At 74.6% G+C, this 101,782-nt stretch carries 87 protein-coding genes and 1 pseudogene (1 of these 88 running past the window's edge); 47 read left to right on the plus strand and 41 right to left on the minus strand.

Annotation, left to right across the window (positions count from 1 at the left end):
- Nucleotides 1–2,208: the 3' portion of a phosphodiester glycosidase family protein gene (locus ACZ5NJ_RS09965; RefSeq protein WP_468764217.1), read on the plus strand. It extends 471 nt beyond the left edge of the window; the window shows 2,208 of its 2,679 coding nt (coding positions 472–2,679); the start codon falls outside the window, past its left edge; its stop codon occupies nucleotides 2,206–2,208.
- Nucleotides 2,209–2,283: 75 nt separating this feature from the next.
- Here ACZ5NJ_RS09965 and ACZ5NJ_RS09970 read toward each other — a convergent pair whose 3' ends face one another.
- The 3 genes from ACZ5NJ_RS09970 to ACZ5NJ_RS09980 all read right to left on the minus strand — a co-directional run bounded on the left by ACZ5NJ_RS09970 (nucleotide 2,284) and on the right by ACZ5NJ_RS09980 (nucleotide 5,777).
- Nucleotides 2,284–4,227 (minus strand): ABC transporter permease, encoded by a 1,944-nt coding sequence (locus ACZ5NJ_RS09970; RefSeq protein ID WP_468764218.1) that lies wholly within the window; start codon nucleotides 4,225–4,227, stop codon nucleotides 2,284–2,286.
- 176 nt (nucleotides 4,228–4,403) lie between these two features.
- Nucleotides 4,404–5,225, minus strand: a complete 822-nt coding sequence (gene modA / locus ACZ5NJ_RS09975) for a molybdate ABC transporter substrate-binding protein (RefSeq protein ID WP_468764219.1) — start codon at nucleotides 5,223–5,225, stop codon at nucleotides 4,404–4,406.
- A gap of 156 nt (nucleotides 5,226–5,381) precedes the next feature.
- The gene (locus ACZ5NJ_RS09980; protein ID WP_468764220.1) at nucleotides 5,382–5,777 is read right to left on the minus strand and encodes a TOBE domain-containing protein; all 396 of its coding nucleotides are present in this window, start codon (nucleotides 5,775–5,777) and stop codon (nucleotides 5,382–5,384) included.
- A 146-nt stretch (nucleotides 5,778–5,923) separates the two neighbouring features.
- On the opposite strand from ACZ5NJ_RS09980, the gene ACZ5NJ_RS09985 reads away from it, so the two are divergent.
- The gene (locus ACZ5NJ_RS09985; protein ID WP_468764221.1) at nucleotides 5,924–6,337 is read left to right on the plus strand and encodes an RNA-binding S4 domain-containing protein; all 414 of its coding nucleotides are present in this window, start codon (nucleotides 5,924–5,926) and stop codon (nucleotides 6,335–6,337) included.
- 62 nt (nucleotides 6,338–6,399) lie between these two features.
- Here the strand turns inward: ACZ5NJ_RS09985 and ACZ5NJ_RS09990 are convergent, their stop codons facing one another.
- The 4 genes from ACZ5NJ_RS09990 to ACZ5NJ_RS10005 all read right to left on the minus strand — a co-directional run bounded on the left by ACZ5NJ_RS09990 (nucleotide 6,400) and on the right by ACZ5NJ_RS10005 (nucleotide 9,026).
- Complete coding sequence (locus tag ACZ5NJ_RS09990) at nucleotides 6,400–6,798, minus strand: PTS-dependent dihydroxyacetone kinase phosphotransferase subunit DhaM (RefSeq protein WP_468764222.1); 399 nt, start codon at nucleotides 6,796–6,798, stop codon at nucleotides 6,400–6,402.
- The gene (gene dhaL, locus ACZ5NJ_RS09995) at nucleotides 6,795–7,406 is read right to left on the minus strand and encodes a dihydroxyacetone kinase subunit DhaL (RefSeq protein ID WP_468764223.1); all 612 of its coding nucleotides are present in this window, start codon (nucleotides 7,404–7,406) and stop codon (nucleotides 6,795–6,797) included. Before dhaL ends, ACZ5NJ_RS09990 begins: the two co-directional genes overlap by 4 nt.
- A gap of 38 nt (nucleotides 7,407–7,444) precedes the next feature.
- Nucleotides 7,445–8,452: a dihydroxyacetone kinase subunit DhaK gene (dhaK, locus tag ACZ5NJ_RS10000; RefSeq protein WP_468764225.1), complete on the minus strand. Its 1,008-nt coding sequence runs from the start codon at nucleotides 8,450–8,452 to the stop codon at nucleotides 7,445–7,447.
- Between the two features lie 109 nt (nucleotides 8,453–8,561).
- On the minus strand, nucleotides 8,562–9,026 hold the full coding sequence (locus tag ACZ5NJ_RS10005) for a MarR family winged helix-turn-helix transcriptional regulator (protein WP_468764226.1): 465 nt from the start codon (nucleotides 9,024–9,026) through the stop codon (nucleotides 8,562–8,564).
- Between the two features lie 123 nt (nucleotides 9,027–9,149).
- Here ACZ5NJ_RS10005 and ACZ5NJ_RS10010 point away from each other — a divergent pair, with 123 nt between their 5' ends.
- Nucleotides 9,150–9,716 carry a DoxX family protein gene (locus tag ACZ5NJ_RS10010; protein ID WP_468764227.1) on the plus strand — a complete coding sequence of 189 codons (567 nt, stop codon included), beginning with the start codon at nucleotides 9,150–9,152 and terminating at the stop codon, nucleotides 9,714–9,716.
- A gap of 95 nt (nucleotides 9,717–9,811) precedes the next feature.
- Nucleotides 9,812–11,599, plus strand: a complete 1,788-nt coding sequence (locus tag ACZ5NJ_RS10015) for a glycoside hydrolase family 15 protein (RefSeq protein ID WP_468764228.1) — start codon at nucleotides 9,812–9,814, stop codon at nucleotides 11,597–11,599.
- Nucleotides 11,600–11,667: 68 nt separating this feature from the next.
- Here ACZ5NJ_RS10015 and ACZ5NJ_RS10020 read toward each other — a convergent pair whose 3' ends face one another.
- Nucleotides 11,668–13,077: an APC family permease gene (locus ACZ5NJ_RS10020; protein ID WP_468764229.1), complete on the minus strand. Its 1,410-nt coding sequence runs from the start codon at nucleotides 13,075–13,077 to the stop codon at nucleotides 11,668–11,670.
- A gap of 276 nt (nucleotides 13,078–13,353) precedes the next feature.
- Nucleotides 13,354–15,471 (minus strand): GAF domain-containing SpoIIE family protein phosphatase, encoded by a 2,118-nt coding sequence (locus ACZ5NJ_RS10025; RefSeq protein ID WP_468764230.1) that lies wholly within the window; start codon nucleotides 15,469–15,471, stop codon nucleotides 13,354–13,356.
- A 241-nt stretch (nucleotides 15,472–15,712) separates the two neighbouring features.
- Between ACZ5NJ_RS10025 and ACZ5NJ_RS10030 the strand changes: the two genes are divergently transcribed.
- Nucleotides 15,713–16,441, plus strand: a complete 729-nt coding sequence (locus ACZ5NJ_RS10030) for a class I SAM-dependent methyltransferase (RefSeq protein WP_468764231.1) — start codon at nucleotides 15,713–15,715, stop codon at nucleotides 16,439–16,441.
- A 25-nt stretch (nucleotides 16,442–16,466) separates the two neighbouring features.
- Here ACZ5NJ_RS10030 and ACZ5NJ_RS10035 read toward each other — a convergent pair whose 3' ends face one another.
- Nucleotides 16,467–17,378 (minus strand): alpha/beta hydrolase fold domain-containing protein, encoded by a 912-nt coding sequence (locus ACZ5NJ_RS10035; protein WP_468764232.1) that lies wholly within the window; start codon nucleotides 17,376–17,378, stop codon nucleotides 16,467–16,469.
- 229 nt (nucleotides 17,379–17,607) lie between these two features.
- Here ACZ5NJ_RS10035 and tdh point away from each other — a divergent pair, with 229 nt between their 5' ends.
- The 3 genes from tdh to ACZ5NJ_RS10050 all read left to right on the plus strand — a co-directional run bounded on the left by tdh (nucleotide 17,608) and on the right by ACZ5NJ_RS10050 (nucleotide 21,062).
- Nucleotides 17,608–18,636, plus strand: coding sequence for an L-threonine 3-dehydrogenase (tdh, locus tag ACZ5NJ_RS10040; protein WP_468764233.1), 1,029 nt, complete (start codon nucleotides 17,608–17,610; stop codon nucleotides 18,634–18,636).
- 290 nt (nucleotides 18,637–18,926) lie between these two features.
- Entirely contained in the window at nucleotides 18,927–20,135 is a 1,209-nt protein-coding gene (locus ACZ5NJ_RS10045) for a glycine C-acetyltransferase (RefSeq protein WP_468764234.1), read from the plus strand.
- A gap of 12 nt (nucleotides 20,136–20,147) precedes the next feature.
- Entirely contained in the window at nucleotides 20,148–21,062 is a 915-nt protein-coding gene (locus ACZ5NJ_RS10050; protein ID WP_468764235.1) for a LysR family transcriptional regulator, read from the plus strand.
- Nucleotides 21,063–21,134: 72 nt separating this feature from the next.
- Here ACZ5NJ_RS10050 and ACZ5NJ_RS10055 read toward each other — a convergent pair whose 3' ends face one another.
- Together ACZ5NJ_RS10055 and ACZ5NJ_RS10060 are read right to left on the minus strand one after the other, a co-directional pair.
- Nucleotides 21,135–22,157, minus strand: coding sequence for an LPXTG cell wall anchor domain-containing protein (locus tag ACZ5NJ_RS10055; protein WP_468764237.1), 1,023 nt, complete (start codon nucleotides 22,155–22,157; stop codon nucleotides 21,135–21,137).
- A gap of 154 nt (nucleotides 22,158–22,311) precedes the next feature.
- Complete coding sequence (locus ACZ5NJ_RS10060; RefSeq protein WP_468764238.1) at nucleotides 22,312–23,091, minus strand: DeoR/GlpR family DNA-binding transcription regulator; 780 nt, start codon at nucleotides 23,089–23,091, stop codon at nucleotides 22,312–22,314.
- Between the two features lie 241 nt (nucleotides 23,092–23,332).
- Here ACZ5NJ_RS10060 and ACZ5NJ_RS10065 point away from each other — a divergent pair, with 241 nt between their 5' ends.
- The 3 genes from ACZ5NJ_RS10065 to ACZ5NJ_RS10075 all read left to right on the plus strand — a co-directional run bounded on the left by ACZ5NJ_RS10065 (nucleotide 23,333) and on the right by ACZ5NJ_RS10075 (nucleotide 26,421).
- Entirely contained in the window at nucleotides 23,333–24,235 is a 903-nt protein-coding gene (locus ACZ5NJ_RS10065) for an SIS domain-containing protein (protein ID WP_468764239.1), read from the plus strand.
- Nucleotides 24,232–25,068: a class II fructose-bisphosphate aldolase gene (locus tag ACZ5NJ_RS10070; RefSeq protein WP_468764240.1), complete on the plus strand. Its 837-nt coding sequence runs from the start codon at nucleotides 24,232–24,234 to the stop codon at nucleotides 25,066–25,068. Before ACZ5NJ_RS10065 ends, ACZ5NJ_RS10070 begins: the two co-directional genes overlap by 4 nt.
- A 162-nt stretch (nucleotides 25,069–25,230) precedes the next feature.
- Nucleotides 25,231–26,421 carry an acyl-CoA dehydrogenase family protein gene (locus ACZ5NJ_RS10075; RefSeq protein WP_468764241.1) on the plus strand — a complete coding sequence of 397 codons (1,191 nt, stop codon included), beginning with the start codon at nucleotides 25,231–25,233 and terminating at the stop codon, nucleotides 26,419–26,421.
- A gap of 341 nt (nucleotides 26,422–26,762) precedes the next feature.
- On the opposite strand, the gene lysA is transcribed toward ACZ5NJ_RS10075, so the two are convergent.
- Nucleotides 26,763–28,097: a diaminopimelate decarboxylase gene (gene lysA / locus ACZ5NJ_RS10080; RefSeq protein WP_468764242.1), complete on the minus strand. Its 1,335-nt coding sequence runs from the start codon at nucleotides 28,095–28,097 to the stop codon at nucleotides 26,763–26,765.
- A gap of 15 nt (nucleotides 28,098–28,112) precedes the next feature.
- Nucleotides 28,113–28,487: an SAV_915 family protein gene (locus ACZ5NJ_RS10085; RefSeq protein ID WP_468764243.1), complete on the minus strand. Its 375-nt coding sequence runs from the start codon at nucleotides 28,485–28,487 to the stop codon at nucleotides 28,113–28,115.
- A 281-nt stretch (nucleotides 28,488–28,768) separates the two neighbouring features.
- Between ACZ5NJ_RS10085 and ACZ5NJ_RS10090 the strand changes: the two genes are divergently transcribed.
- From ACZ5NJ_RS10090 to ACZ5NJ_RS10100, 3 genes are read left to right on the plus strand one after another with little or no spacing between them, the layout of a single operon-like run.
- Nucleotides 28,769–29,722, plus strand: coding sequence for an oxygenase MpaB family protein (locus tag ACZ5NJ_RS10090; protein ID WP_468764244.1), 954 nt, complete (start codon nucleotides 28,769–28,771; stop codon nucleotides 29,720–29,722).
- Nucleotides 29,704–32,841 carry a protein kinase domain-containing protein gene (locus ACZ5NJ_RS10095; protein WP_468764245.1) on the plus strand — a complete coding sequence of 1,046 codons (3,138 nt, stop codon included), beginning with the start codon at nucleotides 29,704–29,706 and terminating at the stop codon, nucleotides 32,839–32,841. Before ACZ5NJ_RS10090 ends, ACZ5NJ_RS10095 begins: the two co-directional genes overlap by 19 nt.
- The gene (locus ACZ5NJ_RS10100; RefSeq protein WP_468764246.1) at nucleotides 32,838–34,418 is read left to right on the plus strand and encodes a phytoene desaturase family protein; all 1,581 of its coding nucleotides are present in this window, start codon (nucleotides 32,838–32,840) and stop codon (nucleotides 34,416–34,418) included. The genes ACZ5NJ_RS10095 and ACZ5NJ_RS10100 overlap by 4 nt, the downstream gene beginning before the upstream one ends.
- A gap of 15 nt (nucleotides 34,419–34,433) precedes the next feature.
- Here ACZ5NJ_RS10100 and ACZ5NJ_RS10105 read toward each other — a convergent pair whose 3' ends face one another.
- Entirely contained in the window at nucleotides 34,434–34,889 is a 456-nt protein-coding gene (locus ACZ5NJ_RS10105) for a nitroreductase family deazaflavin-dependent oxidoreductase (RefSeq protein WP_468764247.1), read from the minus strand.
- 103 nt (nucleotides 34,890–34,992) lie between these two features.
- Complete coding sequence (locus ACZ5NJ_RS10110) at nucleotides 34,993–36,159, minus strand: FAD-dependent monooxygenase (protein WP_468764248.1); 1,167 nt, start codon at nucleotides 36,157–36,159, stop codon at nucleotides 34,993–34,995.
- 82 nt (nucleotides 36,160–36,241) lie between these two features.
- On the opposite strand from ACZ5NJ_RS10110, the gene ACZ5NJ_RS10115 reads away from it, so the two are divergent.
- Complete coding sequence (locus tag ACZ5NJ_RS10115) at nucleotides 36,242–36,883, plus strand: TetR/AcrR family transcriptional regulator (protein ID WP_468764249.1); 642 nt, start codon at nucleotides 36,242–36,244, stop codon at nucleotides 36,881–36,883.
- Nucleotides 36,884–37,045: 162 nt separating this feature from the next.
- Nucleotides 37,046–38,389, plus strand: a complete 1,344-nt coding sequence (locus tag ACZ5NJ_RS10120; RefSeq protein ID WP_468764250.1) for an AMP-binding protein — start codon at nucleotides 37,046–37,048, stop codon at nucleotides 38,387–38,389.
- A 2-nt stretch (nucleotides 38,390–38,391) separates the two neighbouring features.
- Here ACZ5NJ_RS10120 and ACZ5NJ_RS10125 read toward each other — a convergent pair whose 3' ends face one another.
- The 4 genes from ACZ5NJ_RS10125 to ACZ5NJ_RS10140 form a co-directional block, all read right to left on the minus strand.
- Nucleotides 38,392–38,925, minus strand: a complete 534-nt coding sequence (locus ACZ5NJ_RS10125) for an outer membrane protein assembly factor BamB family protein (RefSeq protein WP_468764251.1) — start codon at nucleotides 38,923–38,925, stop codon at nucleotides 38,392–38,394.
- A gap of 10 nt (nucleotides 38,926–38,935) precedes the next feature.
- Nucleotides 38,936–39,277: an outer membrane protein assembly factor BamB family protein gene (locus ACZ5NJ_RS10130; protein WP_468764252.1), complete on the minus strand. Its 342-nt coding sequence runs from the start codon at nucleotides 39,275–39,277 to the stop codon at nucleotides 38,936–38,938.
- Between the two features lie 45 nt (nucleotides 39,278–39,322).
- Nucleotides 39,323–40,033, minus strand: a complete 711-nt coding sequence (locus tag ACZ5NJ_RS10135; RefSeq protein ID WP_468764253.1) for a hypothetical protein — start codon at nucleotides 40,031–40,033, stop codon at nucleotides 39,323–39,325.
- 91 nt (nucleotides 40,034–40,124) lie between these two features.
- A complete protein-coding gene (locus ACZ5NJ_RS10140; RefSeq protein WP_468764254.1) occupies nucleotides 40,125–41,924 on the minus strand; it encodes a serine hydrolase domain-containing protein in 1,800 nt (599 codons plus the stop codon).
- A gap of 768 nt (nucleotides 41,925–42,692) precedes the next feature.
- On the opposite strand from ACZ5NJ_RS10140, the gene ACZ5NJ_RS10145 reads away from it, so the two are divergent.
- Together ACZ5NJ_RS10145 and ACZ5NJ_RS10150 are read left to right on the plus strand one after the other, a co-directional pair.
- Nucleotides 42,693–43,808 carry an NAD(P)H-dependent flavin oxidoreductase gene (locus ACZ5NJ_RS10145; RefSeq protein WP_468764255.1) on the plus strand — a complete coding sequence of 372 codons (1,116 nt, stop codon included), beginning with the start codon at nucleotides 42,693–42,695 and terminating at the stop codon, nucleotides 43,806–43,808.
- A 5-nt stretch (nucleotides 43,809–43,813) separates the two neighbouring features.
- Nucleotides 43,814–45,373 carry an acyl-CoA synthetase gene (locus tag ACZ5NJ_RS10150; protein WP_468764256.1) on the plus strand — a complete coding sequence of 520 codons (1,560 nt, stop codon included), beginning with the start codon at nucleotides 43,814–43,816 and terminating at the stop codon, nucleotides 45,371–45,373.
- A 13-nt stretch (nucleotides 45,374–45,386) separates the two neighbouring features.
- Here the strand turns inward: ACZ5NJ_RS10150 and ACZ5NJ_RS10155 are convergent, their stop codons facing one another.
- Entirely contained in the window at nucleotides 45,387–45,941 is a 555-nt protein-coding gene (locus ACZ5NJ_RS10155; protein ID WP_468764257.1) for a DinB family protein, read from the minus strand.
- A 166-nt stretch (nucleotides 45,942–46,107) separates the two neighbouring features.
- On the opposite strand from ACZ5NJ_RS10155, the gene ACZ5NJ_RS10160 reads away from it, so the two are divergent.
- Nucleotides 46,108–47,208, plus strand: coding sequence for a calcium:cation antiporter (locus tag ACZ5NJ_RS10160; RefSeq protein ID WP_468764258.1), 1,101 nt, complete (start codon nucleotides 46,108–46,110; stop codon nucleotides 47,206–47,208).
- Nucleotides 47,209–47,251: 43 nt separating this feature from the next.
- Here the strand turns inward: ACZ5NJ_RS10160 and ACZ5NJ_RS10165 are convergent, their stop codons facing one another.
- Complete coding sequence (locus ACZ5NJ_RS10165) at nucleotides 47,252–49,702, minus strand: penicillin acylase family protein (RefSeq protein WP_468764259.1); 2,451 nt, start codon at nucleotides 49,700–49,702, stop codon at nucleotides 47,252–47,254.
- A 166-nt stretch (nucleotides 49,703–49,868) separates the two neighbouring features.
- Between ACZ5NJ_RS10165 and ACZ5NJ_RS10170 the strand changes: the two genes are divergently transcribed.
- Entirely contained in the window at nucleotides 49,869–51,368 is a 1,500-nt protein-coding gene (locus ACZ5NJ_RS10170; RefSeq protein ID WP_468764260.1) for a fatty acyl-CoA synthetase, read from the plus strand.
- 83 nt (nucleotides 51,369–51,451) lie between these two features.
- Here ACZ5NJ_RS10170 and ACZ5NJ_RS10175 read toward each other — a convergent pair whose 3' ends face one another.
- The 3 genes from ACZ5NJ_RS10175 to paaK form a co-directional block, all read right to left on the minus strand.
- Nucleotides 51,452–52,309 (minus strand): oxidoreductase, encoded by an 858-nt coding sequence (locus ACZ5NJ_RS10175; protein WP_468764261.1) that lies wholly within the window; start codon nucleotides 52,307–52,309, stop codon nucleotides 51,452–51,454.
- Nucleotides 52,310–52,380: 71 nt separating this feature from the next.
- On the minus strand, nucleotides 52,381–53,235 hold the full coding sequence (locus ACZ5NJ_RS10180) for a YhjD/YihY/BrkB family envelope integrity protein (protein ID WP_468764262.1): 855 nt from the start codon (nucleotides 53,233–53,235) through the stop codon (nucleotides 52,381–52,383).
- Between the two features lie 110 nt (nucleotides 53,236–53,345).
- A complete protein-coding gene (gene paaK / locus ACZ5NJ_RS10185) occupies nucleotides 53,346–54,698 on the minus strand; it encodes a phenylacetate--CoA ligase PaaK (RefSeq protein WP_468764263.1) in 1,353 nt (450 codons plus the stop codon).
- A gap of 124 nt (nucleotides 54,699–54,822) precedes the next feature.
- Between paaK and ACZ5NJ_RS10190 the strand changes: the two genes are divergently transcribed.
- The gene (locus tag ACZ5NJ_RS10190) at nucleotides 54,823–55,671 is read left to right on the plus strand and encodes an alpha/beta fold hydrolase (protein WP_468764264.1); all 849 of its coding nucleotides are present in this window, start codon (nucleotides 54,823–54,825) and stop codon (nucleotides 55,669–55,671) included.
- A gap of 52 nt (nucleotides 55,672–55,723) precedes the next feature.
- On the opposite strand, the gene ACZ5NJ_RS10195 is transcribed toward ACZ5NJ_RS10190, so the two are convergent.
- A complete protein-coding gene (locus ACZ5NJ_RS10195) occupies nucleotides 55,724–57,355 on the minus strand; it encodes an acyl-CoA synthetase (protein WP_468764265.1) in 1,632 nt (543 codons plus the stop codon).
- A gap of 174 nt (nucleotides 57,356–57,529) precedes the next feature.
- Here ACZ5NJ_RS10195 and ACZ5NJ_RS10200 point away from each other — a divergent pair, with 174 nt between their 5' ends.
- The 6 genes from ACZ5NJ_RS10200 to ACZ5NJ_RS10225 all read left to right on the plus strand — a co-directional run bounded on the left by ACZ5NJ_RS10200 (nucleotide 57,530) and on the right by ACZ5NJ_RS10225 (nucleotide 62,655).
- Nucleotides 57,530–58,330, plus strand: a complete 801-nt coding sequence (locus tag ACZ5NJ_RS10200; protein ID WP_468764266.1) for a crotonase/enoyl-CoA hydratase family protein — start codon at nucleotides 57,530–57,532, stop codon at nucleotides 58,328–58,330.
- A gap of 131 nt (nucleotides 58,331–58,461) precedes the next feature.
- A complete protein-coding gene (locus tag ACZ5NJ_RS10205; RefSeq protein WP_468764267.1) occupies nucleotides 58,462–59,430 on the plus strand; it encodes a Zn-ribbon domain-containing OB-fold protein in 969 nt (322 codons plus the stop codon).
- Complete coding sequence (locus tag ACZ5NJ_RS10210; protein WP_468764268.1) at nucleotides 59,430–60,497, plus strand: thiolase domain-containing protein; 1,068 nt, start codon at nucleotides 59,430–59,432, stop codon at nucleotides 60,495–60,497. Before ACZ5NJ_RS10205 ends, ACZ5NJ_RS10210 begins: the two co-directional genes overlap by 1 nt.
- Nucleotides 60,494–61,669, plus strand: coding sequence for a thiolase domain-containing protein (locus ACZ5NJ_RS10215; protein ID WP_468764269.1), 1,176 nt, complete (start codon nucleotides 60,494–60,496; stop codon nucleotides 61,667–61,669). The genes ACZ5NJ_RS10210 and ACZ5NJ_RS10215 overlap by 4 nt, the downstream gene beginning before the upstream one ends.
- 121 nt (nucleotides 61,670–61,790) lie before the next feature.
- A complete protein-coding gene (locus tag ACZ5NJ_RS10220; protein WP_468764270.1) occupies nucleotides 61,791–62,030 on the plus strand; it encodes a DUF397 domain-containing protein in 240 nt (79 codons plus the stop codon).
- A gap of 196 nt (nucleotides 62,031–62,226) precedes the next feature.
- A complete protein-coding gene (locus ACZ5NJ_RS10225; protein ID WP_468764271.1) occupies nucleotides 62,227–62,655 on the plus strand; it encodes a hypothetical protein in 429 nt (142 codons plus the stop codon).
- A 39-nt stretch (nucleotides 62,656–62,694) separates the two neighbouring features.
- On the opposite strand, the gene ACZ5NJ_RS10230 is transcribed toward ACZ5NJ_RS10225, so the two are convergent.
- Nucleotides 62,695–63,732 carry a hypothetical protein gene (locus ACZ5NJ_RS10230; protein ID WP_468764272.1) on the minus strand — a complete coding sequence of 346 codons (1,038 nt, stop codon included), beginning with the start codon at nucleotides 63,730–63,732 and terminating at the stop codon, nucleotides 62,695–62,697.
- A 74-nt stretch (nucleotides 63,733–63,806) separates the two neighbouring features.
- The gene (locus tag ACZ5NJ_RS10235) at nucleotides 63,807–64,385 is read right to left on the minus strand and encodes a hypothetical protein (RefSeq protein WP_468764273.1); all 579 of its coding nucleotides are present in this window, start codon (nucleotides 64,383–64,385) and stop codon (nucleotides 63,807–63,809) included.
- 266 nt (nucleotides 64,386–64,651) lie between these two features.
- Between ACZ5NJ_RS10235 and ACZ5NJ_RS10240 the strand changes: the two genes are divergently transcribed.
- From ACZ5NJ_RS10240 to ACZ5NJ_RS10250, 3 genes and pseudogenes are all read left to right on the plus strand, one after another.
- Nucleotides 64,652–67,318 (plus strand): ATP-binding protein, encoded by a 2,667-nt coding sequence (locus tag ACZ5NJ_RS10240; protein WP_468764274.1) that lies wholly within the window; start codon nucleotides 64,652–64,654, stop codon nucleotides 67,316–67,318.
- 34 nt (nucleotides 67,319–67,352) lie between these two features.
- A pseudogene (locus ACZ5NJ_RS10245) lies at nucleotides 67,353–67,481 on the plus strand (maleylpyruvate isomerase family mycothiol-dependent enzyme); the annotation flags it as partial.
- Nucleotides 67,469–68,170, plus strand: a complete 702-nt coding sequence (locus ACZ5NJ_RS10250) for a maleylpyruvate isomerase N-terminal domain-containing protein (protein ID WP_468764320.1) — start codon at nucleotides 67,469–67,471, stop codon at nucleotides 68,168–68,170. The pseudogene ACZ5NJ_RS10245 and the gene ACZ5NJ_RS10250, both read left to right, overlap by 13 nt.
- A gap of 18 nt (nucleotides 68,171–68,188) precedes the next feature.
- On the opposite strand, the gene ACZ5NJ_RS10255 is transcribed toward ACZ5NJ_RS10250, so the two are convergent.
- The 3 genes from ACZ5NJ_RS10255 to ACZ5NJ_RS10265 are packed head-to-tail and all read right to left on the minus strand — an operon-like array spanning nucleotide 68,189 to nucleotide 70,589.
- Complete coding sequence (locus ACZ5NJ_RS10255; RefSeq protein WP_468764275.1) at nucleotides 68,189–69,418, minus strand: MAB_1171c family putative transporter; 1,230 nt, start codon at nucleotides 69,416–69,418, stop codon at nucleotides 68,189–68,191.
- Nucleotides 69,419–69,420: 2 nt separating this feature from the next.
- Nucleotides 69,421–69,951, minus strand: coding sequence for a toxin-antitoxin system, toxin component (locus ACZ5NJ_RS10260; protein ID WP_468764321.1), 531 nt, complete (start codon nucleotides 69,949–69,951; stop codon nucleotides 69,421–69,423).
- A gap of 14 nt (nucleotides 69,952–69,965) precedes the next feature.
- Nucleotides 69,966–70,589, minus strand: a complete 624-nt coding sequence (locus ACZ5NJ_RS10265; RefSeq protein WP_468764277.1) for a hypothetical protein — start codon at nucleotides 70,587–70,589, stop codon at nucleotides 69,966–69,968.
- Between the two features lie 330 nt (nucleotides 70,590–70,919).
- Here ACZ5NJ_RS10265 and ACZ5NJ_RS10270 point away from each other — a divergent pair, with 330 nt between their 5' ends.
- Entirely contained in the window at nucleotides 70,920–71,420 is a 501-nt protein-coding gene (locus ACZ5NJ_RS10270) for a hypothetical protein (RefSeq protein WP_344168321.1), read from the plus strand.
- A 24-nt stretch (nucleotides 71,421–71,444) separates the two neighbouring features.
- Here ACZ5NJ_RS10270 and kstD read toward each other — a convergent pair whose 3' ends face one another.
- Both kstD and ACZ5NJ_RS10280 read right to left on the minus strand, forming a co-directional pair.
- The gene (kstD, locus tag ACZ5NJ_RS10275; RefSeq protein WP_468764278.1) at nucleotides 71,445–73,235 is read right to left on the minus strand and encodes a 3-oxosteroid 1-dehydrogenase; all 1,791 of its coding nucleotides are present in this window, start codon (nucleotides 73,233–73,235) and stop codon (nucleotides 71,445–71,447) included.
- Nucleotides 73,236–73,429: 194 nt separating this feature from the next.
- On the minus strand, nucleotides 73,430–74,551 hold the full coding sequence (locus ACZ5NJ_RS10280; protein WP_468764279.1) for an aminoglycoside phosphotransferase family protein: 1,122 nt from the start codon (nucleotides 74,549–74,551) through the stop codon (nucleotides 73,430–73,432).
- A 232-nt stretch (nucleotides 74,552–74,783) separates the two neighbouring features.
- Between ACZ5NJ_RS10280 and ACZ5NJ_RS10285 the strand changes: the two genes are divergently transcribed.
- Nucleotides 74,784–76,280 carry a DNA-binding protein NsdB gene (locus tag ACZ5NJ_RS10285; protein WP_468764280.1) on the plus strand — a complete coding sequence of 499 codons (1,497 nt, stop codon included), beginning with the start codon at nucleotides 74,784–74,786 and terminating at the stop codon, nucleotides 76,278–76,280.
- A gap of 108 nt (nucleotides 76,281–76,388) precedes the next feature.
- Here ACZ5NJ_RS10285 and ACZ5NJ_RS10290 read toward each other — a convergent pair whose 3' ends face one another.
- Both ACZ5NJ_RS10290 and ACZ5NJ_RS10295 read right to left on the minus strand, forming a co-directional pair.
- Nucleotides 76,389–77,813: a PP2C family protein-serine/threonine phosphatase gene (locus ACZ5NJ_RS10290; RefSeq protein ID WP_468764281.1), complete on the minus strand. Its 1,425-nt coding sequence runs from the start codon at nucleotides 77,811–77,813 to the stop codon at nucleotides 76,389–76,391.
- 220 nt (nucleotides 77,814–78,033) lie between these two features.
- Nucleotides 78,034–78,282 (minus strand): SCO4226 family nickel-binding protein, encoded by a 249-nt coding sequence (locus ACZ5NJ_RS10295; RefSeq protein ID WP_468764282.1) that lies wholly within the window; start codon nucleotides 78,280–78,282, stop codon nucleotides 78,034–78,036.
- A 302-nt stretch (nucleotides 78,283–78,584) separates the two neighbouring features.
- Between ACZ5NJ_RS10295 and ACZ5NJ_RS10300 the strand changes: the two genes are divergently transcribed.
- Nucleotides 78,585–80,831, plus strand: coding sequence for a xanthine dehydrogenase family protein molybdopterin-binding subunit (locus ACZ5NJ_RS10300; protein WP_468764283.1), 2,247 nt, complete (start codon nucleotides 78,585–78,587; stop codon nucleotides 80,829–80,831).
- Between the two features lie 18 nt (nucleotides 80,832–80,849).
- Nucleotides 80,850–81,305 carry a (2Fe-2S)-binding protein gene (locus ACZ5NJ_RS10305; RefSeq protein WP_468764284.1) on the plus strand — a complete coding sequence of 152 codons (456 nt, stop codon included), beginning with the start codon at nucleotides 80,850–80,852 and terminating at the stop codon, nucleotides 81,303–81,305.
- 26 nt (nucleotides 81,306–81,331) lie between these two features.
- Here ACZ5NJ_RS10305 and ACZ5NJ_RS10310 read toward each other — a convergent pair whose 3' ends face one another.
- A complete protein-coding gene (locus ACZ5NJ_RS10310) occupies nucleotides 81,332–81,751 on the minus strand; it encodes an SHOCT domain-containing protein (protein ID WP_468764285.1) in 420 nt (139 codons plus the stop codon).
- 175 nt (nucleotides 81,752–81,926) lie between these two features.
- Between ACZ5NJ_RS10310 and ACZ5NJ_RS10315 the strand changes: the two genes are divergently transcribed.
- Nucleotides 81,927–83,894, plus strand: coding sequence for an APC family permease (locus ACZ5NJ_RS10315; RefSeq protein WP_468764286.1), 1,968 nt, complete (start codon nucleotides 81,927–81,929; stop codon nucleotides 83,892–83,894).
- Here the strand turns inward: ACZ5NJ_RS10315 and ACZ5NJ_RS10320 are convergent.
- A complete protein-coding gene (locus ACZ5NJ_RS10320; RefSeq protein WP_468764287.1) occupies nucleotides 83,785–85,173 on the minus strand; it encodes a helix-turn-helix domain-containing protein in 1,389 nt (462 codons plus the stop codon). The genes ACZ5NJ_RS10315 and ACZ5NJ_RS10320 overlap by 110 nt on opposite strands.
- A 144-nt stretch (nucleotides 85,174–85,317) precedes the next feature.
- On the opposite strand from ACZ5NJ_RS10320, the gene ACZ5NJ_RS10325 reads away from it, so the two are divergent.
- The 7 genes from ACZ5NJ_RS10325 to ACZ5NJ_RS10355 all read left to right on the plus strand — a co-directional run bounded on the left by ACZ5NJ_RS10325 (nucleotide 85,318) and on the right by ACZ5NJ_RS10355 (nucleotide 92,567).
- On the plus strand, nucleotides 85,318–85,881 hold the full coding sequence (locus ACZ5NJ_RS10325) for a TetR/AcrR family transcriptional regulator (RefSeq protein WP_468764288.1): 564 nt from the start codon (nucleotides 85,318–85,320) through the stop codon (nucleotides 85,879–85,881).
- A 173-nt stretch (nucleotides 85,882–86,054) separates the two neighbouring features.
- Complete coding sequence (locus ACZ5NJ_RS10330; protein ID WP_468764289.1) at nucleotides 86,055–86,468, plus strand: hypothetical protein; 414 nt, start codon at nucleotides 86,055–86,057, stop codon at nucleotides 86,466–86,468.
- On the plus strand, nucleotides 86,465–87,250 hold the full coding sequence (locus ACZ5NJ_RS10335) for a transcriptional regulator (RefSeq protein ID WP_468764290.1): 786 nt from the start codon (nucleotides 86,465–86,467) through the stop codon (nucleotides 87,248–87,250). Before ACZ5NJ_RS10330 ends, ACZ5NJ_RS10335 begins: the two co-directional genes overlap by 4 nt.
- A gap of 83 nt (nucleotides 87,251–87,333) precedes the next feature.
- Nucleotides 87,334–87,768: a roadblock/LC7 domain-containing protein gene (locus tag ACZ5NJ_RS10340; protein ID WP_468764323.1), complete on the plus strand. Its 435-nt coding sequence runs from the start codon at nucleotides 87,334–87,336 to the stop codon at nucleotides 87,766–87,768.
- Between the two features lie 48 nt (nucleotides 87,769–87,816).
- Entirely contained in the window at nucleotides 87,817–88,191 is a 375-nt protein-coding gene (locus tag ACZ5NJ_RS10345; RefSeq protein ID WP_358892213.1) for a hypothetical protein, read from the plus strand.
- A gap of 196 nt (nucleotides 88,192–88,387) precedes the next feature.
- On the plus strand, nucleotides 88,388–91,954 hold the full coding sequence (locus ACZ5NJ_RS10350; RefSeq protein ID WP_468764291.1) for a bifunctional glycosyltransferase/CDP-glycerol:glycerophosphate glycerophosphotransferase: 3,567 nt from the start codon (nucleotides 88,388–88,390) through the stop codon (nucleotides 91,952–91,954).
- 124 nt (nucleotides 91,955–92,078) lie between these two features.
- Entirely contained in the window at nucleotides 92,079–92,567 is a 489-nt protein-coding gene (locus ACZ5NJ_RS10355) for a VOC family protein (RefSeq protein ID WP_468764292.1), read from the plus strand.
- 16 nt (nucleotides 92,568–92,583) lie between these two features.
- On the opposite strand, the gene ACZ5NJ_RS10360 is transcribed toward ACZ5NJ_RS10355, so the two are convergent.
- Nucleotides 92,584–93,306, minus strand: a complete 723-nt coding sequence (locus ACZ5NJ_RS10360) for an SIR2 family NAD-dependent protein deacylase (RefSeq protein ID WP_468764294.1) — start codon at nucleotides 93,304–93,306, stop codon at nucleotides 92,584–92,586.
- A gap of 191 nt (nucleotides 93,307–93,497) precedes the next feature.
- Between ACZ5NJ_RS10360 and ACZ5NJ_RS10365 the strand changes: the two genes are divergently transcribed.
- Nucleotides 93,498–93,983: a hypothetical protein gene (locus ACZ5NJ_RS10365; RefSeq protein WP_468764295.1), complete on the plus strand. Its 486-nt coding sequence runs from the start codon at nucleotides 93,498–93,500 to the stop codon at nucleotides 93,981–93,983.
- 22 nt (nucleotides 93,984–94,005) lie between these two features.
- Nucleotides 94,006–94,848, plus strand: a complete 843-nt coding sequence (locus ACZ5NJ_RS10370) for a GNAT family N-acetyltransferase (RefSeq protein ID WP_468764296.1) — start codon at nucleotides 94,006–94,008, stop codon at nucleotides 94,846–94,848.
- Between the two features lie 79 nt (nucleotides 94,849–94,927).
- Here ACZ5NJ_RS10370 and ACZ5NJ_RS10375 read toward each other — a convergent pair whose 3' ends face one another.
- The 3 genes from ACZ5NJ_RS10375 to ACZ5NJ_RS10385 form a co-directional block, all read right to left on the minus strand.
- A complete protein-coding gene (locus ACZ5NJ_RS10375) occupies nucleotides 94,928–95,371 on the minus strand; it encodes a subtilase-type protease inhibitor (protein WP_468764297.1) in 444 nt (147 codons plus the stop codon).
- Nucleotides 95,372–95,648: 277 nt separating this feature from the next.
- The gene (locus ACZ5NJ_RS10380; protein WP_468764298.1) at nucleotides 95,649–96,119 is read right to left on the minus strand and encodes a Crp/Fnr family transcriptional regulator; all 471 of its coding nucleotides are present in this window, start codon (nucleotides 96,117–96,119) and stop codon (nucleotides 95,649–95,651) included.
- 141 nt (nucleotides 96,120–96,260) lie between these two features.
- The gene (locus ACZ5NJ_RS10385) at nucleotides 96,261–96,563 is read right to left on the minus strand and encodes a hypothetical protein (protein ID WP_395509323.1); all 303 of its coding nucleotides are present in this window, start codon (nucleotides 96,561–96,563) and stop codon (nucleotides 96,261–96,263) included.
- Between the two features lie 228 nt (nucleotides 96,564–96,791).
- Here ACZ5NJ_RS10385 and ACZ5NJ_RS10390 point away from each other — a divergent pair, with 228 nt between their 5' ends.
- The 3 genes from ACZ5NJ_RS10390 to ACZ5NJ_RS10400 all read left to right on the plus strand — a co-directional run.
- A complete protein-coding gene (locus ACZ5NJ_RS10390) occupies nucleotides 96,792–98,717 on the plus strand; it encodes a glycoside hydrolase family 5 protein (RefSeq protein ID WP_468764299.1) in 1,926 nt (641 codons plus the stop codon).
- Nucleotides 98,718–98,852: 135 nt separating this feature from the next.
- The gene (locus tag ACZ5NJ_RS10395; protein WP_468764300.1) at nucleotides 98,853–101,582 is read left to right on the plus strand and encodes a DNRLRE domain-containing protein; all 2,730 of its coding nucleotides are present in this window, start codon (nucleotides 98,853–98,855) and stop codon (nucleotides 101,580–101,582) included.
- Nucleotides 101,516–101,782, plus strand: a 267-nt coding sequence (locus ACZ5NJ_RS10400) for a hypothetical protein (protein ID WP_468764301.1), incomplete at its 3' end; no start/stop codon positions are given. The genes ACZ5NJ_RS10395 and ACZ5NJ_RS10400, both read left to right, overlap by 67 nt.

Consider the following 101,782-nt stretch of genomic DNA (forward strand, 5'->3'; position numbering starts at 1 on the left):
CGCCTCGGCCTCGACGGGACGGTGACCCTGCCCGGCGGACGGACGTACCCGCTGGCCGGGTACAACGCCGCCAAGCCGCCCACGGAGGGCTTCGCCGCCTACACCGCCGACTGGGGCGGCACACGGCTCCCGGCCCCGGGGCCCGGCCCGGCCGTGGAGCTCCGCGACGGCAAGGTGGCCTCCACCGGCCCCGCCACCGCGGCGCGGCCCGCCCCCGGCACCACCCTGCTGACCGCCCGCGGCACCGCCCCGGCGGCCGCCCTCGCCGCCCTGCGCCCGGGGGACGCGGTGACCGTCACCGCCCGGCCGCTGCCCGCGTCGGGGCCGGCCCCGGTGACGGCGCTCGGCGGGCGCGGGACCCTGGTCGCCGACGGGAGACCGCTGGACCACGACGGCGAGGCCAACGACGCCGCCGCCCCGCGCACCGCCGTCGGGCTCTCCCGGGACGGCCGGCGGCTGACCCTGATCGCCGTCGACGGCCGCCAGCGCGACAGCGGCGGCCTGACCCTCACCGGGCTCGGCGCGCTGATGCACCGGCTCGGCGCGTACGAGGCCCTCAACCTCGACGGCGGCGGCTCCACCACGCTGCTCGCCGCCCACCCCGGCGCGGGCGCCCTCACCCTGGAGAACTCCCCCTCCGACGGGCACCAGCGCCCCGTGCCCAACGGCCTCGTCCTCACCGCCCCGGCCGGCCCCGGCCCGCTGGCCGGCTTCCGCGTCGAGCCCCTCGGCGGAGCCGCCCGGCTCTTCCCCGGCCTGACCCGCACCCTCACCGCCACCGCGTACGACACCGTCCTCGCTCCGGCCGCCGCGACCCCGCACTGGACCGCCGACCGGGGCCGGATCGGCCCGGACGGCGTCTACCGCGCCGCCCGCCCGGGCCCGGCCGTCGTCCGGGCCTCGGCCGGGAAGGCGCCGCGGGCCGCGGCCGCCGCGGATGCCGGGCGCGGGGGCCCCGAGGGGGCGCTGCGGCTCGACGTGCTCGGGCCGCTCGCCGGGGTGCGGGCCGTGCCCGCCCGCATCGGGCTCGAACGGCGCGGGGACAGCACCGGGTTCAGCCTGACCGGCTACGACGCCCAGGGGGCCGCCGCACCCGTCGAGCCCCGGGACCTGACCCTGGACTACGACCGCACCCGCTGGCGCGTCGCCGAGGACGGCCGGGGCGGCTTCACCGTCACGGCTCTCGTCCCCCGGGCCGCCGGCCGGCTGTCCGCCACCGTCAGGGCCACCGGCGCCACCACCGAACTGGCCCTCGGTGTCGGCTCGGTGACCGCGCCCCTGGCCGGCTTCGAGGACGCCGCCGCCTGGACCGGGACCGGCGCCGCCCCGGCCGAGGGCCACCCCGGCCCGGGGCTCGCCCTGGAGGCGCGCGCCGGAGCCGCGGCCGCCCCGCCCCGGCCGCTCCCCGTACCGGAGTTGACCCGCGCCCTGTCCCTGTGGGTCGGCGGGGACGGCTCGGGGGCCCGGCCCGCGGTGGAACTGGCGGGGGCCGACGGGGTACCGGTGACCCTGCGCGGGCCCGCCGCCGACTGGACCGGCTGGCGGGAGGTCAGGCTGCCGGTCCCGGCCACCGCCGAGCAGCCCCTGCGCGTCACCCGCCTCTCGGCCGCCCCGGGCGCCCGCGCCGGCCGGCTGCTCCTGGACACCCTGACCGCCACGACCGCGCCCACCGGGCCCGCCGCCCCGGTCGCCGCCCGGCCGGACCCCGTGGTGGCCACCGCCGCCCAAGTCGCCGCCCGGCCCTGGCGGTTCGCCGTCGGCGGGGCCCCGGGCGGAGACGCCGACCTGGTGCTGACGGGCGCCGAGCGGACGCCCTTCCTGCACCGCGGGGTGCGCTTCGTACCGCTCGACACCGGCCGGCGCACCCTCGACCGGGGCGCCGGACTCGCCCGGATGCGGGCCCTGCGCCAGGCCCTGGACGCCGCCGCCCGCGAGCCGGGGACGGCCGCGCTGGCCGTCGTCCTGCCGTACGCGCCGGAGGCCCTGGACCGCAAGGAGGCCGCCCTCCTGGCGCTGCGCCTCGCGGAGTTCCGCCGTACGACCGGGAAGGGGGCGGCGGTCGTCACCCCCGGCGCACCCCGCTTCACCGCCGGCCGCGACGACGGCGTACCGGCCGTCGCCGCGCCCCGCACCGGCCGGACCCTGTTCGGGGTCGACACCTCCGCGCAACCGGGCCGCGACTGGCTGTCGGCGGCCCCGCCGGCCTGACCCTGGAAACCCTAGGGGGTGTCCGCAAAGTAGCGTCGTCCGCCCGCGGGGCAGGCGGGACTTTGCGGACACCCCCTAGAGGCGCACGAGGGTGACCTCGGTGGCCTTCACGCTCGTCCAGACCGCGGCGCCGTCGGCCACGCCCAGCTCGGCCGCGGCCTCCGGGGTGATCTCCGCGACCAGGTCGGGCGCCTCCGTCGAGCCGACCAGCACCCGCAGCCGGCTGCCGACGGCGGTGACCTCGCGCACGGTGCCGGGCCAGACGTTGCGGGGGCTGCCGCCGGGCCGGTCCCGGTGCACGGACACCGCCTCCGGGGCGATGATCGCCAGGGCCTGCGCACCCTCGGGGAGCGTCTCGGCCACCACCAGCCGTCCGCCGCCCGCCAGGGCCAGGCCGTCGGCGGAGGCGGTACCCGCCCAGGCGTTGCGGCCCAGCATCCGGGCCACCCACGGCGAGCGGGGGTGCCGGGTGACCTCGGCGGGCGGGGCGTCCTGGAGGGTGCGCCCGTCGGCCAGGACGAGGACCCGGTCGGCCAGGGACACCGCCTCGACGGGGTCGTGCGTGACGATCAGGCAGACCCCGCCGAAGCCCGCCAGGTGCGTGCGCAGGGTGTGCCGCACGTGCGCCCGGGTGGTCTGGTCGAGGGCGGCGAGGGGCTCGTCGAGCAGCAGCAGCCGGGGGCGGGCGGCCAGTGCCCGGGCCAGGGCCACGCGCTGCGCCTGCCCGCCGGACAGCTGGGCGGGCCTGCGCTGGGCGAGGTGGCCCACGCCGAGCCGGTCGAGCCAGGCCTGCGCCTCCCGGCGGGCCTCGGCGCGCGGCACCCGGCGGGCGCGCAGCCCGTACGCGGTGTTGGCGAGGGCGCTCAGGTGCGGGAACAGGGCCCCGTCCTGCGGGACCCAGGCCACCTGGCGGCGGTGCGGGGGCAGGGCCGTGACGTCCGTGTCGCCGAGCCGGAGCTCCGCGTGGGCGCGCGGGGTCAGGCCCAGCAGGGCGCGCAGCAGGGTGGTCTTGCCCGCGCCGTTCTCGCCCACCACGGCGATGGTGGTGCCGGGTTCGGCGTCGAGGGTGAGCCGGTTGAATCCGGTGACCTCGGCGTGCAGGGGCCAGCGGCCGCTGTCGGGGGCGGCCGGCCCGCAGTCCTCGCGGGGTGCGCCGGCCGGCGCGGCCGGGGGTTCCTCGGGGCCCGTGGGCACGGCCCCGGCCGTCGTGCCGGCGGCCGGCGCGCCGGCCCAGCGGCCGCGCAGGGCGATGAGGACGCCCATGGCGATGGCGAGCAGCAGCAGCGACACCGAGGTGGCGGCTTCGGGCTTGTCCTGGAGCAGCAGGTAGACCTGGAGGGGGAGGGTCTGGGTGGTGCCGGGCAGGTTCCCGGCGAAGGTGATGGTCGCGCCGAACTCGCCCAGCGCCCGCGCCCAGGTCAGGGCCGCGCCCGCGATCAGGCCGGGGGCCACCATGGGCAGGGTGACCGTGAAGAACACCCGGACCGGCGCGGCGCCGAGGGAGGCGGCGGTCTCCTCGTAGCGCTGCCCGAGCCCGCCGAGGGCCCCCTCCAGGCTGATCACCAGGAAGGGCATGGCGACGAACGTGGCCGCGACGACGGCGCCGGAGGTGTGGAAGGGCAGGGTGACGCCGAAGGTGTTCTCCAGCCAGGGTCCGAGCAGCCCGCGCCGGCCGAACCCCAGCAGCAGGGCGACACCGCCGACGGTGGGCGGCAGCACCATCGGCAGGAGCACCAGCGAGCGGACGAAGGCCTTGCCCCTGAACTCCACCCGGGCCAGCAGCCAGGCGAGCGGCACCCCGAGCAGGAGGGAGAGGCCGAGCGCCCAGGCGGAGACCACCAGCGAGAGCCGCAGGGCCTCGACGACACCGGGGCTGGTGAGGTGGTCGGCGAGCTCGCCCCACTGGGTGCGGGTGAGGATGCCGATCAGCGGCAGCAGCAGGAACGCGACGGCGAGCAGCGCGGGGAGCGCCAGCGTCACGGGGAGCCGGGTGCGGGTGCGGGTGCGGAGTCTGCTCATGGGGTTCCTGGTCGAAGCTGCTGCGGCGGGCCGGAGGGGAGCGTAGGGAGCCTAGGGGCTGGGACGCCCGCGGTGAGGGGGCGTGCCGAAGGGGCGTGCCGAAGGGGCGTGCCGACGGGGCATGCCGAAGGGGGCTGCCCGTCCCCCCGGACCGGGCAGCCCCCTTCGGCGTGGTGTCACGGCTTCTGGAAACCGGCGTCCTGGAGGATCTTCTGCGCCTCCGGCGTGCTCAGCCAGGCCACGAACGCGGCGGCGGCCTCGGCGTTCTTGGACTGCTTGAGCGTGGCGGCCGGGTAGGAGGCGACGGCGTTCTGGTCGTCCGGGATGTCGACGGTGACGACCTTGTCGCCGGACTTGGCGGAGTCCGTCTTGTAGACGAGGCCGGCGTCGGCCTCGCCCAGCTCGACCTTGCTCAGGACGGCGCGGACGTTGGGCTCCTGGGAGACCGGCTTCACCTCGATCTTCTGGGCGTCGAGGATCTGCTTGCCGTAGCGGCCGACCGGGACCTCGGGCGCCGCGAGGACGACCTTGATCTTGGAGTCGGCGAGGTCCTTCAGCTCGTCGATCTTGAAGGGGTTGCCCTTGCCGGCGGCGATGACCAGGCGGTTCTTCGCGATGACCGTGGCGTCGTTCGTGTCGGCCCTGAGGCCGTCCATGGTCTTGGTGTCGGCGGTGACCAGCGCGTCGGCCGGGGAGCCCTGCTTGACCTGGGCGGCCAGCTCCTGCGAGCCGGCGAAGGAGAAGGTCACCTTGGTGCCCGGGTGGGACTTCTCGTAGGCCGCGCCGGCCGTCTTGAAGACGTCCGTGAGGGAGGAGGCGGCCAGCACCGTGAGGCTGGCCGGCTTGGCCCCGGCGGAGGCGGAGGCGGGCGCCGAGGCGGACGGGCCGGCGGCCGCGTCGTCCTTCTTGTCGTTGCCGCCGCAGGCGGACAGCGGGACGAGCAGGGCGGCGGTCAGCGCGGCGGCGGCCGCGCGGCGGCCGGTCGGGATCGCGTACATGGTGCTCCTCGGTCGGGTCGGCGGCCGGGCGGGTGCCGGGCCGCTCGGTGTGACCCGCGCCGTGACGGGCGGAGCGGGTGGGGGCGGGCGGTGGGTGCGCGCCGTACGGGCGCGCGGGGGTGAGCGGGGGCGGCGGGGTGCCGCGCCGGGACGGGATCAGGTGCGGTCGATGTGCACGCTGGTCGACTTCACGCGGGCGGTGGCCTGCATGCCGACCTCCAGTCCCAGTTCCTCGACGGCCTCGCGGGTCAGCAGGGAGACCAGGCGGTGGGGTCCCGCCTGGATCTCGACCTGGGCGGCCACGTCGCCGAGCGTGACGGCCGTGACGATGCCGGGGAAGGCGTTGCGCGCCGAGGAGTAGGGCTCCCCGTCCTCGGTGTGGGCGCCCTGCCCCACCTCGACGGAGAAGGCCGCGAGGTCACGGCCGTTGATCAGGCGCCGCCCCGCCTCGTCGCGATGGGTCGCGACCCGGCCGGCGTCGGCCCAGCGGCGGGCGGTGTCCGGGCTGACGCCCAGGAGACGCGCCGCCTGTCCGATGGTGTAGGACTGCATGTGCGACAAGGTAGGGGCAGGTCGGCCGCATGTGCAATTCGTTTAGCACGTTCTCTATCGCAGATGCCATGGGCCTTGTGGTATTCGCCAAAGAGCGTTGCGTCTCCGGGCCGGGGGGTGAGCCGGGAGGTCGATAGGCTCGGCGCATGGCTGATACGAAGAGCACGGACGGAGCGGTCGGCCCGGGTCCGGTGGAAGCGGGTACCGCGCGGGTGGACGCCTGGATCTGGTCGGTGCGGCTGACCAAGACCCGGTCCGTCGCGGCGACCGCCTGCCGGGCGGGACACGTCAAGGTCAACGGGGAGCGCGCGAAGCCGGCGCAGCAGGTGAAGGCCGGGGACGAGGTACGGCTGTTCCACGCGGGGCGGGAGCGCGTCGTGGTGGTGCGCAAGCCCGTGACGAAGCGGGTGGGCGCGCCGGTGGCGGCGGAGTGCTTCATCGACAACAGCCCGCCGGCGCCGACGCCCGTGGAGGCGGCCGTGGTGGGCATCCGGGACCGGGGGGCGGGACGGCCCACCAAGCGGGAGCGGCGGGAGTTCGACACCCTCCGGGGGCGGTAGCCGGACCGGCCGCGCCCGGGTGCCGCGCCCCGGGCCGCCGGTCGTCCGCGCGGCGGGATCCGTCAGGCCTTGCGGTAGTCGTAGGCCTCCCCGGCCGCCGCCGCGACGGCCTCCACGGCGGCGCCCGCCGAGGCGGCCACCACCGCTGCCACCGCGCCCTCCAGGAACGGGGCGTCCACCAGGACGGAGTGCGGCGGGAGGTCGCCGTCCTCCAGCAGCGCCTTCACCGTCAGGACGGAGCTGCCCAGGTCCGCCAGCAGGGCGACCCCGGCCCCCTGGTCCACCGACGCCGCCGCCGCGAGGATCAGCTCCGCGCTCGTGCCCAGGCCCCCGTCGGGGCTGCCGCCCGCCGGGGCCACCGGGGCCACCGCTCCGCCCGCCGCCAGCCCGCGGGCCAGCTGGGCGACCGATTCCGCGACCTGGGCGCTGTGCGACACCAGGACGATCCCGACCGCCGTCATGCGCCGCTCCCCTCCGCCGTCTCCGCCAGGGCGGCCAGGAGGAGCGCCGAGGAGGTGGCGCCCGGGTCCTGGTGGCCGACGCTGCGCTCGCCGAGGTAGCTGGCCCGGCCCTTGCGGGCCAGTATCGGCACCGTCGCCAGGGCGCCCGCCTCGGCCGCCGCCCCGGCCGCCGCGTAGGACGTGCCCAGCGCCGCCACGCCGGGGACCAGCGCGTCCAGCATCGTCTTGTCGCCCGGCGCCGCCCCGCCCAGCTGGGCCACCGCGTCCACGCCCGCCTCCAGGGCCCGGTGCAGCGCGGCGTCCGGGACCTCCGGGTCCTCCCCGAGCTCCTTGCCCGTGCGGCGCAGCAGCGTGCCGTACAGGGGCCCGGACGCCCCGCCGACGGTGGAGATCAGCGTGCGGCCCGCGAGCTGGAGGAGGGCGCCGGGAGCCGTCGCGGGGTCCGCCCCGGCGAGGGCGGCCCGCACGGCCGTGAAGCCCCGCAGGAGGTTGGCGCCGTGGTCGGCGTCGCCGATGGGGGAGTCGAGCTCGGTCAGCCGGTCCGCCTCCCGTTCCACCGCGGCCGCGGCGGCCTCCAGCCAGCGTCGGAAGAAGTCTGCGTCACGCATCCGGAATCCTCTCGTCCATCGCCCTGCCTCCCGCTTCCTCAGCGGCCCCAGCGCAGCGCCGGGGTCTGCACCGGGGCGTCCCAGAGCCGCAGCAGCTCCTCGTCGGCCCGGCACAGCGTCACCGAACAGCCCGCCATGTCCAGGGAGGTGACGTAGTTGCCGACCAGGGCGCGGGCCACCGGGACGCCGCGCGCCTCCAGTACCCGGGCCACCTCCGCGTGGAACCCGTACAGCTCCAGCAGCGGGGTCGCGCCCATCCCGTTGACCAGGGCCAGGACGGGGCCGTCCGCCGGAACGCCGGTCTCCGCGAGGCCGTCCAGTACGGCGCCCACCGCCACGTCCGCGATCTCCCGCGCGGTCATCATGGCCCGCCGCTCCCGGCCCGGCTCGCCGTGGATGCCGATGCCCAGCTCCAGTTCGCCGGCGGGGAGTTCGAAGGTGGGGCTGCCCTTCGCGGGGGTGGTGCAGGCGCTGAGCGCGACGCCGAAGCTGCGCGAGCTCTCGTTCACCCGGCGGGCCAGGGCCGCGACCCGCTCCAGCGGCGCCCCCTCCTCGGCGGCCGCCCCGGCGATCTTCTCCACGAACAGGGTGGCGCCCGTACCGCGCCGCCCGGCCGTGTACAGGCTGTCCGTGACGGCGACGTCGTCGTTCACGAGGACGCGCTCCACCCGCAGCCCGTCCTCCTCGGCGAGCTCGGCCGCCATCTGGAAGTTGAGGACGTCCCCGGTGTAGTTCTTGACGATGAACAGGACGCCCTGCCCGGAGTCCACGCTGCCCGCCGCGTGCAGCATCTGGTTCGGCACGGGGCTGGTGAACACCTCTCCGGGGCAGGCGGCCGAGAGCATCCCGTAGCCGACGAACCCGCCGTGCAGGGGCTCGTGGCCGGAGCCGCCGCCGGAGACCAGGCCGACCCGGCCGCCGGACTTCGCGTCCCGCCGCACCACCACCCGCCGCTCCACGTCGACGTCGAGGTCGGGGTGCGCGGCGGCCATTCCGTGCAGCGCGTCGGCGACGACGGTGTCCGCGGAGTTGATGAGCATCCTCAAAACTGCCTCCCAGGTGGCGCGGCCGTCCGGCCCCGTTGGCGGCCGGGGCTTCGAAGTCAACCACGGCCGGGCGCCGGATCAGGGGAGGAACGGCGAAGCGGGACGCGGGTCAGTCGCCCCGCTCCCGCAGCCGGCGGCTGACCTCGCCGAGGCCGTCGGCCAGCACGTCCAGCTGCTCGGGGGTGAGGACGTCGACGAGCGCCGCGCGGACCGCCGTCACATGGCCGGGTGCCGCCGCCTCCAGCCGGGCCCGGCCCGCGTCCGTGAGGACGGCGAAGACCCCGCGCACGTCGGAGGGGCAGCTGCGGCGCCGGACCAGCCCGGCCTTCTCCATCTGGGTGACCTGGTAGGTCAGCCCGCTCTTGGAGTTGACCAGCCCGTTGGCCAGTTCCGTCATGCGCAGTTCGCCCTCGGGTGCGGCGGCGAGCCGCACGAGGATCTCGTACTGGGGGTGGGAGAGTCCGGAGTCGTCCTTGAGCTGCTGGTCGAGATGCCGGTTCACCAGGGCGGAAGCGGCCAGGAAGCCCCTCCAGGCCCGCATCTCGCGCTCGTCGAGCCATCTCGTTCCGTCCATGCCGCCAGGGTACACGAGTTGTTCGAATTTGAATCAATGGCTAGTCTCGGTGGCGGCGGTTCGAATTTGAACAACCTGCTCCTCGAACCACTCCCGGGCCGCCCCGACCGGAAGGAACTCCCCATGACCAGCGCCTCCGCCACCGCGACGAAGGCCCCGGCCACGGCACCGGCCGTCTCCGCCACCCCCGCCACCTCCACCGCCGGCCGTGACGCCGGCCTGCTCCTCCTGCGCCTCGTCCTCGGCCTGACCGTGGCCGCCCACGGCACCCAGAAGCTCTTCGGCTGGTTCGGCGGCGGCGGGATCGGCGGCACCGGCGGGTTCTTCACCTCCGTCGGCTACCCGGCCGGCGACGCCATGGCCGCCCTCGCCGGCCTGACCGAGACCGCCGGCGGCCTCGGCCTCGCCGCCGGCCTGCTCACCCCGCTCGCCGGGGCCGCCGTCACCGGCACGATGATCAACGCCCTCGCCGTCCACGGCGCGGGGGCCTTCTTCGCCCCGAAGGGCATGGAGTACGAACTCCTCCTCGCGGCGGCCGCCGCCGCCCTCACCCTCACCGGCCCCGGCCGCCACGCCCTGGACCGCGTCCTGCCGCTCCCCGCGCTGCGCGACCCCCGCCCCGCCCTCGGCGCGGCGGCCCTCGCCCTCGGCGTGGTGCTCGCCGGCGTCACCCTCCTCGTACGGGGCTGACCGCCCGGCCGTCCCCGCCCCGGCGGCGGGGACGGCCCGCACCGCCCCGTCCCGGCGACTGATTGGCCCGGGGAAATCGGGGGAACAGCGGAGGAATGACACAACCCATCGAAGACTACGCACTCATCGGCGACCTCATGACCAGCGCACTGGTCGGCCGTGACGGGTCCATCGACTGGCTGTGCCTGCCCCGCTTCGACTCCGCCGCCTGCTTCGCCGCCCTCCTCGGCGACGAGGAGAACGGCCACTGGAGGATCGCCCCGGCCGGCGCCGCCGAGGGCGAGCGGTGCACCCGCAGGGCCTACACCGATGCCTCGCTGGTCCTGGAGTCCGTCTGGGAGACCGACGAGGGCACCGTCAAGGTCACCGACTTCATGCCGCAGCGCGACATCGCCCCCGACGTCATGCGCATCGTCGAGGGCGTCTCCGGCCGGGTCACCGTCCGCAGCACCCTGCGCCTGCGCTTCGACTACGGCCACGTCGTCCCCTGGGTCCGGCGCAGCGAGGGCGACCGGGTCGCCATCGCCGGACCGGACTCGGTCTGGTTCCGCAGCGAGCCCGCCGTCCGCACCTGGGGCGAGGGCAACAGCACCCGCTCCGAGTTCACCGTCGGCCCCGGCGAGAAGGTCGCCTTCGTCCTGACCTGGCACCCCTCGCACGAACCGCGCCCCGACCGCGTCGACCCGTACGAGGCCCTGGAGCAGAGCCTCGCCGACTGGCGGGACTGGTCCGCCCAGTGCCGCTACCAGGGCCCCTACGCGGAGGCCGTCACCCGCTCCCTGATCACCCTCAAGGCCCTGACCTACGCCCCCACCGGCGGGATCGCCGCCGCGGCCACCACCTCCCTGCCCGAGGAGCTCGGCGGCGTCCGCAACTGGGACTACCGCTACTGCTGGCTGCGCGACGCCACCCTCACCCTCGGCGCGCTCCTGACCACCGGCTTCCTCGACGAGGCCCGCGCCTGGCGCGGCTGGCTCCTGCGCGCCGTCGCCGGCGACCCGGCCGACCTCCAGATCATGTACGGGATCGGCGGCGAGCGCCGCATCCCCGAGATGGAACTGCCCTGGCTGCGCGGGTACGCCGGCTCCGCGCCGGTCCGCGTGGGCAACGCCGCCGTCGACCAGCTCCAGCTGGACGTCTACGGCGAGGTGCTCGACTCCCTGTACCTCGCCCGCTCCACCGGGCTGGCCTCGGAACGGCACGCCTGGAAGATCCAGCTCGCCCTGCTCGACTTCCTGGAGCGCAACTGGCGCCGGCCCGACGAGGGGCTGTGGGAGGTGCGCGGACCGCGCCGCCACTTCACCCACTCCAAGGTGATGGCCTGGGTGGCCGCCGACCGGGCCGTGCGGACCCTGGAGGCCGCCCCCCAGATGCCCGGCGACGTGGAACGCTGGCGGGCCATGCGCGACGAGGTCCACCGCGACGTCTGCGAGCACGGCTACGACCCCGAGCGGGGCACCTTCACCCAGTACTACGGCTCGCGCGAACTGGACGCGGCGACCCTGCTCATCCCGCGCGTCGGCTTCCTGCCGCCCGAGGACCCGCGCGTCATCGGCACCGTCGACGCCGTCCGGGCCGAGCTGGGCAGCAGCGGCCTGGTCCGCCGCTACAGCACCGAAGGCCCCTCCGTCGACGGGCTGCCCGGTGACGAAGGGGCCTTCCTGGCCTGCTCCTTCTGGCTCGCGGACGCCCTCCACCTCACCGGCCGGCCCAAGGAGGCCCGCGAGCTCTTCGAACGCCTGCTGGCCGTGCGCAACGACGTGGGCCTGCTCGCCGAGGAGTACGACCCCGCGAGCGGGCGCCAGCTCGGCAACTTCCCCCAGGCCTTCAGCCACATCGGCCTGGTGAACACCGCCCTGACCCTCGGCGCGGGCGGCGACTGACCCCGGGAACGCCCGTGGGGCCGCCGCAGGGTGCGGCGGCCCCACGGGGCGCGGGTCCGGGCGGCCGGCTACGCCTCCGCCGGCTCCTCGGTGTCCTCCGGGATGCTGACCAGCCAGCGCGTGTCCTTGCGCGGCCGCAGGTACAGCGCCCAGTACAGGGTCGCGACGGCGGTGATGCCGCCGGTCCACAGCAGGTACTCGGTCTCCTGCTGGGTCAGGATGTACGCCAGGACGGCGATCAGCGCGATCGGCACCGCCGGCCACAGCGGCATCCGCCAGGCCGACGCCTCGCGGTGCGCCCCGCGCCGGCTGAACAGCGCGGCCACCGCGACCAGCAGGTACATGCCGGTCACCGACACGCCGGTCACGCCGTACAGGGTGTCCAGGTTGACGAAGCACATCGCCGCGCCCGGCAGGCCGACCAGCAGGGTGGCCACCCACGGGGAGCCGAAACGGCCCAGGCGGGACAGGCCGCGGTTGACCGGCTCGGGCCAGGCCTTGTCGCGGGCGGAGGCGAAGAGCACCCGGGAGTTCTGGATGACCATGACGATGCCGGCGTTGATGATCGCGAGGGCCACGCAGAGGCTCACGAAGGTGCCGACGGCCGAGTTCGACCAGGCGGTGACCATCGCGCCGAGGTCGCCGGAGGCCAGCGCGTCCAGGTCCGGGGCGCCCATGGTGATGGCGATGACCGGGACCAGGATGACGGCGGTGGAGATGGCGAGCGTCGCCAGCACGGTCCGCGGGACGTTGCGGCGCGGCTTCTCCAGCTCCTCGGAGAGGTACACGGCCGTCGAGAAGCCCTGGGTGATGAACAGCGCGATCGCCAGTCCGGAGACCACCATCATCGCCGTCACCGTGGAGGTGCCGCCGCCCTCGGCGGCCACCGTGCCGTGCACCAGGGCGTCGGCGCCCCGCTCGCTGTGCGCGAAGCCCAGCACGGCCACCAGCGCCGCCGCGACGACCTCCAGGACCAGGAAGATGCCCGTGATCCAGGCGTTGGCCCGCAGGTCCAGCAGACCGGCGAGGGTCGCGAGCAGCATGACCGCGCCGCCGGCGACCGGGGCCGGAATGTGCACCACCGGGGCGAGGTAGTCGGCCGTGCCCATGGCGATCACCGGGGGCACGATCATCACCACGAGCAGGGACAGCACGAACACCAGCCAGCCCGCGAGCCGGCCCGCGAGGGTGGAGACCATGGCGTACTCGCCGCCCGCGCTGGGGATCAGGGTGCCGAGCTCGGAGTAACAGAACGCCACGCCGATACAGAGCAGCGAGCCGATCGCGATGGTCAGCGCGGTCCAGGTACCGAGGCTGGAGAAGAGATCGGGCACGACGACGAACAGGGTCGAGGCGGGCGTCACGCACGACAGCGTGAGCAGGGTCCCGCCGACGACGCCGATGGAGCGCTTGAGCTTCTGGGGGACGGGCCCGGTGGCGGGGGCGAGCGCCTGGGGAGCGCTGAGCGTTTCAGTCATCGGTGCGGGATTCCGATCGGCAGTTGCGAAGAAAAGAAGGGTGCGGGAGCGGTATCGCCTCCGAGGCGGTGGTGGGCACTTCCGTTGGTGTGGCTCCCGGGCCGATATGGAAACTCGACGACATCCGCAGGTCAAGAGCTGTCCATGTACGGATTCCATCGTCCGGCGCAAGCCCGACACGCCGTCATGGCATTAAGGCCGTGTAAACAACGGCCCGGTACGGGGTGCGGGAACCGCACGGAGATCCGGATGAATTTCCTTCCGCTTTGCCCTGCGTCAGCGCCGGGACGCCAAGAGGAGGGCGATGTCGTCCGGACGGTCGGCCTGGCCGTCCGACTCGGCCACCAGCCGGTCCGCGGTCTCCGTCAGCGGTGCCGGACGGGCCCCCGCCAGGGCGGACCGCAGCCGCTCGACGCCCTCGTCGATGTCCGCGCCCGGAACCTCGACGAGCCCGTCGGTGTACAGGGCCAGCACCGCGCCCGGCTCCAGCAGCAGTTCCGTTTCCGGGTAGTCGGCCCCAGGGTCGACGCCGAGGACCACCCCGCCCGCCAGGTCCAGTACCTCGGCGCGGCCGTCCGGGCGGCGCAGCAGCGGCTGCGGATGCCCCGCCCGGGCGGCCAGGGCGCGGCCCGACTCCGGGTCGAGCAGGACGTAGCAGCAGCTGGCGAACTGCCCCGGGTCCAGGTCGATCAGCAGCCGGTTGGTGCCCCGCACCACCTGCTCCGGGGTGCTGCCGCCGATGGTGAAGGCCCGTACGGCACTGCGCAGCTGGCCCATGGTCGCGGCGGCCGCCACCCCGTGCCCCTGCACGTCCCCGATCACCAGCGCCAGCCGGCCCGAGGCCGCCTCGATGACGTCGTACCAGTCGCCGCCCACGTCCATCCCCGCCGAACCCGGCAGGTACCGGCCCACCGTCGCCACGCGGCCCGCCAGCGGCAGCCGGTGCGGCAGCAGCGCCGCCTGGAGCCCCCTGGCCAGCGCCGCCTCGTTCTCGTAGCGCCGCGCCCGGGCCAGGGCCTGCGCGATCAGCCCGGCCAGCGCGGTGAGGACCGTACGCTCCTCCTGGCCGAACCCGCGCGGCGCGTCGAAGCCGAGGATGCACGAGCCCACCGGGCGGCCCGAGGCGATCAGCGGGAGGAAGGCCCGGGCGCCGACGTCGGCGTCCAGCGGGATCCCCGGATAGGCCGACGCCAGGTGCTGCATCGACTCGAAGAACAGCGGCCGCCCGGAGGTCAGCGTCTCCACGCCCGGCAGCCGCACGTCCAGGGAGACCCCGTCGAACCGGTCCAGGAACCCCTTGGGGAAACCGGTCTCCCAGGCGAGGTGCAGGTGCCGCTCGTCCAGCAGGTAGATCGCCAGCTGACGGCCCCCGAACGCGGGCAGCAGCTCCTCGGTGACCACCGCCGACACCTGGCGGGCCGTCATCGCCTCGGTCAGCGCGATCGCCAGCGCCACCGGCCGGTACAGCGCCGAGGCCCGAGCGGCCGGAGCCCCGGGCCCGGCCCCCGGCCGGGCCGCCGCACCGGGCGCGTACACGGGCCGCTCGGCCGCCTCCAGGACCACCGTCACCCCCGCCGGCCCCGGATACAGGCCCACCGACAGCGCCTTCGGATCCGCGCCCGCCCCGGCCCGGGCGTCGAAGAACACCGGCTCACCGGAGAGGAAGGCCCCCCGGAAGTGGTCCTCGTACGCCGGGTGCTCCAGCCACGGCAGCGCCTCCCACAGCGGCCGCCCCACCAGGCGCCCCGCCGACAGCCCGAGCAGCTGCCCGGCAGCGGCACTGGCGAACCCGACGACCCCTTGCCGGTCCACCGACAGCACCCCCTGCACCAGCCGGTCCACGGCCTCCCCCGCGCCCCCGCCCGGCACGGGCCACGGCACGCACAGCGGGTCCCCGTCCCAGCGCACCGGATCCCCGGCCGCCGCCAGCCCCGCCAGCTCCCGCGCCAGCCCCTCGGCGGCCTCCCGCATCAGCCGCCGCTCCCCGGCGTCCACCGCGGCCGTCGCGGGACGCACCACCAGCAGCACCCCGAACCGCTGCGGCCCGGCGGCCACCGGTTCGTACAGCGACCCGAACGGGAACGGCAGCCCCGCCATCAGCTGGGGGAAGCGCCGCATGGCGGCCTCCCCGTCCGCCAGGTGTACGGCCTGGCCGGTCCGGAAGGCCTCCGCCACCGGGTACGGGCGGTTCACCTGGATCCGCCACCAGGGCCGGAACAACCGCCCCGGCAGACCCGTCACCGCCGCCATCCGCAGCAGCCCTTCGGTCTCCGAACGCAGGTAGACGCCGCCCGCCCAGCCGCCGAGCGCCCGCACGGCAGCCACCGTCGCCCGCGCGAGCACCCGGCCCGCGGCGTCGGACGCCGGGCCGCCGCCGCCCGGTCTCGCCGTCATACGGTCAGGATGCTCCCTGGCCCCCGGGCGCTGCACTCCGGCGGCCCCCCGCCCCGCGGAGTCCGGACGCCACCACCGCCGAGGCGACCGGCAGCACCGCCGCCACCGCGCGCGGCGCCGCCCCCCTGGCGGGGGTGAGGTCCGCCGCCGGGCACGCACTGACCCGAACGCCTCCCCCGTACGGGGGACGCACCGGCCCCCGCTGCCGTCCCCCGCGCCCCCGCCGGGGAGGCATGGGCGCATGCATGACGACACCTCCGGCCACCCCGCGCCCCGGGCCGCCTTCACCGCGGCCGACGCCCACACCCTGCGCACCGCGCTCGACGCCCTCGGCGGAGTCCGCGACCTCGACACCCTCGACGTGGCCTGCGGACACGGCGCCACCGCCGCGCTGCTCGCGCGCGGCGGCGCCCGGCGCACCGTCGGCGTCGACAGCTGCCCCGACCGGGTCCGCCGGGCCCGCGAGCGGCAGAGCGGCGGCCGGGACGGGCGGGGCCCCGCCGTCGAGTACGTCGTCGCCGACGCCGCCGACATGCCCCCGCTCGGCCCCTTCGACCTGGTCACCGCCGTCTACCTGTTCAACCACGCCGCGGACCGGGCCGCCCTGCACGCCATGTTCCGCGGCATCCGCGCCAACATGCGCCCCGGCGGCAGGCTGCTCTCCCTCGTCCGCAACCCCGGCGCCTACCCCCGCGTCGACTGGTCCCCGTACGGCATGCGCATCCTCGACCGGGTGCCCGACGGCGACGCGCCGCTGCTCAAGGCCCAGTTCCTGACCGAACCCCCGGTCCACTTCGAGTACCGGGAATGGGCGCACGCCGACTTCGCCGAGGCCGCCGTCGACGCCGGCTTCTCCACCGTCGCCTGGCAGCCCAGCCGCACCCCGCCCCCCGACGCGGCGCGCGACGAGGCGTACTGGACCGCCTACCGCGCCGCGCCGGTCAGCTCCCTGATGACCTGCACGGCGTAGGGCCCCGGACCCCCGTGGCCCGGGCTCACTCCTCGTCGGCCGTCGCCCGCACCAGCTCCACGATCCGGTCCCGGGCCGCCCGCCCCTCCGGGACCGGCAGCAGCGGGTACCCGTGCGGCATGCCCGGCTCCTCGTGCCACTCCACCTGCGCCCCGGCCGCCCGCGCCCGGCGCAGCAGCTCCCGGCTGTCCGTGGTCAGCACGTCCCGGGTCCCGGTGAACACCGTCAGCGGCGCCAGCCCCGCGAACGACCCGTGCAGCGGGCTCACCCGCGGATCGTCCGCCGTCAGCGTGCCCGCGTACAGCCGGCCCGCCTCCGCCAGCCCCGGCCGGGCCAGCACCGGGTCGGCGGCCTCGATCTCCGCCTGGCCGGGGTGGCTCATGCTCACGTCCAGCCAGGGCGAGATCAGCACGATCCGCGACGGCTGCGCCCCGGTCCGCTCGCGCAGCCGCTGCGCCGCGGCCAGCGCCATCCCCGCCCCGGCCGAGTCGCCGAGCAGCACCGTCCCGCCCGCGCCGCCGCTCTCGATCAGGCCGCTCAGCAGGTCCGCGGCCACCGGCACCGTCCGGTCCGCCGTCCCGCGCGGAGCCAGCACGTACGCCGGCACCACCACCCGGGCGCGGGCCCGTGTCACCAGGGTCCGGATCAGCGACCAGTGCGGCCGCACCAGCTCGTTGATGAACGCCCCGCCGTGCACGTACAGCACCCGCGCCACGGGCTCCTCCCCGAGCGGGGAGACGTCGTACACGGGCCAGGCGCCGACGAAGGTCCGCGACACCTCCGCGACCCGCCCCAGCGAACGCGGCGGCAGGTGCGAGGCGGGCCTGCGGGCCGCCTGCGCCACCGTCGCCCGGACCGCCTCGGCGGTGGCGAACCGTCTTCGGCGGCCCGTCGCGACCAGTGCGGCCGACAACGCCCTGCTGCGCAGACTCGGCACGCCCCTCACCTCCCCTTTCACCCCGGCCCCGGACCGCCGCGGCGGTCCCGGCCCGGGCCCTACCCCGTTCCAGGGAGGAGCATAGGCGTGAAGCTGCGCTGTCGACCCGCTTAAGAAAGTCTCGATGGACTGATCACCGCACCGATCGGCAGATTGGTGCCCGTCACCACGCCGCTCGCGCACCAGCGGGCCCGGCGGCCCCTCCTTCCGCACGCCTGGAGCCACCCCCATGAAGGCACTCGTCAAGCACAAAGCCGAACCCGGGCTGTGGCTCATGGACGTCCCCGAGCCGGAGTACGGCCCCGGTGACGTGCTGATCAAGGTGCTGCGCACCGGTATCTGCGGGACCGACCTGCACATCCGCGCCTGGGACGGCTGGGCCCAGGGCGCCGTCAAGACCCCGCTCGTCCTCGGCCACGAGTTCGTCGGCGAGGTCGCCGCGCTCGGCGCCGACGTCCGCGACATCGAGGTCGGCGCCCTGGTCAGCGGCGAGGGCCACCTGGTGTGCGGCAAGTGCCGCAACTGCCTGGCCGGCCGCCGCCACCTGTGCCGCTCCACCATCGGGCTCGGTGTCGGACGCGACGGGGCCTTCGCCGAGTACGTGGTCCTGCCCGCGCAGAACGTCTGGGTGCACCGCACCCAGGTCGACCTGGACGTCGCCGCCATCTTCGACCCCTTCGGCAACGCCGTGCACACCGCGCTCTCCTTCCCGCTGGTCGGCGAGGACGTGCTGATCACCGGCGCGGGCCCGATCGGCATCATGGCGGCCGCCGTCGCCAAGCACGCCGGCGCGCGCAACGTGGTCATCACCGACGTCAGCCCCGAGCGCCTGGAGATCGCCCGCAAGGCGGGCGCCACCCTCGCCGTGAACGTCGCCGAGTCCTCCATCGCCGAGGCGCAGACCCGCCTGGGCCTGCGCGAGGGCTTCGACGTCGGCCTGGAGATGTCCGGCCGCGGTGAGGCGATGCGCGACATGATCGACAACATGACGCACGGCGGCAGGATCGCGATGCTGGGCCTGCCGGCGCAGGAGTTCCCGGTCGACTGGGCCAAGGTCGTCACCTCGATGATCACCATCAAGGGCATCTACGGCCGTGAGATGTTCGAGACCTGGTACGCGATGACCGTGCTGCTGGAGGGCGGGCTCGACCTGACCCCCGTCATCACCGGCCGCTACGCGCACACCGACTTCCAGGCCGCCTTCGACGAGGCCGCCACCGCCCGCAGCGGCAAGATCATCCTGGACTGGACGAAGTAACCCCGGCGGCGGGTGCAGGCTCCTCACGGCGCCAGCCGGTGCCCGCCGGGCAGCCCGCGCCGGCGCCCGCCAGGGCCCGCCCGGGCAGGCCCCGGGGCGGCACCTCCGCCGTCCCTCGCCGGACGCCGCCGCGCTCCTGCCCGCCCGCCGCCGCGCGTGTCGCGGCGGTGCGGGCCGGGCAGCCACCAGACCATCTCCCTCGGGCCGGGCCCCGCACACCCTCCCCCCTCCGCGGGGCCCGGCCCCTCCCACCGTCCGCCGGACGGCATACCGCACAAGGAGAACCGACCATGTTCGAGTCCGTCCGCGAGGACCTCCGAGCCACCCTCGCCGAGATCCGCGCCGCCGGCCTGCACAAGCCCGAGCGCGTCATCGGCACCCCGCAGAGCGCCGCCGTCGCGGTCACCGCGGGCGGCGCCCCCGGCGAGGTCCTGAACTTCTGCGCCAACAACTACCTCGGCCTCGCCGACCACCCCGAGGTCGTCGCCGCCGCCAAGGACGCCCTCGACCGCTGGGGCTACGGCATGGCCTCGGTCCGCTTCATCTGCGGCACCCAGGAGGTCCACAAGGAGCTGGAGGCCCGCCTGTCGGCCTTCCTCGGCCAGGAGGACACGATCCTCTACTCCTCCTGCTTCGACGCCAACGGCGGCGTCTTCGAGACCCTCCTCGGCGCCGAGGACGCGGTGATCTCCGACGCCCTCAACCACGCCTCCATCATCGACGGCATCCGCCTCTCCAAGGCCCGCCGCTTCCGCTACGCCAACCGCGACATGGCGGACCTGGAAGCCCAGCTCAAGACCGCCACCGAGGGGGGCGCCCGCCGCAAGCTCATCGTCACCGACGGCGTCTTCTCCATGGACGGCTACGTCGCCCCGCTCGACGAGATCTGCGACCTCGCCGACCGCTACGACGCCATGGTCATGGTCGACGACTCCCACGCCGTCGGCTTCGTCGGCCCCGGCGGCCGCGGCACCCCCGAACTGCACGGCGTCATGGACCGGATCGACATCATCACCGGCACCCTCGGCAAGGCCCTCGGCGGCGCCTCCGGCGGCTACGTCGCCGCCCGCGCCGAGATCGTCGAGCTGCTGCGCCAGCGCTCGCGCCCGTACCTCTTCTCCAACTCCCTCGCCCCGGTCATCGCCGCCGCCTCCCTGAAGGTCCTCGACCTGCTGGAGTCCGCCGGCGACCTGCGCGACCGGCTCGCGGCCAACACGAAGCTCTTCCGCACGAAGATGACCGAGGCAGGCTTCGAGATCCTGCCCGGCGACCACGCCATCGCCCCCGTCATGATCGGCGACGCCGCCGAGGCGGGCCGGATGGCCGAGCTGCTCCTGGAGCGCGGCGTGTACGTCATCGGCTTCTCGTACCCCGTCGTGCCGATGGGTCAGGCCCGCATCCGCGTCCAGCTGTCCGCGGCCCACTCGACGGCCGACGTGGAGCGCGCGGTGGCCGCCTTCGTCGACGCCCGCGCGGCGCTTTCCGCTGCTCAGGGCTGACATCATGGAGGGGTGATCGACCCCCGCCGGCTGCGCATCCTGCGGGCCGTGGCGGACCACCGTACGGTGACCGCCGCGGCCGCAGCCCTGTACCTCACCCCCTCCGCCGTCTCCCAGCAGCTCGCCGCGCTGGAGCAGGAGACCGGCCACACCCTGCTCCACCGCAGCGGCCGCGGGGTACGGCCGACCGCCGCCGGGGAGATCCTGCTCGCCCACGCCCACGAGGTGCTCGCCCAGCTGGAACGGGCCGAGGCGGAACTCGCCGCCTACGCGGGCGGGGCGGCCGGCGAGGTCACCGTGGCCGCCTTCGCGACCGGTATCGCCCAGGTGCTGGCCCCGGCCATGGCCCGTCTCGCCCGCGAGTACCCCGGCATCAGGCTCCGCGTCCGCGACGCCGAGGGCGACCAGAGCCTGCTCCAGCTGCTCGACGGGGAGGCGGACCTGGCCCTCGCGGTCGAGTACCGGGGCGCGCCCGGCGCCGACGACGGCCGCCTCTCGGTGATCCCGCTGTACGCGGAGCCCTTCGACGCGGTCCTGCCGGCGGGCCACCCCTTCGCCGATCACCCGGAGGTGTCCCTGGCGGACCTCTCCGACGCGGAGTGGGTGGGCCAGTACCCGGGCAACCCGTGCCACGACGTGACCCTACTGGCCTGCGAACTGGCGGGCTTCCAGCCCCGTTTCGTGCACCTCTCCGACGACTTCCGCGCCGTCACCGCCCTGGTCGCCGCGGGCGCCGGGGTGGCCCTGGTCCCGCGTTCGGCGCTGCGGGGCATGGACCTCCAGGAGGTCCGCGTCCGCCCGGTCACGGGCCCGGCCGCCACCCGCCGCGTCTTCGCCGCCACCCGCCGCGGCGCCGAGTCGCACCCGCTGATCGCCCCGGTCCTGTCGACCCTGTCCCGGGAAGGGGAGCGGCTCCCGGCCCACTGACCCCGCCGGCCGGGACCCCGGCCCGCGGGGCCCCGGCGCGGGTGCCGGTGCGCCGGGCCCCGCGGACGGTGGCTACGAGGCGGCCTTGCGACGGCGCACCAGGAAGACGGCTCCGGCTCCGGCCACGACCGCGGCGCCGCCGACGGCGGCGACGGCCGGGAGCGCGGAGGAGGAGCCGGTCCGGGCGAGCCGTCCGCTCACCGGGAGTTCGCCGCGGCCGCCCTGCGGGCCGGGCTGGTGGCCGGCCCCGCCCGCGCCGTCCGGGAGCCCCGGGGTACCGGGCTCGGCGGGCCTGCCCTTGGCGTCCTCGACGTCGCCGGGCTTCGCGCCGGGGGCCAGGACCGTGAAGTCGAACCGGCTGATGTCATCGAAACCGCACTGGCCGTCCTCGCCGTAGGAGTGGCCGATCGTGAAGAAGTAGCCGGTCCCGGGCGTGGCCCGGTCGCCGATCCTGATGCGCATGCGGGCGTCGGCGTACTCGCCCGGCTCCAGGCGCTTCGCCGTGGCGAACCGTTCGTGGTCCCAGACGCCCGCGCCCTCACCCTCGATGCGCTTCCACGTGCCGCCCGCCGCGTCGAACCACTCGACCGTGACGGCGAGCTGGGCCACGTCGTGCAGCTTCGGGTCGGCGGTGCCGAGGTCGAGGGAGACGTCGGTCTCCATCACCGTCGTCTTCGACACGTTGGCCACGCGGTACGTGAACTCGTGCCAGCCCGAACCCGCCACGATCTTACCGGGCAGCCCGCGCAGGGAGGTCTTGCCGCGTTCCTCCTCGGGGATGCCGGTGCAGAAGGTGGGACGGGAGTACGAGGGCGAGGGGGTGGCCCCCGGCGTGTCCGGCCGGGTGGAGGCGCCGGGCCGGGCGGACGGGGTCGGCCCGGTGGAGCCGGCGCCTCCCGTCGTGCCCCCGTCCGTCCGGCCCGGGGCCGGGGTCGGCGGGACGTGGCCGCCCGACGGGGACGGGGCCGAGGTCGACGGCACGACCCCGGGGGAGGGGGTGACCTCGTTCGCCTGGGCCGCCGGGGCCGCGAGCAGGGCCGCCGGCCCGACGGCCGCCATGACGGCGGTGGTGGCGAGGAAACGGTGCAGCTTCATGGTGTCCTTACGCTGGAGGCCGGACGGCCGGCGCGACGTTCCACCCGGCGCGGCCGCCCGTGGTCACCCAGGTGACCGGCGCCCGGTCAGGAAGGTTGTAGGGCACACCCGGTTCGCCGGCGTGATGACCCTCACAGGGGCCGCCGCCGCTCCGTCAGACCCGTACGACCTCCACGCCCGCGTCCCGGAAGGGGCGGGCGGCGGCCTCCGTGAGGGCCGTGTCGGTCACCAGGACGTGCACGGCGGAGGTGGCGCAGATACGGGCGAAGGCGCGGACGCCCAGCTTCGTGGAGTCCGCCGCGACGACCAGACGGCGCGCGCGCTCGCAGAGCAGGGCGTTGACGGCCGCCTCGTCCTCGTGGCGGGTGGCCGCGCCGTCCGCCGGGTCGAAGGCGTCCACGCCCACCACCGCCGTGTCCACGGTGAGCTGACCGAGCGTCTGCTGCGCCAGCGGACCGGTGAGTTCGTACGACTGGGGGCGGGCCACCCCGCCCGTCAGCACGATCTTGAACTGGGGCCGGATCACCAGTTCGCCCGCGATGTTCAGGGCGTTGGTCACCACCGTCAGCGCGGGGGAGCCGCCGGCCAGGTCCGGGCGGGCCGCCAGGGCGCGGGCGACCTCCGTCGTGGTGGTGCCGCCCGTCAGGCCGACCACCTCGCCCGGCGCGATCAGCGCCGCGACGGCCTCGCTGATCCGGCGCTTCTCGGCGGCCCGCCGTGAGGTGCGGTAGCGCAGGGGGAGTTCGTACGAGACCCCGTGCGGCACCGCCCCGCCGCGCGTGCGCACCAGCAACTGCTGCTCGGCCAGCTGGTCGAGGTCGCGGCGGATGGTCGCGGCGGACACGCCGAGCGCCTCGGCGGCCGGCTCCACCTCCAGCCCGTCCCGCTCCACCAGCAGGTCCAGCAGTCTCTGCCAGCGTTCCGTGCGGGTCATGGCGCCCCTCCCGTGTCGTCCGCGGATCCCTTTCCCGGCCCCGCCGTTGAGATTAGCCGAGGCCAACACCCTGTGGCTGCTTGAAGTTGCGCGAAACGGCCCGCTACCTTGCAGGAACACGCAGCAGCGCCACGCAGCAACAGCAGGTGGCAACGGCACGCGGCGCAGCACGCAGCACGCAGCACGCAGCACAGCACGCAGGAACCGCCAGGATGACGCATCCAACGCGCAGGGAGCCCGCATGAGTCACGTCGCGTACGAGTTGGCCACGCAGCCCGAAAGCTGGGAACGGGCCGCCGAACTGGCCCCGGCCCACCGGGCGGTGCTGCCGGGGCCGGGGGAGCGTACCGCGGTCGTCGGGTGCGGGACCTCGTACTACATGGCCCAGGCCGCGGCCGTCCTGCGCGAGGAGGCGGGGCAGGGGGAGACCGACGCCTTCCCCGCCTCGGAGTTCCCCCGCCACCGCCGCTACGACCGGGTGGTGGCCCTGACCCGGTCCGGGACCACCACCGAGGTGCTCGACCTGCTGGCCGGGCTGCGGGAGGCCGGGATCCCGGCCACCGCCGTCGTCGGGGACCCGGACACCCCCGTGGCCACCCTCGCCGACGCGCTGGTGACGCTCGACTTCGCCGACGAACGGTCCGTCGTCCAGACCCGCTTCGCCACCACCGCCCTCACCCTCCTGCGGGCCCACGTCGGCGCGCACACCCCGCAGGTGGTCGCCGACGGCCGCGCCGCGCTGGCCGCGCCGCTGCCCGCCGGACTGGAGGCGCGGGGGCAGTTCACCTTCCTCGGGCGGGGCTGGAGCGTGGGCCTGGCCCACGAGGCCGCGCTGAAGATGCGCGAGGCCTCGCTGTCCTGGGCGGAGGCCTACCCGGCGATGGAGTACCGGCACGGCCCGGTCAGCGTCACCGGCCCCGGCTCGGTGACCTGGTCGCTGGGCGGCACCCCCGACGGCATCGCCGAGCAGGTGCGGGGCACGGGCGCGGAATGGGTGGACGGCGCGCTGGACCCGCTCGCCGAGCTGGTCCGGGTGCACCGGCTGGCCGTCGCGGTCGCCGCCGCGCGCGGGCTGGACCCGGACGCGCCCCGCAACCTCACCCGCTCGGTGATCCTCACCAGCGGCGAGGGGGCGGTCCGATGAGCCTCGCCGCCGCCGGCGACCTCGTCGCGCAGGCGGCCGCCGCCGGCCGCGCCGTGGCCGCCTTCAACGTCATCACCCTGGAGCACGCCGAAGCCGTGGTCGAGGGGGCCGAGCGGGCCGGGCTGCCGGTGATCCTCCAACTCAGCGAGAACGCGGTGAAGTTCCGCGGCGGCGCCCTGCTGCCCATCACCCGGGCCGCGGCCGCCTGCGCGGAGGCCGCCCGGGTGCCCGTCGGGCTCCACCTCGACCACGTCAAGAGCTCCGACCTGCTGCGGCGGGCCGCCGACGCCGGGTTCGGCTCCGTGATGTACGACGCCGCGCACCTGCCCTACGCCGAGAACCTGGAGGCCACCCGGTCCGCGGCCGACTGGGCCCACGCGAACGGCCTGTGGATCGAGGCCGAGCTGGGCGAGGTCGGCGGGAAGAACGGGGAGGCCCCCCTGGACCCGCACGCGCCGGGCGCCCGCACCGATCCCGACGAGGCGCGGCGGTTCGTCGCCGACTCCGGGGTGGACGCCCTGGCCGTGGCCATCGGCAGCACCCACGCCATGACCAGCCGGACCGCCACCCTGGACCACGCCCTGCTGGCGCGGCTGGCCAAGACGGTGGACGTGCCGCTGGTGCTGCACGGTTCCTCCGGGCTGCCGGACGGGGAGCTCGCGGCGGCGGTCGCCGGGGGCATCCGCAAGGTCAACATCGGCACCGCGCTCAACGTGGCCATGACCGAGGCCATCCGCACCCACCTGACCGGCGCCGACCCGCGCCCCTACCTCACGGCCGCCCGCGCGGCGATGGCGGCGACGGCCGAGGCCATGATCGCCGCACTCGACTGACACCTCCCCGCCTCCCCACCCCCTCCGATGCCCGGCTCCGGCCGGGCGTCGGCGCGTGCGGGCCGCCCTGACCCGCCGCCCCTTCCCTATTCCTGTAACAGGTTCTACTCTGACCGCCGCCGTCCCAGCGACCGGCTGGAGCGTGAGGATCCCGGAGGGGCCGTGCACCTCGAATACACGCCCGAGCAGCAGCAGTTGCGCGCCGAGCTGCGTGCCTACTTCGCCGAGCTCGTCCCGCAGGACGTCTACGCCCGCTACGAGGACCCGGCCGCGCAGAAGCGCTTCTACCGCGAGACCATCCGCCGCCTCGGCGCGGACGGCTGGCTCGGCGTCGGCTGGCCCGAGGAGTACGGCGGCCGCGGCATGTCCGCCATGGACCAGTTCATCTTCTTCGACGAGGCCGCGCAGGCCGTCGTCCCGCTGCCGCTGATGGCGCTCAACACGGTCGGCCCGACCCTGATGCAGTTCGGCACCGACGAGCAGAAGGCGTACTTCCTCCCGAGGATCCTCTCCGGCGAGATCGACTTCGCCATCGGCTACAGCGAACCCGACGCCGGCACCGACCTCGCCGCCCTCAGGTGCAAGGCCGTCCGCGAGGGCGACGAGGAGACCGGCACCTACGTCGTGAACGGCCAGAAGATCTGGACCACCAACGGCGACACCGCCGACTGGGTCTGGCTCGCCGTCCGCACCGACCCGGACGCCCCCGCCCACAAGGGCATCACGATGCTCCTGGTCCCGACCTCCGACCCCGGCTACTCCTGCACCCTCATCAACACCCTCGCCTCGCACGACACGACCGCCAGCCACTACGAGGACATCCGCGTGCCCGCGAGCCGCCGCGTCGGCCCGGAGAACAGGGGCTGGCGCCTGATCACCAACCAGCTCAACCACGAGCGCGTCACCCTCGCCGCCCACGGCACGATGGCCGTCCGCGCCCTCCACGACGTCCAGCGCTGGGCCGCCGCCACCCGGCTCGCCGACGGCCGCCGCGTCATCGACCTGTCCTGGGTACGCGGCCGCCTGGCGCGCACCCACGCCCGCCTGGACGCGATGAAACTCCTCAACTGGCAGATGGTGAACGCCGTCCAGTCCGGCACCCTCACCCCCCAGGACGCCTCCGCCGTCAAGGTCTACGGCTCCGAGGCACGCCGGGACGCGTACGCCTGGCTGATGGAGGTGGTCGGCGCGGCGGGCGCCCTCAAGGACGGCTCGGCCGGCGCGGTCCTCCACGGCGAACTCGAACGCGGCTACCGCAGCGCCGTCATCTTCACCTTCGGTGGCGGCAACAACGAGATCCAGCGCGAGATCATCTCCTGGATCGGCCTGGGCATGCCGAGGGTCCGCCGCTGACGCCTCCCGGGAGTGCGCACGCCCTGCCCCGCCCGGGGCGGAGTCCGATCGGGAGATCAAGGGCGCGTCAAGGACCGGTGAACGAACGGAAGGAACGCGTCAAGGGGGTCCTGGGGGCGTCCGGGGCGGCAGCAGACTGGAGGGGCGACGGAGCGGAATGGCAGTTCCGCGGCGTACGGCCGAGGGCGGGGCACGAACCCCGCCCGAGGACGCGGTGACCGGCCCGTGGGGGGCCCGGATCCAGCGACCGAGCGCCATGTCACCCGTCGCGCATCACAAGAGCCGTCCGGTTCCGGTGTGGGGATACCGGAACCGGACGGCTCACGTGCGTGCCGGACGGCTCAGGCGCCGACGTCCCGGCCGCGGAAGTCCTCCAGCGTCTCCCGCCGCACCAGGATCCGTGCCGTGCCCTCGTGCACGGCGACCACCGGCGGCCGGCCGACCATGTTGTAGCCGGAGGCCATGGACAGCTGGTAGGCGCCGGCCACCGGGACGGCCAGCAGGTCGCCCGGCCGGACGTCCTCCGGCAGCTCGGCGTCGACGGCCAGGACGTCGCCCGCCTCGCAGTGCCGGCCGACGACCGTCGCCGTACGGGAGTTCGCCGGGGACCGCCGGCCGATCAGCCGGGGCGCGTAGCGGACCCCGTACAGGGCGGGCCGCGGGTTGTCGCTCATCCCGCCGTCCACGGCCACGAACACCTTCCCTCCGGAGTGCTTGACGGCGAGCACCCGGTACACGGCCACCCCCGCGGGCCCGGCGATCGCCCGACCCGGCTCCACGGTCAGCCGGGGCACCGGCAGCCCGGCCGCCGCGCAGCGGCCCGCCAGCGCGGCGCGCAGCTCCCGCGCCAGCGAGGTGAGGTCCAGGGCCGCCTCTCCGGGCCGGTAGGCGATGCCGTGCCCGCCGCCCAGGTCCAGCTCGGGCAGCACGACCCCGTGCGCCTCGCGCACCGCGGCCATCAGCTCCACCATGCGGCCCAGCGCCACGAGATAGGCGTCCACCCCGGTGATCTGCGAGCCGATGTGGCAGTGCAGGCCGACGAGTTCGAGCTGCGGCTGGCCCAGCACGCGGGCGACGGCCCGCTGGGCGCTCCCGTCGGTGGCCGACAATCCGAACTTCTGGCCCTCCGTACCGGTACGGACCTTCTCGTGCCCGCCCGCCTCCACGCCGGGGACCACCCGCACCAGCACCCGCTGGTGCCCGCCGGGGCCCACGGCCGCCGCGATACGGGCGATCTCGGAGGCACTGTCGATGACGATCCGGCCCACCCCCAGCCGCAGCGCGGAGGCGATGTCCCGAGGGGACTTGGCGTTGCCGTGCAGCACGATGCGCTCGGGCGGGAACCCCGAGGTGACGGCCAGCTCCAGCTCCCCGGCCGAGCACACGTCCAGGCCCAGCCCCTCCTCCCGCACCCAGCGGGCCATCGCGCGGGAGAGGAACGCCTTGGCGGCGTAGAGCACCTCGCCGTCGGGGAAGGCGGCCCGGTAGGTGCGGCAGCGACCACGCACCTCGCCCTCGTCCAGGACGTAGACGGGGGTGTCGAACCGCTGGGCGACCTCCGCCAGCGACACCCCGCCGACGGCCAGGCCGCCGTGCGGGAGCCGGGCCGTGGAGGCGGGCCACACACGGAGGTCGTCGGCGCCGGCCGCGGCCTCGGAGAGCACTTCGACGGTCATGACGGTCCCTCCCCCTCAGCCGGCCTCGACGGAGACCCCGGCCACCCGCGCGCCGGAGTCCGGACCCGCACCCGGTGCCGCGGCCGGCCGCCCCGCCGGGGCGGCCGCCGGCGCGGTCAGGGTCGGGTCGACGGTCAGCGCCGCCACCCCCAGCGGCGCGGCCAGCGCACGCAGCGCCGGCTCGGAGAGCCGGATCCAGGGGTGGCCCGCCCCGAGGGTGGCGGCGAGCAGCTCCGCGCGGGTGAACCCGACGGCGGTACGAGCGCCCAGCGGGGTGCGGAACAGCCGCACCGCCACCTCCCCGGCACCCGGCCGGACCGGGACGTACAGGGGTCCGGCCGGGACCCGTTCCTCGGGCTCGGGGTCGTCGTCGTACTGGAACAAACACATGGGGCCCTCCCAGGGGAACCACGGGTGACGAGCTGACGGGGCCCCGGGCGGCGGGGAGGCGGTCCGGGGCGCGCCACAGAAGTTATCCCCGGGCGGCGAGCACCGCCGACGCCCCCTGACGGGACCTTGACGCCGCCGGTCCCGGTCCTGACGGACCGCTGACGCCGACGGCCGCCCGCCCGCCCCCGGGGCCGGCCGGCATCCGGCGGTTTCGCGCCGCGCCGCGGCGAGGGCGGTCGGACCCGCGCCCGGCTGGGTAGGCTCCCCGCGGGAGGCGGGCGATGAGCGGAGCTCCGTACGAGGGCGCCGACCCGGGACTGTACGGACCCGGGTCCGTCACCTGGCAGTGCCACGGCGACCCGCTCATGTGGATCGCCGGAGTCCGGGCGCTCTACCTCCAGGCCCTCCACCCGCGCGCCGTCCGCGGGGTCATGGAGAACTCGGCCTTCGCCGAGGACGCCTGGGGGCGGCTGCTGCGCACCGCCGACTTCGTCGGCACCCTCACCTACGGCACCACCGACGCCGCCGAACGGGCCGGCGCCCACGTCCGCGCCGTCCACCGCCGGCTCTCGGCCACCGACCCGGAGACGGGGGAGCGGTTCCCGGTCGACGACCCCGAACTCCTCCTGTGGGTGCACTGCGCGCAGATCGACAGCTTCCTGCACGTACTGCGCAGGTCGGGCGTTCCGCTCACCGCCGCCCAGGCCGACCGCTATGTGGACGAGAACCGCGTCAACGCCCGCCTCGTCGGCCTCGATCCGGCCGGCGTTCCCGCCGGGACCGCACAGCTGGCCGCGTACTTCGAGCGGGTCCGTCCCCGGCTCGCCGCCGGTGCGGACGCCCGGGCCGTCGACGCGTTCCTGCGCTCACCGCCCGTTCCACCGCTGCTCGTTCCTGGCCGAAACCTGTTGTGGCGTCCACTCGCCGGACTCGCCTACGCCAGCCTTCCCGGCTGGGCGCACCAGCTGTACGGCCGGCCCGCACCGCCCTCACGCACGGTCACCCGGCGCCTGCGTCTCACGGGTCGCGTGCTGCGCACCATTCCCGCAGGTCTACGCTGGCAGCTGCCTCCAGGTCACATCTTGAGAGCGATGCGCCGACTGGGCCCCGGGAGCCGCCCCTCCGCGTACACACTGCGTAAGTCAGCGGCCATACTGGACCGGCTGGGGAGGGCGCGATACGACGACGGGCACGACGACGGGGGCGGCTTTAAGACATGGCGGAGTCCAGACTGATCCAGGGCCGGTACCGGTCACTCGATCTGATCGGGCGCGGCGGCATGGGCGAGGTGTGGCGCGCCCGCGACGAGTCGCTGGGCCGGCAGGTCGCCGTGAAGTGCCTCAAGCCGGTCGGCGCCGAACAGGACGCGCACTTCACGCAGGTCCTGCGCGAGCGCTTCCGCCGCGAGGCCCGCGTCGCGGCCTCCCTCCAGCACCGGGGCGTCACCGTCGTGCACGACTTCGGCGACGACAGCGCCGCCGGAGGCCCCCTCTACCTGGTCATGGAGCTCCTGGAGGGCCGCAACCTCAGCCAGCTGATGGAGGAGAACGAGGCGCGCCCGCTCCCCGTCGACGTGGTCCTCGACATCGCGGAGCAGATGGCCGCGGCCCTCGGCTACACCCACGACCAGGGTGTCGTCCACCGCGACCTCAAGCCGGCGAACATCATGCGGCTCACCGACGGCACCGTGAAGATCTGCGACTTCGGCATCGCCCGGCTGGCCGCCGACATCGGCTTCACCGCCAAGCTGACCGGCGGCGGCATGGCCATGGGCACCCCGCACTACATGTCGCCCGAGCAGATCGCCGGCGGCGAGGTGGACCACCGCAGCGACCTCTACTCCCTGGGCTGCGTGCTCTACGAGATCGCCACCGGGGCGCCGCCGTTCGACCTCGGCGACTCCTGGTCGGTGCTGGTCGGCCACCGCGACACCGCGCCCGTGCCGCCCCGCGACCACCGGCCCGAGCTGCCCGGGTACTTCGAGCGGATCGTGCTGGACCTGCTGGCCAAGCGCCCCGAGGACCGGCCCGGCGACGCCCGGCACCTGCACCGCCGGCTGACCGAGGCGCGCCTCGGCGCGGGCGGCGCGGGCCGCGTCCAGGCCCCGCTGCCGGCGTGGGCCGCGGGGATGACGGCCGGGCGCAAGGCCGGCATCGACGCCCGGCCGGCGAGCGGGGAGTGGGCGGTCCTCACCGGTTCCTGGACGGCGGCCCGCCGCCCGGCGGTGAGCCACCCGCTGCCGCCGGGGCACCCGTCCCCCGCCGGCCCCCCGCCCCTCTCGGGCGGCACCACCGGCCCGGCCGGCCACACCGCTGCGCACAGCCGGCCGGAAGCCGGCGGCGATCCTGTTGCGGGTGGCCGGGCGGGCGTTGACGGCGCTCCTGTTGCGGGCGGCGACCCTGTTGGGGGTGGCCGGGCGGGGGCGGGTGGCGATGCCGTCGCGGACGGTTGGCCGGGTGCGGGTGGCGACTCTGTCGCGGGTGGCCGGCCGGGGGCCGGCGGCGACCCCGTTGCGGGTGGCTGGTCGGGGGCCGGCGCTGCCGTTCAGGTGGGCCGGTCCGGGTCCGGGGGCCACCCCGTTCCGGGTGCGCAGCCGGTCGCCGGTGGTCACTCCGTGCCCGGTGGCGGGTCCGTGTCCGACGGCAGCCCCGCGCCCGGTGCCGACCCCGAGGGCGGGTACCGGGCGGCCGGCCCCGTACCGGGTACCGCGTCCGCGCCCGCGTCCGGTACCGCTTCCCTGCCCCTGTCCAGGCAGGCCGCCGCCTCCGGCGACGCCGGCGTGCACGGGTCCGGCCCCGCGGCCCTGCACGGGCCCGGCCAGGCCGCCGTCTCCGGGTCCGCACCGGCGGCCGTTCAAGGGTCCGGCCGCGCGGCCCAGCACGGGTCCGGCCACGCCGCCGTGTCCGCCTCCGGCCACGCCGTCCTGCACGGGTCCGGCCCCATGACCGGGCTCGGGTTCGACCCCGCCGCCCTCTCCGGGTCCGGCCCCGCCGCCGTCCCGGGGGCGGTCGGTGCCGCGATGCCCGGGGGCGGCGGCGCCGCGTCCTCCTCCGCGTCCGGTCAGCCCGCGCACCCCGCCGCGCCCGGGCGGGCAGCCCCGCTGTCCGCTCCGGGCTCGGGTTTCGACGCCGCTCCGGGCTCCGGCCCCGCCGTCGGGACGGCGCCGTCCGGCCACGGAGGCCCGGCCGGGGACGGTTTCGGCGCGGCCTCCGGGCCGGGCCCCGCCGTCGGGCCCGGGACCGACCCCTTCGGAGGCCCCCGGGCCGACGGGTACCCCTTCGGCGACGTCCCCTCCGGTGAGCAGCGGATCCTGCGGCCCGCCCCCGCCGAGGACCCCCGGCTCACCGGCGTCCACGGCTCGGTCGGCACGCACGCCCCGACCGACCCGGGCCGGCCCGACTCCCTCGACGCCGGGCACATCCGCGCGTTCGCCCTCAGCCGGGCCGGCCGGCCCGAGGAGGCCCTCGCCGTGTACGCCGCCGTGGCCGACGGCCGGGCGCGGGTGCTCGGCCCCGACCACGCCGACACCCTGGCCGCCCGCCAGGAGGAGGCGTACGAACTCGGACGCCTCGGCCGGCACGGCGAGGCCTACGAGATGTACCGGACGGTGCTCGCCGCCCGCATCCGCACCGCCGGCCCCCGCCACCCCGACACCCTGCGCTGCCGCCACAACCTGGCCTGCGCCCTCGGCGCCCTCGGCCGGCACGCCGAGGCCCACGAGGCCGCCGCCGCGGTCGCGGCCGACCGCACCGCCGTACTCGGCCCCGAGCACGTCGACACGCTCCTGACCCGGTACGAGGTGGGCTACGCCCTCGGCCGGCTCGGCCGCTGGAACGAGGCGCTGAGCGTCTTCCGCCACGTCGCCGCCGCCCGCGAGCGGGTCCTCGGCCGGGACCACCCCGACGCCCTCGCCGCCCGCTACGAGACCGGCATCGCGCTCGGCCGCACCGGCCGCGCCGCCGAGGCCCTCGACCTGTTCCGGGCCCTGGTCCGCGACCGCACCCGGGCCTACGGCGCGGCCGACCCCGAGACCCTGCGGGCCCGGCACGTCCTCGGCGTCAACCTCGGCCGCCTCGACCGCTGGGAGGAGGCGGTGGCCGAAGCCCGCGAGGTGGGCGCGGCCCGCGCCAAGGCCCTGGGCGCCGAGCACCCCGACACCCTGGTCAGCCGACGGGAACTCGCCGTCGGACTCGGCCGGCTCGGCCGCTGGGACCAGGCGCTGCCCGTCTACCGGGAGCTGTCCGGCATCCGCGAACGCTCCCTCGGCGACGAGCACCCGGACACCGTCCTCGCCCACGCCGACGAGGCACACTGTCTGGAGCGGCTGGGCCAGGTGTGTTACCAAGAGCCATGACCGCTGACGCAGGCTCCACGGGTTTCGCGCACGACGTGTACGACGCGGTGATCGTCGGAGGCGGCCACAACGGCCTCGTCGCCGCCGCCTACCTGGCCCGCGCGGGCCGTTCCGTCCTGGTCCTGGAACGGCTCGGGCACACCGGCGGCGCCGCCGTCTCCACCCGGCCCTTCGCCGGGGTCGACGCACGGCTCTCGCGCTACTCCTACCTGGTGTCCCTGCTCCCCGCGAAGATCGTCCGCGATCTGGGGCTGCGGTTCCGGGTGCGCCGGCGCACGGTGTCCTCGTACACGCCCTTCACCCGGGGTGGCCGCCCCGGCGGGCTGCTCGTCGGCGGCGGGGAGGACCGTACGCGGGAATCCTTCGCCCGGCTCACCGGCTCCGACCGGGAGTACGAGGCCTGGCGGGCCTTCTACGCCACCACCGGCCGGCTCGCCGAACGCGTCTTCCCCACCCTCACCGAACCCCTGCCCACCCGCGCCGAGCTGCGGGCCAGGATCGACGACGAGCAGGCCTGGCGGATGCTGTTCGAGGAGCCCCTCGGCCGGGCGGTGGAGGAGCGTTTCGCCGACGACCTGGTCCGGGGCGTGGTCCTCACCGACGCCCTGATCGGCACCTTCGCCGACGCCCACGACCTCTCCCTCGCCCAGAACCGCTGCTTCCTCTACCACGTCATCGGCGGCGGCACCGGCGACTGGGACGTGCCCGTCGGCGGCATGGGCGCGCTCACGGACGCGCTGGCCGACGCCGCCCGCGCGGGCGGCGCGGAGATCGCCACCGGGCACGAGGCGCTGCGGATCCACACCGACGGCACCTCCCCCGCCGAGGTCACCTTCCGGACGGCGACGGGCGAGGGCGCCGTCGTCGGACGCACCGTCCTGGTCAACGCCTCCCCGAGGGCGCTCGCCGAACTCCTCGGCGAGGCCCCGGACCCGGTCGTACGGGCCCCCGAAGGCGCCCAGTTCAAGGTCAACATGCTGCTGCGCCGGCTGCCCCGGCTGCGCGACACCTCGGTGGACCCCCGCGAGGCCTTCTCCGGGACCTTCCACGTCGCCGAGGGTTACGAACAGCTCCAGCGCGCCCACGCCGAGGCCGCCGCCGGTGAACTGCCCTCCGTACCGCCCTCGGAGATCTACTGCCACTCGCTGACCGACCCCACCATCCTCGGGCCGGAACTGACCGCGCAAGGCTGTCAGACCCTCACCCTGTTCGGACTGCACACGCCGGCCCGGCTGTTCGAGAAGGACAACCGGCAGACGCGCGAGGTCCTGCTGACCGCCACCCTCGCCCAACTCGACGCGCACCTCGCCGAACCGCTCACCGACTGCCTGGCCTTCGACGCCGACGGCCGGCCCTGCATCGAGGCGAAGACCCCGCTGGACCTGGAGCAGGAACTGCGCCTGCCCGGCGGCCACATCTTCCACCGCGACCTGTCCTGGCCGTACGGGGAGGCGGGGCGGTGGGGCGTGGAGACCGCGCGCCCCAACGTGCTGCTGTGCGGGGCGGGGGCGGCCCGCGGCGGCGGGGTCAGCGGGATCCCGGGCCACAACGCGGCGATGGCGCTGCTGGGGCGCTGACCCCGGCGGCGGCCGTCAGTTCTGCCGCACCGGCTCGATGACCACGATGGGGATCGCCCGGTCCGTCTTGGTCTGGTACTCGTCGTAGTCGGGCCACTCGCCGACCATCACCGGCCAGTACGCGCGGTGTTCCTCGGCGGTCGCGGTCCGCGCCGTGCCCTGCAGGACCTCGGGGCCGACCTGGATGCGGACCTCGGGGTGGGCCGTCAGGTTCCGGTACCACAGCGGGTGCTCGGGGGCGCCGCCCTTCGAGGCGACGAGCAGGTAGCGGCCGTCGGCCTCCCCGTAGATCAGGGGGGTCCGTACGGGGTTGCCGGACACCCGGCCCACGGTCGTGAGCAGCAGCGTGCGGGTGCCCCGCCACTCGTGACCCTCGGCGCCGTTCGAGTCCACGTACTGCCGCAGGTGGTCCAGCTGCCAGCTGCCCGGCTTGGGGTCGGAGGGGTGGTCCCAGTCGATGTCGCTCGTCATGTCGTTCTCCCTGAGTTCGTTCGTGTGAACGGTCGACAACCTCGACAACGAGCCTCAACGCCCCCGGGCACGTCGGGCATTCCGTTCCGCCCCCGTCCGGCCGCTACCCGGCGGCCCCCGGGAGGCTGAAGCCGTCGAACAGGTCGTCCAGGGCGCGCAGCGAGGCGCGGGCGGGGACGGCGCGGAGGGCGAGGTCGCGGGCGGCGACGGCCACCGGGTGCCCCAGGGCGGCGATCCGGCCGGCCCGGCGGGCGCGGACCCGGATGGCGTCGGTCCGGGCGAGCCGGGCCCGGGTGTAGGCGGCCAGGGCGGCCGGTACGTCCGGGCGGGTGAGCAGGTGGGCCAGCACGACGGCGTCCTCGACGGCCTGGCAGCCGCCCTGCCCGAGGTTGGGGGTCATGGCGTGCGCGGCGTCGCCGATCCAGGCGGTGCGGCCGTGGTGCAGGCGGGGGAGCGGGGCGGCCAGGTCGTACAGGTCGTGCTGGAGCACCCGGGCCGGGTCGATCCGCTCCAGCAGGGTGGGGACCGGGTGGTGCCAGGTGCCGAACCGGCGCAGGAGTTCGGAGCGGACGTCGGCGGGCCGGTGCCCCTCGGGGACGACGGCCGTCGCGTAGACGTACAGCCCGCCGTCGGCGAGCGGCACCGTGCCGAAGCGCTCGCCGCGCCCCCAGGTCTCGGCCGCCCCGATGCCCGCGGGAGCCGTCCCGGCGGGCAGGACGGTGCGCCAGGCGGTCTCGCCGCTGTAGTGCAGTCCGGGGTGGTGGGGGAAGTGGCGGCGGCGCAGCGGGCTGTGGATGCCGTCGGCGGCGACGACGGCGTCGGCGGTGAGGTCCCCGGCGGCGGTACGGACCACCGCGCGCCCGTCGCCCTCGTCCACGGCGGTGACGGCGGCCCCGTACCGCAGGGCGCCCTCGGGGAGTTCGGCGGCCAGCGCGGCGGTCAGCGCCGCCCGGTGCAGGGCCAGCGGGGGCCGGCCGTAGCGGGCGGTCAGGGCGGCGGGGTCGGCCCGGTTGAGCCAGCCGCCGCCGGGGCGGCGCACCCCCATCGCCACCGCCCCGGCGCCGCCCGGCCCGGGGGCGGGGTCGAAGCCGATGGCGTCGAAGGCGCGCAGGGCGTTGGGGGCGAGCAGGATGCCGGCGCCGACGGCGGTGGGCCCGTCCGCCCGCTCGCACACGGTGACCTTCCAGCCCTGGCGGCTCAGGGCGAGGGCGGCGGTGAGCCCGCCGATCCCGGCTCCGGCGACGACGGCGTGGCGCTGGCGTACGGGCATGGCACGGCCTCCTGCGTTCGGGAAAGCATCCCTCTACATCCGTAGAGGCTCGTTCCTCACTCTACAGCTGTAGAGTGGCTCCATGTCCACCCGGAAATCCCCCACCCCACCCGAACCGGCGGCGGCCCCGGCGGCGGACCGCCGGACGTTGATCGCGGACACCGCGATCGGCCTCGTCGCGGCCGGCGGACTGCGCGGCCTCACCCACCGCGCCGTCGACGGCGCCGCCGGGCTCCCGGCGGGCAGCACCTCGTACTACTTCCGCACCCGCACCGCCCTGATCGCCGCCTGCTACCGGCGACTGGCCGAACTGAACGTCTCCGAAGGCCCGTTGCGGCCGCCGGCCGACCGCGACTCCGCCGCCCGGGCCTTGGGCGCCCTGCTGCACCACTGGCTGACGGCGGGCCGCGAACGCCAGCTGGCCCGCTTCGAGCTCAGCCTGGAGGCGGCGCGCAACCCCGAACTGGAGCCGGACCTGCGCGAGGCGGGCCTAGCCGTCAGGGCCCGCGCGGCGGCCGTCCTGGCGGCACTGGGCGCGCGGGACCCGCAGGAGAGCGCCGAACTGCTGGCCGCCTGGACGGACGGCCTGCTCTACGACCGCCTCGCGGGCGCCCTCGCCCACGCCCGCCCGGCCCCGGACCCGGCCGAACTCACCACCACCGTCCGCCGGATGCTCGACGCCGTCCTGGACTCGGCCGTCCAGGACCCGGGTCATGATCGCTGAACTGCAGTGCGTGGCGCTGGGCCCGCCTGACCCCCTACGGGATTGGTCTGACCGGTTGGACGTTCCACCCAAGCGGGGCTTCCTGCCTGGTCGGGACGGCGTATTGCCCGGGCCGGGGGCGGCGGGCTTGGCTGGGCGGGGTCAACGGGGAGGGACGGGGACATGGCATCGCTGCTCGAAGGGTGTACGCCCTGGCCGGACGAGTTCGTCGACCACTACTGGGCGGCCGGGCACTGGCAGGGCAACACCCTGGACAACCTGCTGCGCGGCTGGGCCCTCCAGTACGGGCCGCGCACCGCGCTCGTGCACGGGGACACCCGTCTCACGTACGCGCGGCTCAACCGGCGCGTGGACCGCATGGCCGCCGGGTTCCGGGGGCGCGGGCTGCGGCCCGGGATGCGGGTGGTCGTCCAGCTGCCGGACGTGCCGGAGTTCGTGGTCACCGCGTTCGCGCTGATGCGGGCCGGGCTGGTCCCCGTGTTCTGCCCGCTCTCCGCCCGCGAGCCCGAGGTGCCCGAACTCGTGCGCACCGCCCAGGCGGTCGGCTACGTCGGCCCGTCGGTGCACGCAGGCTTCGACCACACGGCGATGGCCGCCGGCATCGCCGCCCGATGGCCGTTCCTGCGGCGGGTGTTCACCTATGAGGCGCCGGGCACCGAGTCCCCGTACGGCGGCCTCACCACCGACCCGTCGAACTGCCAGTACGCCCCGCTGGGCTCCCTCGACGCCCCGCCCGAGCCGGCGCTCCCGCTGGGCGCGGGCCAGGTGGCCTTCCTGCTGGTGTCGGGCGCCGGTGTGCTCGTCCCGCGCACGCATGACGACTTCGCCTACCAGGCGACCGCCGCCGCCCGGTCGGTCTCCCTCACGGAGGACGACGTCTACCTCACCGCACTGCCCGCCGACGCCGACCTCGCCCTCGGCGCCCCCGGCGTCATCGGCGCCCTGTCGGCCGGCGCCACCGTGGTCCTGGCCGATGTGACCGACCCCGCCGTCTGCCTCGCGACCCTCGTCCGGGAGCGGGTGACGGTCACCGCGATGACCCCGGACACCGCCCGGCGCTGGCTCGACGCCCTTCCGGCCGCCGGCCCCGCCCCTTCCGCCCTGCGCCTCGCGCAGATCGCGGGGACGCCCCCGGACCGCGCGACCGCCGAGCGGATCGGCACGGCCCTGGACTGCCGCGTCCAGCAGGTCTTCGGCACGCCCGAGGGCCTGCTCACCCTCACCCGCCCCACCGACCCCGACGACCCCGCCCTCGCCACCCACGGCCGCCCGCTCTCGCCCGACGACCAGATCCGCCTGGTCGACGCCGACGGCGCCCCCGTCCCGGACGGCACCCCCGGCGAACTCCTCGCCCGCGGCCCGCACACGATCCGCGGCTACTACCGGGCCCCCGACCACGACGCCCGCACCTTCACCCCCGACGGCTACCTCCGCACGGGCCACGTCGCCCACCGCACGACGGACGGCAACCTGGTGGTGACGGGCCGCCGCACCGGAAGGGCCTAGCTTCAGCGACCGGGCGGGGTGACGGCGAAAACGGCCCCCGTGCCGGCCCCCGCGTAGACCACCCGGTCGATCACCGCGAATTCCGGGCGGTCCTGAAGGCCGCCGCCACCGGCGGACGCGTTCAGGTCCCGGCGGGCCGCGCTCTGCCAGAGGGCCTTGCCGGTGGCGACGTCCACGCAGGTGATGCGGCCGTTGCCCGCGAGGCTGTACAGGCGGCCGTCGGCGAAGACCGGCAGGGCGGGGGAGTCGCTCCCCGTCTCCACGGTCCACGTCGGGTGGGCCGTCGCCATGTCGTAGGAGGTCAACCTGCCGTCCGCCCGGCTGAGATAGAGTCGGTCGCCCTGTACGAGGGCATTGGCCGACGGGGTGTCCTGGAGGGCGAGGCGCGTGACCCTCCCGTCCGAGACGTTTACCTGGCCCACACGGTTTCTGTTTTTGGCGTCGATCACGTCGGCCAGGAACGTGAGGGAGCTCCGATCGGCCGTGAGCGCTTCAAACGAACCTTCAAGCGTGGTGATCACCTTGCCGGTGTCCAAGGTGACGGGATCAAGGAGCGCGATGGAGGTGGTGAAGGGTCGCCAGCACCTTTCCGGTCCGTAGGTCCCTGCGCTCGATCCGGTTGCCGTTCCTCCAGAGCACCGTCGACGCCCGCACGTGGAGGTAGCCCCAGCCCGGTGAGATGGCCGCCACAGACCAGAGTTGCTTGCCCGTCTTCACGTCGAATCCCATCAGCGTGCTCTGGTCCTTGTCGGATACCAGGACCGTCTCTTGCGCGAGTTCGACGACGTGGCCGGGCTCGTGCCACATGACCTGTCCCGAGGCCTTGTCGATGCGCTCCGTGGTGTCGTTGTCGCTGCAAACGAGGACGTCGCCCGAGCTGCCGCACATGGGCCTCTGGAGCCGCCCCGGCCCTGCCGTTGCCTGCACGGCAGGTCAGTCCGTGAGCACGGAGGGTATGTAGTGGGCTGCGTAGGCCCGCAGTTGGGGGTCGGCGAGGCTGTCGTCTCCTCCCATGCCGTGTACGACGTGCCAGAGGCGGTTCTCCAGCCAGTAGCGGTGCGCGAACGCCTCGAACGACGGGGCGCACCAGTGGATCTGCGCGCGGTGTGCCTCCACGTCGACGGGCTCGTCTGTGGGATGGGCCTGTGCCTCGTCCTCGTAGTCCACCGGGGAGACCACCACGAAGGTCGGGCCGGTGGAACGGACGTAGAGGTACCAGAACAGGCAGTCCTGCTGGTCCCGCAGGAACCGGACCAGGAAGGCCCGCGGTTCGACGGGGCTGGGCAGCGGTGCGGAGATGCTGGTCCAGCAGGCGGTCACCGAGACCTCGTCGAGCAGGAGGTGGTGCGGGCTGCTGTGGAAGGCGCTGAAGTCCGACGGCAGGCTCAGACCGTGCGCGGCGAGTGCCTCCGCCGCCGCACGCAGGGGGGCGGTCCGTCCAGGCATCGGTTCACCCTGGCCCGCATCCCCGCCGAGCCAGTCGAACGCGCCGGTGTACCGGGAGGGGTCGAGCGGGGGGAGGCTGTCGTGTTCGTAGTGGTCGTAGGTGTGGGCGCCGGGCCGGTATGCCCCGAGGTCGGTGGCGTACCACCCCTCCTCGAACCCGCCCGTCGCGGACGCGGACACGTCCTGATCGTCGGCCATCTGGAACCCCCTGCTGGTGACTGTGCGTGAGTGGTTCCACTCTCGCACCCGGCACTGACAGCGGGCCGAACGAGTCTGCCGGGGGCGCCGGTCAGTCCGGGGAGCGGGTCCAGCCCTTGGGTTCGAGGCGGGTGGCGTCCTGGGGGCGGTCTTCGGAGAAGAGGAGGGCTCGGGGTTCGGAGACGCTGATGACGTCCACGTAGACGCCGCGGCCCACGTAGCGGCCCGTCGCCTCGTGGCGGAAGCGGAGTCTGACCTCGCGGCCCGCCCAGGTGGGGAGGGGGGCCTCCAAGCGGTGCCAGATGCGGCCCGACCAGCCGCCCGCCGAGCCTTCCGGCCATGGTTCGGGAGCGCCTCCTGTGGTGCGGACGGTGGAGAAGGGGACGGGCTGCCAGGTGGTGCCGTCCGCGGAGGCCTCCAGGTGGCAGGCCCCGGCGCCGGGCACGGTGTCCCACCACACCGCGCAGCGCAGGCGGGCCGCGGCGGTGGCGGGGGTCAGCGGGGGGAGGGTGAGGGTGCCCGAGCCGCCGGTCTCCATGCCGGAGAACCAGGCCGGGCCGCCGTGCTTCGTGCGGACGGGCACGGCCCGGGCGAAGCGGTTGCCGGTGGCCACCCGGGGGGCGCTGCCGGCGCGCCAGGTGCGGACGGGGTGCACGGAGTTGCCGAGGAGGACGAGGAAGGAGTCGGTGGAGGGGTCGAGGACCAGGGAGGTGCCGGTGAAGCCGGTGTGGCCGGCCGAGTGGGGGGTGGCCATGGCGCCCATGTACCAGTGCTGGTAGAGCTCGAAGCCGAGGCCGTGGTCGTCGCCGGGGAAGGCGGTGTTGTAGTCGGTGAAGAGGAGCTCGACGGAGGCGGGGCGCAGGATGCGGCGGCCGGCGTAGGCGCCGCCGTCGAGGAGGGTGCGGGAGAGGACGGCCAGGTCCCAGGCGGTGCCGAAGACGCCGGCGTGGCCCGCGACGCCGCCGAGGGCGTACGCGTTCTCGTCGTGGACCTCACCCCAGACGAGACCCCGGTCCAGGCCGGACCACGGCGGACGCTGCACTTCGGTGGCGGCGATGGAGCGGCGCCAGGCGCGCGGGGGGTTGTAGCGTGTGCGGTGCATACCGAGCGGAGCGGTGATCTCGTCGTGGATCAGGGTGTCCAAAGTGCGGCCGGTGATCCGTTCCAGGAGCAGCTGGAGCGTGATCAGGTTGAGGTCCGAGTACCGGTACACCGTTCCGGGGGTGTCCTGCGGGCGCACCGACCACAGGAGCCTCAACTGCCCCTCGCGCGTCGACTCCTGGTAGAAGGGCGCCCAGGAGCGCAGCCCCGAGGTGTGCGTCAGCAGCTGCCGGACGGTGACGGCCTCCTTGCCGCCGCCGGTGAACTCCGGCAGGTACCGGTCCACGGGTGCCTCCAGCGCCAGCCGGCCCCGCTCCATCTGCTGCACGGCGATGATGGAGGTGAACAGCTTGCTGAGGGAGGCCAGGTCGAAGACGGTGTCCTCGGTCATCGCGATCCGCTCGGCGGCCGGGAACTCCCTGGGCCGGTCGGTGCGGCCGTCGTAGTCCGCGTACCGGACGGCGTCCCCCATGGCCCGGTGCAGGGCGACCGTGCGGCCGCGCCCCGCGAGGACCACCGCCCCGGCGTAGTAGGGGTGTTCGGGGGAGGGGCCGAGGAAGCGCCGGGCCTCGTCGGCCACTCCCTCCAGGTGCCGCTCCAGCAGGCCGGCCTGCCGCGCGGACCCGTACCGCAGGCGCAGCCCCTGGAGGGCCCGCCGCTCGGCCGGCCCGCCCGCGGCTCCGGCGGAGCCGCCCGGCAGCGCCGCGTGCAGGACGAGCACCCCGCCGAGCGCCAGCAACCGCGCCCCGAGCCGCCGCCGACTCAGCCCCGGGCCGACCGGCCGACCCAAGCCCCGGCCCCCCTCCCCGGTCCCGCTTCCGGCTTCGGCCCCGGCCGCGATCCCGCTCCCGCTCCCGCTCCCGGTTCTGCCTCCGGTCCGGTCGGGGGCTGGGACGGGGGCGGTCCCGGCGGTCGCGCCGGCCGCTGCCAGGGCTCGGGTCTCGGTCGCGCCCGTCGTTTCGGTCCCGGTCCCGGTTCGGCTCCGGGTCGCGCTTCTGGTCCGGTCGGGGGTGTTGGCGGTCCCGGCGGTCGTGGCGGCCGTGGTTCCGGCCGGTGCGTTGGCCGTTGCCAGGGCCTCAGTCCCGGCCGCGTCCGGCGTCTCGGCCGCGTCCGGCGTCTCGGTCCTGGCCTCGGCAGTGTCCATCGTCCCGGTCCCGGTCCCGGCCGCGCCCGTGCCCGTCGCCCCGGCCCCGGCCCCGGCCGTGTCCGGCGTCCCGGGTTTCGATTCGGCTGCCCTCGTGCAGGCCCCCGTGCGTTCCGTCATGATCGGTCCTCCTCTCCGCTTCCCACCGCCCCGTCGTGCGGCGCCCGGCGGGCCCGGGCTGTGGTGCTCGGCCGCCCTCGGCCGGCCGTACGCGGGTCCGGGGCGTCCGGCCCCCCGCACCCGGCATCGCACCCCGGGAGCCCGTGTCCGCCGCCGCCCGCCGCAGGCGCTCCGCACGCTACTGGGTATCTGCCCCTCCGCCGCGTACCCTCCGCACCGGCCGGGCCGGAAGAATCTGACACAGCATCAGAAAATCTCTTCCCTCGGCCGCCCCGCTACGGCATCCTCACGCCCATGGAGACGGAGCTCAGCAAGAAACTGGGAATCGAGCACGCCATCTTCGGCTTCACGCCCTTCCCGGCGGTCGCCGCTGCCATCACCCGCGCCGGCGGGTTCGGCGTCCTCGGGGCGGTCCGCTACACCGCACCCGACGACCTGAAGCGCGACCTCGACTGGATGCAGGCGCACACCGACGGCAAGCCCTACGGCCTCGACGTCGTCATGCCCGCCAAGAAGGCCGTCGACGGCATCTCCGAAGCCGACATCGAGGCGATGATCCCGGCCGCGCACCGCGACTTCGTCCGCGACACCCTCGCCAAGCACCGGGTACCCGAGCTCCCCGAAGGCGAGGCCTCGGGCTGGCGGATCACCGGATGGATGGAGCAGGTCGCCCGGAGCCAGCTCGACGTCGCCTTCGACTACCCCATCAAACTCCTGGCGAACGCCCTCGGTTCCCCTCCCGCCGACGTCATCGCGCGCGCCCACGACCACGGCGTCCTCGTCGCCGCCCTCGCCGGCAGCGCCAAGCACGCCCGCCGCCACGCCGAGGCCGGCATCGACGTCGTCGTCGCCCAGGGCTACGAGGCCGGCGGCCACACCGGGGACATCGCCACCATGGTCCTGGTCCCCGAGATCGCCGAGGCCGTCGCCCCGCTCCCCGTCCTCGCCGCCGGCGGCATCGGCAGCGGCGAGCAGATCGCCGCCGGGCTGGCCCTCGGCGCCCAGGGCGTCTGGCTCGGCTCCCTCTGGCTGACCACCACCGAGGCCGAACTGCACTCCCGCGCCCTCACCGAGAAGCTCCTCGCCGCCGGTTCCGGCGACACCGTCCGCTCCCGCGCCCTCACCGGCAAACCCGCCCGCCAGCTGCGCACCGAGTGGACCGACGCCTGGGACGACCCGGCCGGCCCCGGCGCCCTGCCCATGCCCCTCCAGGGCCTGCTGGTCGCCGAGGCCGTCTCCCGGATCCAGAAGTACGAGGTCGGCCCGCTGCTCGGCACCCCCGTCGGCCAGATCGTCGGCCGGATGAACGAGGAACGCGGTGTACAGGACGTCTTCGACGAGCTCACCCGCGGCTTCGAGCGCGCCATCGACCGCGTCAACCGCATCGCCGGCCGGCCCCGAGAGGTGTGATCAGCATGAGTGACCCGTCCCAGCCCCCCAACGGCTTCTGGGCGCAGGCCGCCGCCGACCCCGGGCGCACCGTCCTCGTCACGCCCGAGGGCGAGGAATGGTCCGCCGGACGGCTGCACGCCGACGTCAACCGGCTGGTCCACGGGCTGCGCGCCGCCGGACTGGAGCAGGGTGACGTCTTCGCCGTCGTCCTGCCCAACGGCGTCGAGTTCCTCACCGCCTACCTCGCCGCCTCCCAGGCCGGCTTCTACCTGGTCCCGGTCAACCACCACCTCGTCGGCCCCGAGATCGCCTGGATCGTCTCCGACTCCGGCGCCAAGGTCCTCATCGCCCACGAGCGCTTCGCCGAGGCCGCCACGGCCGCCGCGGACGAGGCCGCACTGCCCGCCGGCCACCGCTACGCCGTCGGAGCCGTCCCGGGCTTCCGCCCGTACGCCGAACTCCTCGACGGGCAGAGCGCGCAGCCCCCGGCCGGCCGCACCCTCGGCTGGGTCATGAACTACACCTCCGGCACCACCGGACGCCCGCGCGGCATCCGCCGCCCCCTGCCCGGGAAGCTCCCGGAGGAGACCTACCTCGGCGGCTTCCTCGGCATCTTCGGCATCCGCCCCTTCGACGGCAACGTCCACCTCGTCTGCTCGCCGCTCTACCACACCGCCGTGCTCCAGTTCGCGGGCGCGTCCCTGCACATCGGCCACCCGCTGGTGCTGATGGACAAGTGGGGCCCCGAGGAGATGCTGCGCCTGATCGACCGGCACGCCTGCACCCACACCCACATGGTGCCCACCCAGTTCCACCGCCTCCTCGCCCTCCCGCAGAAGACGAAGGAGGCCTACGACGTCTCCTCCATGCGGCACGCCATCCACGGCGCCGCCCCCTGCCCCGACCACGTCAAACGGGCGATGATCGACTGGTGGGGCCGGTGCGTGGAGGAGTACTACGCGGCCAGCGAGGGCGGCGGGGCCTTCGCCACCGCCGAGGACTGGCTGAAGAAACCGGGAACCGTCGGCAAGGCCTGGCCGATCAGCGAGCTCGCGATCTTCGACGACGAGGGCAACCGGCTGCGGGCCGGCGAGCTCGGCACCGTCTACCTGAAGATGAACACCGGCGGCTTCAGCTACCACAAGGACGAGGGCAAGACGAAGAAGAACCGCATCGGCGACTTCTTCACCGTCGGCGACCTCGGCCTGCTCGACGAGGAGGGATACCTCTTCCTCCGCGACCGCAAGATCGACATGATCATCTCGGGCGGGGTGAACATCTACCCCGCCGAGATAGAGTCCGCCCTCCTCACCCATCCGGCGGTCGCGGACGCCGCGGCCTTCGGCATCCCGCACGACGGCTGGGGCGAGGAGGTCAAGGCGGTCGTCGAACCCGCCGAGGGCCACGAGGCGGGCGAGGCGCTCGCCGCCGAGATCCTGCGCCACTGCGAGGGGCGGCTGGCTGGCTACAAGCGCCCGAAGTCGGTCGACTTCATCGAGACGATGCCCCGCGACCCCAACGGCAAGCTCTACAAGCGCCGCCTGCGCGACCCCTACTGGGAGGGCCGCGAGCGCGCGGTGTGACGCGGCGGCCGGGTCACATGCCGACGGTCCCGTCGATCCGCTCCCTCAGCAGGTCGGCGTGGCCGTTGTGCCGCGCGTACTCCTCGATCATGTGGATCAGCACCCACCGCAGCGACACCTTCCCCCGCCAGGGCGACTCGCCCTCGACGTCCAGGTCGGGGGCCCCGGCGGCGAATCGGTCGGCGAACTCCACCTCCTCGCGCCAGGCCGCCCAGGCCCGCGCCGCCGCCCCCGGAGCGGACACCGCGCCCTCGAAGTCCCCGTCCGGATCGGCCGCCGAGGAGAAGCGCGGCTCCACGTCCTGTCCGTCCAGCACCCGCCGGAACCACTGCCGCTCCATATCGGCCAGATGGCGGACCAGGCCCAGCAGCGAGAGCGTCGACGGCTCCACCGACCGCCGGGACAACTCCTCGTCCAGTCCGGCGCACTTGAGCTCCAGCGTCGTGCGCTGGGCCGTCAGCATCGACAGCAGCATCGGCCGCTCGTCGCCCGTCGCCGGGCCCTCGAACCGGTTCCCGCTCTCCGCGGCCTCGATCAAGTCCGCTCGTCTCGTACGGTCGCTCGTCATGTACGGATCATGAACGACCGCCGGTCCGTCCGGAACCCCCGGGGTGTACGGGAGCGTGCGGGCCGGACCGCGGACAGATCCGGTATTTCGTGAGAAGTACCACTCCGGTGCCCCGGACGCGCGCCTCGCGCCGCGCCCAGGCGGCCGGTCTGGCAACTTGGCTGACATGAGTACGGCAACGCGCAGATCCCCCCTGACCGACTGGACCGTCCTGGTCCCCGTGGCGGCGCTCGCGGCGCTCGTCCTCAGCTGGGGCCGCGACCTGCCCGGACCCCTGGTGGGCCTGGTCGCCCTCTGCCTCGCGGGCGCGGTCCTCGCGGCCGTGCACCACGCCGAGGTCGTCGCCCACCGGGTCGGCGAGCCCTTCGGCTCGCTCGTCCTCGCCGTCGCCGTCACCGTCATCGAAGTGGCCCTCATCGTCACCCTGATGGCCGACGGCGGGGACAAGACCGCCTCCCTCGCCCGGGACACCGTCTTCGCCGCCGTCATGATCACCTGCAACGGCATCGTCGGCCTGTCCCTGCTAGTGGGCGCCCTGCGCAACCGGGTCGCCGTCTTCAACGCGGAGGGCTCCGGCGCGGCCCTCGCCACCGTCGCGACCCTCTCCACGCTCAGCCTGGTCCTGCCGACCTTCACCACCAGCAAACCGGGCCCCGAGTTCTCCAGCGCCCAGCTGACCTTCGCCGCCGTCGCCTCCCTGGCCCTGTACGGGCTGTTCATCGCCGTCCAGACCGTCCGCCACCGGGACTACTTCCTGCCCGTCCCGACGAGCACCCCCGCCGGCGACGGGGACCACGCCGAACCGCCCACCGCCCGCGCCGCCCTGACCAGCCTCGGACTGCTGGTGGCCGCCCTCGTCGCGGTCGTCGGCGACGCCAAGTCCGTCTCCCCGACCATCGAGAGGGGCGTCGCCGGCGCCGGCCTGCCCCAGGCGGTCGTCGGCGTGATCATCGCCCTGCTCGTGCTGCTCCCCGAGACCCTCGCCGCCGTCCGCGCCGCCCGCCGCGACCGCGTCCAGACCAGCCTCAACCTGGGCTACGGCTCCGCCATCGCCAGCATCGGCCTGACCATCCCGGCGATCTCCCTCGCCTCCGTCTGGCTCGACGGGCCGCTGCTGCTGGGCCTCGGCCCCATCCACATGGTGCTGCTCACCCTGACGGTGGTCGTCGGCGCCCTCACGGTCGTCCCCGGCCGGGCCACCCTCCTCCAGGGCGGGGTCCACCTCGTCCTGCTGGCCGCCTACCTCTTCCTCGCCGTCAGTCCCTAGCTCCGGGCGGGCGGGCCCGACACGGACCCGCCCGCCGCTGGCGTCAGCGGCGCTCGCGCGGTACGACCACCCGCAGCCGTGGCGAGGCCAGGATGTCCCGCTCGCAGAACCGCGAGGCCACCCACCCCTCCCGCGAGAACAGCCGCGTCTGGTCGGCGTGGAACGCCGAGGTGGGATCCGACGACTGGCTGTACGTCAGCACCGTGCGCGCCACCGGGCAGCGGCTCCCGTCCCAGCCGACGGCCTGGATGTGGCTTGAGCCGTGGACCACCTCCGGGTAGCCGCCGGCCGCCGCGTTCCACGGTGCCTCGATCTTGTTCCAGACGCCGAGCGCCTCGGTGCCGCCGCCCACGGGCAGCCGCTCGCCGTCGCGCACCACGAACTGGTGCTCGCCCAGCGGCGCGTCCAGCGCGATCCCGGCCGCCCGCAGCTCGGCGACCGCGTCAGCGAGCGCCCGTCCGACACCGGGGGCCGCCCGGTTCAGCGTCCGGGGCGTACGCACCGGATCGGCCGCCGAGAACGGCACCAGCCACAGCTCCCGCGCCGGAGTCGAGGCCGTCAGCCGCCGCCAGAACCGGTCGAAGAGCAGCGCGCCGCGGCTCGTCGCGTCGGCCGTACGGTCCCAGCCCGCCAGCACCCCGCAGGCCGCCGAGACGTCCACCGCCCCGCCGTCGCTCCCCGTAGCGGTCCCGCCGGGCAGGTCCGCGCAGGCCCGCGCGGCGTCGGCGGCCGCCAGGTCCCCGGCCGGGACCCGGTCGGCGTACTGCTGGCGCTGCAGGTCGCCCACCGTCAGCCGGCCTCGCGCGGCCATCGCCGCCACATCTTCCAGCGCCCCGCGCGTACGGGTCGAGCGCGGGGCGGAGACATCGCCCCAGACCCGTTCGTAACCCGTCAGCGGCCGGTCCTCGTTGGCCAGCCAGGCGCTGTCGTTGGAGTTCTCCGCGTACGGCGCGTCCCGCAGCACCGGCGCCCGGCCCGGGCCGAACACCCCGGGCTGCACGGCGTCCGGGTCGGAGCCGGGAGCGCAGTCGCCGCGGGAGCCGTCCAGGACCGCGAGCCCCGAGGCGGGATAGGTGGCCCGGCCCAGCGGGGTGGAGCAGCGGGCGGCGAGCTCGTCGGTGATCCGGGGGAGCACCTGGGACTGGGTGAAGAGAGTGCCGCCGGCCGCGTCGGCGGCCACGGTGTTCACCCAGGGGAGGCCCTGGGTGCGCCGCAGGGCGTCCTCGATCCCGGCGACCGAGCCGGCCCGGGCCAGGGCGAGGGCGGTGTCGGAGCCGCGCAGGTTGACGGCGTTGGGGTCGTTCAGCGCGTAGGCGGCCGTACCCGTCCACGGCAGCGGCAGCCCGGGGCCGAGGGCGGTGACGACCGGCCCGTACCGGGTCCACCACTGGCCGCGGGTCACCCGGGTCCCGCCCGCCACCTGGACGGTCACCTTCCGCTCCGTCATCCGCTCCGGCTTCCCGTCGACCAGGTAGGCCGTCGGGTCGCCCGCCACGAGCGACAGCCGGTGCACGCTGACCGGCGTGCCGGTGGCCACGGTATGGCTCCACGCCACCTTCTCGGTGAAGCCGATGTTCACCACCGGCGTGCCGAGCAGCGAGGCGCCCGAGACGTTCAGCTCACCGGGGATCGTCTGCTGCGCCTGCCAGAACCGGCGGCCTCCCTGCCACGGGTAGTGCGGGTTGCCGAGCAGCAGCCCCCGGCCGTTCGCCGTGGTCGAGCCGGCGAAGGCCACGGCGTTGGAACCCATGTCGGCGCGGGAGGTGTCGAACAGCCGCCGCGCGGCCTCGGCGGCCGCTTCGGGGTCCGGTCCGTCGGGCGCGGCCGTCCGGGGCGCCGGACCCGGGGCCGGTGGCAGCGCCGCCGTGATCCCGTCCACCGCGCGCCCCTGCCCGCCGAGCACCGACACGGCCAGGGCGCGCGCGGCGACGTCGGTGGCGGTGACCGGGCGCACCCAGGCGGCGCCCGCGCAGGCGGGGTCCGTGATCCGGTTCTGGGCGAGCCAGGCGTCGTACCCGGCCGCCCAACCGCGCATCAGCTCCCGCAGCGGTCCGCTGGGACCGGCCGGAGCGGGGGTGGCCAGCAGCCGCTCCACCGCGCCGGACTGCCGTACGCCCTTGAAGTACAGGTCGCTGGTGAGGTTCCGGGAGGCGGAGGAGAGGGAGAAGTCGGTCGCGGCGTCGGGCCCGAACCAGCGGGAACGCTCCCCGGACACCGTCAGGAACCCGTCCGCGAGCACGCACACCTGGTCGGCCGCCTGGGCCCAGCCGGTGCCGAAGCCCAGCCGCGCGTAGTCGCGGGCCCATATGTGCGGGATGCCGTTCTCCGTGTACCGGATGACGGCCGACAGCCCGCCGCCCCGGGCTGTGGAGTCCTCCGGGGCGGCGGCCCCCGCCCGGGGAGCGGCGGCCGTCGCGGCGAGCAGCGCGGCCCCGGCGACGGCGAGCCTGCGCAGCAGCCGACGGGTGCGGGGCGGACCGTGGAACGAGTGCAAGACGCCTCCCAAGTGACGTGCGGGCAGCCGGGGTTGCCGCTGCGGCGCCCGGTGCCCGCGTGCCCCACACTCATGCAGCCGGCCCGACGGCCTGTCAACGGCGCCGCAGGCGCCCGTCCGCCGCGCCGATCTTGACCCGGCCGCGCGGCGGGGCGAGGATCGCGCCATGACGGCAGTACGGCACCACACGGTCGACGGACTCCTGCGCGCCGCCGCCCGGCGCCACCCCGACCGGACGGCCCTGCGCCACCGGCAGCGGACCTGGACATACGGGGAACTCGACGCGGCGGTGTCCACCGGCGCCGCCGTGCTGCGGCAGCGGTACGGGCTGGCCGCCGGCGACCGGGTCGCGGCCTTCGCCCACAACTCCGACGCCTACCTGATCGCCTTCCTCGCCTGCGCCCGGGCCGGCCTCACCCATGTCCCGGTCAACCAGAACCTCACCGGCGGGGACCTCGCGCACATCCTCCGCGACTGCGCGAGCGCCCTGGTCCTCGCCGACCCCGGCCTCGCGGACCGGGTCCCCGCCGGGCACCCCGTACGGGCGCTGCGCGACGCCCCCGGCTCGTTCCTGGCCGAGCTGGCCGACCCGCTGCCCCACGCGGCCTCCGCCGACCCCTCCGCCGTGGTGCAGCTCCTGTACACCTCGGGCACCACCGCCCTGCCCAAGGGCGCGATGATGACGCACCGGGCGCTGGCGCACGAGTACGAGAGCGCGATCGCCGCCCTGGACCTGGCGGAGGGAGACCGCCCGGTCCACTCGCTGCCGCTGTACCACTCGGCGCAGATGCACGTGTTCCTGCTGCCCTACCTGGCGGTGGGCGCGGACAACACCGTCCTGGACGGGCCGGCCGCCGAGGAGGTCTTCGACCTGGTGGAGGCGGGCCGGGCGGACAGCCTGTTCGCGCCGCCGACCGTGTGGATCGCCCTGGCGAACCACCCGCAGTTCGGGCAGCGGGAGCTCGGCGGACTGCGCAAGGTCTACTACGGGGCCTCGGTCATGCCGGTGCCGGTCCTGGAACGACTGCGGGCGAGGCTGCCGGGGCTGCGCTTCTACAACTGCTTCGGGCAGAGCGAGATCGGCCCGCTGGCCACGGTCCTGGGGCCGGACGAGCACGACGGGCGCATGGAGTCCTGCGGCCGGCCGGTGCTGCACGTGGAGGCGAAGGTGGTCGACGAGGACGGCGCCGAGGTCCCGGACGGCACGGCGGGGGAGGTGGTCTACCGCTCGCCGCAGCTGTGCCTGGGCTACTGGAACGACGCCAAGGCCACGCGCGAGGCCTTCCGGGACGGCTGGTTCCGCTCCGGCGACCTCGCCGTGCGGGACGCCGAGGGCTACTTCACGGTCGTCGACCGGGTCAAGGACGTCATCAACTCGGGCGGGGTGCTCGTGGCCTCCCGGCAGGTGGAGGACGTGCTCTACACCCATCCGGGGGTGGCCGAGGCGGCCGTCGTCGGGCTCCCCGACCCACGGTGGATCGAGGCGGTCACGGCCGTGGTCGTCCCGCGCGGGGAGGTCACGGAGGCCGAGCTGATGGCGTACGCCCGCGAGCGGCTCGCCCACTTCAAGGCCCCGAAGCGGGTGCTGTTCGTGGAGGCGCTGCCGCGCAACGCCAGCGGCAAGATCCTCAAACGGGAGCTCCGCGACCGCCTCGGCACCCCCTGACCCCGCGCCGGCCCGGTCCGCGCGGTGCGCGACCCGGCCCGCGGCGGTTCCGGTACCTGTGCCGGTACCGGAACCGGAACCGGTCAGGCGTCGAAGTCGGTGCCCCGGCTGACGGACTCCCAGGTAAGGGCCTCCTCGCGGGCGGCGTCGGCGTGCGCGAGGATCGCGTCGAGGGCGTCGTTGCCCAGGGCCAGCCGCAGCGGGGTCTCCTCCGCGTCCAGCGCGGCCAGGATCGCGGCGGCGGCCTTGACCGGGTCGCCGGGCTGCCTGCCGTCGCTGTCGGGCAGGCCGCTGCGCACCGCGCCGACGGTGTCCGCGTAGGCGGGCAGGACGTCGGCCGACTGCTGGAGCGCCGCGCCGCCCGCGAACCCCGTACGGAAGGAGCCGGGCTCCACGATCAGGGTCCTGATCCCGAAGGGCGCGACCTCGCCGCGCAGCGCCTCGGTGAGGCCCTCCAGGGCGAACTTCGTCGCCGAGTAGGCGCCGACGCCGGGGAAGGACAGCCGGCCGCCCATGCTGCTCATCTGCACGATCGCCCCCGACTTGCGCTCCCGCATGTGCGGCAGCGCGGCGCGGATCAGCGCGGCCGGGCCGAAGAAGTGCAGCTCCATCAGGTCGCGGAGCTCGGCCTCGGAGGTCTCCTCGACCGCTCCGATCAGACCCCGGCCGGCGTTGTTGACGAGGACGTCGATCCGGCCGAACCGGTCCACGGCCCCGGCGACGACCTCCTCGGCGCGCGCCGTGTCCGTCACGTCCGCCGCGACCGGTACGAGCCGGTCCGGGTGGGCGGCCGCCAGGTCGTCGAGGGCGGCGGGACGGCGGGCCGTCGCGACGACCGTGTCCCCGGCCGCGAGCGCGGCCTCCGCGAGCGTCCGTCCGAAGCCCGAGGAAGCCCCGGTGATCAGCCATACCCGGCCGGCGGCGAGTTCCTGCGCAGACATCAATCCCCCTGATATCAAACGGTGTTGTGGGTGGTGCAGGGGTGATCCTGCCATGCTCCGGCCCGCCGGGCTCAGTCCTGTCCCGGATCATGAGAGGGACCCTCGGCGGAGCCGAGGACTCCGCCGGCCCGCAGCCGCCGCAGGGTGAGGTGCTCGTGGACCAGGCGGCCCACCAGTGCTCCGCCGTAGACCACGAAGCCGACGCCGACCAGCCAGGACTGGACGACCAGCAGCGTGCCGAACGGGCCGTACGTCACCGCGTTCGAGGCGATCAGCGGTGAGAACACCAGCTGCGAGAAGACCCGCAGGCCCAGCAGGCCGACGCTGGTCGCCACCGCCCCCGGGAACAGGGCGGCCCAGCGCACCCGCCCGCCCAGCAGCAGCCGTCCGGAGCTCCAGAAGAACAGGCAGGTGCCCACCAGGTCGCTGACGGTGCCGAGTACCGCCCCCACCCTGCTGGCGGACGGCGCGGGGATCCCGACGAGCAGCGCCAGGTAGCAGACCAGCAGGGCCAGCCACACCACGTGCCGCCACATGGTGTGCCAGCGGGCCGTCGGCAGGTCCCACACCTTCTCGTAGCCGGTCTGCACGGCGGAGCCGAACGTCAGCCCGAACACCGCGAGGGCGGCCAGCCCGAAGGCGGTCGTCCGCTCCAGGGCCAGGTCGGCCGCCCCGAACAGCATCTCGACCTTGGTCCGGGAGGACGCGGTGACCCCGAGGGCCTGGCCCAGCCAGCGGCCGAACCCCGAACCGCTGCCTGGGGCGGCCGCCGCCACGACCACCAGCAGCGGCACGAGGGTGAGGAACCCGAGGGCGGCGAAGCCCATCGCCCGGTGCATCAGCTCGATCTCACGGCCGCGGCTCCAGGCGAGCCCGGCGGGGGAGGCCAGGAGCCGGTGGTGCAGCTGCCGGAGGAGGGAGGTCACACCCCATCCCCTACCCGAGCGGGCCGGGCGGTTCCCGCAAGCCGCGCCGAAGAGGGGCCGAAGGGGTGGTGCGGCCCGCCGGACCGCGCGTCCCGGGCCCGGACCGCGTCTCAGCCCTCCACGGCGCCCTCCCCGGCCTCGCGCAGGTCCTTCACCCGCTTGATCTTGCCGACCGAGCGTTCCAGGCTCTCCGGCTCCACCACCTCCACTCCGACGGACACCCCGACCCCCTCCTTGACGGCCCGGGCCAGCTCCGTGGCCGCCGCCCGCCGCTGCCCGGCATCGGCCTCCCGGCGCGCCTCCACCCGTACGGTCAGGGCGTCCATCCGCCCCCGCCGGGTCAGCCGCAGCTGGAAGTGCGGGGCGAGGGCGGGGATGCGCAGGAGTATCTCCTCGACCTGCGTGGGGTAGAGGTTCACCCCGCGCAGGATGATCATGTCGTCGCTGCGGCCCGTCACCTTCTCCATCCGCCGGAAGGCCGGCCGGGCGGTCCCCGGCAGCAGCCGCGTCAGATCCCGGGTGCGGTATCTGACGAGGGGCATGGCCTCTTTGGTGAGGGAGGTGAACACCAGCTCGCCGGGCTCGCCGTCCGGCAGCACCGCGCCGGTCAGCGGGTCGACGATCTCCGGGTAGAAGTGGTCCTCCCAGATGTGGAGGCCGTCCTTGTGCGAGGCGAACTCCTGTGCCACCCCCGGCCCCATCACCTCCGACAGGCCGTAGATGTCCACGGCGTCGATGCCCAGCCGGTCCTCGATCTCCCGGCGCATCTCCTCGGTCCAGGGCTCCGCGCCGAACACCCCCGTCCGCAGGGAGGTCGAACGCGGGTCGATCCCCTGGCGCTCCATCTCGTCGAGCAGGGTGAGCATGTAGGAGGGGGTCACCATGATGACCTCCGGCCGGAGGTCCTGGATCAGCCGGACCTGGCGGTCCGTCATGCCCCCGGAGGCGGGGACGACGGTACAGCCCAGCCGCTCCGCCCCGTAGTGGGCGCCGAGGCCCCCGGTGAACAGGCCGTACCCGTAGGCGATGTGCACCATCTGCCCGGGGCGGGCGCCCGCCGCGCGCAGCGACCGCGCGACCACGTCGGCCCAGGCGGCGAGGTCCCCGTCGGTGTAGCCCACCACGGTGGGCCGGCCGGTGGTACCGCTGGAGGCGTGCAGGCGGCGGACGTCGGCACGCGGGACGGCGAACATCCCGAAGGGGTACTGGCCGCGCAGGTCGGCCTTGGTGGTCAGGGGGAAGAGCGCCAGGTCGGCCAGGGAGCGGCAGTCGTCGGGATGCACGCCCGCCTTGTCGAAGGCCTCGCGGTAGAAGGGCACGCGGTCGTAGACCCGGTGCAGGGTCGCCCGCAGCCGCTTGAGCTGGAGCGCCGCCAGCTCGTCGGGGCCGAGCCGCTCCCCCTCGTCACCGCCGCCGGGACCTCCGGGGTCTTCCTGACCGTCGAGCTCCGTGTACGCCGCCATCGCCGTCACCTCACCACACCAAAAGGACCGAGCCAACCCAACCGAACGTTCATTCGGTAGATTGCCGGACCCCGGCGCGCAAATCAATGACTCGAACGAGTGATCGTCTGTTGGGATGGGGAGCATGCACGTATTCACCACCTACGACGGAACCGAACTCGCCTACCACGTCCAGGGTGAGGGCGAACCGCTGGTCTGCCTGCCCGGCGGGGCCATGCGGGCGTCCCGCTACCTCGGCGAGCTCGGCGGACTGACCGCCGGCCGCCGGCTGATCCGGCTCGACCTGCGCGGCACGGGCGGCTCCGCGATACCGGCGGACGAGGCCACGTACCGCGCCGACCACCAGGTGGCGGACGTGGAGGCGCTCCGTGTTCACCTGGGCCTGGAGCGCATGGACGTCCTCGGCCACTCGGCGGCCGGCAGCCTCGCCATGCTGTACGCGGCCGCGCACCCCGAACGGGTGGGCCGCCTCGTCCTCGTCACCCCCGTCCCGTGGGCGGTGGGCCTCGCCATCACGGCCGAGCAGCGCCTCGGCGCCGCCCGGCTGAGGGCGGGGAGCGAGCCGTACGACGCGGCGATCGAGGCGTACGGGCGGATCCTCGCCGGCACGGGCACCGCCGAGGACTGGACCCTCACCGCCCCGCTGTTCTACGGCCGCTGGGACGAGGCCGCCCGGGCCAACAGCGCGGCGGGAGCGGCGGAGCGCAACGAGACGGCCTCGGCGGCCTTCGCCGGCGAGGGCGCCTTCGACCCGCCCGCCACCCGGGCCGCCCTGGAGCGGTTCCCGCGGGAGGTCCTGGTCCTGGCGGGCGAACTGGACGGCAGCCCGCCGCCGGAGGTCGCCGCGGAGCTGGCGGACCTCTTCCCCGCCGGTGTCCTCGCCGTCCAGCCCGCCGCCGCCCACTTCCCCTGGCTGGACGACGCCTCCGGCTTCGCCGCCCGCGTCGAGCACTTCCTGGCGACGGGCGCCTGACGCGGCCCCGACCCCGCCGGCCGTGTCCTCGGCCCGCGGGGCGGTGCGGTGGTCAGGAGCCCGCGTCGGCCTGCGTGGCCACCGCCTTCGCCCAGCGGTAGTCCGCCTTGCCGCTCGGCGAGCGCTGGATCACCGGGGTGACGACCAGCTGGCGCGGGATCTTGTACCCCGCCAGCCGGGTCCGGCAGTGCGCCTGGATCTCCTCCAGCGTGGGCTCCGGGGCGCCCGCCCGTACCTGCACCACCGCGGCGACATGGCTGCCCCAGGTCGGGTCCGCGACCCCCGCCACCAGGGCGTCGTACACGTCCGGATGGGACTTCAGGGCCTGCTCGACCTCCTCCGGATACACCTTCTCGCCGCCGGTGTTGATGCACTGCGAACCCCGCCCGAGGACGGTGACGATGCCCTCCTCGTCGACCGTCGCCATGTCCCCCAGCAGCACCCAGCGCTCCGCGCCCTTGCGGAAGAAGGTCTCCGCCGTCTTCACCGGGTCGTTGTAGTAGCCCAGCGGAACGTGACCGCGCTGCGCGAGCCGCCCCGGCACGCCGACCGCCACCGGCTCGTGCGTCACCGGGTCCACCACCTGCGTACGGTCGTTGACCTGGAGCCGGAAGCCCTTCTCCGGGCCGGAGTCGTCCGTGGCCCGCCCGTTCGAACCCGACTCCGACGAACCGAAGTTGTTCAGCAGCACCACGTTCGGCACCAGCCGCCGGAACTCGGCGCGCACCGACTCCGACATGATCGCCCCCGACGAGGAGACGCTGAACAGCGAGGACAGGTCCGTCCCCTGCAAGGGCCCGTTCAGGGCGTCGATCAGCGGCCGGAGCATCGCGTCGCCCACCAGCGACACGCTCGACACCTTCTCCTTCTCGATGGTGCGCAGCACCTCCTCGGGCGCGTACTTGCGGTGGATCACCACGCGCTGCCCGTAGTTGAAGGCGATGAACGAGGTCAGGGTGGAGGTGCCGTGCATCAGCGGCGGGGCCGGGAAGAAGGTCAGGCCGGCGCCGCGCGCCGCGACCCGCTCCGCGAGCTCCTCCGGCCGCTTGACGGGTTCGCCCGAGGGATCCCCGCCGAACAGCCCGGCGAAGAACAGGTCCTCGGCCCGCCACATCACGCCCTTGGGCATCCCGGTGGTGCCGCCGGTGTAGATGATGAAGAGGTCGTCGGGGCTGCGCGGCGGGAACCCTCGCTCCGGCGACCCGGCCGCCTCGGCGTCCCCGTACGCCACCGGCGCGATCGCCGGCTCCGGCGCGCCGGGGGGCGTGGCGCCGACCCGGACCAGGTGGCGCAGCTTCGGCGTCCGCGGCAGCGCGGCGGCGACCCGCTCCGTGAACTCGCCCTCGAAGACGAGGGCGGCGAGGTCGGCGTCGTTGTAGAGGTAGACCAGCTCCTCCTCCACGTACCGGTAGTTGACGTTCACCGGGACCAGGCGGGCCTTGAGGCAGGCCAGCACCGTCTGGAGGTACTCGACGCCGTTGTAGAGGTGCAGCCCCACGTGTTCGCCGGGCAGCAGGCCGCTGTCCGTCAGGTGGTGCGCGACGCGGTTCGCGGCGGCGTCCAGTTCCGCGTACGTCAGACGGCGCTCGGCGCCGGTCCCGGGGTGGTCCACGTACACCAGCGCCTCGCGGTCGGGGACGACGTCCACGACCGACTCGAACAGGTCGGCAAGGTTGTACTCCACCGTTCCTCCTCCTGACCCGGACCGGGCGGCCGGTCTGCTCGGCGGTCATTAGAGCGGCGCCCGGCGCAACTGGGAAGGGCGCGTGCCAAGAAAACTGACTGAGCGTCAGAAAACTCTTGTACTGCACCCTGCCCTCCTGCAACCTGTTCTAGGTCTCAAGACGGGAGGACGGCAATGGGTGGGACGGAACACCTCACCGTGGACCGCAAGGGCGCCACGCTGGTGCTCACCATGAACAGGCCGGAGGCGAAGAACGCGCTCTCGCTTCCCCTGCTGGTGGGGCTGTACGACGGGTGGCTGGAGGCGGACGCGGACGACGCCATCCGCTCGGTGGTCCTCACGGGCGCCGGCGGTGACTTCTGCGTCGGGATGGACCTCAAGGCGCTGGCCGGGAAGGGAATGGCGGGCGACCGGTACCGCGACCGGCTCAAGGCCGACCCCGACCTCCACTGGAAGGCGATGCTCCGCCACCACCGGCCGCGCAAGCCGGTGATCGCGGCGGTGGAGGGCTACTGCGTGGCGGGCGGCACGGAGATCCTCCAGGGGACCGACATCCGGGTCGCGGGCGCCGGGGCCACGTTCGGGCTCTTCGAGGTCAGGCGGGGGCTGTTCCCGATCGGCGGCTCCACGGTCCGGCTGCCGCGGCAGATCCCGCGCACGCACGCGCTGGAGATGCTGCTGACCGGGCGCCCGTACGGGGCGGAGGAGGCGGCGCGGATCGGTCTCGTGGGGCGGGTGGTGCCCGACGGGACGGCGCTGGACGCGGCGCTGGAGATCGCCGAACGGATCAACGCCTGCGGGCCGCTGGCCGTGGAGGCGGTGAAGGCCTCCGTCTACGAGACGGCCGGGATGACGGAGGAGGAGGGGCTGGCGGCCGAACTGGTGCGGGGCTGGCCGGTCTTCGACACCGCCGACGCGAAGGAGGGGGCGCGGGCGTTCGCGGAGAAACGGCCGCCGCTGTACCGAAGGGCCTGACGGCCCGCGGACCCGACCCCTGCGGGGCCCGCCCCGCCCCCGCCCCACCCCCACGCCCGCCCCACCCTTCGCCCCCACCCCCTGGGCCCCAGCCGGTTCGCCCCCGACCTTCCGAGCATCGGAGACCGTCCATGACAGCAGCCGCGTCGCCGCCCGAGGTGCTGCGTGCGCCCCTCGTCGTCGAGTTCCCGTTCACGCGGTCCCTCGGGCCCGTCCAGAGCGCCTTCCTCACCGGGCTGCGCGAACGCGTCGTCCTCGGCGTGCGGACCTCCGGCGGTGCCGTGATGGTCCCGCCCGTCGAGTACGACCCCGTCACCGCCGAAGAGCTCCGCGAGCTCGTCGAGGTCGCGCCCACCGGAACCGTCACCACCTGGGCCTGGAACGGCGAACCCCGCCCCCGCCAACCCCTCGGCACCCCCTTCGCCTGGGTGCTGGTGCGGCTCGACGGCGCCGACACCGCCCTCCTGCACGCCCTCGACGCCCCCGGCCCCGACGCCGTGCGCACCGGCATGCGGGTCCGGGTGCGCTGGGCGGCCGAACGCACCGGGGCCATCACCGACATCGCCTGCTTCGAGCCGGACGAGGACGACGACGCGGACGAGCACACCGCCGTCCCGCACGGCGGGGTCTTCGACGAACCCGTCACCGGGATCGTCGCCGAGGCCCGTCTCGACTACACCTACAGCCCCGGCCGCGCCCAGACCGCCTACATCAACGCCCTCTCCGAGCGGCGGACCGTCGGCGAGCGCTGCCCCTCCTGCCACAAGGTGTACGTCCCCCCGCGCGGCGCCTGCCCCACCTGCGGGGTCGCCACCACCGACCGGGTCGAGGTCGGTCCCGCCGGCACCGTCACCACCTTCTGCATCGTCAACATCAAGGCGAAGAACCTCGACATCGAGGTGCCGTACGTGTACGCGCACATCGCCCTCGACGGCGCCGGCCTCGCCCTCCACGGCCGGATCGGCGGCATCCCCTACGACCGGGTCCGCATGGGCCTGCGCGTCGAACCGGTGTGGACCGAGGGCGGCCGCTACCCCGACCACTACCGCCCCACCGGCGAACCGGACGCGGACTACGACGCGTACAAGGAGCTCATCTGATGCCCAGGACGAGCAGGCACGCGCGCGAGGTGGCCGTCGTCGCCTTCGCCCAGAGCGACCACCTGCGCCGCACCGACGAACTCAGCGAAGTCGAGATGGTCATGCCGGTCCTGCACCAGGTGCTGGAGGCCACCGGCCTGAAGACCGGCGAGATCGGCTTCACCTGCTCCGGATCCAGCGACTACCTCGCGGGCCGGGCCTTCTCCTTCACGATGACCCTCGACGGCGTCGGCGCCTGGCCGCCGATCTCCGAGTCCCACGTCGAGATGGACGGCGCCTGGGCCCTCTACGAGGCCTGGGTCAAGATCCAGACGGGCGAGGCCGACACCGCGCTCGTCTACGCGTACGGGAAGTCCTCCCCGGGCTCCGTCCGCGACGTCCTCACCCGCCAGCTCGACCCGTACTACCTCGCCCCCCTCTGGCCCGACTCCGTCGCCCTGGCCGCCCTCCAGGCCCAGGCCCTCATCGACGCGGGGGAGACCGACGAGCCGGCCCTCGCCGCCATCGGCGCCCGCAGCCGGGCCGCCGCCGCGGACAACCCGCACGCCCTGCTCCGCGGGACCGTCCCGCAGGGCGGCTACCAGGTGGCGCCCCTGCGCACCGGGGACTGCCCGCCCATCGGCGACGGGGTGGCCGCCGTCATCCTGGCCGCCGGCGACACCGCCCGCCGGCTGTGCGCGCGGCCCGCCTGGATCACCGGCATCGACCACCGCATCGAGGCCCACGCCCTCGGCCTGCGCGACCTGACCGACTCCCCGTCCACCCGGACCGCCGCCGCGCACGCCGGCGTCTTCGACGCCCCGGTCGACACGGCCGAGCTGCACGCGCCGTTCTCCTCCCAGGAAGTCGTCCTGCGCAAGGCACTCGGCCTCGGCGACGAGGTCACCGTCAACCCCTCCGGCGGCGCCCTCGCCGCCAACCCCGTCATGGCCGCCGGCCTGATCCGCATCGGCGAGGCCGCCGCCCGCATCCACCGCGGGGAGTCCGACCGGGCCGTCGCCCACGCCACCTCCGGCCCCTGCCTCCAGCAGAACCTGGTCGCCGTCCTGGAAGGGGACCCCGCATGACGCGTACCGGGAAGGAGCCGGTGGCCGTCGTCGGCGTCGGCCAGACCAAGCACGTCGCCGCCCGCCACGACGTCTCCCTCGCCGGCCTGGTCCGCGAGGCGGCGGTCCGCGCCCTCGCCGACGCGGAGCTGACCTGGGCGGACATCGACGCGGTCGTCATCGGCAAGGCCCCCGACTTCTTCGAGGGCGTGATGATGCCGGAGCTCTACCTCGCCGACGCCCTCGGGGCCGTCGGAAAACCGATGCTGCGCGTGCACACGGCCGGCTCGGTCGGCGGGTCCACGGCGCTCGTCGCCGCCAACCTCGTCGCCGCCCGGGTCCACCGCACCGTCCTGACCCTGGCCTTCGAGAAGCAGTCCGAGTCGAACGCCATGTGGGGCCTGTCCCTGCCCGTCCCCTTCCAGCAGCCGCTGCTGGCCGGCGCCGGCGGGTTCTTCGCCCCGCACGTGCGCGCCTACATGCGGCGCACCGGCGCACCCGACACGGTGGGCTCGCTGGTGGCGTACAAGGACCGGCGCAACGCGCTGAAGAACCCGTACGCGCACCTGCACGAGCACGACATCACCCTGGAGAAGGTCCAGGCCTCGCCCATGCTGTGGGACCCGATCCGCTACTCCGAGACCTGCCCCTCCTCGGACGGGGCCTGCGCGATGGTCCTCACCGACCGCGCGGGCGCGGCCCGTTCGCCCCGGCCCCCCGCCTGGGTGCACGGCGGGGCCATGCGCAGCGAGCCGACGCTCTTCGCGGGCAAGGACTTCGTCTCCCCGCAGGCCGGCAAGGACTGCGCCGCCGACATCTACCGGCAGGCCGGGATCACCGACCCGCGCCGGGAGATCGACGCGGTCGAGATGTACGTGCCGTTCTCCTGGTACGAGCCCATGTGGCTGGAGAACCTGGGCTTCGCGCAGGAGGGCGAGGGCTGGAAGCTCACCGAGGCCGGGGTCACCGAACTCGACGGCGACCTCCCCGTCAACCCCTCCGGGGGCGTCCTGTCCACCAACCCCATCGGCGCCTCCGGCATGATCCGCTTCGCGGAGGCGGCCCTCCAGGTCCGCGGGCTGGCGGGGGAGCACCAGGTGCCGGACGCCCGGCGGGCGATGGGCCACGCCTACGGCGGCGGCGCGCAGTTCTTCGCCATGTGGCTGGTGGGGGCCGAACAGCCGGCCGGCTGAGCGGGGCGGCGCGCGCCGCACGGCCAGGGATGACGCGGGTGACGGTCCGTGGTCTGTGCGGCGCGCGCCGCGATGGCTACCCTGGGCCCCCGGACGACGACGTACCGGGAGGAGCAGGCAGATGGCCGAGAGCACGACCGTGCGGATCCCCGCCGAGCGGGGCAGGCCCGAGCTGGATCTCAGCGGAGCGGAATGGCAGCCGAGCAGCCGGGGCGGGGGCGACCTCCAGGTCGCCTTCGTGGAGGGGTTCATCGCGATGCGCGACAGCGACCGCCCCGGCGACCCGTCCCTGGTCTTCGCCCCGAACGGCTGGCGCAAGTTCGTCCTGGGCGCCCGGGCGGGCCGCTTCGACCTGGCCTAGCCGCTTCGACCGGGCCTGGTCCGTCCCTTCCGGACCCTTGCCGGTCGAGCCCGCGTGGTCCGGTGCCGTGCCGGGCGGCGCGGGGCACCGGCCCGGACCCGGCGAGAAGAAACGTCGCGTTCCTGCGGGTGAAGGTGTCCACCTGATCGGATGACAGGCCTTCCCGAGGGTGCGCGGGGCCCGGTAGAACCGCCCTGTGATGATCACCCTCGCCCGCGGGGCCGCCGTCCTCGCCCTGGCCCTCATGCCCGCCTCCCTGCCCACCGTCGTCGGCGCGGCGCCCGCGGCAGCCACCCCCACCCGCCACGCCCAGCGCGTGGTCCTCACCAACGCCGACGACGGTCGGGCCGTGACGGTGGCCGCGGGCGACGACATCGAGGTCCGGCTGACCGGCTCCCGGAGCGACGGGCTCAACCACAGCTGGCGGGTTCCTCAGACGAGCGACCCCTCCGTCCTCCACAGGACCACCGGCGCCACGACGCCGACCGGCGGCGCGGCGGCGGTCTTCCACGCGCAGCAGCCCGGCACGGCCACCGTCACGTCGGCACGCGGGTGCCGCCCCGATCCAGGCCGCGTCTGCCCTCAGGTCGTCACGCCGTGGAAGGTCACCGTCGAAGTGAGGTAGACGCAGTCGTTGTCCTGCCGCGGGCTCCGAGCCGACCGTTCACGGCGCCGGGGAGAAGCGCACCCGCACCGCGAGCAGGTCACCCGACGCGTCCAGATCGGCGATCACCGGGAAGAAGCCGTCGCCCCAGCTCGTCATGGCGCACAGCACCCGGGCCCCACCGAGGTCCACGGACCCGGCTCCGACGCGCGAAGCGCGCACCTCGCGCATGACCTGCCAGTGGTGGGAGTGGGGCCGGAAGTCCACCGCCATGCGCCGTCCGGTCTCCTCCTTCCATCCGGACAGGGCCCGCGCTCGGTCCACGGCCTCCGAGACGGGCAGGGCGGTCCACCCGCGGACACCGTCCTCGCCGGGCTCTCCCAGTCCGGGCGCGGCGAACACGGCGGCGGCCTCGTCCGCCGCGGCACCCCAGAACGCCACGTCGGCCAAGCCGTCCACCGGCTCGTCGTGCTGCCAGCGGTTCAGGGCGTCCACATCGCCGAAGAGGACCCGCGCCCAGTCCACTCCCACCTCGCCCAGGGCAACCGACGACGCGACCCGGCCCTCCCTCATCCGGACCGAGATCTCCGACCAGCGAGCCCCGACGCCCTCGCCGTGGCCGGCCCGTGCGGCCAGCACGGGCAGGTGCCCACTTCTGGGGACGCCACCCACCGCGACGACGGGCACCCCGAACAGCGAGAAGCCGCCACCGCCCTCTTCGGCCGTCCGACGGGCCCGGTGGGCGTGGGCCTCCCGAACCGGCAGGGCCTCCAGTCGCGCATCCAGGCCGGCGGATCGGCAGTGGCCGTCGAAAGCCTCCACGCATGCGGCGGCCTTCGAGGCCGGGATGTCATGGAGCCGGGAACCCGGCTGCCTGTCAAACGTACGAACGGCTTCGGAGGCGTCCGGCCCGGTGGCCACGAAGTCGATGGCGCCCGTGATGTCGGCGGCCGAGACAGGGTCCTCGACGCCCAAGAGGGCCGGATCGATGTCCGCGGGCGACCGGTCTCCGCTCCACAGCCCCAGGTGTCCGCCGTCAATGATCACCAGGGTGCCGGACGGGCAGCTGATGGCCCCCAGCTCGAACATCTCTTCCATGGCGCGCGAGTCTACGGCCCCCGCGGCACCGCGCCCCGCCGCGGCGGCGGGGCACAGAAGGCCCGGTCACGGCCTCAGGCGTGCTCGCGGGCGGTCAGACGGAGGGCGACCTGGAGCTCGTGCTCGCCGGACACGGTGCCGAGGTGCTCGCCGGTGAAGGCCTCCTCCAGGACGGCGCGCACCCGGCGCACCGGCTCGGCGGCGCCGTCCAGCTCGGCCGTCACGGCCGAGGCCGGCCGGACCGCCGGGCCCGCGGCGGGCACGCGCCGGCGGACGTCCACCGTCACCGCCCAGATGCTCGGGGCCCCGGCGGGCGCGGCGGCGGACCGGGCCGGGACGGGCGCCGGCGGGGTCATCCCCGGGAACGCCTCGGCCAGCACGCCCAGCACGGCCTCGGCACCCTCCCGGTCACAGTGGCTGACCAGCACGTTCACCTCGGCCTCGGCCGAGGGCCCCTCCGGCACGGGCGCCTCCGCTGCTTCGGGGGCCGACCGTGCCGCGTCCACGCGGGCCGGGTCGCAGGACGGGCCCGCGCCCGTCCCCGTGCGGGAGGGCACGCCGGGCGGCCGGCCGTGCTCGTCCACCATCGCCCCCGTGTCCGGCAGCGGCGCGCCGCCCCGCTCCGGGTCCTCGTGGCCGCGGTTCGTGTCCATCCTTCGCCTCCGGGTCGGGGCACGGTCCCGCGCGGAGCCCGGGGCCGGCCGTGGACCGGCACGTCAGGGTGCCTCACCTGGCGACTGTCCCCGGACGGCCGCGCCAAACCCGCCGCCGGCGCCGGACCCGCCCGTACGGCGCCGGACCCGTCGGCGCGGGGGGCGAGGTCCGGAAGAGAAGATCGGGTTCATTCCCGGGAGGGGCAGCCCCCGGACCGTGCGCGGGCGTACGCTGATCTACCGAACCGGCCTGGGGGGTACCAGCCATGACGGACCGCCCGACCCGCACGCGGCGCACGCTCTTCGAACGCGAAACCGAACTCGTCATCGTCGACGAGGCCCTGGACCGGCTCACCGGCGGCGGCCCGGACGCGGCCGGGGGCCTGCTCGCCCTCTCCGGCCCGGCCGGCCTCGGCAAGACCACCCTCCTCGCCGAGGTGCGTCGCCGCTCCCTCGCCCGCTCCTGCACCCTCCTGGCCGCCCGCGGCGGCGAACAGGAGCAGAGCCAGCCCTTCCACGTCGCCCGCCAGCTCATCCAGCCCCGGCTCGCCGGCCGCCCCGAGGCCGAGCTGCGCGAGGCGCTCGGCAGCTGGTACGCCATCGTCGGCCCCGCCCTGGGCCTGTGCGCCCCCGAACAGGGAGCCCCGCCCGACCCCCAGGGCCTGCGCGACGGGCTCGACTGGGTGCTCACCCACCTCACCGTCCAGCGTGCCCCCGTCGTCCTCGTCCTCGACGACGCCCACTGGGCCGACCCCGAGTCCCTCGGGTGGCTCGCCGCCTTCGCCCCGCGCGCCGAGCAGCTCCCGCTGCTCCTCGTCGTCGCCTACCGCCCCGACGAACTCCCCGCGCACGCCGAGGCCTTCCGCACCCTGCCCGGCCGGGCCGGGCGGCGCCCGCTCCACCTCGCCCCGCTCACCGAAGCAGCCGTCGCCACCCTGGTCCGCGAGACCGTCGGAGCCCACGCCGAGGACGCCTTCTGCCACGAAGCCTGGGCCGTCACCACCGGCAACCCCTTCGAGGCCGTCGAACTCACCGCCAAGGTCCGCAGCCGCGGCATCACCCCCGTCGGGTCCAGCGCCCCGCTGCTGCACGATCTCGCCGCCGCCCAGCGCGGCAGCGGCCTCGTCGCCCGCCTCCAGAGCCTGGGCCCCTCCACCGTCCGCTTCGCCTGGGCCTGCGCCGTCCTGGGCACCGCCATCCCCCGGCAGATCGCCGCCCGCGTCGCCGGACTCGGCGCCGAGGAGGCCGCCGGCGCCACCTGGCGGCTGCGCGACGCCCGCATTCTGTCCGCGCCCCCGGCGGGCGCCGCCGACGAGGACACCGGGCTGGAGTTCGTCCACCCGCTCATCGCCACCGCCATCTACCGCGCCATCCCCGACGCCCTGCGCGTCGCCCTCCACGGCAAGGCCGCCGCCGCCGTCGTCGACGCCGGACTCGGCTCCTCCGCGGCCGCCCGCCACCTCCTGGAGACCCATCCCGAGAGCGACCCCTGGGTGGTGCGCACCCTGCGCGAGGCCGCCGCCGAGAACCTCCGCGCCGGCGCCCCCGAAGCCGCCCGCCGCCAGCTGGCCCGCGCCCTCCAGGAACCCCCGGACTTCGGCGAACGCGCCGCCGTGCTCTACGAACTGGGCTGCGCCTCCCTGCTCACCGAACCCGCCACCACCGTCAACCACCTGCGCGCCGCCCTCGCCGAACCCTTCGACGACCCGGCGCTGCGCCAGGGCATCGTCATCCGGCTCGCCCAGGTCCTCGCCCACAGCGACCACCTGCGCGCCGCCTCCGAACTCCTCGCCGCCGAGATACCCCGCGCCCACGAGCCGCGCGCCCGGCTGCGCCTGCAGTCCGAGCAGTTCATGTGGGACGCCTTCGACGCCGCCGAACCCGACTCGCCGGCCCGCTCCCGGCGCCTGGCCAAACTCGCCGACCGGCTCACCGGCCGGGACCTCACCGAGCGGTACGTCATCGGCCTGCGGGCCTGGGACGCCTGCCTGCGCGGCGAACCCCTGGAGGTCTCCCTCCACCACGCCGGACGGGTCCTGGAACAGCCCTTCAGCTGGGCGCACGAGGACCGCGGCTTCGAGGTCCCGGTGCTCGCCGCGATGGTCCACATGTACGCCGACCGGCCGGGCCGCGCCGAGGAGCTCTTCGAGGCCGGCACCGCCGAGTTCGAACGCCAGGGATGGCACGGCGCCCACCTGTCCTTCGCCTACAGCCTGCGCGCCTACATCCGCTACCGGCGCGGCCGCCTCGCCGAGGCCGAGGAACTGGCCCGGGCGGGCCTGCGGCTCGCCGGGCGCGTGGGCCGCCGTACGCCCGTGCACTGGTACGCCGTCACCATCCTCGTCACCACCCTCCTCGGCCGCGGCCGCACCGAGGAGGCCTGGCGGCTGGCCCGGGAGCACGAGTACGGGGAGCCCTTCCCCGCCGCCGTCGTCTTCCCCGACTCCCAGACCGTCTACGCCGAACTGCTCCTGGCCGCCGGGGACCGCAAGGCGGCCGTCGTCGAACTGGAGGCGGTGGACCGGCGGCTGACCCCGCGCGGGATCCAGAACCCGGCCTGGTGCCCCTGGCGGCTGCACCTGGCCCGCGCCGTCGCCCCCGAGGACCCCGCCAGGGCCCGCGCCCTGGCGGAGGAGGCCCTGCACCGCGCGCGGGCCTTCGGCGCCCCCTCCGCCATCGGGCAGGCCCTGCGCGTCTCGGCCGAAGTGGCACCGCCGGAACGGCGCGCGGCCCTGCTGACCGAGGCCGTCACCCTCCTGGAGGACTCCCCGGCGGCCTACGAGCTGGCCCGCGCCCTCGCCGCGCTGGGCACCGAGCTCCGCGACCCCGACCTGCTCACCCGTGCCCACCTGACCGCCCGCACCTGCGGCGCCGACACCCTGGAGGCGGACACCGGGCAGGCCCTGAGGGAGTTCGCCCACGGCGTGGGCTGACCGTACCGCCCCGCCCCGGGGCAAGGTGGACCGTATGGACCACTCCACCAGGCTCAGCGTGTTCCGCAGCGAGGCCGCGGCCTACGACACGGCCCTGCGGCGGGCGGCCGGCGGGGGCCGGGAAGGCCCGCCGGTTCCGTCCTGCCCCGGCTGGTCCCTCGCCGACCTCGCCGGACACCTCGGCAGCGTCCAGCGCTACCTCACCCACATCCTCCGCGGCCGCCACACCGAACCCCCGACCCCACCGACCCCGCCCTCTACGCCCTCCCCGAGGACCCCGCCGTACGGGCCGCCTGGCCCCGGCACGACGCGACCCCGCACCGCGGCCCCGTCCCCGGGGAGCTCCTCGACTGGTCGGCCGAGGCCGCCCGGGCCCTCGTGCGGACCCTGGACGAACTCGGACCGGACGTACCGGTGTGGAGCTGGTCGGCCGAGCGGACCAGCGGCTTCTGGACGCGGACGCAGACCATCGAACAGGCCGTCCACCGCTGGGACGCGGAATCCGTCACCGGCGACCCGGCCCCCTTCGACCCGGCCTTCGCCGCCGACGCGGTCGCCCAGACCTTCGAGGTGATGGTCCCGGCCCGGCGCGGCTGGAACCCCGCCCCGCCCGGAACGGGGGAGCGCTACCGCTTCCGCCGCGCCGACGGCCCCGAGTCCTGGACGGTGGAGTTCACCGGGGACGAGGTCCGCCTGGAGCCGGACGGCACCGGCCCCGTCGCCGTCGAAGCCGAGGGCACGGCCTCCGACCTCACCCTCTTCCTCTGGCAGCGCCTCCCCGCCACCGGGCTGGAGGTCACCGGGGACAGCGCCCTGCTCGACCACTGGTTCACCCTCGTCCCCCCGGCCTGAACCGGGCCGGGGAACCCCTCAGGGACGTACGCCCCCAGGCCGCCCCGACGCCCCCGGCCCGGCGCGGAAGGAACCCACCACGGGGGAGCGGCGCAGCGCCCGGGACACCGCGACCAGGTCGGGGGACCTGGCCGGTACCGGGACGGCCCCGCCCCCGCCCCGCGCCCCCGCCGCGCCGGGGACCGACGCCGCGCCGGGGACCGCCGCCAGGCCCAGGCGCAGGCTGCGCACCGCCGCGACCACGGCGACCGCGTCGGCGGTGGCCGCCGCCTGGGCGGGCGCCTCGTCACGGGCCAGGGCCTCGGCGAACGCCCGGTCGCGGACGGCGGGGTCCATGTACGGCTGGAGCCGCAGCAGCCCGTCGCTGATCTGCGTCCGGCGCTGCACCAGCCGCCGGCTCACCGGGGACCGCCGCGGCAGCCGCAGCCCGCCGGTGTCCAGCCCGTCCAGCTCGCGGACGAACGCCGCGAGGGACCGGTACTGGCGGTAGTCCGTCCACAGCGCCTGCGCCGCCTGGCCGGCGTGCGGCAGGATGAAGCCCACGGCGATGAACAGGGCCCCCACCGAGGCGATGGGCGGTGCGACGAACGTGCTGAGCCAGTCCAGGTCGCGCCCCGCCCAGCGGGCGGCCACCGCCACGAGCTTCACGGTGTCGTAGCAGAGGTTCAGGACGAAGCCGAGGACCAGGAACACCAGGCCCGCCCGCAGCCAGCCGGACACCTCGCGCAGCCAGGCCCAGGTGACGACCGAGGTGATCAGGCAGGCGACCGTGTGGGCCCCCAGGTAGAGCAGGATGTGCTCGCGCATCCAGGGGGTGTTGGCGTAGTAGGTGTCCAGGTCCCGCAGCCGTTCGACCGGCACATCGGCGAGGGCGAACGTGATCCACAGTCCGGCGACCACGGCCGCGTAGACGGCCCCGATGGTCCAGTTCGTGCGGCGCACCCGCCGGGGGTCGCCCCCGCGCCAGTGGATGACCAGGATGAGGCAGGAGGCGCAGAACATCGTGATCAGCGAGTAGACCAGCGGCGCCGCGACGTTGCTGACGCCGGTGGAGTGGTTCAGCAGGGCCAGGGTCGTGGGCCTGCCGCAGTAGAAGACGGCCGAGCCCAGCAGCAGCAGGCCGCCGAGGGAGCGCACGTTCGGGTCGTTCCGCCAGAACCTCATGATCACCGGCAGCCGCAGGACGAAGGCCAGTGTGAGGATCACCGCCGGGATGAGCAGCGGGATGTAGTACTTGTCCGAGGTCAACGTCAACCGATCGGCCCGCGGTATCCCAGCGCGTTGCCTATCCGGCCCGCGACACCGTTCCCGCGCCCGCCCCCCGGGCCCTCGCCCCCCGTCAGCCAGGGCCGGCAGCGGTCGCCGAGCATCAGCCCGAACCGCTCGGCCTCGATCTCCTGGGCGTCCTCGTAGTGGGACCGCGCGGCGACGCTCGCGTACGTCAGTGACGAGGCGTCCGGCAGGGACCGCGCGGCGTCGGCCGCCCTGTGCCCGTGCTCGCCGCAGTGGCCCGCGTTCATGTGCCACAGCTCGTGCCCGAGGATGACCAGTTGGTGGTCGGGGGTCGTGTGCTTCTCCACGACGACGATGTCGTACTTCTCCATGTTCAGCCAGAGGCCCGACGTGGTCAGCTCGGTGGGGAACCGCTCGAAGCGCAGCACGATCGGGCGCCCGCCGCGCGTACGGCTCATGGCGTCGCACAGGGCGCGGAAGAGGGTCTGCGGATCGACCGGGGCCTCCAGGTCGAGCGAGGAGGTCAGCGCGGTGCACAGTTTGCGCATCGATCGGGACAGGTTCACCGGGCCACCTCGGCGTGCGGCTCGGCGGACAGCATCCTCGTGATCATGCCCAGCAACAGGGCCTCCTGCGTACGGGTCAGGGGTCTTCCCCGGGTGGAGACGCAGACCAGGCCGTACTGGTCCGCGAGGTCGGCCATCAGGGTGCCCGAGCGGTGGTCGAGGGACTCCAGGGTGGGCCGCAGGGCCCGGCTCACCGCCTGGGCCGGGGTGTCCGTCAGGAAGGAGGCGTCCCGCCCGAAGAAGGCGGCGAACGCCGTGCAGTGCCGCAGGTGCGGGGGCTTGCGCCCGGACACCAGTGCGCCGACCCAGCGCGGCGGCGCACCGATCGCCGCCGCGATCTGCCCGACGGGGTAGGGGCGGCCGTGGACGTCGCGGGAGACCGCGTACAGGAACGCCGCCCGCCGGCGGACCCTCTCCTCGGCCCCGCCGGGAGCCGGCTGCGCGTGCTCCTCCCCGCGCAGCAGCGCCAGGGTCACCGCCAGGGGAACGCCCGCCCGCTCGGAGAGGGCCACCGGGTCCAGGATCTCGTCCATGTCCAGCCGCGCCTCCTCGGCGAGCGCCCGTATCCGGTCGAGCGTCATGGCGAGGGGAAGCGGCGGATCGCCAACAGACACGGTCATCCGTCTGTGCTCCCATACGTCCGAAGGCCGGTTGCGCGCCCGGGACGGCGGTCGGCCCCCCCGGCCATCAAGTTCCCCACCTTCGGATCGTAGTCGTCGATTCGAAAACGATCGCGGACCGGCGGCGGGGACGGACAGCAAGATACAGCCAGGAGGGCTGGTGGTGGCAGAAAAGTGTGCATGCCCGCGGACGCCGCGGAGGGTAAGGAGCATCGCGGACGGACACCCCATACCCGCAGGTCCGGGACGTTCGAGCCGCTTCCCCGCCGCCCCGGCCGCCGGGAGCACCCCGGGGCCGGAAAACCCGCGCGGCCACGTACCATGGGCCGCATGTCCTTCCTCCGCCGCCACCGCGCCGCCACACCCGCCGGCCCGGACTTCGACGTCCTGGCCATGGACCCGGGGGACTGGCCGGGCAACCTCGGGGCCGGGCTGCTGCCCGCCCCCGACGGCAGCTGCCAGGGAGTCTTCCTCCGCTACGACCTCTTCGGCGGACGCGGCCCCGCGATGATCATCGGCAACCTCCCCGAGGGATCCCCGGCCCGGGACCTCGCCGAGGGCCAGGTGCCCTTCGAGGTGGCCCAGCTCCTCGACGCCCTGGAGAACGACGAGGAGGTCGAGGTCACCGGCACCGAGGACTGCCCCGTCATGCAGGGCGACAACCTCCTCATCGTCCGCAAGGTCAAGCTCTCCGAGAGCCGGATCTCCTGCGTGCAGTTCGACCGCAGCGACAACGTCCTCGTGACGATCGCCAGCTGGGACCGCCCCATCACCGACGACCTCTACGCGCTGCTGAAGCCGCTCCCCGCCGAACTCTTCCAGCAAGGCTGACCCCCCCGGCGGGCCGCCCGGCCGTCAGGCGGTGTCCGCGATGTCGTTCGCCGCCACATAGCCGAACGTCATCGCGGGCCCGATCGTCGAACCGGCCCCCGCGTAACTGTGGCCCATCACCGCCGCGCTCGCGTTGCCCGCAGCCCACAGGCCCCGGATCACCGATCCGTCCGCCCGCAGCGCGCGGGCCCGCGCGTCGGTGACGATGCCGCCCTTGGTCCCCAGGTCGCCCGGGACGATCCGGAAGGCGTGGAAGGGCGGGACCCAGACGGGGGCCAGGCAGGAGTTCGGAGTCACGTTCGGGTCCGTGTAGTAGTGGTCGTACGCCGTGTCCCCCCGGTGGAAGTCCGGGTCGGAGCCGCTCCACGCCTGGGCGTTGAACCGGTTCAGCGTCGCCCGCAGCGCCGCCGCCGGCACCCCGATCTGCCCCGCCAGCGCGTCCCAGGTCCAGGCCTTCTTCGCGGCCCCGGCCTCGTACCACGCGTCCGGGAAGGGCAGCGTCGGCAGGACGTCCTTGAACAGGTACCGGTTGCGGTAGTTCTGGTCCACGATCAGCCACGCCGGGATGTGCGACCCCGGCGCGCCCCGGTCCTTCGCGTACATCACGTGCACCACGTCGCTGTACGGCGCCGCCTCGTTCACGAACCGCGTCCCGGCGCGGTTGACGACCAGACCGCCCGGCAGGGTCCGCTCCGCCAGGCAGAAGTACGGCTCCCCGGGCAGCGGGATCGACGGCCCCCACCAGGCGTCCTCCATCAGGGCCAGCGCCGCGCCCGCCCGCTGCCCCGCCAGGATCCCGTCGCCGGTGTTCTCCTTCGCGCCCACCGACCACTCGGTGCCGATCGGCTGCTGCTGGTAGCGCTCCCGCATCGCCGCGTTGTGCTCGAAGCCGCCCGAGCCGACCACCACCCCCCGGCGGGCCCGCACGACGCCCCGTACGCCCTCCTTCTCCACCACCACCCCGGTGACCGCCCCGCCCTCCTGGACCAGGTCCACCAGCGGGCTGTTCAGCCACACCGGCACCCCCGCCCGCAGCAGCCCGGCCCGCAGCCCCGCGGCCAGCGCCTGGCCCATCGTCAGCGGCTTCTGCCCCAGCAGCGCCGCCTTCGTGCCGCGCGCCAGGCACTCCGTGGACACCGCCAGCCCCTTCGCCGTGACCGCCGCCAGGTTCAGCCACTTGTAGTCCTGGCTGAAGACCACCATCCCGGCCGGCACCGGCATGTACGCCGGGTTCAGGTGCGCCAGTTCGGCGCCCAGGACGTTCCCGTCGATCTGGTCCGGCTCGATGGAGCGGCCGTTCGGCAGACCGCCCGGCAGGTCGGGGTAGTAGTCGCTGTAGCCGTCCATGAAGCGGAACCGCATCGGGCTGTTCGCCATGACGAAGTCCAGCATCCGCGGGCCGTTGGCCAGGAACGCCCGCTGCCGGTCGGCCGGCACCTCCGGCCCCACCACCGCCGACAGGTACCGCTCCGCCTTCTCCGGGGTGTCCGGCACCCCCGCGCCCAGGATCACCGAGTTGTTCGGCAGCCAGATCCCCGCCCCGGAACGGGCCGCGGAACCGCCGAAGGTCGGCGCCTTCTCCACCACCAGCACGCTCAGCCCCCGCCCGGCGGCGGTGAGGGCGGCGGTCATCCCCGCGGCCCCCGACCCGACGACCACGACGTCGTACTCGCCCAGCGGGGCCCCGTCGGCCCGCGCCGCGGCCGCCGGCAGGACGGCGGCCGCGAGCGCCCCGGCCCCCGCCCCGGCGAGGACCCTCCGGCGGGAGGGGAGAGCGGGCTGGGCGTTCACGGGCAGGGACACGGCCTCGGTCATGGGCGGGCTCCAGTGGTGTGGGGACGGCAGGGGCGCGGACACCTGATGCTGAGTCAGAAAAGGTGTTCGGGGGATCATGTGATGTCAAGGCACGCGCGCCGGGGCGATCCGTCCAGGACGGCAGAAATCCCGTGGCCCCCACACCAGGTGTGGGGGCCACGGGATCGCGTACGGAAGGAAGGGGCGGGACGGGGTCAGCGGGTGCCGACGGCCGCCCGGACCGCTCTGCGGGCCATCCCCGCGTCGTCGTGGAGGCGGCGCAGCAGCAGGCGCTGCTCCTCCCCGGAGGAGAGGGCCCCCGCGGGCAGCGGCTGGGTCGCCGGGGCCGCCAGCATGGAACGCTGGACGGCCGTCTCGCACATCCGGATCTCCCGGGTCAGCACCAGCATCAGGTTCACCAGGAAGGCGTCCCGGGCCGCCGGACCGGCCGACTGCGCGAGCCGGCTGATCTGGCTGCGTGCCGCCGGGGCGTCGCCCAGCACCGCCCACAGCGTGGCCAGGTCGTAGCCCGGCAGGTACCAGCCCGCGTGCTCCCAGTCCAGCAGCACCGGACCGGCCGGGGAGAGCAGCAGGTTCGACAGCAGGGCGTCACCGTGGTTGAACTGCCACGGGGTCAACCGCAGTCCGTGCAGCAGCTTCTGCAGGTCGCCGTAGTCCCGGTCGGTCAGCAGCCCCAGGCCGTGGTCCCGGGAGATCCGCCGCGCGTAGTCCACCGGGTGGCCGAACAGATCGGCCGGGGGACGCCACTGGTTGACCCGGCACACCGCGCCCAGCGCCGCCCGTACGTCCGGCCGCGGCGGGGCCTCCACCGGATGCCGCTGGAGGGCGGCGACCCGGCCGGCCATGCGCTCCACGACCAGGACGCAGTTCTCCGGGTCGGCGGCGATCAGCCGGGGCACCCGGACCGGCGGGCGGTGCCGGACGAAGGTCCGGTACGTCGCTATTTCGTGCCGGTACCGCTCGCGCCACTCGGGCGAGTGGTCCAGTAAAACCTTCGCGACCGCGGTCATCCGTCCGGTCGTCCCCACCAGGAGGACCGACCGGCCGCTGCGCCGCAGCACCTGGACCGGCGCGAACTCCGGACAGATCCGCTGCACCGACGCGAGCGCGGTGCGCAGCTGCGCCCCCTGCGGGCCGGACAGGTCGATTCTTCCGCTCAGCGGCTGCGTTCCGGCCGCCGGCATCCGCCGCGCCCTGACGGCGCCCTGCGCCGGGAGCGGCTGGCGGCCGGGTTCGAGGGCGATGCCCCCGCCCCCCGCCTGGAGGGTGCGGTGCGGGCGGACCGGGGCGGACACGGAGGACGTTGCTGCGTACATGGCGTTTACGGTTCCCTTCGTGCGCCGACGAGTTGCGTACGCCGCCCCGCCGGATCCCGTACTTCACCCTGGGGAGTTCCGCCGGTGAACCGGGTCGGGGAGGCGCATTCCTACCTGACACCCGGCGGCAGGTGGCGAACCACGGGGCGTGCCCTGGCGAACCCTGGCGAATAGTCCACGGGGAACTGACAGGGGGCTACTGTCAACTCAGCCGAGAACCTGGGGGCTTGACGTGAGCAAGGGTCCAAACACCCGTCTGAACGACCTGTTCGGCCTGGCCGGCTGGTCGAAGGGCGAACTCGCGAGGATGGTCAACCGGCAGGCGGCCGCGATGGGCCACCACCAACTGGCCACCGACACCTCGCGGGTGCGGCGCTGGATCGACATGGGGGAGACCCCGCGCGAACCGGTGCCCACGGTACTGGCAGCACTGTTCACCGAGCGGCTCGGTCGTGTCGTGACCATCGAGGACCTCGGGTTCGTACGACAGCGGCGCACCGCCAGAAGGCAGCCGGACGGGGCGAAGGAGAACCCCGACGGAGTGCCCTGGGCGCCCGAACGCACAGCCGCGGTCCTCACCGAATTCACGGGAATGGACCTCATGCTCAACCGTCGCGGCCTGATGGGCGCGGGAGCAGCGCTCACCGCCGGCTCAGCCCTCAGCAACGCCATGTACGACTGGCTGCAAGGCGACCCCGCCACCGCCAAGGACCCGCAGCGGTTCGGCGACCCCTACCCGGCCGACCCGGCGGGCTACGACCGCTACGAGGCCGCCCCCATCGGCTCGCAGGAGATCGACGCGCTGGAGCGCTCGGTCGAGGTGTTCCGGGCCTGGGACGCCTCCAGAGGCGGCGGCCTCCAGCGCAAGGCCGTCGTCGGGCAGCTGAACGAGGTCGGCGGCATGCTCGCCTACCACCACCCCGACCACCTCCAGCGCCGGCTGTGGGGGGTGGCGGCCAACCTGGCGGTACTGGCGGGCTGGATGTCGCACGACGTCGGCCTCGAACCCACCGCCCAGAAGTACTTCGTCATCGCCGCCCACGCGGCCCGCGAGGGCGGCGACCGCCCGCGCGCCGGCGAGGCGCTGTCCCGGGCCGCCCGCCAGATGGTCCACCTGGGCAAGCCGAACGAGGCCCTGGACCTGATGAAGCTGGCCCAGGCGGGCTCCGGCGACCAGACGCTCCCGCGCACCCGCGCCATGCTGCACACCATCGAGGCCTGGGCCCAGGCCGCCATGGGCAAGGGCCAGGCCATGCGCCGCACCCTGGGCGAGGCCGAGGACCTGTTCGTGTCCGACAAGGGCGACGTACCGCCGCCGTCGTGGATGCAGCACTTCGACGAGGCCGACCTGCACGGGATGCAGGCCCTGGCCTACCGCACGCTCGCCGACCACGACGCCACGGCGGCCCCGGTCGCGGCGCGGCACGCGCGGGAGGCCCTGCGGCTGCGCGGCGACGGCTACCAGCGCTCGCAGATCTTCGACTACATCTCCCTGGCCTCCGCCTGCTTCATCGCGGACGATCCGGAACAGGCCGACCGCTACGCCCGGCTGGCCCTCGTCTCGATGAACGAGACCTCCTCGCACCGGACATGGGACCGGCTCCGCGAGATGTACCGGCTCACCGGCCAGTACGCCGGGTACGCGCGCATCGAGGACCTCCGCGAGGAGATCGAGCAGGTCCTCCCCGACAGCCCCGCCCCGCGCGCGGCCCGCGGGGCGGAGGTCTAGGGGACCGGTGCCGTACGCGGTGGAGGACGGGGACGGGAGCGGACGACGAACGGGGCCGCGCCGTGGGCGCGGCCCCTCGAACCGGACCGTGAGGGCGGTGGGCGCCGGCTAGCCGCCGATGCGGGCCACCAGGACGCAGGCGTCGTCCTCGCGCTCGCTCTCGCCGAACTCCTCCGTGACCATCCGCACGCAGTCGCGCGCCGACCGGGCCGCCGAGAAGCGCGGCGCGAGCGCCAGCAGCCGCTCCGTGCCGTCCGCCCGGCCGAACTCGGTGCCGCGCGAGGTCAGTCCGTCGGTGTACAGGACGAGTACGTCGCCCGGTTCGAGCAGTTCCTCGGCCTGCCCGTACACGGCTCCCGAGGTGGCGCCGAGCAGGACCCCCTCCGGCGGCTGGAACGCACGCCCCTGGCCGCGGCGGAAGAGGAGCGGCGCGGGGTGCCCGGCCTGGGCCCAGGAGAGCAGCCGGCGGGACGGGTCGTAGCGGCAGCAGACGGCGGAGCCGAGGGCCGGCTGCGCCGAGGTCTCCAGCAGCTGGTTGAGCCAGCCCATCAGGGGGCCCGGCTCGATGCCGGCCATGGCCATCCCGCGCAGGGCGCCGAGCAGCATGGCCATGCCGGAGGTGGCGCTGACCCCGTGCCCGGTGAGGTCGCCGACCGTCAGCAGCGAGCGGCCGTCGGCCAGTTCGAGCGCGTCGTACCAGTCGCCGCCGATCAGCCTGCTGGTGGCGGAGGGGAGGTAGTGAGCGGCCACGTCCATCGTGCCGGCGTGGTCGTACGGGAACCGCAGGGAGCCGCGCCACGGGGGGAGCACGGCTTCCTGCAGCTCGACCGCCAGCCGGTGCTCGGTCTGCGCGATCTCCCGCCGGCGCTGGAGCGAGTCACGGGACTCGCGCTCCGCCCGCTGGCTCCTGCGCAGTTCGCTGACGTCACGCAGCACGGCCCACATCGAGGCCGTGCAGCCGTCGGCGTCGAGCACCGGCTCGCCCCTCATGTGCAGCGTCCGGACCCGGCCGTCGGCCCGGACGATGCGGAACTCGCCGTCTATCGGCTTGCCGTCGACCAGGCAGTCGGTGACCATCGCGGTCAGCAGCGGCTGGTCTTCGGAGAACAGGGTGGAGCCGAGCTCGTCGAGGGGGAGCGGGCCCGCCTCGGGGGAGCGGCCGAAGATCTGGAAGAGCTCCTCGGACCAGGTGACCTCGTCCGTCAGAAGATTCCATTCGGCGCTGCCCACGCGGGTCTGACGGTCCTCGGAGGTGGTCTCCGGGGGCGCCGGGGCGGGTTCGACGGGCTCGGGGGCGGGCGGCAGCCCTTCCTTGAGCTGGCCCAGGTGCTGGCCCAGGTCGTCCAGGTGGTGCACGGCGAGGTCGCACAGCGCGCGCTGCCAGCGGCCCTGGGCGTCGTCGTCGTCCACGACGGTGTCGCGGCGCACCGCGTCCACCTCGCCGCGCAGCCGGCGGGTCTGCGAGATCAGCGCGTCCACGGATCCCGGGTCGGGCGGCTGTGCGGAACGGTCCGCGTACAGGTGGGACGGCATGAGCACTCCGATACAGGCGCGGCGATACAGGCGCGGCACGGCCAGGTCTGAAAGAAGGACCGGCTACGACTGTGGCACAGGCCGGGACGGGCTGTAAGGCGTTTGGCAACATCCGTAACGTTCTTGCTCACGGCATATGCCGAAGGCCTCCCGTTTACCTCCTGTCCGTACGAACATTTCCGGCCGGCATCGGAGCGCTCCCCCGCGGTGCCCGGTCGCGTCAGACGCTCAGCGGGACCGCGTGGATCTCGTCGGCGGGGTGCCCGGCCCGCTCGTGGATCTTCTGGACCGCCGCCGCCGAGGGGGCCTCGGACAGGCAGTAGACCTCGCCGGACGCGGGGTCGGCCCAGGCACGCTGGAACATGACCTGCTCGTCCGACTGGATGGCGAGGTCCGCCTTGTGGGCCTCCATCAGCTGGTCCGCGGTGATGCCCTTCATACCGTGGTGGACATCCATGAACTGGGCCATCGCCGTACACCTCCTCACGTGTCGCCAACGCGTACGACTGTGGTTCCATCGTCCGCCCGCGGCCGGAAATCGGCCTTCCGGGCGGGGCGGCTCGATCGTACGGGCGAGATGTACGAGGCCCGGGGCGCGGCCGGGCCGCCGGGGGGCCGCTCGGACCCCGTCCGGGGCACCACTCGAACGAAGGACCCCGTACGTCACTTCCGCTTCCCACCCCACCGCATGATCGCTACCCTACGTGTCGGTAACGAGCCGGTGCGGTCCGCTGCTTCACACGTGGGCCGGGGGAGGGTGGGCAGGGTCGGATGGCAGTGGAGAGCAGCACGCCTACGGGGCGGGACGGGAGCGGCCACAGCCGCCGGTCCTTCCTGACCTACCTGGTCGCGGCCCCGACCCTGGCCCTCGTCACCCGCGCCGGCGCCGACGCGCTGGCCCCGCAGCCCGCGCACGCCGTCGTGCCGAGCCTGCCCGAGGTGGCCGACCTGATCGACCTCGGGGACCTGTTCATCCTGGCCGGCGCCCCGACCTCGTCCCTCCTCGCGCTCGTCGTCGAGGAGGACGGCACCATCCGCTTCCGGCTGCCCCGCGAGGAGGTCGGCCAGGGCCTCACCACCGCGGTGGCCATGCTGGTCGCCGAGGAGCTCGACGCCCCGCTCGGCAGCGTCCGGGTGGAACTGGACGACGCCCGCCCCGAGCTGCTGTTCAACCAGCTCACCGGGTCCTCCAACTCCATCCGCTCCCTGTACGGGCCGGTCCGCCAGTGCGCCGCCACCGCCCGGGCCCGCCTCGTCGCGGCCGCGGCGGCCCGCTGGAGCCTCTCCGCCGCCTCGCTGACCACCGCGAACGGCTCGGTGCGCGCCCCGGACGGCCGCACCGCCGGCTACGGGAGCCTCGCGACGGCCGCCGCCGCACCCGGGCTCGTGGTCCTCGGCGCCACGCCCAAGCCGGCCGCCCGGCACGCCCTCGTCGGCACCCCGACCAGCCGCATCGACGCCCGCGCCATGGTCACCGGCGCCCAGCGCTACACCCTCGACCTCGACGTACCGGGCGCCAAGCCCTGCGTGCTGCGGCGCCCGCCCAGCCTCGGCGGCACCGTCCGCTCCGTGGCCAACCGCGCGGCCGTCCAGGCCATGCCGGGCGTCCTGCACGTGGTGACCGTCCCCACCGGGGTCGCCGTGGTCGCGGAAACGTTCGGCCAGGCCCTGGACGCCAAGGCTGCCCTCCAGGTCGAGTGGGGTCCCGGACCCGCCGACGGGCTCTCCGACGAGCAGGTCCGCGCCAAGCTCCGCGCCGCCACCCCGCCGCTACTGGTGCCGCCGCTGCTCACCCCGTACGTGGACGCCGAGTTCGACTTCGCCTTCGTCAGCCACGCGCCGATGGAGACCAACTCCGCCGTCGCCGATGTCCGCGACGACCGGGCCGAGATCTGGTCGGGCCTGAAGTCCCCCATCGTCGCCCGCGAGACCATCGCCGCCGACCTCGGACTGCCGCTGGACAAGGTGAAGGTGCACGTGGTCCAGGCCGGCGGCTCCTTCGGCCGGCGCCTGTTCTTCGACGCCGCCCTGGAGGCCGCCCGCGTCTCCAAGGCCTGCCGCCGCCCGGTGAAGCTGATGTGGACCCGTGTGGACGACACCCGGCATGGCCGGATGCGCCCCGCCACCCACCACCGCATCCGGGCCACCCACCTGCTCGGCGAGGTGCTCAGCTTCGAGCACCGCGTCGCCGCCGCCGAGACCGACTTCCGGCACGGACTCGGCGAGATCGTCACCGCCACCGCCGCGAGCCTGCCCTCCGGCATCGGCAACGCCACCCTGGCCCAGACCCTGTTCCTCACCACGGTGAAGTCCCCGTACCACTTCGGGCTCACCACCCAGGCGCTGACCGAGGTGCCCACCGGGATCCCCACCGGCTCCTGGCGCTCGGTCTACTCGGCCAACACCCGCGGCGCCGAGGAGATCGTGGTCGACGAACTGGCCGCCGCCACCGGCAAGGACCCCTACCGCTTCCGCCGCACCTTCCTCAAGACCGACGCCCAGCGCGCCGTGCTCGACAAGGTGGCGGCCGAAGGGCAGTGGGGACGCGCCCTGCCGGCCGGCTGCGCGCAGGGCATCGCCTTCCACGAGGAGTACAAGTCGCGCACCGCCTGCCTGGTGGAGATCGACACCCGCGACCCGGAGCACGTCCGCGTCACCCGGGCGGTCATCGCCGTCGACGTGGGCCTGCCCGTCAACCCGCGCGGGCTGGAGGCCCAGATGATCGGCGGCCTCACCGACGCGATCTCCACCACCCTGCGCGCCGGGCTGCACCTGGACAAGGGGCTGCCGCTGGAGGGCAGTTACAGCCAGTTCCACTGGGCCAGGCAGCGCGACACCCCGCAGGACGTACGGGTCTTCGTCCTCCCGGCCACCGCCGCCGTGCCGGGCGGCGCGGGCGAGCTCGGCGTGCCCGCCGCCGTGGGAGCCATCGCCAACGCCTGGGCCCGGGCCACCGGTTCCAAGCCGCGCAGCTTCCCCCTCGACTTCGACGTCGACTTCACCCCCTACCCGCGCTGACCCCTGGAGTACGCCGCCGTGCCCTCGCACACCTTCACCGTCAACGGCCGGAGCGTCACCGTCGACGCGCCCGACGACCTGCCCCTGCTGTGGGTGCTCCGCGACATGCTGGGGGTCACCGGGCCGAAGTACGGCTGCGGCGTGGACGTCTGCAAGGCCTGCACCAGCCACCTCGACGGAGTGGACGTCCGCCCCTGCGTGGTGCCGGTCTCCGCCTGCGCCGGCAAGCGGGTCACCACCATCGAGGGGCTCGCGGACGGCGACCGGCTGCACCCCGTCCAGGAGGCCTGGCTCGAACAGGACGTCGCCCAGTGCGGGTTCTGCCAGCCCGGGCAGATCATGGCCGCCGTGGCCCTGCTCAAGCGGACGAGCGAGCCCACCGACGCGGACATCGACGCCATCGCCAACATCTGCCGCTGCGGCACCTACTTCCGCATCCGCGAGGCCATCCGCAGCGCGGCCGCCCGGATGTGACGGCCGCGCGGCGGGGGGCGCCGGAGTCAGGCCAGGAGCTTCTCCTTGGCCTGGCGGAACTCCTCCTCGTTCAGCTCGCCCTTCGCCCGCAGCTCGGAGAGCTTCACCAGGTCGTCGGCCGTGGCCCTGCCGGGGGCGGGTGATCCGGCGGTCTCCCGGATGTAGGCGTTGAAGGCCTCCTGCTGCTCCTGCACGTGCTGGATCTCCCGCTTGCCCATCTCGCGGCCCCGGGCGATCACGTAGACCAGGACGCCCAGGAACGGGATCAGGAACAGGAAGACCAGCCAGGCGGCCTTGACCCAGCCGCTCATCCCGTGGTCCCGGAAGACGTCCACCACGACCCGGAACAGCAGGATCAGCCACATCACCCAGAGGAAGATCCACATCACGGTCCAGAAGGCGCCGAGCACCGGGTAGTCGTAGGCCAGGTCGACGGATGTCGTCACGGCCGTCTCCTTCCGTAGGGGCCGGCCCCCCGCTCGGATGACCGCAGGGCGGCCGACCGAATCACCATCGCAGCGCCCGGTGAAGATCGCCACTGGGCCGTACGGGGGACGCCGACCCGGTGCAGTACGGCCCCGGAGCGTCTGAAATCCGCGCAGGATGGATATACCTCGCGGAATGAGGCGAATCAATGCGAAACGGGTGCTGGTGGGTGAGCCCCTCGACACCGCGCGGCTGGGCGAGACCCTGCTGCCCAAACGGCTCGCGCTCCCCATCTTCTGCAGCGACCCACTCTCCTCCGTGGCCTACGCCACCGAGGAGATCCTGCTGATCCTCGCCCTCGGCGGAGTCGCGCTGCTCCACCTCGCGTGGTACGCGGCCGCCGCCATCGTCTTCCTGCTGGTGGTCGTCGTCGCCTCCTACCGGCAGACCTGCCACGCCTACCCCGGCGGCGGCGGCGCGTACGTCGTCAGTTCCGAGAACCTCGGCCCCACCGCGGCGCTCACCGCCGCCAGCGCCCTGCTCGTCGACTACGTGATGACGGTCGCCGTCTCCGTGGTCTCCGGGGTCGCCGCCATCACCTCGGCGATCCCCTCCCTCAACGGCCACCAAGTCGGCCTGTCCGTCGCCTTCGTGGTGCTGCTGACGCTGATGAACCTGCGCGGGGTACGGGAGTCGGGGCGCGTCTTCGCCATCCCCACCTACGGGTTCGTGCTCATCGTCTACGTCATGTTCGCCGTGGCCGCCGTCCGCCTCGGGACCGGCGCCACCATCCGTGCCGAGTCCGCCCACCTCCCGATCGACGCCGCCGGCACCTACACCGGCATCGCCGTCGTCTTCCTCGCCCTGCGCGCCTTCGCCTCCGGCTGCACCGCCCTCACCGGGGTCGAGGCCATCAGCAACGGCGTCCCCGCCTTCCGGAAGCCCAAGGCGAAGAACGCGGCGACCACCCTCGCGGCGATGGGCGCCCTGTCCGTGACCATGTTCGCCGGCATCACCGCCCTCGCCATGGCCTACCGGGTGCACGTCGCCGCCGACCCCACCGAACTGGGCCTGCCGCCCGGCACCCCGATGTCCACCGCCCTCGCCCAGATCGGCCGGGCCACCTTCGGGGACCTGGACTTCCTCTTCTACCTGCTCCAGGCAGCCACCGCCGGCGTCCTGGTCCTCGCCGCGAACACCGCCTTCAACGGCTTCCCGATGCTCGCCTCGATCCTCGCCAAGGACCACTACGCGCCCCGCCAGCTCTACAACCGGGGCGACCGGCTCGTCTACTCCAACGGCGTCGTCCTGCTCGCGCTCGCCGCCATCGCCCTCATCGTCGCCTTCGACGCCCAGCTGACCCGCCTCATCCAGCTGTACATCATCGGCGTCTTCGTCTCCTTCACCCTCTCCCAGGCCGGCATGGTCCGGCACTGGCGGCGCGAACTCGCCTCCCCCGCGACCCCGCGCGCCGGACGGGTCCACATCCACCGCCGGCTCGCCATCAACGCGGTCGGCGCCCTCATGACCGCCGTGGTCCTGGTCATCGTCCTGATCACCAAGTTCACGCACGGCGCCTGGCTGGTCGTCATCGCCATGCCCGCCCTCTTCCTCGGCATGAAGGGGGTCCGCCGCCACTACGAGGCGGTCGCCGGACAGGTTGCCGTCGCCCCCGGCGACCGGCCGCGCAAACCCGCCCGCCACCACGTCGTCGTCCTCGTCGCCAACGTGCACGCGCCGACGCTCAAGGCCCTCGGCTACGCCCAGGGGCTGCGGCCCGACACCCTCGGCGCGCTGTCCGTGGCCGCCGACGAGCAGGAGGCGCAGCGGCTGCGCCGGGCCTGGGCGGAGATCGACCCCGGCATGCCGCTGAAGGTGCTGCACTCGCCGTACCGGGAGGTGGTCGGCCCGGTGGTGGCGTACCTGGAGGAGGCGGCCGCCGCCGAGGGCACCGACATGCTCTCGGTCGTCATCCCCGAGTACGTCGTCGGGCACTGGTGGGAGCAGCCCCTGCACAACCAGAACGCGCTGCGGCTCAAGGCGCGCCTGCTGTTCACCCCGGGGATCGCGGTGATCGACGTGCCGTACCTGCTGGAGTCGGCCCGTCACCCGCAGCCGCCACCGCCGGAGCCGACGCGGCCGCAGGAGGCGGCGGCGCCGTAGCCCGCTGGGCCACCGCCGCGTGGGCCAGGGCCAGTTCCACCACGTGCGCCGGGTCCGACAGGGCCCGGCCGGTGAGCTGCTCCAGGCGCCGCAGCCGGTTGGAGACGGTGTTGCGGTGGCAGTAGAGCCGCTGGGCGGCGTACGTGGTCGAGCCCCGGCAGGCCAGCCAGGTGCCCAGGGTGACCAGCAGCACCCGCGCTTCCTGCGGCGGCAGCGCCAGCACCGGGCCCAGCACCACCTCCCGCAGCCGGCCCGCCAGTTCCGGATCGGCCGCGACCAGCGCCGCCGGGAGCCGCTCGTCCAGCAGGGCGGCGCCGCCGGACCCGGCCGGGGGCGGGGCCGCCGTCCGCAGCGCGAGCGCCGCCAGCCGGCGGGCCCCGGCCAGCTCGGCCGGCGAGGCGACGACCGGGCTGATCCCGGCGCGCACGGGCAGCGGGGCCAGCAGGGTGCGCAGGGCCTCCAGCGGGTGGCGGCCCAGCTCGGCGAGCCCGGTCTCGCCGTCGGCCCCCACCCGCCACAGCAGGCGCGGGCCGTCCGCTCCGGATCCGGACGCGCCGCCCGGGCCGCCGCCGGGCCGGGCCGGGAGGGACGGGCCGGGAACGCCGCCGCCGGCGAGGGACGCCCCCGTCACGCCGTCACCCGGGCGGGACGCTCCCGCTCCGCCGCCCCCGGCCGGGCCGGCCGGGCCCAGCACCACCACCGCGAAGCGGCCCCGTTCCGGCAGACCCAGCCGCGCGGCGGCGGAAGCCACCGACTCCGGGGTCCGCGGGCCCGCCCCGGCACCGTCGAGCAGGAGGTCCAGCAGGGCCGCCCGCCGCTCCCGTTCCCGCTCCCCCCGCTCCGCCCCCGCCCGCTGGTACGCCTCCGAGGCGGCGTCCGTCAGCTGGTCGAGTACGTCCCACAGCGCGCCCGCCCCGGCCAGCAGCCGGGGCAGCGCCGCCCGGTCGTGGGCCGCCACCGCTTCGGTCAGGCACTGCCACACCAGCCTCCCGCCGTACCGGTAGGCGCGCCGCAGGGAGGCGAGCGGCAGCCCCTGTGCCGCCCGCAGGACCCCGGCGGCCCGGGCGTCCGCCAGCTCCACCGGCTCCCCGCGCACGGTGCGGACCAGGCCCTCGACCGCCTGGTGCAGGGTGTGGTGCATCCGCTCGCGCAGCTCCGCCCGGTCGGGCAGCGCGGCCCAGGCGGGGTCCTCGGCCAGGGTCCGGTCGGTGAGCCGGTCCGCCGCGAGGGCGATCCGGCGGTCCAGGTCCTCGCGTATCTCCTCGACGATCCGCTCCATGACGGGCAGGGTGACACGGGGGAGGGGCCGGTGGGGAGAGGCACGGGGGACGGTGCCCGGCGCGGACGGGTCGGCTAGCGTGGCCTGAGCACTGTAGGTGCAGTGCTCACGACCACCCCTCCGCAAGACCTCAGGGAACCGCCCATGCGCCAGAATCCGGAACGCCGGGCCGCGCTGCTCGACGCCGCCATCGAGGTCCTGGCCCGTGAGGGCTCCCGCGGACTGACCCTGCGCGCCGTGGACAAGGAGGCCGGGGTCCCGACCGGCACCGCCTCCAACTACTTCGCCCACCGCGGCCAGCTGCTGGCGCAGATCCTGCGCCGCACCCGCGAGCGCCTCACCCCCGACCCGGCCGAACTCGCCGGCCCCCTCGACACCGTGGAACTGCTCCGCCGCCTCCTCGGCCGGCTGCGGCGCGAGCCCAGTGTGCAGATCGCCGTCCTGGAGCTGCGCCTGGAGGCCACGCGCAGGCCCGAACTCCGCGAGGAGCTGTCGCGGTTCCTGGCGGACGAGCTGGAGGCGAACATCGCCGGGCACCTGGAGGCGGGACTCCCCGGGGACCGGCAGGGGGTGGCCCTGCTCTACTTCGCGATGCAGGGCCTGATCGTGGACGACCTCACCGTGCCCGCCCTGCTCGACGCCCACCCGGTGGAACCCCTCCTCGGGGTGATGGCCGAGCGTCTGCTCCCGCCGGGGCCCGCGCAATGACCACCGTCTTGATCAGAAACAAACGGGTTCCGGCCAAGCTGTCACGCGCTACCGCGCATGTTCCAGCGGAAAATGCCAGAACACCCTTTCGCCGTGTGGAACTTGAGTAAGTTCCCTCCTGTCACGCCGTACGACGACCGTGCGCAGCACGTTCGGCCGGGAGGGGAGCCCGCGTGCCCGGGATCGACGAATGCCTGCTCGAAGCCATGGCCCTGCCGGGCGCCCGGGGGGCCGCGCTGGTCGACTGGAGCAGCGGACTGGCCCTCGGCACCGCCGGGGAGTCGCCCGTCGGCGACCACGAGACCACCGCCGCGGAGACCGCCGAACTGGCGCGGGCGGCGGCCGAGTACGAGTCCTTCGCCCAGCCCGTCCCCGCGGCGGCGGCCGCGGCCGCCGCCGCGCTCGCCGGGCCGCCCGTCGAGGACCTGATCGTCACCACCCGCACCGGCTACCACGTGCTCCGGTTCGTCGAGACCAGCTTCGACAGCAGCGTCTTCCTCCACCTGTGGCTCGACCGCGCCGAGGGCAACCTCGCACTGGCCCGGCTCAGACTGCGCGCCCTCGCCGAAGGGCTGGTGCTCCGATGACCGCCGCCGTGCAGAGCCTCGCCGCCGTCTCCCCCCTGCTGACCCGGCTCGCCGCCGAGCGGGCCACCGGCGCCCTGCTGCGCGACCGCGGCACCCTCTTCCTGGAGGACGGCCGCATCGTGCACGCCGAGAGCCCTTCCACCCCGGGCCTGGACGTGCTGCTCACCACCGGCGGGGGCCTGGCCCCCGAGCGCTGGAACGAGGCCGTCAACGAGGCCGGCGCCAGCCGTCAGGTCGCGCGGTTCCTGGTGGACAGCGGAGGCCTGGCCGGCGGGGAACTGGAGATCTGCCACATCGCCGCGATCTTCGACGCCGCCTTCTTCGCGCTCTCGCCCGGCAGCGGTCCCTCCCGGTTCCGGCGCGGCGCCACCCACTGGATCGGCTCCGTCCGGTCCGTCCCGGCGGCCGCCGTGGAACGCGAGACCCGCCGCCGCCGCGAGCTGCTGGACGCCGTGTGGCCGTACCCGCAGCTCGACACCGCCCCGGTCGTGCCCCGGCAGGCCGCGCCCGGGCAGGTCGTCACCGCCCGGCAGCGGGCGCTGCTCGGGCAGGCGGACGGGGTGCGGACCCCCGCCGACCTGGCGTGGGTGCTGGGCCGGCCCGCCTTCCACACCCTGCTCGACGTACGAAGACTCGCGGCCGCCGGGCTCGTCGAGACACCGCACGCGCGGCGGCCGGCCCCGGCGCCGGTCCCGCCCCTGCCCGACTGGATCACCCAGACCCAATCCCCGGACGTGGCGCTGCTCCGCCGGTTACGCGACGCACTGGAGGCAAGTCTGTGAGGCTCCCGCTCCGACCGGTCCTGCGAGCCGACCGTTTCGAGCGGAGGCCGCCCGAAGGGAGGAAAGCCGACATGAGCATGGTCATGCTGCCCGCCGAGGCCGAAGCCGAGATACTCGCCGAGCTCCGCCGCCTGCGGGCCCGGCTGCCCCAGCTCAGCGGTGCCCTGGCCGCGAGCGTCGACGGCCTGGTGCTGGCCCAGGACAGCGCGGCCAGTGAGGCCGAGTCCGTCGCGGCGCTGACCGCCGCCGCCCTCGGGGTGGCCCAGCGGCTCAGCGACTGCACCGGGCAGGGCGGGTTCCGGGAGCTGCTCGTGCGCGGGGAGCACGGCTACGTCGCCACGTACGCGGCGGGCGGGGCGGCCGTCCTCACCCTGATCGCCGAGCCGCGCGTCAACGTCGGACGCCTCCACCTGGAGGCCCGCCGCTCCAGCATCCGGATCGCCGAGCTCATAGAGCACAGCCTGGGCCGCCGGTCCGGCCCCGAGGCGCCCGTGGCGGACGGCCCCGACCGCACCTGACGGACCCGACCGAACAAGCACATCGCAAACGACTGCAAAGGAAGCCTCATGGTCAACGTGGAAACCGCCCTCAAGGAAGCCACCACCAGCATCGAGGGCGCGATCGGCGCGGCCCTCGTCGACTACGGCAGCGGCATGGCGCTCGGCCACGTCGGCGGCGGCAAGGACCTGGACCTGACGGTCGCCGCGGCCGGCAACACGGACGTGGTGCGGGCCAAGGTCCGCACCATGGAGATGCTCGGCCTGAAGGACGAGATCGAGGACATCCTGATCACTCTCGGCAGTCAGTACCACCTGATCAGGCTGATGAAGGGGCGCAACAGCGAGGGCTTCTTCCTCTACCTCGCCCTCGACCGGAACCGGGCCAATCTGGCCATGGCGCGCCACCAGCTGAAGAAGATCGAGGAGAGCCTGGAGGTCTGACGGTCCTGACGGCGGCCCCCGCCGGGGTCGCGACGGCACGGTGGCGGGCGGCTGAATTCTTGCCGCTCGCCCCGGCGGACCGGCCGATATGTCCGAGATGGGTAAAGTTTATCATCCTGTTACAGAGTAAGATGCTGTAATTGGCTGATCATCACCCCGGTCGACAAAGATAAACACGCTGGAGAACCCGTCACCCATGCCCCCGCGCCTGAGCATCGTCGTACCCTCCTACAACGTCGAGCTCTACCTCGACGAGTGCCTGGAATCCCTAGCAGCTCAGACGTTCGACGACTTCGAAGTCGTCATCGTCGATGACGGGTCCACGGACAACAGCGCGGCCATCGCCAAGGCCTTCGCTGAGCGTGACAAGCGCTTCCGGGTGGTCCTGCAGGAAAACGCCGGCCTCGGTGCCGCGCGGAACGTAGGCTTCCGGCACGCTTCCCCGGACAGCGAGTACCTGGCCTTCGTCGACAGCGACGACACGATGCCGGCGGACGCCTACCAGAAGCTGATCGACGCCCTGGACGAGAGCGGCTCCGACTTCGCCGCCGGCAACGTCAAGCGCTTCCGCTCCGTCGGCATGCAGCAGTCCTGGGGCCACCGCGTCGCGTTCGCGAACACGCGGCTGAAGACCCACATCTCCAAGTTCCCGGCGCTGGTCACCGACCGCACCGCCTGGAACAAGGTCTACCGGCGCGGCTTCTGGGAAGAGCACGGCTTCCAGTACCCCGAGGGCATCCTCTACGAGGACGCCCCCGTCAGCATCCCCGCGCACTACTTCGCCCAGAGCGTCGACGTGATCAGCGACTGCGTCTACCACTGGCGCGTGCGCGAGACCGGCGAGCGCTCCATCACCCAGCGCTCCACCGACCCGGTCTCCGTCATCGACCGCGTCACCTCCGTGCGGCTGGTGCGCGAGGCCCTGCTCGCCAAGACCGGCGAGAAGTACGCCCGCTACCTGCGCGACTACGACTACAACGTGCTGAGCGAGGAGCTCCCGCTCATCTACAAGTACGTCGCCGAGGGCGGCGAGGACTTCCGCGCCGCCTTCGTCAAGGAGGTCGGCGGCCTCGTCCGCGAGATCGGCACCGGGCCCTGGACCGACCTCACCGTCGCCGACCGGCTCAAGGCGTACCTGGCCCGCGAGGGCCGCGTCGAGGAGTTCATCGCCCTCCTGCACCACCAGCGGGACTTCAGCTACAGCGTGCCGGTCAAGGGACTGGCCCGCCCGCAGGCCGACTACCCCTTCCTCAAGGCGCCCGTCCCGCCCAAGCTGCTGACCCTCGGCCCGCGCGAGCGCCGCGTCGTCAGCCGGCTGGAGCAGGCCGCCTGGAGCGACGGCAAGCTGCTGCTGCGCGGCTACGCCCTGCCCGGCCACATGGGCGCCGAGAGCCGCCTGGGCTCCCGCAAGATGCTCGTCTTCCGCGAGCAGGGCAAGCGCCGCCGCACGGTCGTCCCCGCCCGCACCGTGGCCTCGCCGATGGCCACCGTGAACTCCCCGCACCTCGCCCTGCGGCACGCCGACTGGGCCGGCTTCACCGCCGTCGTCGACCCCACCGTCTTCCAGTCGGGCGGCACGTGGCGCGAGGGGATATGGACCACCTCCATCGCCGTCACCGGCCCCGGCGGCCTGCACCGGGCCCGCCTCAAGGGCGGCGAGCACGACAGCGGCACGAACCCGCCCGCCCACTGGGCCACCCCCGACGTGCGCATCGTGCCGACCGTCGCGGGCTCCCTCACCGTCCAGGTCGAGATCGTCCGTGCCCGCGTCCTCGACGTCCGCCCGTCCGGCGACGACGCCCTGGAGCTGACCGGCGAGCTGGCCCCGGGGGCCGGCGAGGGCGTCGTCCTGCGCGCCGAACACGCCGCCAGCGGCACCACCCTCGACATCCCGCTCACCCAGGGCACCGCCGCCGCGGGCGGCCGGATCCCCTTCACCGCCCACGTCCCGCTCGCCGGACTCGGCGCCGTCGCGCCCGCCCGGCGGGAGCCCGGCGAGTGGAGCCCCCAGGCATGGACCCTGGCCGCGGTACGCGCCGACGGCACCCGCCACCCCCTGGTCCACGACGAACGCGGCGGCTTCACCGGCCTGGCCGCCCCGCTCCCCGGCGGGGACGCGGACCTCGCCGTCTTCGCCAAGCGCGCCAGGAACGGCCACCTCGTCCTCTCCGTCCAGCCCTCCCCGCCGCTCGTCGACACCGTCTCCGCCGAGGCCGGCACGCTGACCCTGCGCGGCACCTTCCGCGCCCCCGCGGACAGCGCCGACGAGGCCTGGGAGCTGGTCCTGCACGACCAGCACGGCACCGAGTTCAGCTACCCCGTCACCCGCGACGGGGACCGCTTCGAGGCCTCCTTCGAGCCCGTGCTCCCCGAGGCCTACGCAGGCCGCACCACCCTCCCGCAGGGCCGCTGGTGGCCCACCCTGCGCCCGGTGAGCCAGGGCGGCACCACCGCCGGCCTGCTCGGCGTCGACCGCGGCGCCCCCGTCCAGCTCGTCGGCGACGCCCTGAACACCGGACCCCACCCGGTCACCGTGCTGGGCCGCCGCATGCGCGTCGAAGCCCGCCACCACGACCGGATGGCCCTGGTCAGCGACCCGCTGCTGAGCCCGCACGACCGCTCCCGCTACGCCCAGCGCGTCGCCCGCGACGAGACCTACCCGGCCCAGCGGCGGCTCCCCGTCAAGGACCTCGTCGTCTACGACGCCTTCCAGGGCAACGGCGCCGGCGACGCGCCCCGCGCCATCCACGAGGAGCTGCTGCGCCGCGGCGAGAAGCTGGAGCACGTCTGGCTGGTCCGCGACGGCCGCGCCGAGGTCCCCGCGACCGCCCGCGCCGTCCAGTACGACAGCCTGGAGGCCTGGGACGTCCTGGCCCGCGCCCGCTACTACGTGGTCAACGACAGCGTGCCGAGGACCTTCCGGCGCCGCCCGGGCCAGACCGTCGTCCAGACCTGGCACGGGACGCCGCTCAAGCAGATCGGCTACGACTTCACGCACGACTACTACACCAGCCCCGAGGTCCTGGAGGGCCTGGCGCACGACAGCGCCCAGTGGACGCTGCTCGCCTCGCCGAGCTCGTACGCCACCCCCATCCTCAAGCGGGCCCTCGGCTACGAGGGAGAGGTCGTCGAGTCCGGCAGCCCCCGCACCGACGCGCTGGTACGGCCCGACGCGGAGCGGATCGCCGAGGTCCGCCGCCGGCTCGGCCTGCCCGAGGGCAAGAAGGTCGTCCTCTACCTGCCGACCTGGCGCGAGAACCGCGAGGACTGGAGCGGCGGCTACAAGCTCGACCTGCGCATCGACCTGGACGCGGCCCGCCGCGAGCTCGGCGAGGACCACGTCCTGCTCGTCCGCGGCCACCACCTGGTGCGGGAGCAGCTCCGCGACGGCGTGCGCGACGGCTTCGTCGTGGACGTGTCCCGCTGGCCCGACACCACGGACCTGCTGCTCGTCGCCGACGTGCTGATCTCGGACTACTCCTCCGCGATCTTCGACTTCGCACTGACCGACAAGCCGATCCTGCTGTTCGCGTACGACCTGGAGCACTACCGCACGACCCTGCGCGGCTTCACCTTCGACCTGGAGGAGAAGGCTCCCGGCCCGCTGTTGAAGGACTCCGCGAGCCTGATCGAGGCCGTCCGCGACGCGGACGCCGTGGGCGCGCGGTTCGCCGAGGCGCGGGCGGCGTTCCGTGCCGAGTTCTGCGACCTGGACGACGGCCACGCCGCCGAGCGGGTCGTCGACCGCATGCTCGGGAAGTAGCCGCGTAGCCCGAACGGGTGAACGTACGGACCGGCCCCGCGCCCACCGATGAGAATCGGGCGCGGGGCCGGTCCGTGTTCCAGGAGGGCCGCCCGGCCCTCCCGTACCCCTGGAGGCAGCAGTCATGACCAGCAAGGGCTTCACCACGTGCCTGTGGTTCGACGGCGACGCGGAGGCCGCCGCCGATTATTACCTCTCCGTCTTCAAGGACGGCCGGATCCTGCGCACCGCCCGCTACACCGAGGCGGGCCCCGGTCCGGCCGGCGAGGTGATGGTGGTCGAGTTCGAGATCAACGGCCAGAGGTTCATCGGCCTCAACGGCGGCCCCCAGTTCCCCTTCACCGAGGCCATCTCGTTCCAGATCCACTGCTCCGACGAGCCCGAGGCGGACTACTACTACGAGGCCCTGACCGCGGGCGGCGGCCAGGAGTCGGCCTGCGGATGGGTCAAGGACCGCTTCGGGGTCTCATGGCAGGTCATCCCGCCCGGAGCCATCGAGCTGATCAGCGACCCGGACCCCGGCCGGGCCGCCCGCGCCACCGCCGCGATGCTGGGGATGAAGAAGCTCGACGTGGCGGCCATGCGCCGGGCGGCGGACGACGCGACGGCCTGAGGCCTGCCGAGGCCGTCTAGGCGAAGCGGGCCAGGAGGGCCGGGAGGGCGATGCCGATCGGTTCGCGGATCACCTCGGCGGCCAGGGAGTCGTACGGGGTCTCCTCCGCGTTGACGATGACCAGCCGCGCCCCGGCCTCGGCCGCCATCCCGGCGAGCGAGGCCGCGGGCTGCACCTGGAGGGTCGTGCCGACGGCGATGAACACCTGGCACCCCTTGGCCACCGCCACCGCCCGCGCGAGCACCTCCGGGTCCAGCCGCTCCCCGAACATCACGGTCGCCGCCTTGAGGATCCCGCCGCAGGACCGGCAGTCCGGGTCGGGCTCCCCGGCGGCGACCCGGGCCAGCGCGTCGTCCATCCCCGACCGGGCGTGGCAGCGGGTGCACACCACCGCCCGGGCCGTGCCGTGCAGCTCGAACACCTTCCGCGCGGGCATCCCGGCGAGCTGGTGCAGCCCGTCCACGTTCTGCGTGATCACCCGTACCGGGGTGCCCGCGCGCTCCAGTTCCGCCACGGCCGTGTGCGCCGCGTTGGGCCGGGCCCCGAGGGCCCCGATCTCGGCGCGCATCAGCCAGGAGCGGCGGCGGACCTCGGGGTCGGCCATGTAGTGCTCGTACGTCACGAGCTTCTCGGCCTCCGGATCACGGCGCCACAGCCCCTGCGGCCCCCGGTAGTCCGGGATCCCGGAATCGGTGGACATCCCGGCCCCGCTGAACACTGCGACAAGCTGCTTTCCCATGCGCCGACCCTAGGCGGCGGCCGCCTGGACCCGCGAACGATTTCCGCCCCGCCAGGCCGGCTCCCGGCGCAGCACCCGGGGCCGGTCGGCGCAAGCGGAGGGGCGTTTCTGCGGTGAATCTCCACCCCCACCGGAGTGAGAACGCGCCGCGCCCCCGGCAGACCCCCCGGGTCGCCGGTTACATACCGGACATGACGCTCACCCCGCCCCGTTCCGGCGCCCTCCTGCTGGCCGCCGCCGTGTCCCTCCTGCTCCCCCTGGTCGCGTCGTCGGCACCGGCGGCCGCCCTCGCCGATCCACAGCCCCGCCGCTCCCCGGCCCGGACGCCGGCCGACCCCCAGCCCCGCTGGTACCAGCGGCACACCACGGAGGAGATCACCCGCTTCCTGCGGACCTTCTACGGCAGCCACGGCCCCTCCGCGCAGGACCGGGAGCACCGCGTCTCACAGCTGCTCAAGGACAAACAGGCGCACGCCCCGGAGACCGACGTCCTGCTCTGCCGTCCGGGCACGCCCTGGTCCATCACCGTCGGCCAGGCCACCGCCATGCCGTCGGCGTTCGTCGGCTGGGCCACCGTCACCACCACCTGGCCCTCCGGGGTCACGGACACCTTCACCGCGTACGTCCGCACCGACTCCCGTCCGATCACCCTCGACGACGTGATCTGCGCGGGGTGATTTCCGGGGTAGAACACCCCGCATGACGCGATTCGAGATCACCGGCGCGAGCGCCGCCGACATGGAGATGCTGCGCACCTGGGCCGACGAGGAGGGCTGGAATCCGGGGGACAGCGACCGCTTCGCCTTCGCGGTCGCCGACCCGGACGGCTTCCTCGTCGGCCGGCGGGACGGCGAACCCGTCGCCTGCATCTCCGCCGTCCGCTACGGCAGCGGCTTCGGGTTCATCGGCTTCTACATCGCCCGCCCCGACGTCCGCGGCCAGGGATACGGGATCCGGCTGTGGCGGGCCGGGACGGAGCGGCTCGACGGGCGGCTCGTCGGCCTCGACGGGGTGGTGGAGCAGCAGGACAACTACCGCAAGTCCGGGTTCCGTTCCGCCTGGACGAACATGCGCTGGGAGGGGGTCCCGCGGCCGGGTGACGACGCGGGGGTGGAGATCGTCGACGCGGCCTCCCTGCCCTTCGCCCGGCTCGCCGCCTACGACCGCAGGTTCTTCCCCGAGGCGCGCGACGCCTTCCTCTCCGCCTGGACCGCCCTGCCGGGCCGGACCGCCCTCGCCGCCGTCCGCGACGGCCGGATCGAAGGCTTCGGCGTGATCCGCCCGTGCAGCTCGGCCTCCCGGATCGGGCCCCTGTACGCGGCCACGCCGGAGGTGGCCTCCGCCCTGGTGCGGCGGCTCGCCGGGCACGCCCCCGGCGGGGAGGTGGCGGTGGACGTGCCCGACGTGAACCCGGCCGCGGCCGCCGTGGCGGCCGGACTGGGGCTGGCCCCGTCCTTCGAGACCGCCCGGATGTACACCGGGCCGGTCCCGGAGCTGGACTGGGGCGGGCTGTACGGGGTCACGAGCCTCGAACTGGGCTGACCGACCGGGGCGGTGGGGCCGGGCGGCGGTCGGCGGCGCCGCCCGGCCGGTCCGCGGGGGTCGCGCCCGCGGGCGGCGCTCAGATACCGAAGAGCGCGCCGGTGCTGCTGCGCAGACCACAGGGGTTGCCGAAGGTGTACGTGTAGCTCATCCGCCGGCCCTGCCACACGCCGTCCGCGGTGACCGTCACCGGGTTCCACTCCCGGGTGCACGCGGTGTCGGGGCGGGGGGCGGCCAGTACGTCGAGCGAGGCCCCGTTCGCCTTCAGCTCGGCGCAGGCGGCGGCCGGCGACGGGTGGGTGCCGCCCGGGCGCGGCGCGCACACCAGGGTCACCGCGCGCAGCACGGTGCCGGTGGCGGCGTTCTGACCGGCCGTCACGCTGACCACGAGCGCGGACGGGGCGTACATGCTCTGCGCTCCGGTCGGCGCCGCGTCGGCGGCTCCGGTCCCGGCCAGGGCGGTGAGGGCGGTGAGCGCCATTGCTCCGGAAGCCAGTCCCAGACTCCTGGTGATGGACCGCATTTCGAACACTCCTCGGGTCGGTGTTTCGGATAGCGGACGGGAGTCTTGCCGATCCGGGGCGGGAACGCCCGTTCGTACCGCTATTTCTCGTCACCGATCGTGAGCACATGAGTGCAGTCCGCAGCGATGGCGGCCGCGTGACCTGTGAAGGAGGGATTCCGGGAATCGGCCGAACACGCCCCCCGTACGGGACCGGCGTGGGGCCGGTGGGGCGTGCGGGAGGCGGTGCGGGGCAGCGGTGCGGGGCGCCGGCGCGGCCGCACCGGCGCCGGAGCGGTCAGCGGGTGGGCGTCCACCGGGGGGCGTAGAGGTCGAGGAGCCGGGTACGGGTCTGCTGGAGGCGTACCGCGAGGATCCGGCCGACCCAGTGGCCGATGGCGGAGCCGAAGGCGGGGTCCGCGTCCATGAGCAGGCGCACGGCCTGCCCGTCGAACTCGTAGGCCCTCACCGGGGTCATCGCCTCGGCGCTCAGCTGCCAGGTGTACGGCGGGAACAGCCAGGACCAGCCGACGAGCTCCCCGGGCCCGAGGCTCTCGACGGCCGCGGCGCCCCGGTGGCCGCCGGCGGGCAGCGGGACCTCCAGGGTCACCGTGCCGGAGCGCACGATCCAGAAGGCCTCCGCCCGGCCGCCCTCTTCGAAGATCCGGGCGCCCTCGGGGAAATTGACCTCACGGGCGTGGGACATCAGCCGGCCGCGGTGCTCGGCGGACAGCACGGCGGCGACCCGGATGGGGGAAGGTGTGCTCACGACGGCCTCCGTTCAGGACCCCCCGCAACCTTCTGGTCCCCCCAGTGTCGCCGACCCGGGCCGGATCGCCGCACAGCACGGGCCGGGCACCCCGGTCCGCCCGCCGCCCACCCGGCCGGCGTGCGTCCCGGACCCGGACGGCTACTCCTCGGCGCCGGCCTCCAGGCAGGCCAGCTCCATCGCGTCGAGCACCGCCTCGTGGCTGCGACCGCTGAGCTCGGCGACGTTCTCGATCTGGGCCGTCGCCCAGGCGGCCAGGGTCATCACCAGCACCCGCAGCCCGTCCGTACCGTGCTCGGCCAGGATCGCGTCGGCGACGGCCATCGCGTCCTCGGGCACCCGCTCGGGCGGCTCCAGCCCGGCCAGTCCGCGCAGCATCGCCAGGGTTCGGCGGGAGATCTCCGGAGTGATCTCCGCCAGCCGCATGTCCTCTTCCTCGTCCATCAGCCCCACCCTCCGGTGCCGTCGCCCAACCCTCACGGCACGGTAGGGCCGTCCCGCCCCGCGCGGGGCCGTTTTCCGCCGGGTCGCCCACGGGGAGGTGCGGCGCGGGCCCACGGGTTGACGCACCGGGGCACCGGGTGGCGCAGGCGCCTTCCCTCCCGTACGACCGGCCGGTAACTTGTCCGCCGCAGCCGCCCGGACGGGGCGGCCGGACCGGGTGGGAGCCAGATGAAGAGCCTCGTACGGGTGCTGTCGGGGGTGCTGCTCCTGGCGGGCGGCCTCCTGCCGGCCGCCGCCCCCGCCCCCGCCGCCGCGGCGCCCGCGCCGGCCGCACCGCGGGCCGCCGCCGACCCCGCGTCGTGGACGCCCCCGCTCTCCACCCGGGGCCGGTACGTCGTCGACGCCCAGGGCAACCGCTTCCGGCTGCGCTCCGGCAACTGGGACGGCGCCCAGGGCTCCTGGAACGGCTCCGGCGACATGACCGACCCCGCCACCCACCACGCGGGCCAGGACTCCCACGGCATCCCCCTCGGCCTGGACCGGGTGCCGATGCCCGTCCTCCTGGCCGACTTCCGCGCGCTCGGGCTGAACAGCGTCCGGCTGCCCTTCTCCAACGAGATGCTGCACACCACCGCCCCTGTCCCGGACACGGCCGTCGCCGCCAACCCGGCGCTGCGCGGCCGCACCCCGCTCCAGGTCTACGACGCCGTCGTGGCCGCCCTCACCGACGCCGGCTTCGCCGTCATCCTCAACAACCACACCGGGACCACCCGCTGGTGCTGCGGCCTCGACGGCAACGAGCGCTGGAACAGCACCCGTTCCACCGCCCAGTGGGCCGACGACTGGGTCTCCCTGGCCCGCCGCTACCGCGACAACCCGCGCGTGGTCGGCGCCGACCTCTACAACGAGGTCCGCCGCGACACCTGGGACGACCCCAACTGGGGCCTCGGCGACGGCCACGACTGGCAGGCCGCCTCCGAGGAGGCCGCCGACCGGATCCTGACCGAGGCCAACCCGAACCTGCTCATCGTCATCGAGGGCATCAACTGGACGGGCATCCCCGCCGACGGCCTCCCGCACGGCCGCCCCCTCCTCACCCCCGCCCGCACCCTCTCCCACACCCTGGTCGTCTCGGACAAGCTGGTCTACTCGGCCCACTTCTACGGCTACACCGGCCCCCACCACAGCGGTGCGACCGGCCTCGGCGAGACCCATGACCCCCGCTACCAGGACATGAGCCGGACCGAGCTCGAACAGGCCCTCTACGACCAGGCGTTCTTCGTCTCCGCCGAGACGGGAAGGCACTTCACCGCCCCGGTGTGGATCAGCGAGTTCGGCATCGGTGCCGACGAGAGCGGCACCGCCCCGCGCACCTGGTTCCAGAACACCACCGCCTACCTGGCCTCCTCCGACGCCGACTTCGCGTACTGGCCGCTCGTCGGCTGGAGCACCACCGCACAGGGCGCCCCCGGCGGCGACAGCTGGGCGCTGCTCCGCTACGACCGCACCGGCCGGCGCACCGGCGTCCTCGACCCCCCCGACTGGCGCACCGCCCCCTGGACCGCCCTGGGCGCCGCCGCCGGCCGCACCGGCCCGGTCCCCGCCACCCCCGCCTGGTACCAGCTCAGCACCGACCACCGGGACCACAACGCCTCGCTGCTCTCCCGGGCCGCCGGGGACTGGGACGGCGGCGCCCGCAAGGCCGTCTGCCCCGACGGCGCCCGCCTGGCGGGCCTCAGCCACACCGGCGGCCGGGGGCTGTGCTCCACCTCCGAACTGCGCGCACCGGGCGGCGGCCAGAGCGTCATCCGCGACGAGACGTACGTCCCGGCGGGCGGCGACTGGGCCACCGGCTACACCAAACTCCAGTGCCCGGCCGGGCAGTTCCTCATCGGGTACAGCCTGCGCGGCGACCGGGTGTCGGCGGCCCTGTGCGCCCCGGCCCGCGTCCCCCTCGCGGGCTCCGGCCGCACGGTCTGGTTCGACCGGGGCGACGACCGCCCGGCCGGGGCTCCGGGCGGGGACTACGCCTGGGGCCACTACAAGGGCCAGTGCCTGCCCACCGAGTACGCGGCGGGCATCGCCTTCACCGCCCGCGCCGGCTTCCGCCCCTCCCCGGCGTCCCTGCTGTGCCGGGCCCTGCCGGCGGGCTGAGGCCCCCGGACCGCGGCCGCCGGGCCTCCCGCGCCGGCGGCCGTTCGGCATGCGGTGGGTCAAGTGTGGTGACCCGCAAGGCAATCCGCCCTAGGGTGCGCCCGTACGGACAACGGATACCGAACTGGGGGGTTCATGCGTAGATCCAGAGGGCTGGCAGCCGCTCTCGCCCTGTCCCTGGCCGGCACCGGCGCGGCCGTGGGGCTCGGGCTCGTCCCGCGGGCCGCGGCCATCACCCCGCCCGTGGCCTTCACCGCCGACGCGCTGCCCACCTGGCAGCCCAACGGCATCGTCTGGGCCCTCGCCGAGGCCGGCGGCACCGTCTTCGTCGGCGGCACGTTCTCCACCGTCCGCCCGCCCGCGGGCGAAGCGGGCGGCGAGCAGCCGGCCGTGAACTTCGCCGCCCTCGACGCGGCGACCGGCGCCCCGACCTCCTGCGGCCTGTCCTTCACCGTCGCCAGTGGTACCGCCACGGTCCGCGCGCTCACCCTCTCACCGGACAAGAAGACGCTCTACGCGGGCGGCTACTTCGGCGCCGTCAACGGCACCCCGGTCTCCAGCATGGCCGCCGTCGACGTGGCCACCTGCACCGTGAAGCCGTCCTTCCGGCCCGCCTTCGCCGCCACGGTACGGGCCATCGCCGTCGCCGGCGACACCGTCTACGCGGGCGGCGACTTCCTGACCGTGAGCGGCCAGCCCCGGCAGCGCTTCGCCGCCGTCGCCGCCGCGGACGGCGCGCTGCGCCCCTTCCGGGCCGACGCCGACGAGCCGGGCCGCGCCGTCGAGGTCACCCCGGACGGCAGGAACGTCCTGCTCGGCGGCGACTTCTTCACCGTCAACGGGACGAACACACACGCGCTGGCCGTCGTCGACTCCACCACCGGCGCCCTCACCAAGGGCTACCCGGGCTTCATCGAGACCAACTCCGTGGTCAAGGACATCGCCACCGACGCCACCGGCTTCTACACCGCCAACGAGGGCACCGGCGGCGGGGTCTTCGACGGCCGCATCGCGCTCAACCTGTCCGACTTCAACCAGCGCTGGCGCGACACCTGCCTGGGCGCCACCCAGGCCGTGCTGCCATACCAGAACGTGCTCTACAGCGCCTCGCACGCGCACGACTGCTCCAGCGTCGGCGAATACCCCGACGGGCAGCGCCACCACCTGCTCGCGCAGCCCACCACCAGCGTCGGCAAGCTGGGCTGGGCGCCCGACACCAACGACGGCGTCGGCGAGGGCATCGGGCCGCGCGTGATGACCGTCGGGTCCGGGAACGGAACGCAGTACCTGTGGGTGGGCGGCGAGTTCACCACCGTCAACGGGGCGGCCCAGCAGAGCCTGACGCGCTTCTCCTCCACGGGCGACACCGGCGCCCCGACGGTTCCGCTGGCCAGTGCGGCGAGCGTGAAGCCCGGCGAGGTCCAAGTGCGCTGGCGCACCAGCCTGGACCTGGACGACAGCGCGCTCACCTACCGGATCTACCGCAACGGCGCGGCCGCCCCGATCGGCACGGTCACCGCCGACTCGCTGTTCTTCAAGCGCCCGCAGGCCTCCTGGACGGACACCACCGCCCAGCCCGGACAGTCGTACACCTACCGGGTGACGGCCACCGACGCGGCGGGCAACACCAGCGCCCCCTCCGCACCCGCGAGCGTCACCGTCCCGACCTCGCCGGAGGCGTACGCGAACCAGGTCCGCGCGGACGGCGCCCAGCTGTACTGGCGCTACGACGACACGGTACTGCCGTACGTCGCCGACTCCTCGGACGGCAACCAGGCGGGCGTGCACCACTACGCCCCGGCCCTGCGCCAGAGCCCGGGGGCGGTGGCCGGCGCGAGCACCGCGATCGGCTTCAACGGCACCGACGCCCACGTCTACGGCGACCGCCGCCAGACGGTGGGCGGCACGTACAGCATCGAGACCTGGTTCAGGACGAACACCACCCGCGGCGGCAAGCTCGTCGGCTTCGGCAGCCAGCAGATCAACGGCAGCGGCCAGTACGACAAGCACGTCTACATGACCGACGACGGCCGGCTGGTCTACGGGGTCTACACCGGCGCCACCCGCACCATCACCACCGCCACCGCCTTCAACGACGACAAGTGGCACCACGTCGTCGCCACCCAGGGCCCCGGCGGGATGACCCTGTACGTGGACGGCGTCCGGCGGGGCACCCTGAACGTCACCACCCACGAGAACTACACGGGCTACTGGCGCGCCGGCTTCGACGGACTCGGCGGCTGGCCGGACCGCCCCACGAGCGAGCACTGGGCGGGCCTGCTCGACGAGACGGCCGTCTACCCGACGGTCCTGAGCGCGGCGCAGGTGCAGAACCACTACGCCCTCGCCTCCGCCCCGGCGGACTCCACCGTCCAGGTCACCGCGGCCGAGGACACCTACGCCAACGCGGGCGCCCCGGCCGCCAACTACGGCACCTCGGGCTCCCTGGCCGTCCGCGGGACCCCGCTGTACACCGGCTACCTGCGCTTCGACCTGCCGGCCGCCCCGGCGGGCAAGGTGCTCAAGTCGGCCGCGCTCAGCGTGAAGACCAGCACCATGGCGGGCGCCGGCACCACGGACACCGTCTCGGTGGTCCCGGTCACCGGCGCGTGGACGGAGACCGGCACCACGTACGACAACCGCCCGGGCACCGGCAGCCCGGCGCTCGGCGCGTTCCCCGGGATCCCGGACGGCTCGGCGGTCCACACCGCCGGGCTGAACACGGCCGCCGTGGCCGGGGCGCTGGGCGGCTCCTACAGCCTGGCGCTGACCAGCGCCGGGACCGACGCCCTGTGGCTGTGGTCCTCGGAGGCCGCCGCCGCGGAGGCCACGCCGAGGCTGACGCTCACCTTCGGGGCGCCCTGACCGGGCCTGGGGGGGGGGGGGGGGGAGGGGGAGAGAAAGAAAAAAAAAAAAAAAAAAAAAAAAAAAAAAAAAACAAAAAAAAAAAAAAAAAAAAAAAAAAAAAAAAAACAAAAAAAAAAACAAAAAAAAAAAAAAAAAAAAAAAAAAACAAAAAAAAAAAAAAAAAAAAAAAAACACAAAGCAGAAGCCAACAGAAAAAG

The sequence above is a fragment of the Streptomyces sp. NPDC032091 genome (assembly GCF_055580265.1).

Excerpts from the sequence above, each read along its gene's own strand:
- ACZ5NJ_RS10290 (WP_468764281.1), bottom strand. The coding sequence starts at position 77,813 with ATGCCGTCCCACCTGTACGCGGACCGTTCCGCACAGCCGCCCGACCCG.
- ACZ5NJ_RS09985 (WP_468764221.1), top strand. The coding sequence starts at position 5,924 with ATGGCTGATACGAAGAGCACGGACGGAGCGGTCGGCCCGGGTCCGGTG.
- ACZ5NJ_RS10060 (WP_468764238.1), bottom strand. The coding sequence starts at position 23,091 with ATGACCCGCACGGAACGCTGGCAGAGACTGCTGGACCTGCTGGTGGAG.
- ACZ5NJ_RS10085 (WP_468764243.1), bottom strand. The coding sequence starts at position 28,487 with ATGTGTTTGTTCCAGTACGACGACGACCCCGAGCCCGAGGAACGGGTC.
- ACZ5NJ_RS10215 (WP_468764269.1), top strand. The coding sequence starts at position 60,494 with ATGACGCGTACCGGGAAGGAGCCGGTGGCCGTCGTCGGCGTCGGCCAG.
- ACZ5NJ_RS10015 (WP_468764228.1), top strand. The coding sequence starts at position 9,812 with ATGACACAACCCATCGAAGACTACGCACTCATCGGCGACCTCATGACC.
- ACZ5NJ_RS10145 (WP_468764255.1), top strand. The coding sequence starts at position 42,693 with ATGGAGACGGAGCTCAGCAAGAAACTGGGAATCGAGCACGCCATCTTC.
- ACZ5NJ_RS10315 (WP_468764286.1), top strand. The coding sequence starts at position 81,927 with ATGAGGCGAATCAATGCGAAACGGGTGCTGGTGGGTGAGCCCCTCGAC.
- ACZ5NJ_RS10210 (WP_468764268.1), top strand. The coding sequence starts at position 59,430 with ATGCCCAGGACGAGCAGGCACGCGCGCGAGGTGGCCGTCGTCGCCTTC.
- ACZ5NJ_RS09970 (WP_468764218.1), bottom strand. The coding sequence starts at position 4,227 with ATGAGCAGACTCCGCACCCGCACCCGCACCCGGCTCCCCGTGACGCTG.
- tdh (WP_468764233.1), top strand. The coding sequence starts at position 17,608 with ATGAAGGCACTCGTCAAGCACAAAGCCGAACCCGGGCTGTGGCTCATG.
- ACZ5NJ_RS10130 (WP_468764252.1), bottom strand. The coding sequence starts at position 39,277 with ATGTGCGGCAGCTCGGGCGACGTCCTCGTTTGCAGCGACAACGACACC.
- ACZ5NJ_RS10020 (WP_468764229.1), bottom strand. The coding sequence starts at position 13,077 with ATGACTGAAACGCTCAGCGCTCCCCAGGCGCTCGCCCCCGCCACCGGG.
- ACZ5NJ_RS10355 (WP_468764292.1), top strand. The coding sequence starts at position 92,079 with ATGACCAGCAAGGGCTTCACCACGTGCCTGTGGTTCGACGGCGACGCG.
- ACZ5NJ_RS10260 (WP_468764321.1), bottom strand. The coding sequence starts at position 69,951 with ATGCGCAAACTGTGCACCGCGCTGACCTCCTCGCTCGACCTGGAGGCC.
- ACZ5NJ_RS10030 (WP_468764231.1), top strand. The coding sequence starts at position 15,713 with ATGCATGACGACACCTCCGGCCACCCCGCGCCCCGGGCCGCCTTCACC.
- ACZ5NJ_RS10325 (WP_468764288.1), top strand. The coding sequence starts at position 85,318 with ATGCGCCAGAATCCGGAACGCCGGGCCGCGCTGCTCGACGCCGCCATC.
- ACZ5NJ_RS10395 (WP_468764300.1), top strand. The coding sequence starts at position 98,853 with ATGCGTAGATCCAGAGGGCTGGCAGCCGCTCTCGCCCTGTCCCTGGCC.
- dhaL (WP_468764223.1), bottom strand. The coding sequence starts at position 7,406 with ATGCGTGACGCAGACTTCTTCCGACGCTGGCTGGAGGCCGCCGCGGCC.
- ACZ5NJ_RS10240 (WP_468764274.1), top strand. The coding sequence starts at position 64,652 with ATGACGGACCGCCCGACCCGCACGCGGCGCACGCTCTTCGAACGCGAA.
- ACZ5NJ_RS10120 (WP_468764250.1), top strand. The coding sequence starts at position 37,046 with ATGGCATCGCTGCTCGAAGGGTGTACGCCCTGGCCGGACGAGTTCGTC.
- ACZ5NJ_RS10090 (WP_468764244.1), top strand. The coding sequence starts at position 28,769 with ATGAGCGGAGCTCCGTACGAGGGCGCCGACCCGGGACTGTACGGACCC.
- ACZ5NJ_RS10335 (WP_468764290.1), top strand. The coding sequence starts at position 86,465 with ATGACCGCCGCCGTGCAGAGCCTCGCCGCCGTCTCCCCCCTGCTGACC.
- ACZ5NJ_RS10365 (WP_468764295.1), top strand. The coding sequence starts at position 93,498 with ATGACGCTCACCCCGCCCCGTTCCGGCGCCCTCCTGCTGGCCGCCGCC.
- ACZ5NJ_RS10025 (WP_468764230.1), bottom strand. The coding sequence starts at position 15,471 with ATGACGGCGAGACCGGGCGGCGGCGGCCCGGCGTCCGACGCCGCGGGC.
- modA (WP_468764219.1), bottom strand. The coding sequence starts at position 5,225 with ATGTACGCGATCCCGACCGGCCGCCGCGCGGCCGCCGCCGCGCTGACC.
- ACZ5NJ_RS10375 (WP_468764297.1), bottom strand. The coding sequence starts at position 95,371 with ATGCGGTCCATCACCAGGAGTCTGGGACTGGCTTCCGGAGCAATGGCG.
- ACZ5NJ_RS10175 (WP_468764261.1), bottom strand. The coding sequence starts at position 52,309 with ATGTCTGCGCAGGAACTCGCCGCCGGCCGGGTATGGCTGATCACCGGG.
- ACZ5NJ_RS10100 (WP_468764246.1), top strand. The coding sequence starts at position 32,838 with ATGACCGCTGACGCAGGCTCCACGGGTTTCGCGCACGACGTGTACGAC.
- ACZ5NJ_RS10265 (WP_468764277.1), bottom strand. The coding sequence starts at position 70,589 with ATGACCGTGTCTGTTGGCGATCCGCCGCTTCCCCTCGCCATGACGCTC.
- ACZ5NJ_RS09980 (WP_468764220.1), bottom strand. The coding sequence starts at position 5,777 with ATGCAGTCCTACACCATCGGACAGGCGGCGCGTCTCCTGGGCGTCAGC.
- ACZ5NJ_RS10300 (WP_468764283.1), top strand. The coding sequence starts at position 78,585 with ATGGCAGTGGAGAGCAGCACGCCTACGGGGCGGGACGGGAGCGGCCAC.
- ACZ5NJ_RS10200 (WP_468764266.1), top strand. The coding sequence starts at position 57,530 with ATGGGTGGGACGGAACACCTCACCGTGGACCGCAAGGGCGCCACGCTG.
- ACZ5NJ_RS10280 (WP_468764279.1), bottom strand. The coding sequence starts at position 74,551 with ATGTACGCAGCAACGTCCTCCGTGTCCGCCCCGGTCCGCCCGCACCGC.
- ACZ5NJ_RS10110 (WP_468764248.1), bottom strand. The coding sequence starts at position 36,159 with ATGCCCGTACGCCAGCGCCACGCCGTCGTCGCCGGAGCCGGGATCGGC.
- ACZ5NJ_RS10160 (WP_468764258.1), top strand. The coding sequence starts at position 46,108 with ATGAGTACGGCAACGCGCAGATCCCCCCTGACCGACTGGACCGTCCTG.
- ACZ5NJ_RS10045 (WP_468764234.1), top strand. The coding sequence starts at position 18,927 with ATGTTCGAGTCCGTCCGCGAGGACCTCCGAGCCACCCTCGCCGAGATC.
- ACZ5NJ_RS10070 (WP_468764240.1), top strand. The coding sequence starts at position 24,232 with ATGAGCCTCGCCGCCGCCGGCGACCTCGTCGCGCAGGCGGCCGCCGCC.
- ACZ5NJ_RS10270 (WP_344168321.1), top strand. The coding sequence starts at position 70,920 with ATGTCCTTCCTCCGCCGCCACCGCGCCGCCACACCCGCCGGCCCGGAC.
- ACZ5NJ_RS10295 (WP_468764282.1), bottom strand. The coding sequence starts at position 78,282 with ATGGCCCAGTTCATGGATGTCCACCACGGTATGAAGGGCATCACCGCG.
- ACZ5NJ_RS10235 (WP_468764273.1), bottom strand. The coding sequence starts at position 64,385 with ATGGACACGAACCGCGGCCACGAGGACCCGGAGCGGGGCGGCGCGCCG.
- ACZ5NJ_RS10205 (WP_468764267.1), top strand. The coding sequence starts at position 58,462 with ATGACAGCAGCCGCGTCGCCGCCCGAGGTGCTGCGTGCGCCCCTCGTC.
- ACZ5NJ_RS10115 (WP_468764249.1), top strand. The coding sequence starts at position 36,242 with ATGTCCACCCGGAAATCCCCCACCCCACCCGAACCGGCGGCGGCCCCG.
- ACZ5NJ_RS10360 (WP_468764294.1), bottom strand. The coding sequence starts at position 93,306 with ATGGGAAAGCAGCTTGTCGCAGTGTTCAGCGGGGCCGGGATGTCCACC.
- ACZ5NJ_RS10230 (WP_468764272.1), bottom strand. The coding sequence starts at position 63,732 with ATGGAAGAGATGTTCGAGCTGGGGGCCATCAGCTGCCCGTCCGGCACC.
- ACZ5NJ_RS10005 (WP_468764226.1), bottom strand. The coding sequence starts at position 9,026 with ATGGACGGAACGAGATGGCTCGACGAGCGCGAGATGCGGGCCTGGAGG.
- ACZ5NJ_RS10155 (WP_468764257.1), bottom strand. The coding sequence starts at position 45,941 with ATGACGAGCGACCGTACGAGACGAGCGGACTTGATCGAGGCCGCGGAG.
- ACZ5NJ_RS10340 (WP_468764323.1), top strand. The coding sequence starts at position 87,334 with ATGCTGCCCGCCGAGGCCGAAGCCGAGATACTCGCCGAGCTCCGCCGC.
- lysA (WP_468764242.1), bottom strand. The coding sequence starts at position 28,097 with ATGACCGTCGAAGTGCTCTCCGAGGCCGCGGCCGGCGCCGACGACCTC.
- ACZ5NJ_RS10055 (WP_468764237.1), bottom strand. The coding sequence starts at position 22,157 with ATGAAGCTGCACCGTTTCCTCGCCACCACCGCCGTCATGGCGGCCGTC.
- ACZ5NJ_RS10150 (WP_468764256.1), top strand. The coding sequence starts at position 43,814 with ATGAGTGACCCGTCCCAGCCCCCCAACGGCTTCTGGGCGCAGGCCGCC.
- ACZ5NJ_RS10065 (WP_468764239.1), top strand. The coding sequence starts at position 23,333 with ATGAGTCACGTCGCGTACGAGTTGGCCACGCAGCCCGAAAGCTGGGAA.
- ACZ5NJ_RS10320 (WP_468764287.1), bottom strand. The coding sequence starts at position 85,173 with ATGGAGCGGATCGTCGAGGAGATACGCGAGGACCTGGACCGCCGGATC.
- ACZ5NJ_RS10370 (WP_468764296.1), top strand. The coding sequence starts at position 94,006 with ATGACGCGATTCGAGATCACCGGCGCGAGCGCCGCCGACATGGAGATG.
- ACZ5NJ_RS10390 (WP_468764299.1), top strand. The coding sequence starts at position 96,792 with ATGAAGAGCCTCGTACGGGTGCTGTCGGGGGTGCTGCTCCTGGCGGGC.
- ACZ5NJ_RS10385 (WP_395509323.1), bottom strand. The coding sequence starts at position 96,563 with ATGGACGAGGAAGAGGACATGCGGCTGGCGGAGATCACTCCGGAGATC.
- paaK (WP_468764263.1), bottom strand. The coding sequence starts at position 54,698 with ATGGCGGCGTACACGGAGCTCGACGGTCAGGAAGACCCCGGAGGTCCC.
- ACZ5NJ_RS10170 (WP_468764260.1), top strand. The coding sequence starts at position 49,869 with ATGACGGCAGTACGGCACCACACGGTCGACGGACTCCTGCGCGCCGCC.
- ACZ5NJ_RS10010 (WP_468764227.1), top strand. The coding sequence starts at position 9,150 with ATGACCAGCGCCTCCGCCACCGCGACGAAGGCCCCGGCCACGGCACCG.
- ACZ5NJ_RS10135 (WP_468764253.1), bottom strand. The coding sequence starts at position 40,033 with ATGGCCGACGATCAGGACGTGTCCGCGTCCGCGACGGGCGGGTTCGAG.
- ACZ5NJ_RS10190 (WP_468764264.1), top strand. The coding sequence starts at position 54,823 with ATGCACGTATTCACCACCTACGACGGAACCGAACTCGCCTACCACGTC.
- kstD (WP_468764278.1), bottom strand. The coding sequence starts at position 73,235 with ATGACCGAGGCCGTGTCCCTGCCCGTGAACGCCCAGCCCGCTCTCCCC.
- ACZ5NJ_RS10220 (WP_468764270.1), top strand. The coding sequence starts at position 61,791 with ATGGCCGAGAGCACGACCGTGCGGATCCCCGCCGAGCGGGGCAGGCCC.
- ACZ5NJ_RS10095 (WP_468764245.1), top strand. The coding sequence starts at position 29,704 with ATGGCGGAGTCCAGACTGATCCAGGGCCGGTACCGGTCACTCGATCTG.
- ACZ5NJ_RS10345 (WP_358892213.1), top strand. The coding sequence starts at position 87,817 with ATGGTCAACGTGGAAACCGCCCTCAAGGAAGCCACCACCAGCATCGAG.
- ACZ5NJ_RS09990 (WP_468764222.1), bottom strand. The coding sequence starts at position 6,798 with ATGACGGCGGTCGGGATCGTCCTGGTGTCGCACAGCGCCCAGGTCGCG.
- ACZ5NJ_RS10105 (WP_468764247.1), bottom strand. The coding sequence starts at position 34,889 with ATGACGAGCGACATCGACTGGGACCACCCCTCCGACCCCAAGCCGGGC.
- ACZ5NJ_RS10350 (WP_468764291.1), top strand. The coding sequence starts at position 88,388 with ATGCCCCCGCGCCTGAGCATCGTCGTACCCTCCTACAACGTCGAGCTC.